Source organism: Streptomyces sp. NPDC041968, from assembly GCF_055589025.1.
The window spans coordinates 835,697-950,146 of sequence record NZ_JBVJCB010000001.1; the positions used below are offsets into that span (position 1 = coordinate 835,697).

Below are 114,450 nucleotides of genomic sequence, written 5' to 3' on the forward strand. Positions count from 1 at the left end.
GCCCTGACCGTTGCCGTACAGCACGCCCACATCGGTGCGACCGTCACCGTCGAAGTCACCCGACGTCACCTTGGACCGCTCCCAGTCCCAGCTGATGGTGCCGGCGCTGTCCCAGACCTTCTCGGGCTTGCCGAAGCCGGTGCCGCTGCTGGTCAGCGTCCACAGCGCGGTGCGGTTGGTCCCGTCGTTCCCCGCGCCGTTGCCGTACAGCACGCCCACGTCGTCCCGGCCGTCAGCGTCGAAGTCGCCGGTGACCACCTTGGACCGGCTCCACTCCCAGCTGATCGACCCCGCGCTGTCCCAGACCTTCACGGGCTTGCCGAAGCCGGTGCCGCTGCTGGTCAGCGTCCACAGGGCGGTGCGGTTGGTCCCGTCGCTCTGGCGGCCGTAGTCGTAGAGCACGCCGACGTCGCCGTCGCCGTCACCGTCGAAGTCGCCGCTGAACGCCTTGGACCGGCTCCAGTTCCAGCTGCCTCCCGTGGCGCTGTCCCACACGCGCACGGGGCTGCCGAAGCCGGTGCCGTTGCTGGTCAGCGTCCACAGGGCGGTGCGGTTGGTCCCGTCGGTGCCCTGACCGTAGTCGTACAGCACACCCACGTCTCCCCGACCGTCTCCGTCGAAGTCGGCGGCGGGGGTCCTCACGGCGTTCCGGGCGACCCAGTCGCGGACGTCGTCGACGCGGGCGGCGACCGCGCCGGCGGAGGCGCCCTCCGCGGAGTCGACACCGAAGCAGCCCACCTGGTTCGAACGGCTGCTGACCGCGACGAGCGCGGGGCGGCCGTCGACGGTCCGCAGGACGGGACCGCCCGCGTCGCCCTGGCAGACCGAGGCGCCGTCCTTGCCGCTCAGGGTCAGGTCGGCGCCGTCGACGGCGGTGACGGCGAAGGTGCCGGTGTGCCGGTCGAGCGGCACCCACTCGGTCGCGGTGCGACCGTGACCGGCGACGGTGAGGTCCTGCCCGGCGACGGGCGCCGCGGTGGCGAGGGCGACGGGGGCCACCCCGCGCACGGGCTGCGCCAGGCGGGCCAGCACCAGATCGCGCTCGCCGTGCGGGCGGAGCTCCAGGACGGCCCTCTGCACCCCGCCCACGGTCGCGACGGTCTTCAGCCGGGGCGCACCGGCCGGGACGGAGAGGTCGGCGGCCGGGTTCTCGGCGAAGCAACTGGCGGTCGTGAGCACCCACTCGGGCGAGACCAGCGAGCCCGAGCAGCCCCGCTGGTGGTCACCGACCACGAGCCGGGCGGTGAATCCCAGGTCGGCGTCGGTCGAGGGCCGGCCGACCAGAGCCTCCGCGGGCGTGACGCTCAGGAACAGCGGCACCGCGCCGAGCAGCACGGCTGCCCGTCTGAGCCGGCGCGGGCGTGAAGCGGTCGTGCGTACGTTCATGGCGATCCTAGGAGTCGGTCTCGGGAACTGGCTCGAAGGTTGCGGTACGCCGAGTGCTCTTCACATGCCGGGCCGTGCTCTTCGCGCCCCGTCGGCGAAGAACACCCGATACCCGCCCCCGCGGCCATCTAAGACCGTGCTCCATGATCCGTCCACGGGACGAACCACCCGAGGCATGACGTACGTCACCTGCGTGCCACCCGCCGTTACTTGACCGTCAACGGCAGCAGCTTCTTGCCGGTCGGGCCGATCTGGATCTCCGTGTCCATCGCGGGGCACACCCCGCAGTCGAAGCACGGGGTCCAGCGGCAGTCGTCGACCTCGGTCTCGTCGAGGGCGTCCTGCCAGTCCTCCCAGAGCCACTCCTTGTCGAGGCCGGAGTCGAGGTGGTCCCAGGGCAGGACCTCCTCGTAGCCGCGCTCGCGGGTGGTGTACCAGTCGACGTCGACGCCGAAGGGCTCCAGGGCCTTGTCGGCGCAGGCCGTCCAGCGGTCGTAGGAGAAGTGCTCGCGCCAGCCGTCGAAGCGGCCGCCGTCCTCGTAGACGGCGCGGATGACGGCGCTCATGCGGCGGTCGCCGCGGGAGAGGAGGCCCTCGATGATGCCGGGCTTGCCGTCGTGGTAGCGGAAGCCGATGGAGCGGCCGTACTTCTTGTCGCCGCGGATCTTGTCGCGGAGCTTCTGCAGGCGGGCGTCGGTCTCCTCGGAGGAGAGCTGCGGGGCCCACTGGAAGGGGGTGTGGGGCTTGGGGACGAAGCCGCCGATCGAGACGGTGCAGCGGATGTCGTTGGAGCCGGAGACCTCGCGGCCCTTCTGGATCACGCGGGTGGCCATGTCGGCGATCTGGAGGACGTCGTCGTCGGTCTCGGTCGGCAGGCCGCACATGAAGTACAGCTTCACCTGGCGCCAGCCGTTGCCGTAGGCGGTGGCGACGGTGCGGATCAGGTCCTCCTCCGAGACCATCTTGTTGATGACCTTGCGGATGCGCTCGGAGCCGCCCTCGGGGGCGAAGGTGAGGCCCGAGCGGCGGCCGTTGCGGGTCAGCTCGTTGGCCAGGTCGATGTTGAAGGCGTCGACGCGGGTGGAGGGGAGGGACAGGCCGATCTTGTCCTCCTCGTACCGGTCCGCGAGGCCCTTGGCGACGTCGGCGATCTCCGAGTGGTCCGCGGAGGAGAGGGAGAGGAGGCCGACCTCTTCGAAGCCGGTGGCCTTCAGGCCCTTCTCGACCATGTCGCCGATGCCGGTGATGGAGCGCTCGCGCACCGGACGGGTGATCATGCCGGCCTGACAGAAGCGGCAGCCGCGGGTGCAGCCGCGGAAGATCTCCACCGACATGCGCTCATGGACCGTCTCGGCCAGCGGCACGAGGGGCTGCTTGGGGTAGGGCCACTCGTCGAGGTCCATGACGGTGTGCTTGGACACACGCCACGGCACGCCCGAGCGGTTGGGGACGACGCGGGCGATACGGCCGTCGGGGAGGTACTCGACGTCGTAGAAGCCGGGGACGTACACCCCGCCCGTCCTCGCCAGGCGCAGGAGGAGCTCCTCGCGGCCGCCGGGGCGGCCCTCGGCCTTCCAGGCGCGGATGATGGCGGTGATCTCCAGGACGGCCTGCTCGCCGTCGCCGATGACCGCGCAGTCGATGAAGTCGGCGATCGGCTCGGGGTTGAAGGCCGCGTGGCCGCCGGCCAGGACGACCGGGTCGTCGATGCCGCGGTCCTTGGCCTCCAGCGGGATGCCGGCCAGGTCGAGGGCGGTCAGCATGTTCGTGTAGCCCAGCTCCGTGGAGAAGGAGAGGCCGAACACGTCGAAGGCGCCCACGGGGCGGTGGCCGTCCACGGTGAACTGCGGGACGGAGTGCTCCCGCATCAGCGCCTCGAGGTCCGGCCACACGCTGTAGGTGCGCTCGGCGAGGACGCCCTGCTGTTCGTTGAGGACCTCGTAGAGGATCATGACGCCCTGGTTGGGCAGACCGACCTCGTACGCGTCCGGGTACATCAGAGCCCAGCGGACGTCGCAGGATTCCCAGTCCTTGACCGTGGAGTTGAGCTCTCCGCCGACGTACTGGATCGGCTTCTGCACATGCGGGAGCAGAGCTTCGAGCTGCGGAAACACGGAAGACACAGACTCGGCGGCTTCGGCAGGCATCTCACGGAACCTTCGTGTGCTGACAAGGGGGACCATCCAGCCTAACCCGGCCCGGATGGTCCCCCTTACCGCTCGTCCCCGTACCGCCCGTCCCCCGGGTCTGCCCGGCTAGGCGGACATGGGTCTCTGCACGGTGATCGACTGGAGGAGCCCCACCGCTATCCACACGGCGAACATGGAGGAGCCGCCGTAGGAGACGAAGGGCAGGGGCAGGCCGGTGACCGGCATGATGCCGAGTGTCATGCCGATGTTCTCGAAGGTCTGGAAGGCGAACCAGGCGACGATCCCGGCGGCGACGACCGTCCCGTACAGGTCGGTGGTGTCGCGGGCGATCCGGCAGGCGCGCCAGAGCACCACGCCGAGCAGGACGACGATGAGCCCGGCGCCGAGGAAGCCCAGTTCCTCACCGGCGACGGTGAAGACGAAGTCGGTCTGCTGTTCCGGTACGAACTGACCGGTGGTCTGCGAGCCGTGGAAGAGGCCGGAGCCGGTCAGGCCGCCGGAGCCGATGGCGATGCGCGCCTGGTTGGTGTTGTAGCCGACGCCGGCGGGGTCGAGTTCCGGGTTGGCGAAGGCGGCGAAGCGGGCGATCTGGTAGTCGTCCAGGATGCCGAGCTGCCAGACCGCGAGCGCGCCGGCGGTTCCGGCGCCGAGCAGGCCGAAGATCCACCGGTTGCTGGCTCCGGAGGCGAGCAGCACGCCCAGCACGATGATGACCATGACCATGACCGACCCGAGGTCCGGCATGAGCATCACGATCAGCATCGGCACGGTGGCGAGGCCCAGGGCCTGGAGCACGGTCCGGTGGTCCGGGTGCGGCCGGTCCCCCGCGTCGACGCGGGCGGCCAGCAGCATCGCCATGCCCAGGATGATCGTGATCTTCACGAACTCCGAGGGCTGGAGGGAGAAGCCGCCGGGGAGCTTGATCCAGGAGTGGGCGCCGTTGATCGTGGAGCCGAGCGGGGTGAGCACCAGCAGGATCAGGAAGACGGACGCGCCGTACAGCAGCGGTACGGCGGTGCGCAGGGCGCGGTGTCCGATCCAGACGACGCCGACCATCAGGGCGAGGCCGATGCCGGTGTTCAGCAGGTGCCGGGTGAGGAAGTAGTACGGGTCGCCCTGGTTCAGCTCGGTGCGGTTGCGGGTGGCCGAGTAGACGAGCAGGGAGCCCATCAGGGAGAGGGCGACGGCGGCCAGCAGTATCGGCCAGTCGAGTCGCCGGGCGAGGGAGTCCCGGGCGAAGAGCCGGGTCCATCCGGCCTTCTCGGGTCCGTACCCGGAGACCTGGAAGCTGTTGGCTCCGGTCATGCGCGCGTCCTCCGGCTTCCGCTCGCGCCCGTCCCGCCGCGCCGGCCACCGCCGCCGCGCCGCCGGTGGCGGCGGGTGGCGCGGTTGTCGCCGGTCTGTGTCGGCGGGGTCGTTCCCTGCTGCTGTTCCTCGACGGGGGCGTACTCGTCCTCGGGGGATGCCTTCTTCTCCGGCAGCAGGTCCTTGACGGCGTCCTTGGACATCTTGGGGGCGGGGATGGTGCCGTCCGCCTTGATCGTCGGCAGCTTCGCCTGCGGCCGGGGCAGCAGCGCCTTCTTCTGGTCGATGTCGCCCTCGTCCGAGACGCCGTAGAGCGCGTCGTAGATGTTGCGGACGGCGGGTCCCGAGGCGCCGGAGCCGGTGCCGCCCTGGGAGATCGTCATGACGATCGCGTAGTCGTCGGTGTAGGTGGCGAACCAGGAGGTGGTCTGCTTGCCGTGGACCTCGGCGGTGCCGGTCTTGGCGTGCATCGGGATCTTGTCCTGCGGCCAGCCGCCGAACCGCCAGGCAGCGGTGCCGCGGGTGGCGACGCCTTCGAGGGCGTCGTCCATCTTGGCGAGCGTGGTCTTGCTTATGGGCAGCTTGCCGTGCGCCTTGGGCTTGATCTCGTCGACGTGCTTGCCGTCGGGGCTGATGACCGCCTTGCCGATGGTGGGGTCGTACAGCGTGCCGCCGTTGGCGATGGCTCCGTAGATGGTGGCCATCTGGATGGGGGTGACGAGGGTGTCGCCCTGGCCGATGGAGTAGTTGATGGCGTCACCGGCGCGCATCTTGTTGCCTTCGAGGCAGCCTTCGTAGGCGAGCTTCTCGACGTAGGAGCCGTCCTTCTTGCCCGTCTTGCACCAGGCGTCCTTGTTGGCCTCCCAGTAGTCCTGCTTCCACTGGCGGTCGGGGACGCGGCCGGTGACCTCGTTGGGGAGGTCGATGCCGGTCTCCTTGCCGAGGCCGAACTGGTGGGCGGCCTTGTAGAAGTAGTCGTTCGGCTTCTTGGGGTTGGTGCCGCCGTCCTTCTTCCACTCCTCGTGGGCGAGGCGGTAGTAGACGGTGTCGCAGGAGAGTTCCAGGGCGCGGCCGATGCTGATGGAGCCGTAGCTGGCGGACTCGAAGTTCTTGAAGACCTGGCCGCCGACGGAGTACGAGCTGGAGCAGTCGTAGCCGCCGTCGAAGTCGTAGCCGGCCTCCACGGCGGCGGACGAGGAGACCACCTTGAAGATCGAGCCGGGGGCCGCCTGGCCCTGGGTGGCCCGGTTGAGCAGCGGGTAGTTGGACTCCTTGCCGGTGAGCTTCTTGTAGTCCTTGGCGGAGATGCCGCCGACCCAGGCGTTGGGGTCGTACGTCGGGTTGGAGGCCATGGCGACGACGCGGCCGGTCTTGGCCTCCATCACCACGACGGCGCCGGCGTCGGCCTCGTAGAGCCGGTTGGTGTTGCGGTCCATCTCCTTGCGCGCGGCCTTCATCGCCTCGTTCAGCTCGTACTCGGCGACGCGCTGGACGCGGGCGTCGATGCTGGTGACGAGGTTGGAGCCGGGCACACCGGGGTCGGACTCGGCCTCGCCGATGACGCGGCCGAGGTTGTCGACCTCGTAGCGGGTGACGCCGGCCTTGCCGCGCAGCGCCTTGTCGTACTGGCGCTCGATGCCGGAGCGGCCGACCTGGTCGGAGCGGAGGAAGGGCGAGTCGGTGTCCTTGGCCTTCTCGATCTCCTCGTCGGTGACCGGGGAGAGGTAGCCGAGGACCTGCCCGGTGTTGGCCTTGCCGGGGCTCGCGTAGCGGCGTACGGCCATGGGTTCGGCGGTGATGCCGGGGAAGTCCTCGGCGCGCTCGCGGATCTGGAGGGCCTGCTTGGCGGTGGCCTCGTCGGTGACGGGGATGGGCTGGTAGGGCGAGCCGTTCCAGCAGGGCTGGGGGGTCTCGGCGTCGCAGAGCCGGACCTTGTCCATGACGTCCTTGGGCTTCATGCCGAGGACGCCGGCGAGCTTGGTGAGGACGGCCTCGCCGTCGTCCTTCATCTTCAGCAGGTCGGTGCGGGAGGCGGAGACCACGAGCCGGGTCTCGTTGTCGGCGAGCGCCACGCCGCGCGCGTCCAGGATGGAGCCGCGGGGCGCGGGCTGGACGACCTGCTGGACGTGGTTGCCGGAGGCCTCCTTGGCGTACTCGTCGCCCTGGCGGATCTGGAGGTACCAGAGCCGGCCGCCGAGGGTGCCGAGGAGGGAGAGGACCAGGACCTGGATGACGACGAGCCGGATCTGGACGCGGGTGCTGCGGCCGGTCTCGGGGATGTTAGTCATGGGCGCGGCCCGTTCCGTTCGGGGTGGCGGTGGGCGACGGGTGGGCGTTCGTCACTGCTGCCGCCTCCCCCTGGCCCCGTGTGCTGGTGGTGTGCTGCCGCGTCCTCACAGTCGCTTGACCCCCTTGATGCGTCCGGCGCGGGCCACCCGGGCCCGGGCCGCCTTCACCCGCAGTCCGTTGCGCTGGTTGCCGATGCGCAGCCCGGTGCCTCCGGAGAGCCAGCCGGAGGAGATGTCGGGCTTCTGGCCGGCGGAGCCGGCGTCGGCCAGCGGGTCGTTCTCGGCGCGTCTGGCGAGGGCCATGATGCCGGGGACGACGAAGGGCGCGAGCAGCAGGTCGTAGAGGGCCGCCGTGAACAGCAGGCTGGGCAGGCCGACGTGGCGGGCGGCGGTGTCGCCGACGAGGGCGCCGACTCCGGCGTAGAGCAGGGTGGTGCCGAGGGCGGCGACGACCACGACGACCATGGGGCCGGTGGCGGACCTGAGCCGGCCGTTCTCCGGCTTGGCGAGGCCGGCGAGGTAGCCGATGACGCAGAGCACCAGGGCGTAGCGGCCGGCGGCGTGGTCGGCGGGCGGGGCGAGGTCGGCGAGGAGTCCGGCGCCGAAGCCGACGAGGGCGCCGCCGACGTGGCCGTAGACCAGGGCGAGGCCGAGGACGGTGAGCAGGAGCAGGTCGGGGACGGCGCCGGGCAGGTGCAGGCGGGCGAGGACGCTCACCTGGAGCACCAGGGCGACGACGACCAGGGTGGCGGACAGCAGGATCCGGTTGACGCGCATGGGGTGAAAGCTCCTACTGCTCGGTCTGCTCGGACTGCTGGTTCTGCCCGGTCCCGCCGTCCTGGGCCTGGCCGTCCTGCGTCTGGCCGTCTGGGGCCTGACCGTCCTGGGCCTGGCCTTCGGGGTCGGCTCCGGGGGTCACGGTCACCGTGACGGTCGGCGTGGGCTTCGGCTGCTTCTTCTCCGGGAGCACCGTGTCGCGCGGGTCCTTCTGCGGGGCCTGGACGACGACGCCGACGATGTCGAGCTTGGTGAAGCTGACGAACGGCGTGACGTCGAGGATGCGGGTCAGGTCGCCGCCGGAGGGGTCGACGCGGGAGACGATGCCGACGGGGACGCCCGGCACGAACGGCTTGTCGGCCTGGGACCCGAAGGTCACCAGCCGGTCTCCCTTCTTGACGTCGGCCTTGCCGTTGAGGAGTTCGACGCGCAGCGGACGGCCGCCCTGGCCCGAGGCGAAGCCGAGTTCGTCGCCGGCCTCCATGCGGGTGCCGACGGTGAAGTCGGGGTCGTTGGCGAGCAGCACGGTGGCGCTGTTGGGTCCGACGGTGGTCACCCGCCCCACCAGACCGTCGCCGTTGAGGACGGTCATGTCGCGCTTGATGCCGTCGTTCGCGCCGACGTCGATGGTGACGGTCCAGGAGAAGCCCTGGGCGGCTCCTATGGCGATGACCTGGGCGCCCTTGATGCCGTACTGGCCGGCGCCGGCGAGTCCGAGCATCTTGTCGAACTGCTTCAGGCGGCTGCGGCCGCGCTCGTCGCTGCCGAGTTTCGCCTTCAGGGCCGCGTTCTGCGTCTCCAGCGCGGCGAGCCGGTCGTGGCGGTCGCCGGAGTCGCGGACCGCGGAGACCGCGTTGCCGACCGGGTCGACGGCGGAGGAGACCCCGTTCTCGATCGGGCCGAAGACCGAGGCCGCGGCCTGCCGGGCACCGTCGACCGGTGAGTCCTCCCCGCCGCGGATGTCCACCGTGATCAGTGCGAACGCGATGGCGATCAGCAGCACCAGGAGCAGCCGGCTCTCTTTCGTGTCCCTCACGTGCGGCGGCCGTGCCTTCCTCGTCGAAATTCGGGAATCTCGGAATTTACGTGGCGGTGTTCAGGAATTCAGATGTCTCGGTGGGTGCGGTGCTCGGGGCGGTCGCGCCGCACTCGCCGTGCTTGCGTACTGAAGCCTCTATATCAACGATCCGCCGCACGAGAGGAGATCGTCTCGTACGGCGGAACCGAAGCGTTACGTCATCTGCGGGGCTGGGCGTCCAGCACCTGCTGAAGCGCCTCGAACTCCTCGACGCACTTGCCGGAGCCGAGCGCCACGCTGTCCAGCGGGTCCTCGGCGATGTGGATCGGCATCCCGGTCTCCCGGCGCAGCCGCTCGTCGAGCCCGCGCAGCAGCGCGCCACCGCCGGTCAGGACGATGCCCCGGTCCATGATGTCGCCGGACAGCTCCGGCGGACACTTGTCGAGGGTGGTCTTGACGGCGTCGACGATCGCGTTGACCGGCTCCTCGATCGCCTTGCGCACTTCGGCGGCGGAGATGACGACGGTCTTGGGCAGCCCGGAGACGAGGTCCCGGCCGCGGATTTCGGTGTGCTCGTCGGAGTCGAGGTCGTACGCCGAACCGATCGTGATCTTGATCTGTTCGGCCGTGCGCTCACCCAGCAGAAGGCTGTACTCCTTCTTGACGTGCTGGATGATCGCGTTGTCCAGCTCGTCACCCGCGACGCGGATGGACTGGGCGGTGACGATGCCGCCGAGCGAGATGACCGCGACCTCCGTGGTGCCGCCGCCGATGTCGACCACCATGTTGCCCGTGGCCTCGTGGACCGGCAGGCCGGAGCCGATGGCCGCGGCCATGGGCTCCTCGATGATGTGCACCTGACGGGCGCCGGCCTGGGACGACGCCTCGATGACGGCGCGGCGCTCGACGCCGGTGATGCCCGAGGGCACACAGACGACGACCCGCGGACGAGCCAGATAACGCCGCTTGTGGATCTTCAGGATGAAGTAGCGGAGCATCCGCTCGGTGATCTCGAAGTCGGCGATGACGCCGTCCTTCAGCGGGCGCACGGCAACGATGTTGCCCGGCGTGCGCCCGATCATCTTCTTCGCTTCGGCGCCGACCGCGAGGATGCCACCGGTGTTGGTGTTGATCGCGACGACGGACGGCTCGTTGAGTACGATCCCGCGACCCCTGACGTACACCAGCGTGTTGGCGGTCCCGAGGTCGACAGCCATGTCACGGCCGATGAACGACATTGAGTTCCCCATCAGGATTCGACTGGCCTTCCCAGGAGCTTTTGAGGGCTTTTCAGGTAGGCGAAGTGGGTGCAGTGACGCGTGGAGGCTTCCATCGTAGACGCGCTTTCGCGAACACTGCGCGAGGGTCTTCGCCATTGTCAGCAGATGGCGCCTCGCCTCGCTTGTGGAGACGGGCCAACGGGGGCATCCGTTCCCCCGATCAGGCGCGCATATGCCACAGGGCGGTCGCTTTTACGCGACCGCCCCGGTGCGCTGCGGGCCATTCGGCTGACGCGGCGTCAGAAAAAAGATGTGTCCGGCGTGTCCGGCGGGAGGCTCAGACCCGGCCCGGGAAGAAGATCTTCAGCTCGCGCTCGGCGGACTCCTCGGAGTCGGAGGCGTGGATCAGGTTCTCCCGGACGATCACGCCGAAGTCACCGCGGATGGAGCCGGGGGCGGCGGCGATGGGGTCGGTCGGACCGGCCAGCGCCCGCACGCCCTCGATGACCCGCTCGCCCTCGACGACCAGGGCGACGACCGGACCGGACGCCATGAACTCGACCAGCGGCTCGTAGAAGGGCTTGCCCTTGTGCTCGCCGTAGTGCTGCTCCAGCGTCTCGGCGTCCAGGGTGCGCAGTTCCAGCGCGGTGATCTGCCAGCCGGCCTTGCGCTCGATACGGCTGATGATCTCGCCGGTCAGGCCACGACGGACGGCGTCGGGCTTGAGGAGGACGAGGCTGCGCTGGGTCACGACGGGCTCCCTTGGGTGTGCGGTGGTGCGACGTGATGACTGAGGTTACCGGGCGTGTCGCGGCGCCTGTCACGCAGCGTCAGCCGGCCACCGGGCAGCGCCCGCGACGGCCGGACGTCCGGCGTCCGGCGAGGACCCCCGGGCAGGCCGACGGCACCCGGCCGGGACCGCCCAGCCACCCACCGCCGACGGCACCCGGCGAGGACCGCCCAGCCCGCCGCCGACGGCGTCCGGCCAGGACCGCTCAGGCGGCGTCCGGGGCGGAGCCCTCGGCCTGGGCGGCGAATCTCGCCTTCGCCTCGTCGATCTTCCGCCCGTAGTGCACGGAGGCCCACCACAGGGCCGCGAAGAGGGCGCCGAGGAAGAACATGGACGGCACGACGAAGCCGGAGGCGATCAGGGCGATCTGCAGGGCCCAGCCGAAGGCGATGCCGCCCGGCCGGGTCACCACGCCGCACAGCGCCACGCACAGGAACATCGCGATGCCGCTGACCGTCCACACCGTCCCCACGGCCAGGTCCGGGTCCTTCATGGCGACCAGACCGGCGAAGCCGATGACGAAGAACTCGCCGATCAAGGTCGAAGCACAGAGCGTACGCACGTGGATCTCAGCCCTTCCCCAGCAGCAGCCGGGCCTCGCCGACGGTGATGACGGAACCGGTGACGAGCACACCGCCGCCCGCGAACTCGCCCTCCTCCTCGGCCAGCGTGATCGCGGCCTCCAGGGCGTCCGGCAGTCGCGGCTCGACCTGGACGCGGTCCTCGCCGAACACCTCGACGGCGATCCCGGCCAGCTCGTCGGCGTCCATCGCGCGGTGGCTGGAGTTCTGGGTGACGACGACCTCGGCGAAGACCGGCTCGAAAGCCTCCAGGAGGCCGCGCACGTTCTTGTCGCCGCTGGCGCCGACCACGCCGATGAGGCGGCTGAACTGGAAGGCCTCCCCGATCGCCTCGGCGGTGACGCGGGCCCCGGCCGGGTTGTGCGCCGCGTCGAGCACCACGGTGGGCGAGCGCCGCACCACCTCCATCCGTCCCGGTGAGGCGACGGCGGCGAAGGCCTTGCGCACGGTGTCGACGTCCAGCGGCTCGGGGCGCTGCGCGCCGACGCCGAAGAACGCCTCGACGGCGGCCAGCGCGACCGCCGCGTTGTGGGCCTGGTGGGCGCCGTGCAGCGGCAGGTAGACGTCGGTGTACTCGCCGCCGAGCCCGCGCAGGGTCAGCAGCTGTCCGCCGACGGCGACCTCCCGGGCGACGACGCCGAACTCCAGCCCCTCGCGGGCCACGGTGGCGTTGACGTCGACCGCCTTCTTCAGCATGACCTGCGCCGCGTCCACCGGCTGCTGGGCGAGGATCACGGTGGCGTCCTGCTTGACGATGCCGGCCTTCTCGGTGGCGATCGCGCCGGGCGTCTCGCCGAGCCGGTCGGTGTGGTCCAGGTCGATGGGGGTGACGACGGCGACGTCACCGTCGATGACGTTGGTGGCGTCCCAGGAGCCGCCCATGCCGACCTCGACGACGGCCACGTCCACGGGCGCGTCGGCGAAGGCGGCGTACGCCATGCCGGTCAGCACCTCGAAGAACGACAGCCGGTACTCCTGCTGCGCGTCGACCATCTCGACGTACGGCTTGATGTCCTGGTACGTCTCGATGAACCGCTCGGCGGCGATCGCGGCGCCGTCCAGGCTGATCCGCTCGGTGATCGACTGCACGTGCGGCGAGGTGTACCGCCCGGTGCGCAGCTCGAAGGCGCCGAGCAGGGCCTCGATCATGCGGGCGGTAGAGGTCTTGCCGTTGGTCCCCGTGATGTGGATGGACGGGTACGAGCGCTGCGGCTCCCCCAGCACGTCCATCAGGGCGGCGATGCGGGCGACGGACGGCTCCAGCTTGGTCTCGCCCCAGCGGGTGGCCAGCTCCGTCTCCACCTCGCGCAGCGCCCTGTCCACCTCGGGGTCCTCGGGGCGCGCGGGCACGTCGGCCTGCGGGGGCCCGCCCTGGGTGCGCAGGGTGCGGCTGCCGGCCTCGATGACGGCGAGGTCGGGGTCGCGGGTGGTCTCCGCCGCGATGATCTCGTCGAAGGACTCGGTGGGGTCAGCGGGGTCGGGCTGGTCGTTCTCGCCGGGGATGTCGCTCACGGGGACAGTCTACGGAGGCCTGCCGACAGGGCGCCCACGGAGTGGGGTGGCCCGGGTCTCGCGGCGAGTGCGGCGTCGTCGTGGCTGGTCGCGCCCGCGCGGCGGAGCCGCACGTCGAAACAGCCCCGCGCCCCTGGGGACGCGGAGGCTCCCGGTGCCGTGACGGCACCGGGAGCCTCCGCGGACGTTTCGGCGGCTACGCCTGCGGCAGCTTCTCCAGCTGGGCCTCGATGCGGGCGATGTCCTCGTCCGCCTTGGCCAGCCGGCCCCGGATCTTGTCCACGACGTGGTCCGGCGCCTTGGCGAGGAACGCCTCGTTGCCGAGCTTCCCGTTGGCCTGCGCCTTCTCCTTCTCCGCGGCGGCGAGGTCCTTGGCCAGCCGCTTGCGCTCCGCGGCGAAGTCGATGACCCCGGAGAGGTCGAGGGCGACCTCGACGCCCGCCACCGGCAGGGTCGCCGTCGCCGTGAAGGCGTCGCCCTCCGGCTGGAGGCGGAGCAGCTGGCGGACGGCCGCCTCGTGCGCCGCGAGCGCGCTGCCCGCGAGCGTCAGCCGGGCCGGGACCCGCTGGCCGGGCTGGAGGCCCTGGTCGGCGCGGAACCGGCGGACCTCGGTGATCACCGACTGGACGGTCCCGATCTCGCGCTCGGCGTCGGCGTCCCGGAAACCGGAGTCGGTCGGCCACTCGGCGATCACGACGGACTCACCGCCCGTGAGGGTGGTCCACAGGGTCTCCGTGACGAAGGGGACGACCGGGTGCAGCAGCCGCAGCGTGACGTCGAGGACCTCGCCGAGGACGCGCTTGCTGACCTCGGCGGCCTCGCCGCCCGCCTGGAAGGTGGTCTTGGACAGTTCGACGTACCAGTCGAAGACCTCGTCCCACGCGAAGTGGAACAGGGCGTCGGAGAGCTTCGCGAACTGGTAGTCCTCGTAGAACGCGTCGACCTCGGCGACCACCGAGTTGAGCCGGGAGAGGATCCACCGGTCGGTCGAGGACATCCTCGACGCGTCCGGCAGCGGGCCCTCGACCGTCGCGCCGTTCATCAGCGCGAAGCGGGTGGCGTTCCAGATCTTGTTGGCGAAGTTCCGGGAGCCCTGGACCCAGTCCTCGCCGATCGGGACGTCGACGCCCGGGTTGGCGCCGCGCGCGAGGGTGAAGCGCAGGGCGTCGGAGCCGTACTTGTCCATCCAGTCCAGCGGGTTGACCACGTTCCCGAAGGACTTGGACATCTTCTTGCCGTTCTGGTCACGGACCATGCCGTGCAGGGCGATGGTGTGGAACGGCGGGGTGCCGTCCATCGCGTAGAGCCCGAACATCATCATCCGGGCGACCCAGAAGAAGAGGATGTCGTAGCCGGTGACCAGGACGGAGTTCGGGTAGAACTTCGCGAGCGAGTCGGTCTGCTCGGGCCAGCCGAGGGTGGAGAACGGCCACAGGCCGGAGGAGAACCAGGTGTCCAGGACGTCGGAGTCCTGGTGCCAGCCCTCGCCGCTCGGCGGCTGCTCGTCGGGGCCGACGCAGACGATCTCGCCGTTCGGCCCGTACCAGACCGGGATGCGGTGGCCCCACCACAGCTGGCGCGAGATGCACCAGTCGTGGAGGTTGTCGACCCAGTCGAAGTACCGCTTCTCCATCTCCTGCGGGTGGATCTTGACCTTGCCGTCGCGGACGGCGTCACCGGCCGCCTTGGCCAGCGGGCCGACCTTGACCCACCACTGCATGGACAGGCGCGGCTCGATGGTGGTCTTGCAGCGCGAGCAGTGGCCGACGGAGTGGACGTAGGGCCGCTTCTCGGCGACGATCCGGCCCTCGGCGCGCAGCGCGGCGACGATGGCGGAGCGGGCCTCCAGCCGGTCCAGGCCCTGGAAGGGGCCGTGGACGGTGATGACGGCGTGCTCGTCCATGACCGCGATGGCGGGCAGGTCGTGGCGCTGGCCGATCTCGAAGTCGTTCGGGTCGTGGGCGGGCGTCACCTTGACGGCACCGGTGCCGAACTCGGGGTCGACGTGCTCGTCGGCGACGACCGGGATGGAGCGGTCGGTCAGCGGCAGCTTGATCAGCTTGCCGACCAGGTGCTTGTACCGCTCGTCCTCCGGGTGGACGGCGACGGCGGTGTCACCGAGCATCGTCTCGGCACGGGTGGTGGCGACGACGATGGTCTCGTCCCCGTCCCCGTACTTCATCGAAACCAGCTCGCCGTCGTCGTCCTGGTACTCGACCTCGATGTCGGAGATGGCCGTCAGGCAGCGCGGACACCAGTTGATGATGCGCTCGGCGCGGTAGATCAGCTCGTCGTCGTAGAGCCGCTTGAAGATGGTCTGGACGGCCTGGGACAGGCCCTCGTCCATGGTGAAGCGCTCACGCGACCACGCGACACCGTCGCCGAGACGGCGCATCTGCCCGCTGATCTGCCCGCCGGACTCGCCCTTCCACTGCCAGACACGCTCGACGAACGTCTCCCGGCCGAGGTCGTGCCGGGACTTGCCCTCCTTGGCCAGCTCCCGCTCGACGACGTTCTGCGTGGCGATGCCGGCGTGGTCCATGCCGGGCTGCCACAGCGTCTCGTAGCCCTGCATGCGCTTGCGGCGGGTCAGGGCGTCGATGAGCGTGTGCTCGAAGGCGTGCCCGAGGTGCAGGCTGCCCGTGACGTTCGGCGGCGGGATGACGACGGTGTACGGAGGCTTCTCGCTCTGGGCGTCCGCCTCGAAGTAACCCCGTTCTACCCAGCGCTCGTACAGCTTCCCCTCTACCTCGGCCGGCGTGTACTGGGTCGGCAGTTCGGTCGTGGGCGCTGCTTGCGGCTGCTGAGTGTTCTCGGTCACGGGGGTCAGTTTACGGGCGTCACGACCGTGTCCCGAAACGCGTTTCGTTTGTAACGGTGCGGCCCCCGGTGGCTGCGGTCGGCCCTGGCTGCGTCAGGATGTCAGCACCACGTAAACATCTGGAGGGGAACCCAGCAATGAGTCACAACCAGCCGGGCCCGTACGGCGGGCAGCCTCAGCAGCCCGGACCGTACGGCCAGCAGGGGCCGTACGGCCAGCAGCCGCCGCAGGCCCCCCAGCCCGGCTATGGCTACCCCCAGCAGACACCTCCCCCGCAGCCGGGCTACGGCTACCCGCAGCAGCCCCAGCAGGGCGGCGTCCCCCCGCAGGCCCCGCCCTACGGCCAGCAGCCCCCGTACGGCCAGCAGCCTCCCTACGGCCAGCAGCCCTACGGCATGCCCCAGCCCCCGGCCCCGGGCGGCGGCAAGAAGAAGATGGGCCTGATCATCGGCGCGGTCGCCGTCGTGGCGGCGATCGGCGTCGGGGCGTACTTCGTCCTCGGCTCCAGCGGTGGCGGTGGCTCGGACATCGCCGACGACGGCCCGCACAAGCTGACGACGCCGGCGACGGTGCTCACGGACTACACGAAGTCCGAGGGCGGCGGCAGCACCATGGACGAGAGCGACCTCAAGGACGCCGAGTCCTGGGGCGTGAAGGACGCCAACGACGCCAGCGCCGCCTACGAGGCGAAGAACGAGGAGAACCCGCTCGCCACCAAGCAGCTCATGTTCGCCGGCGTCTACGGCACCATCGACGACCCGGAGAAGACCGTCGACGCGATGTTCGCGCACATGAAGAAGGAGAGCGAGAAGGGCGGCAGCGACGAGGACGTCACGCTGCAGGGGGACCCGAAGGAGTACAAGCCGGACTCGCTGGAGGGCGCGATCATCAAGTGCCAGCAGGCCGAGTTCAACAACTCCGACGGCGGCGCGAACGAGCCCAAGAAGATGAACATGACCTACTGCATCTGGGGCGACCACAGCACGCTCGGCTGGGTCATGCCGATGGACCTCCTCGACCTCGCGGCGGGCAAGAGCGGCGACCCGGAGAAGGCGGCGGACCTCACCGCCAAGTTCCGCAAGGAAGTCCGCGTCAAGGCCTGACGCCGGAGTACGGCAACGCGGAAGGGGCCCGGTCGAGCGACCGGGCCCCTTCCGCGTGCGTGCGTACCGTGCGGCTACGCCGTCTTCTGCTCGCCCGGGCCCCGCCCCCGCGAATCGCGGGGGATGAGCGTCGGGTTGACGTTGGAGAGGACCACGTCGGCCGTGATGACGACGCGGGCCACGTCCTTGCGGGACGGGACCTCGTACATCACGCCCTGGAGGACCTCCTCCATGATGGCGCGCAGGCCGCGGGCGCCGGTCTGGCGGAGGATGGCCTGGTCGGCGATGGCCTCCAGCGCCTCGCGCTCGAAGTCCAGCTCCACGCCGTCGAGTTCGAAGAGGCGCTCGTACTGCTTGACGAGCGCGTTGCGCGGCTCGACCAGGATCTGGAGCAGGGCCTCGCGGTCGAGGTTGTGGACCGAGGTGATGACCGGGAGCCGGCCGATGAACTCGGGGATCATGCCGAACTTGACCAGGTCCTCCGGCATGACCTGCTCGAACTGGTCCTTGGACTCGATCTCCCGCTTGGAGCGGATCGTCGCGCCGAAGCCGATGCCCTTGGCTCCGGCCCGGCCCTCGATGATCTTCTCCAGGCCCGAGAACGCACCGCCCACGATGAACAGGACGTTCGTCGTGTCGATCTGGATGAACTCCTGGTGAGGGTGCTTGCGGCCGCCCTGCGGCGGGACGGAGGCCGTGGTGCCCTCCAGGATCTTCAGCAGGGCCTGCTGGACGCCCTCGCCCGACACGTCGCGCGTGATGGAGGGGTTTTCACTCTTCCGCGCGACCTTGTCGATCTCGTCGATGTAGATGATCCCGGTCTCGGCCTTCTTGACGTCGTAGTCCGCGGCCTGGATCAGCTTCAGCAGGATGTTCTCGACGTCCTCACCGACGTACCCCGCCTCGGTGAGCGCCGTGGCGTCGGCGATCGCGAACGGGACGTTCAGCATGCGCGCGAGGGTCTGGGCGAGGAGGGTCTTGCCGGAGCCCGTGGGACCCAGCAGGAGGATGTTGGACTTCGCCAACTCGATGGCGTCCTCGCGGCCTTGGGCACCGCCGTTCTCGCCTGCCTGGACCCGCTTGTAGTGGTTGTACACCGCGACGGAAAGGGCCTTCTTGGCCGCCTCCTGGCCGACCACGTAGCCCTCGAGGAACTCGTAGATCTCGCGGGGCTTCGGGAGTTCCTCCCAGCGCACCTCGCTGGTCTCCGCGAGCTCTTCCTCGATGATCTCGTTGCAGAGATCGATGCACTCGTCGCAGATGTAGACACCGGGCCCTGCGATGAGCTTCTTGACCTGCTTCTGGCTCTTCCCGCAGAACGAGCACTTGAGCAGATCGCCGCCGTCACCGATGCGTGCCACGGTGTGCTTCCCCTTCGCCTGGGAGACTCCCGGACGTCGACGTCGCGTCGCCGTCCAGCGGACTCCTGGTGCTGCCTTATGTCCGACGGTACCTTGCCGGGCCCCCCGTCCGGGCCCCCCTTGGCACGGTTCCCTTTGACGTGAATCGCGTCAAACCGTGCCAAGGAGCGGCAGACGATACAGCCTCCCGCCTAGCGGAGAGAGGAGTTGTCCATCTTCCGGGTGGTGATGATCTGGTCGATCAGGCCGTAGCTCAGCGCGTCCTCGGCCGTGAGGATCTTGTCGCGCTCGATGTCCTCACGGATCTTCTCGACCGGCGTGGTGGAGTGCTTGGCCAGCATCTCCTCCAGCTGCGAGCGCATCCGCAGGATCTCGTTGGCGGCGATCTCCAGGTCGGAGACCTGACCGCGGCCCGTCTCGCTGTAGGGCTGGTGGATCAGGACGCGGGCGTTCGGCAGCGCCATGCGCTTGCCCGGGGTGCCCGCGGCCAGCAGGACGGCGGCGGCGGAGGCGGCCTGGCCCATGCAGACCGTCTGGACGTCCGGCTTCACGTACTGCATCGTGTCGTAGATGGCCGTGAGCGCCGTGAAGGAGCCGCCGGGGCTGTTGATGTAGACCGAGATGTCCCGGTCGGGGTCCATCGACTCCAGGCACAGCAGCTGCGCCATGACGTCGTTGGCGGAGGCGTCGTCGATCTGGACGCCGAGGAAGATCACGCGCTCCTCGAAGAGCTTCGCGTACGGGTCGTACTCGCGGACGCCCTGGGAGGTGCGCTCGACGAAGCGGGGGATCACGTAGCGGGACTCGGCCGAGGGGCCGGTGTACTCGGCGCGGGCGCGGTCGTACAGGCCGCTGCCGGGAAAGTCGTTCACAGTGTCTCCTGGAAAGGGGCTGAGGCGGTCGGCTGAGGCCGGCTGGGGCGCGCTGGGGCCCCCGCTGGGGCCCGCAGAGGGCTCAGGCGCCGGTACCGCCGCCGCCCGGCATGCCGGCGGCCGTGGGGATCACGTCGTCGATGAGGCCGTACTCCTTGGCCTCGAAGGCGTCGAACCAGCGGTCGCGGTCCGAGTCGCGGGTGATCTGCTCGATCGTCTGGCCGGTGTGCTGGGCCGTGAGCTCGGCCATGCGCCGCTTGGTGTGCAGCAGCCGCTCGGCGTGGATCTTGATGTCCGAGGCCGAACCGGCCAGGCCCGCGGAGGGCTGGTGGATCAGGATCTCGGCGTTCGGCAGGGCGAAGCGCTTGCCCGGGGTGCCCGCGCTGAGCAGGAACTGCCCCATGGAGGCGGCGAGGCCCATGGCGATCGTCACCACGTCGTTCTTGATGAACTGCATGGTGTCGTAGATCGCCATGCCGGCCGTGATCGAACCGCCCGGGCTGTTGATGTACAGGAAAATGTCCTTGTCCGGGTCGGCGGCAAGGAGCAGCAGCTGTGCGGTGATCTTGTTGGCAATGTCGTCGTCGACCGGCTGGCCGAGGAAGATGATCCGCTCGCCGAGCAGTCGGTTGTAGACCTGGTCGCCGAGGCCGCCACCGATGGAGGGCTCGCCGGCGGCTGAGGGCATCAGATTCGTCACGTATCCACCTGCTCGTCTTACGACGGCGCCGGGCCGTCTCACGTTTCCCTGCGGGGCTGGAGCCGCTTTCGGGGACTCCCCTGCCCTCGTATTCATGGACCCTAACGCGGTGGGCCTGCGGCGCCATCCCGGTTCTGCGGGTGTTCGCCGGGGGCGTAGCGCCGTGGCAGGTCCTGCTGGTCGCCGGGTACGGGTCCGTCGTGGTTGCTCGCACAGTTCCCCGCGCCCCCGAGGGGGCTGTCCGGCCGTACGGCGAAAGGGCCCCGGAACTGATCGTCCGGGGCCCTTTTCACGTCCGTCGGCGGAGACGCGAGGGTCAGCCCTCGGTCTTCTCCTCGGCCTTGTCGTCACCGGACTCGGTGGACTCGGCGGCGGCCTCGGCGGCCTCCGTCTCCTCCCCCTCGTCGTCCTCGTCGTCCAGGTCGACGAGCTCGCCGTTGGTGTCCTTGACCGTGGCCTTCTCGACCACGACGGCCAGGGCCTTGCCGCGGGCGACCTCGCCGACGAGGAGCGGGACCTGGCCCTGCTCGACGACGGCCTGGGCGAACTGGTCGGGGGACATGCCGGAGGAGGCCGCGCGGCGCATGAGGTGCTCGGTGAGCTCCTCCTGGCTGACGTTGAGGTTCTCCTGCTTGACCAGCTCGTCGAGGACGAACTGGGTCTTGATGCCCTTGACCGCGGCCTCGCGGGTCTCGGTGTCGAACTCCTCGGCGGTCTTGCCCTGGAGCTCGAGGTACTTCTCGAGGTCGAGACCCATCTGGCCGAGCTGGTGGTGCTCGAGGTTGTGCTTACGGGTGTTGATCTCGTCCTCGAGGAGCTTCTCGGGGATCGGGACCTCGACCAGCTCGAGCAGCTTGTCCAGGACGCGCTCCTGGGCCTGCGTCGCCTGGTCGTACTGCTTCATGTTGGCGAGGCGCTTGCGGCTGTCGGCGCGCAGCTCCTCCAGCGTGTCGAACTCCGACGCGAGCTGCGCGAAGTCGTCGTCCAGCTCGGGCAGCTCGCGCTTGGCGACCTGGGTGACCTTGACGGTGACCTCGGCCTCCTTGCCGGCCGCCGAGCCGCCCTTGAGCTCGGAGGTGAAGGTGGTCTCGCCACCGGCCTCCAGGCCCGTCACGGCGTCGTCGATGCCTTCCAGCAGCTCGCCGGAGCCGATGGTGTAGGAGACGCCGTCGGCGACGCCGTCCTCGAGGACCTCCCCGTCGACCTTGGCCCGCAGGTCGAGGGTGACCACGTCACCGTCCTCGGCGGCGCGCTCGACCGGGGCGGTGGAGGCGAAGCGCTCGCGCAGCTGCTCGACCGACTTCTCGACGTCCTCGTCGCTGACCTCGACCGCGTCGACCTCGACCTCGATGCCGGAGTAGTCCGGGATCTCGACGGTCGGGCGGATGTCGACCTCGGCGGTGAAGTTCAGCGTCTCGCCGTCCTTCAGCTCCGTGATGTCGACCTCGGGCTGGCCGAGCGGGTTCAGCTCGGCCTCGTTGACCGCGTCGGTGTAGAACTTGGGAAGCGCGTCGTTGACCGCCTCCTCCAGAACCGCACCGCGGCCGAACCGCTGGTCGATGACCCGGGCCGGGATCTTGCCCTTGCGGAAGCCCTTCACCGTGACCTGCTGGTTGATCTTCTTGTACGCCGCGTCGAGGCTGTCCTTGAGCTCCTCGAAGGGCACCTCGACAGTGAGCCGAACCCGGGTCGGGTTCAGGGTCTCCACGGCGCTCTTCACGGTTCGGTCTCCTTGGTGGCTGACTTCTTGGGTTCTGCCGGAGCCAGAGCGGCATCCGGCAAATTTCGCCGCCCGGGAGACTTCAGACGCTGAGACACACGGGCGTGCAGCTTGCATAGTAACGGCAGCGACTACACGGCCCAAAAGGCGATCACTCGCACTCGTCCGGGACGATCGACCGAGGTGGTCGGGGTGGCGGGATTTGAACCCACGGCCTTCCGCTCCCAAAGCGGACGCGCTACCAAGCTGCGCCACACCCCGTCTGGTGCGACACGTAGGGTACATGCCGCCAGGCGTCGCGGCCTTCCGGTTTCCCGCGCGCCGCGGACGGTCCGGCGCGGACCGGAAGGGGTGTGCGGTGAGGCGGGGCGACCCGCTAGGATGCCTGCAGTGCCGCGGTCGCCGACCTGCGGTGCGCTGTGCGGGCGTAGCTCAATGGTAGAGCCCTAGTCTTCCAAACTAGCTACGCGGGTTCGATTCCCGTCGCCCGCTCCGAGAGGCCTCCGGCCCGGTCCCTTCGAAGGGACCGGGCCGGAGGCCTTCGTGCTGTCCGGAGACCTTTGCGCCGTCCGGGGCCTTCGGGCCGACCGGGCGCCTCCGTGCGGGCCGGAGGCGGCGGGCCGGTCAGAACTGGATCGAGTTGATCGTGTCCGCTATCGAGTTCAGGAACCGCTGGATGTCGTCGGCCATGCCGGTGGACGCCAGGAAGAAGCCGAACAGGACCGCGACGATCGCCGGGCCCGCCTTGATGGAGCCCCCTCGCAGCAACACCACCAGGATGATCGCCAACAGCAGCACCACTGACAGTGAAATGGCCACAACTGATCACACCCTAGGTCGGTCCCTCTCCCGGCCCGGGGGTGCGGCCGCGCACACCCCCGCCAGAACCATCGTGCCACCAACCGGGCCCCGCTATGCGGCAGGTGACACATCGTCCGGCCGGCTTCTGGGGTGTCGCGGTTCCCCGTCCACACAGACGTACTCAACCGTCGCACCCCGCACACGAATTCGACAGGGCACCCGCGCGGGGAATTCCGGCCACTTCGTTTCGATGCCCACACAACGCGTTCGCAGATATTTCGAATTGTCGCGGGACGCACATCGAGGGGCACATCACAGGGAGATCTCGCAGGCCCCAGCGGCCCCCGTAAGCGCATTGAAGCGGACATTCCAGTGGAGTCACCCGCCGGACTTATGCACTGTTTAGTCATGACGAGTCATGACAAGTGGGGTGGTCCCGGGCCCGGCTTCCGGCGCGGCGCTGCTCGGGGGCGCACCGGCGCCACGGGGTCGCGGCGTTCGCGTTCGCCGAAATACACAGGGCCCACGAGGCACTCGTGCACGCGAATACGGGAATGACGTCGGAGGTTTTACGGATTCCCGCGGAGAACGCTAGGGTGCCTCAGATGTTCTACGCTGCCCCGTCCCCCACCAGAGCAGCGAGGTCCTGTGACGACTCGCCGATTTTCCGGCGGGGGGTCGCATGACGAGCTCGCTGCGATCGCGCGACGGCCGGACGACTCCGCTCCCGTCGAACCGGCAGACGCAGCCGGACCGTGCGCGCGACGCGTTCTTCGACAACGCCAAGTACCTGGCGATCGTGCTGGTCGGTGTCGGTCACGCGTGGGGCCAGATCCTGGACGGCAACCGGACCGTGGAGACCCTGTACCGGGTCCTGTACACGTTCCACATGCCGGCGTTCATCATCATCTCCGGCTACTTCTCGCGCAGTTTCGATCTGAGCCCCAAGCGTGTCAGGCGACTGGTCACCGGTGTCGCCGTCCCCTACGTCGTCTTCGAGGTCGCCTACGCTCTGCACCGCCGCCTCAGTGAGGACCCGGGCGCCGACATCAGCCTGTTGGACCCCACCTACCTGCTGTGGTTCCTGTGCGCGCTGTTCGTCTGGCGGCTGACCACCCCCCTCTGGAGGACGGTTCGTAGGCCGCTGCCGATCGCCCTGGCCATCGCCGCGCTGGCCTCCGTGACACCGACGATCGGCAACGACCTGAACATGCAGCGGGTGCTGCAGTTCCTGCCGTGCTTCGTGCTGGGCCTGCTGCTGCGCCCCGAGCACTTCCGGCTGGTGCGGCGCCGCTCGGTGCGGATCATGTCCGTGCCGGTGGTCGCGGCGGCGGTGGTCGTCGCCTGGTGGTCGGTGCCGCGCATGGAGACCGGCTGGTTCTACCGCAACGCCCCGGTGCAGGACACGGGCGCCCCCTGGTGGACCGGGCCCGTCGTGACGCTCGCGCTCTTCGGCTGCTCGGTGGTGCTCTCCGCGTGCTTCTTCGCCTGGGTGCCCGGTCGCCGCATGTGGTTCACGGCCCTCGGCGCGGGCACGATCTTCGGCTACCTGCTGCACGGCTTCCTGGTGAAGGAGGGCACGTACGCCGGCTGGTTCTCCCACCCCGCGCTCGACCGGCCGCTCGGCGAGATCGGGCTGACCGTCCTCGGCGCCGCCGTCATCACCGTGCTGTGCACCAGGCCCGTCCAGCGGGTCTTCAGGTGCGTGGTGGAGCCGAGGATGGAATGGGCCTTCCGGCGGGACCCGGGTGAGGCCGCCCGCGACCGCGAGCGGCGGGAGAAGCCCGAGGCGCGCGCGGCACGCGAGGCTGCCGAGGCACCCGAGGTGCGCGAGGCGCACGTGCCCGGCAGGGCCGGCGAGAAGGTCTCCGTCTAACTCCGGGCCGTCGGGCCGCCGTCCGGACCGAGGAGTGCGCGCATCCGCGTGTACTTCTCGGTCAGCCGGGCGCGGGTGGCCTCGTCGAGGACCGCGAGCCGCGCCGGGTCGGCGTTGTGCGCCAGGTCGGCCTCCTTGACCAGGCGCGCGCCGGGCGTGGCGAGGATGCGCGCGGCGTACTCCTCGGGCGGCTCCCCCGCGCGCTTGGTGAGGGCGAGCACGATGTCCTTGGTACGGCGGCTCAACGCGGCCTCGCGCAGCCACTCCTCGGACAGCGCGTCGTCCTCGACGGCGTCGTGCAGCCAGGCCGCCGCGATCTGCTCCTCGTCGCCGCCGCGCCGCCGGACGCCCTCGGCCACGGCCCGCAGGTGGTCGGTGTACGGCCGTCCCGCCTTGTCGGTCTGTCCGGCGTGGGCGGCGCGGGCGATGGTCTCGACCTCGGCCGCGGAGAGGGCCGGGGAGGGTTCGCCGGTGGGTGAGGGAGTGAGGGGCACGCCGTCCAGTGTGTCAGTCGGCCGTCGCCGGGGCCGCAGCCGTCGAGGCGGGCGTCGCCGGGCTGGGGGACGTCGCGCCCTCCCGGCAGATCAGCAGGAGCGCCCGGTCGTCGTTGACGTCCTTGGCGACCGCCTCGATCAGGTGCCATGCGGCGCCGTGGAAGCCGCCCGCCACATAGCGGTCGGCCTCGCCGGTGAGGCGGTCGATGCCCTCGGCGATGTCGCGGTCGGAGGTCTCCACCAGTCCGTCCGTGAACAGCATCAACACGTCCCCGGGGCGCAGCGAGCCCTTCACGGGGTCGAACTGCGCCCCGTCGTACACCCCGAGCAGCGGTCCCTCGGCGGACTTCTCCTCCCAGCGGCCGGTGCCCGCGCTGAGCTGGATGCCCGGCGGATGTCCGGCGGAGTACAGCTCGTAGTCGCCGGAGTCGAGGTCGAGGACGAGGTGGATGGAGGTGGCGAAGCCCTCGTCCCAGTCCTGGCGGAGCAGGTAGCCGTTGGCGGCCGGCAGGAAGGCGTGCGGCGGGAGGCTGCCCAGCAGGCCGCCGAACGCGCCCGACAGCAGCAGGGCCCGGGAGCCCGCGTCCATGCCCTTGCCGGAGACGTCCGTGAGGACCACCTCGAGGGTCCGGCCGCCGTTCGTGCGGGCCGCGACGACGAAGTCGCCGGAGAAGGACTGGCCGCCGGCCGGACGCAGCGCCATCTCGCGGTGCCAGCCCGGCGGCAGGCCCGGCAGCTTGCTCTGGACCCTGATGCGTTCGCGCAGGTCGAAGAGCATGGTGCCGCCGCGCCGCCAGGGCACGCCGACCCGGCTGCGGAACTGGGCGACCAGCAGTCCGAAGAAGCCGCAGGCCGCGACGACCAGGACGACGCCGGGGGTGACCCGGGAGGGGCCCTCGGTGTACGGGCCCAGTTGGACCGACTCCACGATCAGCGCGGTGGCCGCCGCCGCGTACAGGCCGAGCAGGCTCGCCGGGCGCAGCAGCAGGCCGCCCGCGACGATCGGCAGGACCAGCGCGGCCGGTGCGCACCAGACGCTGTTCATCATCGTGGTGGCCGCGATCACGGGGATCATCAGCAGCAGCCCGGCCAGGGCGATCCAGTCCGAGCCGTCGCCGCGGAAGTAGTCGACGGCGGACCGGCGCATGCCGACGCGGGCCCGGTGCCACTGCTTCTTCCACCGGGCCGTGAACGTCTCGGCCTCCGCGCGCCGCTGTCGTCCTGCTGCCATTAGTTCGGGACCCTATCCATCGGACCGGCCGCTTGGCACGGGAGGCCCCACTTGTCCCCCGTCCGAGGCCTGACTTCACAGTGAACTTCACGTACGGCCGTCGCGCCGCAACCTGGCAGAAATTGGTTCGACCGTCCTTGGACGGCCCTGGTACGCATGAGCCATGGGCGAGGACCGCGATGTGATGACCGAGCTGCGCGTGCTGCGGCAGGACGAGTGGAGCCAGTGGTACGAGACGCTGATCCGGGCCTTCAGCGGGGTGCCGGAGTCGGCGGAGGAGATGGCGCTCTACGACTCCCTGACGCAGGCCGACCGCTCCATCGGCCTCTGGGAGCGCGAGCAGTGCGTCGGGACTGCGGGGGCGTTCGGCTTCCGGATGACCGTGCCGGGCGGGGCCGAGGTGCCCGCGGCGGGCGTGACGATGGTGAGTGTCGCCGCCACGCACCGGCGCCGGGGCCTGCTGACGGCGATGATGCGGCGGCAGCTGGACGACGTACGGTCCTGGGGCGAACCGCTGGCCGTGCTGACGGCCTCCGAACCGGGGATCTACGGCCGGTTCGGGTACGGCGCCGCGACCTACCAGATCAACGCGGAGATCGACACGGACCGGGTCCGGCTGTCCGTGCCCGACGGCACGGATGACGTACGGCTGGAGTACGCGGCGCCCGCGGAGGTGCTCGACGCGTGCGAGGCGGTGTACGCGCGGCTGGTCCCCGGGCGGCCGGGGATGCTGGCGCGCCGGCCCGGCTGGGAACGGGTGGGGCTGCTGGACCCGGAGAGCAAGCGGGAGGGGGCCTCTCCGCTCCAGTGCGTGGTGGCCCGGCGGGACGGCGAGGTCACGGGGTACGCGCGGTTCCGGGTGCGGCCGGCCTGGGGCGACGAGGGACCCAGGGGCACGGTGGCCCTGAGCGAGCTGGCCGGGCTGGACCCGGCGACCAGGGCGGCGCTGTGGCGCTTCCTGTTCGGCATCGACCTGACCTCCACGCTGGCCGTGCGGGGACGGCCGGTCGACGAGGAGTGGCAGTACCAGGTGTCGGACATCAGGCGGTGCCGCCCGGCGGTGCGGGACGCGTTGTACGTACGGCTGGTGGACGTGGCGGCGGCACTGACGGCGCGGACCTACCTGGCGCCGGTGGACGTCGTGCTGGAGGTCGAGGACGCCTTCTGCCCCTGGAACGCGGGGCGTTGGCGGCTCAGCGGGGACGCGAAGGGGGCGACCTGCGAGCGTACGTCCGACGCGCCGGAACTCGCCCTGTCCGCACGGGAGTTGGGGGCGGCCTACCTCGGCGGCGTGAGTCTGGGCTCGCTGGCCGCGGCCGGCCGCGTGCGGGAGGTGCGGCCGGGCGCGCTGGCGGAGGCGTCGGTGGGGTTCGGGTCGGACGTGGCGCCATGGCTGCCGCACGGGTTCTGACGGCGGGGCGCCCCGTCTGACGGGGCCGTCCGGTGTCGGGCGCTCCGTCCGGCGGCGGGGCGCCCCGTCAGGTCCAGGGTCGGGGCGTCACGTCCGCCGCTCGGGCGCCCGGCTCGGTCGCCGCTGGCAGGTCGGGCACCAGAAGAGGTTGCGGGCGGCGAGGTCCGCGGTGCGGACGGGGTCGCCGCAGAGGTGGCAGGGCTGCTGTGCCCGGCGGTAGACGTAGACCTCGCCGCCGTGGTCGTCGACGCGGGGCGGGCGGCCCATGGCCTCGGGCGTGTGCTCGGGGCGGACGGTGTCGATGCGGTTGTTCCGGACGCCCTCCCGCATGAGGCCGGTCAGGTCGTGCCAGAGCGCGTCCCACTCGGCGGGGGTGATGTCCCGGCCCGGGCGGTAGGGGTCGATGCCGTGGCGGAAGAGGACCTCGGCGCGGTACACGTTGCCGACGCCGGCGATGACCTTCTGGTCCATGAGCAGGGCGGCGACGGTGGTACGGCTGCGGGACACGCGGCGGTACGCGGCGCGGGGGTCGGCGTCCGGACGCAGGGGGTCGGGGCCGAGGCGGTCGTGTATCGCCTGCTTCTCCGGGTCGGTGATCAGGGCACAGGTGGTGGGGCCGCGCAGGTCGACGTACGCGGTGTCGTCGGCGAGGCGCAGGCGGACGGTGTCCGTGGGCGGGGGCGCGGGGGCGCCTCCGAAGGTGACCTTGCCGAAGAGGCCGAGGTGGATGTGGATCCACTCCTCGTCCCGGAAGCCCAGGAAGAGGTGCTTGCCGTGGGCCTCGGTGCGGGTGAGCACGGTGCCGGTGAGCAGCGAGGCGGCGTCGGAGAACTTGCCCTGGGGGCTGGTGACACGCACGGTCCTGCCCGCGAAGGCGGCGGCGTAGTCCTGCGCCAGCCGGTGGATCGTGTGGCCTTCCGGCACGGGGTCGTCCTTCCTGCGTCTGTCCAGGCGCTCCCCCGGGCCGCCGTCGCGCGGGCGAGCCGACGATCACCGGACGGTATCCGCGCGCGTCAGGGGCCCGGGCGTCGGTGCAGCGGCCCTCGGGCCCTGCGCCCGTCGTGAGCGTGGGCCCCTCCGTCCCGCCGGGTCCAGGGCGCTCCCCCGGTGCTCGTGCGCCGGAGGGAGACGCCGGAGACGCCGGAACCCGGGGTTACTGCTGCGGGTGGTGGGCCGGGATGGGCGGGAGGTCGCCGGTCGTCTCGTAGGAGCTGAGCATGTCGATGCGGCGGATGTGGCGTTCGTCGCCGGAGAACGGCGTGGCGAGGAAGGTCTCGACGAACTTCGTCGCCTCCTCCTGGGAGTGCATGCGGGCGCCGACGGCCACGACGTTGGCGTCGTTGTGCTGACGGCCCAGGGCCGCGGTCTCCTCGCTCCAGGCCAGCGACGCGCGCACGCCCTTCACCTTGTTCGCCGCGATCTGCTCGCCGTTTCCGGAGCCGCCGATCACGATGCCGAGGGCGCCCGGGTCCGCGGCCGTCCGCTCCGCGGCGCGGAGGCAGAAGGGCGGGTAGTCGTCCTGGGCGTCGTAGAGGTGCGGACCGCAGTCGACGGGGTCGTGGCCCGCCGCCCGGAGCCAGTCGACGAGGTGGTTCTTGAGTTCGTAGCCCGCATGGTCGGAGCCGAGATACACGCGCATGCCACGAGTGTGACACGCGCCCCACGGGGCAGCAGCGTCGGGTGTCGGGTCGGAAAAGACCAGGTGAAACAATGGAAGCTCAGGGAAAGCTCAAGTAACGATCCGGAATCAAAGGTTCCCGAATTCGTTCACCTCCGTTTCACTGGTCCGGCTCGTACACCGCTCGTACGGGAAACTGCTCGACCGGCGCAAAGGAAGACCACCCCATGACTTCGCAGCCGACCCTGACCAAGGCCGAGGAAGACCCCGGCAGCCCCGGAGACCCCGGGACCGGGCTCCAGGCCGGACTCAAGAACCGCCACCTTTCGATGATCGCCATTGGCGGTGTCATCGGGGCCGGGCTGTTCGTGGGTTCCAGTACCGGTATCGCCACCGCCGGGCCCGGCATTCTTCTTTCGTACGCGCTCGTCGGCGCCCTCGTGGTGCTGGTGATGCGGATGCTCGGCGAGATGTCCGCCGCCAACCCGACCTCGGGTTCCTTCTCCGCGCACGCCGACCGGGCGCTCGGGCCCTGGGCCGGGTTCTCCATCGGCTGGCTCTACTGGTTCTTCTGGGTCGTCGTGCTGGCGGTGGAGGCGACCGCCGGCGCCAAGATCCTCGAAGGCTGGATACCGGCCGTGCCCCAGTGGGGCTGGGCCCTGATCGTGATGGTGGTGCTGACCGCCACCAACCTCGTCTCGGTCGGCTCCTACGGCGAGTTCGAGTTCTGGTTCGCCGGGATCAAGGTCGTCGCGATCGCCGCGTTCATCGTGGTCGGCGGGCTGGCCGTCTTCGGTCTGCTGCCGGGCGTCGACAGCGAGCAGGCGGGGCTGGCCAATCTGACGGAACACGGCGGGTTCCTGCCCAACGGGGCGGGGGCGATCCTGACCGGTGTGCTGCTCGTGGTCTTCTCCTTCATGGGCAGCGAGATCCCCACCCTGGCCGCCGGCGAGTCCGAGGACCCGCAGCGGGCCGTCACCAAGGCGACCAACAGCATCATCTGGCGTATCGCCGTCTTCTACCTGGGCTCCATCTTCGTCGTGGTCGCCCTGCTGCCCTGGGACTCGCAGTCGATCATCGACAAGGGTTCGTACGTGGCCGCACTGGACTCGCTCGGCATCGCCAACGCCGGTCAGATCATGAACTTCATCGTGCTGACGTCCGTGCTGTCCTGCCTGAACTCCGGGCTCTACACGGCCTCCCGCATGGCCTTCTCGCTCGGTCAGCGGGGTGACGCCCCGAAGGCCTTCGCCCGGACCACGCGCAGTGGTGTGCCGCGGACGGCGATCCTCGTGTCCGTGGTGTTCGGTTTCGTCGCCGTGTTCTTCAACTACGAGTTCCCGGACTCCGTCTTCCTCTTCCTCGTCAACTCCTCGGGGGCCGTGGCGCTCTTCGTGTGGCTGGTGATCTGCTTCTCGCAGCTGCGGATGCGGAAGATCATCCAGGCGGAGGCGCCGGAGAAGCTGGTGGTGCGGATGTGGCTGTTCCCGTACCTGACCTGGGTGGCCGCCGCCGTCATCGTCTTCGTGCTCGGCTACATGCTCACCGACACCGAGAACAACGGGCGCACGACCGTGCTGCTGTCGCTGCTCGTCGCGGCGCTCGTGCTCGCCGTCGCCGTCGTCAAGCAGAAGCTGGGCGCGCGCAAGGCCGTCGCCGACGGGAGCTGACCGCCGGCGGAACGCCGAGAGGGGCCGGCCGGATCGCGGTGCGATCCGGCCGGCCCCTCTTTCCGTGCGGTCGCCGCGTCCTAACGCTTGCCGACCAGCTTCCAGGCGGTGGGCACCAGACCCATCGCCAGGGCCGCCTTCAGGGCGTCGCCGAGCAGGAAGGGGGTGAGGCCGGCCGCGATCGCGGCGCTCAGGGACAGGTCCGCGGCGAGGGCCAGGTACGGGACGCCGACGGCGTAGATGATCGCCTCGCCGACCAGCATCGTGCCGGCCATGCGCAGCATCGAGCGGTCGGCGCCGCGGCGGGCCAGCGCTCCGACGACGGTGGCGGCGAGCAGCATGCCGAGGACGTAGCCGAGGGACGGGGCGCCGGTGCCGGAGCCGCCCTCCGCGAACCACGGCACGCCCGCCATGCCGACCAGCGCGTACAGCGCGAGCGAGAGCAGGCCGCGGCGTGCGCCGAGCGAGGTGCCGACGAGCAGCGCGGCGAAGGTCTGGCCGGTCACCGGGACCGGGGAGCCCGGCACGGGCACCGCGATCTGGGCCGCGAGGCCGGTGAGCACGGCACCGCCGGCCACGAGCGCGACGTCGCGGACTCGGGAGGAGGGGACGAGGTCGGCGAGGACCTGCCGGGAGGGGGCGGGGACGGCAGCGGTGCTCATGGGGACTCCGCGGTGGTGTGGACATGTCGGGACTCCGCGACGCTATCCCAGCGTGGTCGGGCCGATCACCAGCAGTGCTCGACAAAGGCCTGGTCGCGCGCTTGGTGGGCTCTCGACAAAGGGCGCGGGCTACACCTGGTCCGGGGTGACACCGGTCACCGTGAAGGGGAGGTGAGCGTCACGCGCGTCACACAGAACCGGAATCTCGCATTCGGACGCTCACGTTCCGTATCGGGATCGTCCGCATCGTGGGCAGCCGGTGTCGCCGACCGGCTCGACGCCGGAGACTGTGGGCGTTTTTTCCCTGCCCCCCACGCATTGGACGAGCCGCTCCATGTCCAACAGCACCACCGAGGCGCCGGCGCGGTCCGACGACGCCTCGCTCTCCCACGGCCTCAAGCAGCGCCACCTGTCGATGATCGCCCTCGGCGGCGTGATCGGTGCCGGGCTGTTCGTCGGCTCCGGGGCCGGCATCGCCGCCGCCGGGCCGTCGATCGTCGTCGCCTACACCCTCTCCGGTCTCCTCGTGATGCTGGTGATGCGGATGCTGGGCGAGATGTCGGCCGCGTATCCGTCCTCGGGCTCCTTCTCCGCGCACGCCGAGCGCGCGATCGGGCCGTGGGCCGGCTTCACCGCCGGCTGGGCGTTCTGGGTGCTGCTGTGCACGGCCGTGGGCCTGGAGGGCATCGGCGCCGCCCAGATCGTCCACGGCTGGCTGCCGGGCACGCCCGAGTGGGCCTGGGTGGCCCTGTTCATGGTGGTGTTCTGCGGGACGAACCTGGCCGCGGTGAAGAACTTCGGCGAGTTCGAGTTCTGGTTCGCCGCCCTCAAGGTCGGCGCGATCTCGCTGTTCCTCGTCCTCGGCGTGCTGGCGATCGCCGGCGTCCTGCCGGGCACCGACTCCCCCGGTACCTCGCACCTGAGCGACTTCCTGCCCAACGGCGGCAACGGTCTGATCATCGGCCTGCTCGCCTCGGTGTTCGCCTACGGCGGCCTGGAGACGGTGACCATCGCGGCGGCCGAGTCGGAGAACCCGGTGAAGGGCGTGGCGAGCGCCGTGCGGACCGCGATGTGGCGGATCGCGCTGTTCTACATCGGCTCGATGGCGGTCATCGTCACCCTGGTGCCCTGGGACTCCGCGGAGGTCGTGGAGAAGGGCCCGTACGTCGCCGCCCTCGACGAACTGGGCATCCCGGGCGCCGGTCAGCTCATGAACGTCGTCGTGCTGGTCGCGCTGCTGAGCGCGATGAACGCCAACATCTACGGCGCCTCGCGCATCGGCTACTCGCTGGTCGAGCGCGGCCAGGGCCCGAAGGCGCTGGGCCGGGTCTCGGGCGGGGTGCCGCGGGTCGCGGTGCTCGTCTCGTCGCTCTTCGGCTTCGGGTGCGTGCTGCTCAGCTACTGGCGGCCCGACGACGTGTTCGCCTGGCTGCTGAACATGATCGGCGCGGTCATCCTGGTCGTCTGGATCTTCATCGCCGTCTCCCAGCTCCGGCTGCGCCGCCGTCTGGAGCGGGAGGAGCCCGAGAAGCTGGTCGTGCGCATGTGGGGCTTCCCGTGGCTGACGTGGGTGGCGCTGGCGGCCATGGTCGCGGTGTTCGTGCTGATGGCCCGCGAGCCGGACACGCGGGTGCAGCTGTACTCGACCGGCGCGATGACGCTGGTCCTGGCGGCCGCCGGCTACGCCTGGCAGCGACGGCGGGCGCGCGCCTAGCCGCCGCCCGGAGCACTCGGGGGCCCTCGCACGGAGACGATCCGGGCGGGGGCCCTTCTCGCGCGCCACGGCACGCCCGCGCGCCCCCGCGGCCCACCGCCCGCACCCTCTTGCTGCTAGCGTGCACTTGCAAGCTTTGTGCAATAAGAGGTCTGAGGGGATCCGCCATGCCCGTCTACACGCTTCCTGAACTGCCGTACGACTACTCCGCGCTGGCCCCCGTGATCAGCCCCGAGATCATCGAGCTGCACCACGACAAGCACCACGCGGCGTACGTCAAGGGCGCCAACGACACGCTGGAGCAGCTCGCGGAGGCGCGGGACAAGGAGACCTGGGGCTCGATCAACGGCCTGGAGAAGAACCTGGCCTTCCACCTCTCCGGCCACATCCTGCACTCGATCTACTGGCACAACATGACCGGGGACGGCGGCGGCGAACCGCTGGACAAGGACGGCGTGGGCGAGCTGGCCGACGCGATCGCCGAGTCGTTCGGGTCCTTCGCCGGCTTCAAGGCGCAGCTCACCAAGGCCGCCGCGACCACCCAGGGCTCCGGCTGGGGCGTGCTGGCCTACGAGCCGCTGAGCGGCCGCCTGATCGTCGAGCAGGTCTACGACCACCAGGGCAACGTCGGCCAGGGCTCCGTCCCGATCCTGGTCTTCGACGCCTGGGAGCACGCCTTCTACCTCCAGTACAGGAACCAGAAGGTCGACTTCATCGACGCCATGTGGGCGGTCGTCAACTGGCAGGACGTGGCGAAGCGCTACGAGGCCGCCAAGTCCCGCGCCGACGTGCTGCTGCTGGCTCCCTGAGCCGTCCGCCCCCCCTGATCGTCCTGCCTCGTGATCGTCTTCTCACCCTTCACGACGGCAGGCGGAATGAGGGAAGCCCCCGCGAGGACGTGACTCGCGGGGGCTTCCTGTGCGCGCAGGGGCCGCCGGGAGGCGGTCGGGGCCTGCGGGCGAGCCCGCCGTACCGGCGGGAACAGATGACCGCCCGCGCGCGGAGGCTTCCCGGTGGGAGGGGTTCCGGGCCACAGTGGCCCGCATGGGTCTTCCGATCAGGCGGTGTCCCAACTGCGGGGACACGGACCAGGCGTTCCGGCCGCTCGACGACGCGGAGCGGGCGTACGCCCTGGGGCAGGTGCCCCGGGCCGACCTGGGCACCTACCGGCGCTGCGCCCGTGCGGGATGCGTACGCGTGCAGTCCTACTTCAACTGGCGGTCCGGCTTCGATCTGCCGGACTCCTTCCGGCCTACAGGTTGCTGAAGTCCGGCCCCTTGGTGCGGGTGCGCTTGATCTCGTAGAAGCCGGGGACGGAGGCGACGGCCAGGGTGCCGTCCCAGAGCCGGGCGGCGTCCTCGCCCCGGGGCGCGGGGGTGACGACCGGGCCGAAGAAGGCGACCTGTTCGCCGTCGGCGCCGGGGACGGCGATGACCGGGGTGCCGACCTCCTGGCCGACCTTGTCGATGCCCTCCTGGTGGGACGCGCGCAGCTGCGGCTCGTACGGGGTGGAGTCCCAGTGGTCCAGGAGGGACTCGGGCAGGCCGACGTCCTTCAGGGCGGCGGCGACCGTCTCCTTCTCCGGACCCTCGCCCTGGTTGTGGAAGCGGGTGCCGAGCGCGGTGTAGAGATCACCGAGGATCTCGGGGCCGTGCTCCTCCTGGGCGGCGACGACCACGCGGACCGGGCCCCAGGCCTTGGTCTCGAGCATCTCGCGGTACTCCTCGGGCAGCTCGTCGAGCTTGTCCTCGTTCAGGACGGCGAGGCTCATCAGGTGCCAGCGCACCTGGATGTCCCTGACCTTCTCCACCTCCAGCACCCAGCGGGAGGTCATCCAGGCCCACGGGCACAGCGGGTCGAACCAGAAGTCGACGGGAGTCTTCTCCGACATGTCTCTCCTCAGGAGGTGGCGCAACCGAGCCTTTCTCCTGGCAACCCACCGGTCACTCCCGCCATTCCCGGCTGCCGCCCGTCAGGGCCACATGGCAGGATCGGCGCTGTCCGCATACTGAACACCACCCGAGGGAGTGCCGCCCGTGCCCGGTGAGAATCTGTCCCGCGACGAGGCCCGGGAGCGGGCCGCCCTGCTCTCCGTCGACGGGTACGACGTGTCCCTCGACGTGCGTTCGGCCACCGGCGACGCGGAGGGTGACGGTCCGCGCACCTTCCGTTCCGTGACGACGATCCGCTTCCGCTGCAACGAGCCGGGCGCGAGCAGCTTCGCCGACCTGATCGCGCCGAGCGTGACCGCCGTGTCCCTCAACGGCCGCGACCTCGACCCGAGCGAGGTCTTCGACGGCACCCGGATCGCCCTGGAGGACCTGGCCGCCGACAACGAGCTGGTCGTCGACGCGCGGTGCGCGTACTCCCGGACCGGCGAGGGCCTGCACCGCTTCGTCGACCCCGAGGACGGCGAGGTCTACCTCTACACCCAGTACGAGCCGGCCGACTCCCGCCGGGTCTTCGCCAACTTCGAGCAGCCGGACCTGAAGGCACCCTTCCGCTTCGAGGTGCGGGCGCCCGAGGAGTGGACGGTGTGGAGCAACGGCACCGGGGAACGCGCCGACGGGGTGTGGCGGTTCGCGGAGACGAAGCCGATCTCGACGTACATCACCTGTGTCGTCGCGGGCCCGTACCACTACGTCACGGACCGCTACGAGCGGACCTTCGAGGACGGCACCCGGCTGGAGATCCCGCTCGGCGCCCTGTGCCGCAAGGGGCTGGCGCCGCACTTCGACGCGGACGACGTCTTCCTGGTCACCAAGCAGGGCCTGGACTTCTTCCACGACCACTTCGACTACCCGTACCCCTTCGGCAAGTACGACCAGGCCTTCGTGCCCGAGTACAACCTCGGCGCGATGGAGAACCCGGGGCTGGTGACCTTCCGCGAGGAGTTCATCTTCCGGGGCAAGGTCACCCGGGCGTCCTACGAGGGCCGCGCCAACGTGATCCTGCACGAGATGGCGCACATGTGGTTCGGCGACCTGGTCACCATGGAGTGGTGGGACGACCTGTGGCTCAAGGAGTCCTTCGCCGACTTCATGGGCACCTTCGCGAACGTCGGCGCGACCCGTTTCAAGGACGCCTGGATCACCTTCGCCAACCGCCGCAAGGCGTGGGCCTACCGGGCGGACCAGCTCCCCTCCACCCACCCGATCACGGCCGACATCCGTGACCTGGAGGACGCCAAGCTGAACTTCGACGGCATCACGTACGCCAAGGGCGCCTCCGTGCTCAAGCAGCTGGTGGCGTACGTCGGGCAGGACGCCTTCCTGGAGGGCGCCCGGCGCTACTTCAAGCGGCACGCGTACGGCAACACGCGCCTCGGCGACCTGCTGTCGGTGCTGGAGGAGACCAGCGGGCGGGACATGAGCGCCTGGGCGCGGTCCTGGCTCCAGACGGCGGGCGTCAACGCGATGACCCCGCAGGTGCTGCTGAGCCCCGAGGGGCGGGTGGCCGAGCTGGCGGTGGTGCAGGAGGCTGCCGAGACGCATCCCGAACTGCGCCCGCACCGGGTGGCGGTGGGCCTGTACCGGCGCACCGGCGAGGGCGCCCTGGAGCGGTACGCCCGCGCCGAGGTGGACGTCGACGGGCCGCGCACGGTGGTGGCGGAGCTGGCCGGGGCCGAGGCGCCCGAGCTGGTCCTGGTCAACGACGACGACCTGACGTACTGCAAGACCCGCTTCGACGAGACCTCGCTGGCCACGCTGCGCGAGCACCTGGGCGCGCTGACCGACCCGCTGGCCCGCGCCCTGTGCTGGTCGGCGCTGTGGAACATGACGCGGGACGCGCTGCTGCCGGCGCGGGACTTCACCGGCCTGGTGCTGCGCTTCGCGGGGCGCGAGTCGGACATCGGGGTCCTCCAGATGCTGCACGCCTGGGCGCACTCGGCGCTCGTGCACTACGCGGCCCCCGAGTGGCGGGAGACCGGCGGGCGGCTGCTCGGCGAGGGCGCGCTGCGGGAGCTGCGGGAGGCCGCGCCGGGCGGCGAGCAGCAGCTGGCGTGGGCGCGGTTCTTCGCGGCGGTGGCCGGCGACGAGGCCGGACTGCGGTTGCTGCGCGGCCTGTTGGACGGGACCGAGAAGGTCGACGGTCTGGACGTGGACCAGGAGCTGCGCTGGGCGTTCCTCCAGCCGCTCGCCGCGCACGGACACGCCGACGAGGGCGTGCTCGCCGCCGAGCTGGCCCGGGACGACACCGCCTCCGGCAAGCGGCACCAGGTGCGCTGCCTGGCGGCCCGGCCGTCGGCGGCGGTGAAGGCGCAGGCCTGGGCGCAGGTGGTGGAGTCGGACGCGCTGTCGAACGCGCTGGTGGAGGCGACCATCGCGGGCTTCGCGCAGCCCTCGCAGCGGGAGCTGGTCGCGCCGTACGCCGAGAAGTACTTCGCGGCGATCGAGCGGGTCTGGGCCGAGCGGTCCATCCAGATCGGGATGGACGTGGTGCGGGGGCTGTTCCCGTCCCTGCGGGACTCCCAAGACACCCTCGACGCGACGGACGCGTGGCTGTCCGCGCACGAGGACGCCGCGCCCGCGCTGCGCCGGCTGGTGCTGGAGGCGCGGGACGACCTGGCGCGGGCACTGCGGGGCCAGGCGTGCGACGCGGCAGCGGGCCGCTGAACCGCTGAACCGCTGATACCGGACCGATGAACCGGAACCGATGAACCCGGGCCTATCTTTGGCCAACGATTGGGCGCTCCGTCATCGTTACGGAATTCGGTCACCAGCAGCCGTAACCCCTGGTCCGCACGGCGACGGACCAGGGGTTCTCGGCATCCGAACACCCGTCCTTTAGGGCGGCCTTGTCCGGATTGTGCGATGGGCTTGTAACAGCGGTTAAGGGCCGGATCGGGTGCGGGAAGGTCCCGGTCATGACGCACAACACCCCGCTCTCCCCCCGCCCGCTCCACCACCTCGCCGAAGGCCGGCGCCGCCTGATGACGGTCACTCAGTTGCGGGCGCACGGTGTCTCCGCCGCCGAGACCGACGAGCAGTGCCGTCCCGGCGGGCCGTGGCAGCAGCTCCTCCCCCACGTCGTCCTGCTCCACCCGGGCCCGCCGACCAGCGAGGAGCGCCTGCACGCGGTGCTGATGTACGCGGCGCGGGAGCGCACCGCGGCGGCCGCCGGCTCCCCCGCCGGCGTCCCGGCCTCCGTGCCGGTGCAACCGGGCGGGAGCGGGCGGCCCGTCCCGGGCTACGCGGAGGCGATGATCACGGGTCTGGCCGCGCTGACGCTGCACGGCTTCCGCGCCGCTCCCCCGCTGCCGTCCCTGGACGCCATCGACGTCCTGGTGCCGAGGCTGCGCCGACTGCGTACGACGGGCTGCGCCCGCATCGTCCGGACCACGGCGCTGCCCACCGCCGAGCAGGTCACCGGGGTGCCGGTGGCGCCGGTGGCGCGGGCGCTGGCCGACGCGGTGGCGGGACTGTCGGACGCGGGCGTCGTCCGCCTGCTGCTGACGGAGGCGGTGCGCGGCGGGCACTGCGAACCGGCGGCGGTGGTACGGGAACTGAACCGGGCCCGGCTGCTGAGCCGTCCGCACGTGGTGGACGCCGTCGACTCGCTGGTCGCCGAGGGGCGGGCCCTCGCGGAGCAGCGCCTGTACCGGATGGTGCGCGAGCACGGTCTGCCGGAACCGGTGTGGAACGCCGACCTGCGGCTGCCCGGCGGCCCTCACCTCGGCGGGGTGGACGCCTACTGGCCCGAGCACTCGGTGGCGCTGGAGCTGGACACCCGCGCCCACCGGCAGCGGAACGACGACGCCGAGTGGGCCGAACACGCCCGCAAGCGCGAGCACCTGGAACGACTGGGCGTCACGGTCGTGCACCTGACGCCGCGCAAGCTGCGGGACAGCCCGGAGCACCAGGCGACCGTCGTACGTACCGCGTTGATGGCGGCCGCGGACAGGGAACCCGCCGCGTACGTCGTGGTGCTGCCCCGGTAGTGACGGACCGGGGCGGTCGCCAGGAGGGGAGGGGAGGGGCCGCCGGGATTCCGGCGGCCCCTCCTCGTGAACGCGGCCCGGGGCGCGCGCCGCACGGTGACCCCGACCCACGGGAATGTCACAGGTCACCCCTTACGTCCCCGGTGGCGCATGGCGGAAGTACGCCATGACTTCGCCTCGTCCCGGACAACTCTCCCCAAAGAGTGATCCCTTGCGTAAAGCTGAGCGGTCGTCCGGGATCGTATTCCGGACTGCCCGCGGCCAGCACCGATCGGCCCCGGTCGTCCACGCACGTTCCTTTACCTACAAGGGATGCCGATGACCCACACCCCCCAGCGCGCACCGATAACGGGCGCGAGACGCGCGGCCCGCCTGACCGTGGCCACGGGCCTCGTCGCCGCGCTCTGTGCCGTCGGACCGATACCCGTGGCCCTCGCCGCCGACGGCCCGGGCACCGCCCCGCCGGTCGACGCCTCCGTCAAGTCGGCGCACGACAAGCTCGGTTCCGCCGACGCGGACCTGCTCGCCGAGGCGAAGGCCGAGGGCACGAAGAACGTCACCATGATGGTGGCCACCGCACCGGGCCGGACCGAGCAGGTGGCGCAGCAGCTCGACGCGGTCGGCGGCGGCTCCGTCGGCCGCACCTACGACGCGCTGGGCTACGTCCGCGCCACCGTGCCCACCGGGAAGGCGGACGCGGCCATCGCCGCCGCCGCGAAGCTCTCCTCCGTGCAGGGCATCGACCTGCGCGACGAGATCCCGCTGGACGACCCGACGCCGAGCGCGGACACGGCGAAGGGCGCCCCGCACCAGGGCCGCTCCTACCCCGCGCCGGACCGCAGGACGCCCGCCGAGAACCCGTACAACCCGTCCTTCGAGACGGGCGCCGTCGACTTCGTGAAGAAGAACCCGAAGGCGGACGGGCGCGGCATCACCATCGGCGTCCTCGACTCGGGCGTCGACCTCGGCCACCCGGCGCTCCAGCGGACCACCACCGGCGAGCGCAAGATCGTCGACTGGGTCACCGCGACCGACCCGGTCGTCGACGGCGACCGGACCTGGCGCCCGATGGACACCCCCGTCTCCGGCCCGACCTTCACCTACGGCGGGGAGACCTGGACGGCCCCGGCGGGCTCGTACCGGGTCAGCACCTTCCTGGAGTCGTACACCACCGGCGGTGACGCGGCGGGCGACGCCAACCGGGACGGCGACACCACCGACTCCTGGGGCGTGCTGTACGACAAGGCGGCCGGCACCGTCCGCGTCGACCTGAACGACAACCACGACTTCGCCGACGACGCCCCCATGAAGCCGTACAAGGACGGCTTCCAGGTGGGGTACTTCGGCACCGACGACCCGGCGACGGACGTGGCCGAACGCCAGCCCTTCGTCGTCGAGATCCGCGAGGACGTCGTCCGCAACGCGGCCGGGGACAAGGCCGACTTCGTCAACATCGGCGTCATCGAGGGCTCGCACGGCTCCCACGTGGCCGGCCTCACCGCCGCCAACGGCCTCTTCGGCGGGCGGATGAACGGCGCGGCCCCCGGCGCGAAGATCGTCTCCTCGCGCGCCTGCACCTGGAGCGGCGGCTGCACCAACGTCGCGCTCACCGAGGGCATGATCGACCTCGTCGTCAACCGGGGCGTCGACATCGTCAACATGTCGATCGGCGGCCTGCCCGCCCTCAACGACGGCAACAACGCGCGCGCCACGCTGTACACGCGCCTCATCGACACCTACGGCGTCCAACTGGTGATCTCCGCGGGCAACTCCGGCCCCGGCGCCAACACCATCGGCGACCCGTCCCTCGCCGACAAGGTGATCTCCGTCGGCGCCTCCGTCTCCCGCGAGACCTGGGCCGCCAACTACGGCTCCGTGGTGAGCAAGAAGTACGCGATGATGCCGTTCTCCTCGCGCGGCCCGCGTGAGGACGGCGGCTTCACGCCGACGCTGACCGCGCCCGGCGCCGCGGTGAACACCATCCAGACCTGGATGCCCGGTGCCCCGGTCCCCGAGGCGGGCTACGACCTGCCCGCCGGCTACGGCATGCTCCAGGGCACCTCGATGGCGTCCCCGCAGGCCGCCGGCGCCTCCGCGCTGCTCCTGTCGGCCGCGAAGCAGGCGGGCATCGACCTCACCCCGGCGAAGCTGCGCACCGCGCTGACCTCCACCGCCGACCGCATCGCGGGCGCGCAGGCCTACGAGCAGGGCGCGGGTCTGATCAACGTCCCCGACGCCTGGCGCGCGATCCGGGCGGGCGCCACCGCCCACGAGTACACGGTCCAGGCGCCGGTCGACACCGCGATCGACCAGTTCCTGAAGACCCCCGGCCGCGGCACCGGCCTCTACGACCGCGAGGGCGGCCTGAAGGCCGGCGGGAAGAAGACGTACGACATCACGCTCACCCGTACCTCCGGCGCCGACAAGGCGATCCGGCACGAGCTGCACTTCGAGAACAACGCCGGGCGCACCTTCCGGATCGTCGGCTCGGACGTGGTGAAGCTGCCGCTGAACGAACCGGTGACCGTCCGGGTGGAGGCCGGTCCCCGCTCGGAGGGGATCAAGAGCGCGGTCCTGGAGGTCGACGACCCGCGCACCGAGGGCACCGACAAGCTGGTCCTGACCACGGTCGTCGCCTCGGCCCCGCTCGCCTACGACTTCTCCGCGCGGGACTCCGTGCAGCGCAACAGCACCGAGTCGTACTTCGTGACCGTCCCCGAGGGCGCGCAGGCGCTGGAGGTGGCCATGAGCGGGCTGAAGAGCGGCAGCCAGACCCGGTTCATCGCCATCCACCCCTACGGCGTCCCGGTCGACAGCACCTCCACGCCGTACTGCTACAACAACTACCTCGACGGCAACGGCTGCCGGCCCGACGTACGCGCGTACGCCGACCCGCAGCCCGGCGTCTGGGAGATCGAGGTGGAGTCGCGGCGCACCTCGCCGCTGCTGGACAACGCGTACGAGCTGGACGTCGCCGTCCTCGGCGCCGGCTTCGACCCGGAGGTCGTGACCGTGCCCGAGGCGAAGGCCGGCATCCCGGCCGACGCCTCCTGGAAGGTGACGAACCGCTTCGCCCCGATCGAGGGCAGGCTCACCGGCGGGCCGCTGGGCTCGGCCGAGACGACCCGTCCGGCGATCCGGCAGGGTGAGAAGCGGACCTCCACGGTCCAGGTGCCCGAGGGCGCCGAGTCGCTGGACGTGGCCATCGGCGGCGTCTCCGACGCGGCCGCCGACCTGGACCTGACGGTCTACGACGAGGACGGGAACGTCGTCGGCCAGTCCGCCGACGGCGACTCGGAGGAGACGGTCTCCCTGCCGAAGCCGGCCGCCGGCGCCTACACCGTCGAGGTCGTCGGCTACGCGGTGCCGTCGGGCACCACGGAGTACGACTACCGGGACGTGTACTTCGCCGCCTCCCTCGGCTCGGTCGCGGTGGACGGCTCGGCGCCGGTGAAGCTCGGCACGGGCGCCTCGGCGACGGTCACCGGCAGCGTCACGGCGCTGGCCGCGGCCCCCGAGGGCCGTGAGTTCTTCGGCCGGGTCCAGCTGGTGAACGCCCACGGCACGGCCGCGGGCCTCGGCAGTGTGCGGATCGGGAAGGTCGTGCCGTAGTCCGGTGCGACACCCCGGAGGGCGGGCGCTCCGCGGGGCGCCCGCCCTTTGCGCGTCCCGGATGCCCGGGGGTCAGTCGCAGGTGAGGGTGCGGGACTCGGGCAGGGACGCGGTGATCCGGGCGCGTTCGGCGGCGAGGGACTCCTCGCCGGTGATCACGGTGTCCGGGGTGTCGCCGTACTGGGGGACGCCGATCAGCGCGTGGTCCCCGGCCGACAGGCGGGCCGTGGTGTCGTCCAGGACGAAGGTCATCGGCTCGTCCGCCGGGTCCGGCCGGTCCTCCGGCTTGTAGGAGCGGGTCACGTCGAGGGTGATCCGGTGCCTTCCGGTGCCCGGCAGGGGTTCGGCGCCGGTCACCGTGCCCTCGGCCACCACCCGCGCGCAGGCCAGGTAGCGGGGGCTGCCGAAGGCGACACCCGCTGCGGAACCGGCCCGCTTGTCGTCGGCGGCGGCGCTCTCGGCCCCCGTGTCGGCCGCGCCGTCGCTGCCCTGCACCACCAGCCACCCCAGCCCCGTCATCACCGCGCCGGCGCAGGCCACCGCGAGGGTGCCGAGGGCCAGGGCGAAGGGGCGGCGCCGGGGGTGGCGGGCGGGCCGCGTCACCGGGGCGGCCCCGCGGGCGGGCGGCGGCCCGCCCAGCGACCGTCCGAGGACGCCCAGCTGCTCGCGCAGCAGCGCCACGTCGGCCGTCGCCGACCGGTACGCGGCCTCCGCGTCCGCGTCCGCCCCGGGCGGCAGCGGCTCACCCGTGATCGCGGCCATCAGCGCGTCGTCCCCGGCGGGATGCTGTCCGGCGGCCATCTCACACCACCTCGTCCTCGTGCAGGCGGGCCCGCAGTGCCCGTACCGCCGTGTGCAGCCTGCTCTTGACCGTGCCCTCGGGTATCCCCAGCTCCTCGGCGATGCCGCGCACCGGCAGATCGGCGTAGAAGCGCAGGACGACGACCTGGCGCTGGGCGTCGGGCAACTCGTCCAGGCCCTGGGCGACGGCGAGGGAGAGCACGCTGGTGTCCTCCCCGGAGGGGTGCTCCGTCTGGCGCAGCGCGGCGAGGCGCTCGCCCAGCCGGTCCTGGCGGCGCCTGGCCCGGTGCCAGTCCATGGCCAGGTTGGAGGCGACGACCGCCGCCCACGCGGACACGTCGCGCGGCGCCTCCCGTCCGCTCGCCGTGCGCTCCAGCAGCCGCAGGCGGACCTGCTGCACCCCGTCCGGCAGGTCCGCCTGCGGCACGCCGCCGAGCGCGAGCACCGCGCGCACCCGGCGTTCCTGGGCCGCGTCCAGGGGGTCGTCGAGCACGGCGTCCCCCTGGCCGCGGCGGGCCCTTCTGCGCAGCACAGCCACCCCTCCCCTCGCCGCGTTTCCCCTAGGACGCCGGCGGGGCCCGAAACGTTCGCCCGTACGGGCCGCTTTCTGGTGGGAGGCGTACGTCACATCGTCGTGTGGGTCCGCAGGGGATGGGCAGGGACGGAACAGCACAGCTTGCGGCGCGGTGGCCGCCCGAGGGGAATTTCTGCAGCTCAGCGGGGGTTTTCCGGGCAGGACGGTGACCGCTGCCCGCGGTGCCGCGTCCCACGGTGCGGGCACCCCGCGCAAAGAAGTGGACAGGCGGGCCGGACTGAGCCCCATGATGGAAAAGTCTCGGCCGAGCACAACGCACGTGGAGACACGGGCACGAACGGAGAAGGAGTCACTGTGAGGGTCGGAATCGTCGGAGCCACCGGTCAGGTCGGCACGGTCATGCGCAGGATCCTCGCGGAGCGCGACTTCCCGGTCACCGAGCTGCGCCTGTTCGCCTCGGCCCGCAGCGCCGGCAAGGAGCTGGACGGTGTGACGGTGGAGGACGCGGCCACCGCCGACTACTCCGGCCTGGACATCGTGCTGTTCTCCGCGGGCGGCGCCACCTCCAAGGCGCTGGCCGAGAAGGTCGCCGCCCAGGGCCCGGTCGTGATCGACAACAGCTCCGCCTGGCGCCGCGACCCCGAGGTCCCCCTGGTGGTCTCCGAGGTGAACCCGCACGCGATCGCCGACCGCCCCAAGGGCATCATCGCCAACCCGAACTGCACCACGATGGCCGCGATGCCGGTGCTGCGTCCGCTGCACGCCGAGGCGGGCCTTGAGGCCCTGGTCGTCGCCACCTACCAGGCCGTGTCCGGCTCGGGCCTGGCCGGCGTGGACGAGCTGTTCGAGCAGGTCCAGAAGGTCGGCGCGGACGCTCCCAAGCTCACCCACGACGGCTCGGCGGTGGAGTTCCCGAAGCCGGACAAGTACGTGGCGCCGATCGCGTACAACGTGCTGCCGCTGGCCGGCTCGATCGTCGACGACGGCCTGCACGAGACCGACGAGGAGCAGAAGCTCCGCAACGAGTCCCGCAAGATCCTGGAGATCCCGGAGCTGAAGGTCTCCGGCACCTGCGTACGCGTGCCCGTCTTCAGCGGCCACTCCCTCCAGATCAACGCCCGCTTCGCCCGCCCGATCAGCGTCGAGCGCGCCAAGGAGCTGCTGGCCGGTGCCCCCGGCGTCGCGCTCACCGAGGTGCCGACCCCGCTGGAGGCGGCCGGCCAGGACCCCTCGTACGTGGGCCGCATCCGCCAGGACGAGACCGTCGACAACGGCCTCGCGCTGTTCGTCTCCAACGACAACCTGCGCAAGGGCGCGGCCCTGAACGCGGTGCAGATCGCGGAGCTGGTGGCGGCGGAGCTGAAGGGCTAGTCCCGCCGCACCTCGTAGAGGAAGCAGCCGTACTCGACGGCCCGGACGTGGACGAACGCCACGGCCGGGTCGTCGAACGCTTCTTGGAGGGCGGGCGCGAACCCGTCGGGGTCCTCGACCAGCCGCCCGCCGAGGATGTGCCCGTCGCCCGAGTAGCGGCGCAGGACCCGGTGCGCGCCGGTGAAGGGGAGGCCGTCCGCCTCCGGCCGCGCGCACTCCTCGGCGTGGACGAAGACCGGGCCCTGCTCGTCGTAGGCGCCCGGGTCGGCGCCGGTCCGGGTGGCCCAGCGGCGCAGCGGGGCGTACGAGACGAGCGCGATCCTCTCCCCGGGGCGGCTGCGGCGCAGGCAGCAGCGCAGCGGGGCGCCGCCCTCGCCGTCGGTGAACGGGGCGGGGACGCGGCCCGCGTCGTCGGTGGTGCGCAGGTCCTTCAGGGCGGCCGGTGGGACGGGCCGTGCGGTGTAGTGCTGCATGGCCCCAGGCTCGCGCGCGCCCGGGGCACGCACCGGCGGGAAATGGACATCGCGTTCGGTGAGCGCCACGTGGAAGGATGGCGCAACCCACCCATAACGAGGAGATGACCGCGTGCCTGGCACAAACCTGACTCGCGAAGAAGCGCGGCAGCGGGCGGAGCTGCTGACCGTTGACTCGTACGAGATCGAACTCGACCTCACCGGCGCGCAGAGCGGGGAGGGGACCTACCGGTCCGTGACCACGGTGCGCTTCGACGTCGCGGAGACCGGCGACGGCGGCGGCGAGTCCTTCATCGACCTGGTCGCGCCGACGGTCCACGAGGTGACGCTCAACGGCGACGCCCTCGACCCCGCCGAGGTGTTCCAGGACTCCCGCATCGCGCTGCCGGGGCTGCTGCCGGGCCGCAACATCCTGCGCGTGGTCGCGGACTGCGCCTACACCAACACCGGCGAGGGCCTGCACCGCTTCGTCGACCCGGTCGACGACCAGGCCTACCTCTACACGCAGTTCGAGGTGCCGGACGCGCGCCGGGTCTTCGCCTCCTTCGAGCAGCCCGACCTCAAGGCGACCTTCCAGTTCACGGTGCGGGCCCCCGAGGGCTGGACGGTCATCTCCAACTCGCCGACGCCGGAGCCGCAGGACGACGTCTGGGTCTTCGAGCCGACCCCGCGCATCTCGACGTACATCACGGCGCTGATCGTCGGCCCGTACCATTCCGTGCACAGCGTGTACGAGAAGGACGGCCAGTCGGTGCCGCTCGGCATCTACTGCCGGCCCTCGCTGGCCGAGCACCTCGACGCGGACGCCATCTTCGAGGTGACCCGGCAGGGCTTCGAGTGGTTCCAGGAGAAGTTCGACTACCGGTACCCCTTCGCCAAGTACGACCAGCTCTTCGTGCCGGAGTTCAACGCGGGCGCGATGGAGAACGCGGGCGCGGTGACCATCCGGGACCAGTACGTCTTCCGTTCGAAGGTGACGGACGCGGCGTACGAGGTGCGGGCGGCGACGATCCTGCACGAGCTGGCGCACATGTGGTTCGGCGACCTGGTCACCATGGAGTGGTGGAACGACCTGTGGCTGAACGAGTCGTTCGCCACCTACGCCGAGGCCGCCTGCCAGGCCGACGCGCCGGGCTCGAAGTGGCCGCACTCCTGGACGACGTTCGCCAACCAGATGAAGACCTGGGCGTACCGGCAGGACCAGCTGCCGTCCACGCACCCGATCATGGCGGACATCAGCGACCTGGACGACGTGCTCGTCAACTTCGACGGCATCACGTACGCCAAGGGTGCCTCGGTGCTCAAGCAGCTCGTCGCGTACGTCGGTGAGGACGCGTTCTTCCAGGGGGTGCAGGCCTACTTCAAGCGGCACGCGTTCGGCAACACCCGCCTGTCCGACCTGCTGGGCGCACTGGAGGAGACCTCCGGCCGCGACCTGAGGACCTGGTCGAAGGCGTGGCTGGAGACGGCCGGCATCAACGTGCTGCGCCCGGAGATCGAGACGGACGGCGAAGGGGTCATCACCTCCTTCGCGATCCGCCAGGAGGCCCCGGCGCTGCCGGCCGGCGCCAAGGGCGAGCCCACGCTGCGCCCGCACCGCATCGCGATCGGCGCCTACGACCTGGACGCGAACGGCAAGCTGGTGCGCGGCGACCGCGTCGAGCTGGACGTGGACGGCGAACTGACGGCCGTACCACAGCTGGTCGGCAAGGCCCGCCCGGCGGTGCTGCTGCTCAACGACGACGACCTGTCGTACGCCAAGGTCCGCCTGGACGAGCAGTCGCTGGCCGTCGTCACCGAGCACCTCGGCGACTTCACCGAGTCGCTGCCGCGCGCCCTGTGCTGGGCGTCGGCCTGGGACATGACCCGGGACGCCGAGCTGGCGACCCGGGACTACCTGTCGCTGGTCCTCTCCGGCATCGGCAAGGAGTCCGACATCGGCGTGGTGCAGTCGCTGCACCGCCAGGTGAAGCTGGCCATCGACCAGTACGCCGCCCCGGCCGCCCGCGAGACGCTGCTCGCCCGCTGGACCGAGGCCACGCTGGCCCACCTGCGGGCCGCCGAGGCGGGCAGCGACCACCAGCTGGCGTGGGCGCGGGCCTTCGCGGCGACGGCCAGGACGCCGGAGCAGCTCGACCTGCTGGACGCGCTGCTGGACGGTACGACGACGATCGAGGGACTGGCCGTCGACACCGAGCTGCGCTGGGTGTTCGTGCAGCGGCTGGCGGCCGTGGGCCGGTTCGGCGGTTCGGAGATCGCGGCCGAGTACGAGCGGGACCGCACCGCCGCCGGTGAGCGCCACGCGGCCACCGCGCGGGCCGCCCGCCCGACCGAGGCGGCCAAGGCGGAGGCCTGGGAGTCGGTCGTGGAGTCCGACAAGCTGCCGAACGCCGTACAGGAATCGGTGATCGCCGGCTTCGTCCAGACCGACCAGCGCGAGCTGCTGGCGGCCTACACGGAGCGGTACTTCGAGGCGCTGAAGGGCGTCTGGGAGTCCCGTTCGCACGAGATGGCGCAGCAGATCGCGGTCGGTCTGTACCCGGCGGTGCAGGTGTCGCAGGAGACCCTGGACCGCACGGACGCCTGGCTGGCCTCCGCCGAGCCGAACGCGGCCCTGCGCCGCCTGGTCTCGGAGTCCCGTTCGGGCGTCGAGCGCGCCCTGCGGGCGCAGGCGGCGGACGCCGCGGCGGCCGACGCGTAGCCGCCCGCTCCCCCGAGGGGCGTCCGGTGCCTCGTCGCACCGGGCGCCCCTTCGCCGTCCCAGCGGTGTGCGGGCGGCCTCCGGTCGGGCGGTGGGAGGGCCTGTCCCGAGGACGTGAGCCTGCGAGCCGTCACCGGTCGGCGGCGGTGTCGGGCTGCTCCGGGGCCGCGCCGACCGCCTACCCGGGGGCCGCGGGGGCCCGCGGTCCGCCGGGGCGGGGCGCGGCGGCCGTGCGGAGGGCGGCCAGCACCCTGCCCACCGCCGTTCCCTCCTCCGCTCCTCTGCGCACGGCTGCCACGACGTGCCGGACGGGACGGTCCGCGCGCAGCTCGCGCATGACCACCCCCTCCCGCGGCACCGCGGCCATGCGCGGTACCAGGGCGACCCCCATGCCCGCTTCCACCATCGCGAGGATCGCCGTCCAGCCGGCCGCCGTGTGGGCCTGCTCCGGCCGGAACCCGGCCGCCTCGCAGGCTCCGCGCGTGATGTCGGACCAGGGCCCGCTGCCGCCGAAGATCCACGGCTCGGTGGCGAGGTCGGCCAGGCGCAGCCCCTGCGCGCGGGCCAGCGGGTGGTCGCCGGGCAGGGCGACGTCCAGCGGGTCGGCGAGGAGCGGGACGCGGGTGAAGCGGGGGTCGGCGGCGGTGGGCGCGTGGGCCGCCAGGGACAGGGCGAGGTCCACGTCCCTGGCGGCCAGCAGCTCGTACGCCTCCTGCGCCTCGGCCTCCCGCACCCGCACCGCGATGTCGGGGTGCGTCGACCGCAACGCGGTCACGGACGGCACGACCAGGGCGGGCACGGCGGTGGAGAAGGCGCCGACCCGCACCTCACCCGCCTCGCCCCTCAGGTGGGCCGCGAGTTCCGCGTCGGCCTTCTCCAGCCGCTCGAACACCGCGTCGGCGTGCCGCAGCACCAGGTGGGCCGCGTCCGTGAGCCGGACCCGCCTGCCCTGGGCCCGGAGCAGCTCCACGCCCAGTTGCCGGGAGAGGTTCGTCAGCTGCTGGGAGACGGCGGACGGTGTCATGCGCAGCGCCTCGGCCGTCGCGGTCACCGTGCCCCGTTCCCGCAGCGTCCGCAGGATCTGCAGCTTGCGGATGTCCCAGTCGGCCATGGCGGCCAACCTATCCGCGTACGGCTCCGGTCACCGGCGCGCCCCCGCGCCGAGGACGACACCGCCGAGGATCAGGGCCATGCAGCCCGCCTGCGCCCAGCCGGTCGGCTCGGCGAGCAGCGCCCAGGACAGCAGGGCGACGCACACCGGCTGGAGGTAGTAGACGATCCCGGCGCGGGCCGGGCCGATCAGGGCGATCGCCTTGTTCCAGGCGAAGAAGGCGACCGCGGAGGAGGCGACGCCGACGTAGAGGAGGGGCAGGACGGTCTCCGGTGCCGGGCTGAAACCGCCCTGGACGGCGAGGCTGACGCCCTGGGCGGGCAGCAGCAGGACCGTGCCGAACAGGAACGTGGTGAAGAGGAACCCCGCGCCGTCGAGACCGGCGGGCCTGCGGCGCAGCAGCGCGCTGTACGAGCCGAAGCAGCAGGCGGCGACGATCATCCACAGGTCGCCCGCCGAGAAGGACGCCCCGCCGCCGACCAGCAGCAGCACGCCCGCGCAGGCGACGAGGAGCCCGGCGACGCGGCGGGCGCCGAGCCGTACGCCGCCCACCCGTTCGAAGACCGCCATCAGCACCGGGGAGGCCGCCATGATCATGCCCATGTTGGCGGCGGGGGTGGTGACTCCGGCCTGGTTGACGAGGGTGTTGTAGACGGCCACACCGAGCAGGGAGGCGAGGAGCACGAAGCCGAGGTGGCGCCGGATCAGCGCCCGCTGCCGACAGGCCCGCCGGGCGCCGAAGGGGGCGACGACGGCGAGCGCGATCACCCAGCGCCAGAACGCGTGCTGGACGGGCGGGACGCTGTCACCGAGGGCGCGGGAGGTGACGAAGCTGCCGGACCAGACGACGGTGGCGAGTACGGCGAGTCCGATCCCCAGGGCGACGGGAGCGGCCGGCGCGGAGACACGGGCGGGCGCGGGGGCGGGGCTGGCGGTGGTGGTCCGGCGGTCGGCTACGGCCACGGAGGTCCTTTCGGCGGGCGGTGGCGTGGGTGACGGCCCTACCGTCGCAGCGCCGGAACCATCAGGTCCATCGAATCTTTTCGACCGTTCTCTGAAGCAGAACTGAACGGTCCGGCCGCAGCCTTCGCGCCCGGCGCCAACTGACCCGCCAGCGTCGCCCCGAACGCCAGCGCCATGCCCGCCATCTGCACCGGCGTCAGGGCCTCCCCGAGCGCCGCCCAGCCGACGACGGCGGCGGTCAGCGGGGACAGCGGGCCGAGGAAGGTGACCTGGGTGGCGGTCAGCCGCCCGATGCCGCGGAACCAGAGCCAGTACGCCACCGCCGTGCCGGCCAGCGCCAGGTAGAGGTAGCCGCCGACCGCCGCGCCGTCCAGCGCGGGCGGGTACCCCTCGGCCAGGAAGGCGAGCGGGGCGATGAGCAGGCCGCCCGCGGTCAGTTGCCAGCCGGTCAGCGCGAGCGGGCCGACGCCCTCGGGACGGCCCCACCGCTGGGTCAGCACGATGCCGGCCGACATGGAGACGGTGGACGCGAGCGCCGCCAGCACGCCGAGCGTGTCCAGCGTGCCGGCCGCCTGGAGCACCACGAGGCTGACGCCGAACGCGGCGACGACCCCGGCGAGCACGGACCGGGCGGCGGGCCGCTGCCCCAGCAGGAGCGCCGAGAGCGCGACGACGCACAGCGGGCCGACCGAACCGACCGCGGCGGCCGTACCGCCCGGCAGCCGGTACGCGGCGAGGAACAGCAGCGGGAGGAACGCCCCGATGTTCAGCGCGCCCAGCACCGCGGCCTTCCCCCACCACGCGCCGCGCGGCAGCACCCGGGCGAGGGCGAGCAGCAGCAGCCCGGCGGGCAGGGCGCGCATCAGCGCGGTGAACAGGGGACGGTCGGGTGGCAGGAACTCGGTGGTCACCGCATAGGTGGTGCCCCAGGAGACGGGGGCGAGGGCGGTCAGGGCGATGAGGACGGGACGGTTCGCGGGCATGGGGAGCCTCTCCAAGTCGGTCGGCGATAAGTAGCTTACCGCTAAGCTACTTATCGCGAAGCAACTTTCTTGCGGGCGATCTGCCGACCGTCGATACTCGGTCCATGAGTGAGCGCCCCCAGCAGCGGACCGAGCGGCACCGGGACCCGGTCGACGCGATCATCGGCCAGTGGGCGGAGGTCCGACCGGACCTCGACACCGCGGCGATGGAGGTCTTCGGCCGCATCAACCGGCTCTCGCGCGCGATCGGCGACCGGATGGAGAAGGCCTACGCGCGCTTCGGCATCGTCCGCGGCGAATTCGACGTCCTGGCGACGCTGCGCCGCTCCGGGGAGCCGTACGCGCTCTCGCCCCGGCAGCTCTCGGCGACCCTGATGCTCACCACCGGCGGCATGACGGGCCGCCTCGACAAGCTGGAGCGGGCCGGGCTGCTGTACCGCTCCCCCGACCCGCACGACCGGCGGGCCCTGCGGGTCACCCTCTCCGACGAGGGACTGCGGCTGGTGGACGAGGCGGTCGGCGCGGGTCTCGCCGTGCAGACCGAGGCGCTGTCCGCGGCCCTGGACGCCGGACGGACCGGGCAACTGGCCGACCTGCTGCGCGATCTGCTGGCCGCCACCGAGCGGTAGCGGGCCCCGCGCACGCCGAGGGCGCCGGTCCCGCGCACACGGCGTGCGAACAGTGGGACCGGCGCCCTCGGTGGAGAAGGTGCGGTGGCGGTCAGGCCTTGGCGTCGGCCTTGGGCCGGGTCTTGATGTTGCGGGAGGTCACGCGGTGCTCCTCCTTGGACTTGTCCAGCACCACCACCAGGCCCGCGATGATCACGAACAGCGCGATGGGGGCCAGGACGTAGAGACCCAGCGTCTCGACGACGCTCAGGCCGGTGCCGGGGTCGTCGCCGTCGTCGCGGGTCAGCGCGAGCGCGGGGGACGACATGAGCAGCATCATCAGCGTCGTACCGGCTGCCAGGGCGCCGGCGCGCAGGGCGTTCTTCTTGTCCACGGTGCAAAGGTAGCGAACGGCCGTCGGGGGCGCGCGCCCGGGGTGCCCGTACGGGGCCGCGGGACGCGCCGTTCAGCCGCCCGCGCGGTCCCGCACCACCTCGATCAGCGCGTGCAGCCGGGGGGAGGCGGCCAGGTCCTCCAAGGTCACGGGGCGGCCGTCGGCGTCGGCGACGGGCAGCCGCCAGTTCGGGTATTGGTCCCAGGTGCCGGGCAGGTTCTGCGGGCGGCGGTCCCCGACGGCGTCCGGGAGCCAGATCCCGGCCATCCGGGCGGGGGTGCGCAGCAGGAAGCGGTGGACGGCCTGGATGCCCGCCTCCTCGGAGGGGGCTCCGGTGTCACCGCCGGTGCCGTGCAGCAGGCCGAGCCGGGCCAGCACCTCCAGCCACTCGGCCGTGTCCGCCGCCGCCTCGGCCCGCTCCTCCTCCAGCGGGCGGGTGAGGAGGCCGAGGCGGTCGCGGAGTTCGACGTGCTCGCCGGTGAGACGGGCGGCGGTGGACGGCAGGTCGTGGGTGGTGGCGGTGGCCAGGCAGTCGGCACGCCACCGCTCGGGCGGCAGGGGACGGCCGTCGCCCGCCCAGTCCCGCTCGAACCAGAGCACCGAGGTGCCGAGCACCCCGCGCTCGCGCAGCGCCTCACGCACACCCGGCTCCACGGTGCCCAGGTCCTCACCGATGACCACGGCGCCGGCCCGGCCGGCCTCCAGGACGAGGACGGCGAGCATCGCCTCGGCGTCGTAGCGGACGTAGGTGCCCTCGGTGGGCGGGTGGCCCTCGGGGACCCACCAGAGCCGGAACAGGCCCATGACGTGGTCGATGCGCAGGGCTCCGGCGTAGCGGAACAGCCCCCGCAGCAGGCTCCGGAAGGGCGCGTAGCCACAGGCGGCCAGGCGGTCGGGGCGCCAGGGCGGCAGGCCCCAGTCCTGGCCGCGGGCGTTGAAGGCGTCGGGCGGCGCGCCCACCGACATGCCGGCGGCGTAGTACTCCTGCTGCGCCCACGAGTCGGCGCCGCGCGGGTGCACGCCCACGGCGAGGTCGTGGACGATCCCGACCGGCATGCCGGCCTCGCGGGCCGCGTGCTGGGCGGCGGTGAGCTGGGTGTCGGTGAGCCAGGTGAGGCGGGAGTGGAAGTCGACGCGGTCCATCAGCTCGGTGCGGGCCCGGTCGGTGTCGGCCGAACGGGGGTCGCGCAGGCCCTCGGGCCACCGGTGCCAGTCGGCGCCGTGGATCTCGGCGAGCGCGCACCAGGTGGCGTGGTCCTCCAGCGCGGTGCCCTGTGCGGCGAGGTAGTCGCAGTAGGCGGCCCGGCGGCCGGGGCCGAGGGGGACCTCCAGGAGCAGCTCCGCGGCCTCGCGCTTGAGGTCCCAGACGGCGTCCCGGTCGATCAGGGCGCCCTGCTCCAGGACGGCCTCGCGCAGCCGTCCGGCCCGCTCCTGGAGGGCGCGGACGCGCTCGGGGTCGGTGACGTAGGCGAACTCGGGCACGTCCTCGATCCGCAGGTGGACGGGGTCGGGGAAGCGGCGCGAGGAGGGCCGGTACGGGGACGGGTCGGTGGGTGCGCCGGGTACGGCCGCGTGCAGCGGGTTGACCTGGACGAACCCGGCGCCGAGGGCGCGTCCGGCCCAGGCGGCCAGTTCGCCGAGGTCGCCGAGGTCGCCCATGCCCCAGGAGCGGCGGGAGAGCAGGGAGTAGAGCTGGACGAGGAGGCCGTAGGAGCGCGCGGCGGGAACGGGCAGCCGGGCGGGCGCGACGATCAGGTGGGCGCCGGCGGTCCGGCCGTCGGGCGCGGTGGCGGTCAGCCGGTGGACGCCGGGCGGGAGCCGGTCGGCGTCGACGCGGGTCTCGCCCCCGCCGGTCTCGACGGTCTCGCCCCCCTCGGTCTCGACGCGCAGCCGGGTGCCCGCGGGCAGCGCGGCCAGGGCGGTCGGGGTGCCGCCGTCGCTCCAGGCGACCACGGTGGGCGGCAGCAGGCGCTCGCGCAGCTCGGTCTCACGGGCGGTCAGCGCGGCGCGGACGGCCCCCGGGGTGCCAGCGTCCACGCCCAGGGCGGCCAGCGCCAGGGTGACGGCGGTGGCCGAGGCCGCGACGGTGCGGTCCGGCGACGGGCTGTAGGAGGTGGCGACGCCGTGCAGGGCGGCGAGCCGGGTCAGATCCTCGGGAAGGTCCTCGGCGGGGGGCTCGGCCGGCCGGGCTGCTGGCATCGATGACCTCTACGACCTCGTGGGTTCCGGGACGGCGAAGGAGGGGCCGCCCTGCTCCGGCACGTCCGCCGTGAGCTCGGGCGAGGACTCGCTGGTCAGGGGCACGGCATCGGCGAACGGGGACTCGCTGGTCAGAGGCTCGGCGTCCGGTAGCGGCGGTTCGCTGGTGAGGGGGGCCTCGGCGCAGCTTCCGGTGGCGCCGAAGACGCAGTAGTGCGGGGTGTCGGAGGCGGCGGAGGGATCGGACCAGGGGGTGGACGGCTCCGCCACGGGTTTGGACGGGGCCGGGAGCAGCAGGGGTGCCGGTGCAGCCACGGGGTTCTCCTTCGGTCGAGCGGTGTCGGTCCTCGGCGGGCTCTGCCGAGCACGCTTTCGGCGGGTTACGGCAGCCCTACCCAGTCCGCGCGTGGACAGACGCCTCAGTACCGACAAGGTGCTCCTGGTCACATCACACCCCCAGGAATTCTTCTCGCATGTGTGTAAATCACCCACCTAACCCCTTCAGGGACCACCCAAACCGGTCACGAGAGCGAGCGCCGTTGACTCGCCGCGGTCGGTGGAGGCGTACGCGGTCGAGGAGTGGACGGGGACTCCGGCCGTCGCCGGCCCGGAAGAAAGATCCCGCTCAGCTATTCACTCAGTACATGTACTCAGTGAATACTGGCGGCCATGAGCACCCGTCACATCCTGCTGGGGCTGCTCGCCTCGGGGCCGAGCCATGGCTACGACCTGAAGCGACGCCACGACGAACGCTTCCCCCAGGCCCGTCCGCTGGCCTACGGGCAGGTCTACACGACCCTCCAGCGCCTGGTCCGCGACGGCCTCGCGGAGGTCGACGGCACCGCGTCCGACGGCGGCCCGGAGCGGACGGCGTACCGCGCGACGGCCGAGGGCACGCGCGAGCTGGCGCGGTGGGCGGGTGAGGTCGCGCCGCCCGCCCCCTTCGTGACGAACGAGATCTTCGCCAAGGTCGTCGTCTCGATCCTCACCGGCGCGGACGCGGGCGCCTACCTGCTGGCCCAGCGCGCCGCCCACATGGAGCGGATGCGGGAGCTCACGGCGGTCAAGACGGCCTCCGGCACGGACCTGGCGACCGTGCTCTCGGCCGACTACGGCCTCAACCACCTCGACGCCGACCTCCGTTGGATGACCACCACGGCGGCCCGGCTCACCACCCTGACCGCGGAGGTCCGCACAGCATGACGAGCGGGGACACGAACGGGACCACGGCGGGGCCGCTGCTGGCGGCCCGCGACCTGGTGAAGGTCCACGGCAGGACCGAGGCCCTGCGCGGTGCCTCGGTGGACCTGCGGGCCGGCGAGATCCTCGCCGTGACCGGGGCCAGCGGCAGCGGGAAGTCGACGCTGCTGCACTGTCTGGCCGGGATCGTCCGGCCGGACGCCGGGTCGGTGACGTACGGCGGTGAACGGTTGCAGGAGCTGCCGGAGAAACGGCTGAGCACGCTGCGCCGCACCGACTTCGGCGTCGTCTTCCAGTTCGGGCAGCTGATCCCGGAGCTGACGGCGCTGGACAACGTGGCGCTGCCGCTGATGCTGGCCGGCACCGGCCGCGCCGAGGCGCGGGCGCGGGCCGGGGAGTGGCTGGAGCGGTTCGGGGTGCGCGGGCAGCGGGAGTCGCGGCCCGGCGAGATGAGCGGAGGACAGGCGCAGCGGGCGGCGCTGGCCCGCGCGCTGGTCACCGGTCCGAAGGCGGTCTTCGCGGACGAGCCGACCGGGGCGCTGGACTCGCTGGCGAGCGAGCAGGTGATGACGACGCTGACGCACACCGTCCGGGAGACGGGCACGGCGGTGCTGCTCGTCACGCACGACGCCCAGGTGGCGGCGTACGCGGACCGCGAGGTCCAGCTGCGGGACGGCACCGTGGCACCGCTGGGGGTGGCGGCGTGAGCGCGTGGGACACGGTGGTGACGGACGTCCGGCTGGCCCGGCAGCTCGTGCGCGGGTCGGACCGGCGGGAGTGGTGGCGGATCTCGCTCACGGCGGCGGGCGCCGCGCTCGCGACGGGGTGCGCGCTGGCGGCGGTCACGCTCGCGTCGGTCCCCGCCGGTCACACGGTCTCCGCCTTCCACGGCCTGCTGAGCGGCGTGGGGACCCGTGCCGGGGTGATCACCGGTCTGCTGCTGTTGCTGGTGCCGGTGCTGGCCTTCCTGGGTCAGTGCGCCCGCATCGGCGCCGTGCACCGCGACCGGCGGCTGGCGGGGCTCCGGCTGGCCGGGGCGACGCCGTGGCAGGTGCGGCGGATCGCCGCGCTGGAGACGGGGTTGGCGTGCCTGGTGGGCTCGTCGGTGGTGACCGTCTTCGGCGTCCTGCTGCTGCTCCGCCTGTGGAGCGCGACGACCGCGCAGACCTGGGTGGGGATCACCCTGGTCGCGGTCGGTGTGCCGGTGCTGGGCGCGGTGGTGGGGGCGCTGGCACTGCGCCGGGTGGTGGCCTCGCCGCTGGGCCTGGTGCGCCGGGCCGGCCCGGGTACGGGGCGCGGGCCCGCGCTGCTGTTCCTGGGTGCGCTGCTGCTGGTGGCGGTGGCGGCCCTGCTCACGGCGGCCACCAGCGGCTCCGGTCCGGGCGGAGGGGACCGCTGGCGGGCTCCCCTGACCGTGTTCGCCCTCGTCGTCGCGTTCGGCGCCGGCTCGGTGTGGCTGTCCGGGGCCGCGGCGCGGCTCACCGGGCGGCTGCTCGCCGGGCGGGTCCGGACGGCGGCACCGCTCATCGCGGCCGGACGCCTGCGCGACGACCCGTGGGCGCCGGCCCGCAGCCACGCGGCGGTGATGCTGGTGACGGTCGCCGGAACGGTCTTCCTGTGCGTCCGGCACACGATGCTCACCGAGCTGCGCACCCGGGAGTACCACCTCGGCGCCGACCTGGAGTACTACACGACCGGCCTGGACCTGGCCGGCGCCGCCGTCCTCCTCGGCCTGGCGATCGCCCTGTCCGGACTCGCCGTGGGCACCGCCGAGTCCCTCACCTCCCGGCGCCGGACGCTGGCCGTCCAGGTCGCCGCGGGAGTGCCGCGCGCGGTCCTGAACCGGGCGCTGCTCCTGGAGACGGCCCTCCCGCTCGCCCCCGCCCTCCTGCTGGCCGGCGCCGGGGGCATGGCGGCGGGCGCCTGGTACTCGTCCCTCACCGGGACCGGCTCGCTGCCGTGGACGGCGCTGCTGGTCGCTCCCGCGGTGTACACGTCCTGCCTGCTGTCGGCGGCGACGGCCCTGCCCCTGCTGGGGCGGTCGGTGCGGCCGGGGGAGCTGCGGTACGCGTAGAGCCGCGGGGAGCGCCGAATGTCCCCTACGCTGGGCAGAAGTGGACCCCTGCACAATCGGAGGAGCCCTGTGACCGTGACCGCCGACCGGCCCCAGATGACCGTCCAGGAGTTCGAGGAACTCGCTGTCCATGCCGCCCGGAGCATAGAAGGCGCACGGCTCGAGTTCATCAACGGACACCTTGGGGGGAAGGCCGTGCCTGACGGCGACCACGGCAGCATCATCGAATGGCTCACACGCGTCTGCATGCAGCAGCGTCCGGAGCTGTGGCTCGACTCTCACCAGGGTCTGACCGTTGAGACCTACCGCGAGGGTCGCGCGCGCCCCGACGGCTCCCTGACCCCAAGCCACGCCTTCGCCGGCGCCCGCGAATGGGCCGATCCCACCCCCGTCCTCATGGTCGTCGCGGTCACGTCCTACGACTCCGACACCGACCGGCGCGACCGTGTCGAGAAGCCGCGCGCCTACGCCGAGACCGGCATCCCGGTGTACCTGCTGATCGACCGGGACACCTGTGAGGTCAAGGTGCACAGCCGGCCGGACGGCGGGCGCTACGAGACCGTGCAGACGCTGCCCTTCGGCAAGCAGGTCGCCCTGCCCGAGCCGGTCGGGATCGTTCTGGACACCGAGCCGCTGAAGAACTGGGTGCGCTGACCCGCCCGGCCGCGCAGGCGAAGGCCCGGACCGTCAGGCGGAGATGCCGTCGATCCGGGCCATGGCGTCCTCCGCGCCGTAGGGCTGCAAGTACGGCAGCCAGCGCGGGTCCCGGTGGCCCGTGCCGATGATGCGCCAGGCCAGGCCGGTGGGCGGGGCCGGTTTGTGGCGCAGGCGCCAGCCGATCTCCCCGAGGTGGCGGTCGGCCTTGACGTGGTTGCAGCGGCGGCAGGACGCCACCACGTTGTCCCAGGCGTGCAGGCCACCGCGGCTGCGCGGGATGACGTGGTCGACGCTGGTGGCGACGCCACCGCAGTACATGCACCGGCCTCCGTCACGGGCGAAGAGCGCCCGGCGGGTGAGCGGGACGGGTCCCCGGTAGGGGACCCGCACGAACCGCTTGAGCCGGACCACGCTGGGTGCGGGCACGGTGACGGTCGAGCTGTGCAGGTAGGCGCCGGACTCCTCGAGGCAGACGGCCTTGTTCTCGAGGACGAGGACGAGCGCGCGGCGGAGCGGTACGACGCCGAGTGGCTCGTACGACGCGTTGAGGACCAGGACGTGCGGCACGGATGCCTCCTTGTACGCCGGCGGCGCGTGGCTCGCGCCGGGACGATCCGTAGTCAGTCTCTCCTCATGGCCGCGGGAAGCGCCACCATGTCCCGGTAACGGGCTGGGAGTGTTTTCGACCACATCTCATGCATCCCCCGGAGCCTGACCAGTTCAAGCGCGCGTGAGCGCTGTCTCTCCCGACCGTTTCGGGACGGATCGTGCCCGGTGCCCCGTTAGTGTGGTCCATCTGCCCGTCCGGTGACCTTTCCGTGACCTCGACCGGACCTCGGAGGACGGGCCGCCGCATCTGGAGGTGCCCACCGTGTCCCTGTCCGCCGCCGTCCTGTCGGCCGCCGGCTCGTCGCCGTCGCCCTCTCCGTCCCCGACGGCCCCGTCGGTGCCCTCCCTCCGGGACGCCCACGAGAGCGCGACGAACGCCGCCGGGTGGGTCGAGGAGAACTGGTCGACGTGGCTCGCGATCGGCCTGCGGGTGCTGCTGATCGTGGTGATAGCCGCGGTGCTCAGAGCGGTGGTCCGGCGGGCGATCACCAAGCTCATAGACCGCATGAACCGCACGGCCGGCACGATGGACGGCACGGCGCTGGGCGGCCTGCTGGTCAACGCCGAGCGGCGCCGCCAGCGCTCGCAGGCCATCGGCTCGGTCCTGCGCTCCATGGCCAGCTTCGTCATCCTCGGCACCGCCGCCCTGATGGTCCTCGGCACCTTCCAGATCAACCTGGCCCCGCTGCTGGCCTCCGCCGGTGTGGCGGGCGTCGCGATCGGCTTCGGCGCCCGCAACCTGGTCACCGACTTCCTGTCCGGCGTCTTCATGATCCTGGAGGACCAGTACGGCGTCGGCGACAGCATCGACGCGGGTGTGGCCGCCGGCGAGGTCGTCGAGGTCGGGCTGCGGGTGACCAAGCTGCGCGGCGACAACGGGGAGATCTGGTACGTCCGCAACGGCGAGGTCAAGCGGATCGGCAACCTCTCCCAGGGCTGGTCCACGGCCGGCGTCGACGTGACGGTCCGCTCCGACGAGGACCTGGACAAGGTGAAGGAGGCCATCGCCGCGGTCGGCGAGCGGATGGGCAAGGAGGAGCCCTGGAACGAGATGCTCTGGGGCCCTATCGAGGTGCTCGGCCTGGACTCCGTGCTGCTCGACTCCATGGTGGTGCGGGTCTCCGCGAAGACCATGCCCGGCAAGTCCCTCACCGTCGAGCGCGAGCTGCGCTGGCGCATCAAGCGGGCCTTCGACGCGGCCGACATCCGGATCGTCGGCGGCCCCGAACTGCCGGTCCAGGCGACCGAGGCGGCCGACCCGACCGCGGGCATGGCGGCCCCGTCGGCGTACGCGAGCACCGTGTCGCCGCAGTCCGTCGCGGCGTCCCCGATCACCCCGCCGAACACCACCAAGTAGCGGCACGGCACCACCTCCCCGCCCCCGGACCGACGCCCTCGTCGGTCCGGGGGCGGTCTCTTGACGTCCCCTCCCGGGCGTCCTACGTTTTCTCAGCCGACAGGAAAGTTTCCTGACAGTCGCAGCGGGGCTGCTGACCGGTCGAGAGGCAGGTGTGGACACGCATGGCAGGAACCGCCGGCACGCCGGGCACCCCACGCGTCCTGCGCGCCATGAACGACCGGGCCGCGCTCGACCTCCTGCTGGAGCACGGCCCCCTGTCCCGTGCCCGGCTCGGCAGGCTCACCGGCCTGTCGAAGCCGACCGCCTCCCAGCTGCTGGCCCGCCTGGAGGCGGCCGGGCTGGTCCTGGCCGGCGGCACGACGGAGGGGCGCCCCGGCCCCGGCGCCCAGCTCTACGAGATCAATCCGGCCGCCGCCCACGCCGCCGGACTCGACGTCACCCCGGACCGCATCCTCGCCGCGGTCGCCGACCTCACCGGTCGCACGGTCGGCCGGTACGAGCTGCCCACCCCCGGCCGGCGCGCCGCCGGCCCGGTCGTCCGGCAGGTCACGGACGCCCTGGACGGCGCGGTGAAGGCGGCCGGGCTCGTCCGCGCCGACGTGCACCGCCTGGTCATCGGCACCCCGGGCGCCTTCGACCCGGGCACCGGCCGGCTGCGCTACGCCTCCCACCTGCCCGGCTGGCACTCCCCCGCCCTCCTGGACGAACTCGCCGCCGCCCTGCCCGTGCCGGTCGAGTACGAGAACGACGTGAACCTCGCCGCGGTGGCCGAACAGCGGCTCGGTGCCGCCCGGGGCCACGAGGACTTCGTCCTGCTGTGGAACCAGGAGGGCCTCGGCGCCGCCCTGGTCCTCGGCGGCCGCCTGCACCGCGGCTGGACCGGCGGCGCCGGCGAGGTCGGGTTCCTGCCGGTGCCGGGCGCCCCGCTGGTCCGCAAGGTCGGCCGCACCGGCAGCGGCGGCTTCCAGGAGCTGGCCGGGGCGCAGGCCGTCCCCCGGCTCGCCCGCGAGCTGGGCATCGACCCGGTGCCGCCCGGCCCGTACACCGAGTCGGCGGCCGCACTGCTCGCCACGGCCGCCGCCCACCCCGGCGACGCACGGCACCACCGCCTGCTCCAGACCTACGCCACCCGCCTCGCCACCGGTCTCGCCTCTCTCGTCTCCGTCCTCGACCCCGAGCTGGTGGTCCTCAGCGGTGCGGCCCTCGCCGCCGGCGGCGAGCCGCTGCGCGCCCTGGTCCAGGCCGAGCTGGAAGAACTGGCCGCGCCCCGGCCGCGCCTGGTCGTCGGTGACGTGACCGACGACCCCGTCCTGCGCGGCGCGCTCGTCAGCGCGCTCGCGACCACCCGCGACGAGGTCTTCGACACCGCGCGCCGACCCCGGCGCTCCGCGTCACCGTCCCTGCCCGGAAAGGATTGATGACTGCATGAAGCTCACCGTGGTCGGCGGCGGCTCGACCTACACGCCCGAACTGATCGACGGTTTCGCCCGGTTGCGGGACACGCTGCCCGTCGAGGAGCTGGTCCTCGTCGATCCGGCCGCGGACCGGCTGGAGCTGGTGGGCGGCCTCGCCCGCCGCATCTTCTCCCGGCAGGGGCACGACGGCCGCGTCGTCACCACCTCCGACCTGGACGCGGCCGTGGACGGCGCCGACGCGGTCCTGCTCCAGCTGCGCGTCGGCGGCCAGGCCGCCCGGCAGCAGGACGAGACCTGGCCCCTGGAGTGCGGCTGCGCCGGCCAGGAGACGACCGGCGCCGGCGGCCTCGCCAAGGCGCTGCGCACCGTGCCGGTGGTGCTGGACATCGCCGAGCGGGTCCGGCGGGCCAACCCGGACGCGTGGATCATCGACTTCACCAACCCGGTCGGCATCGTGACCCGCGCCCTGCTGCGGGCCGGGCACCGGGCGGTCGGCCTGTGCAACGTGGCGATCGGCCTCCAGCGCAAGTTCGCGGCGCTGCTCGGGGTGGCGCCCGCCGACGTCCACCTCGACCACGTCGGCCTCAACCACCTCACCTGGGAGACCGCCGTCCGGCTCGGCGGCCCCGGCGGCGAGGACGTCCTGCCCCGGCTGCTGGCGGAGCACGGGGACGCCGTCGCCGCCGACCTGCGCCTGCCCCGCCCGCTCCTGGACCGCCTCGGCGTCGTCCCCTCCTACTACCTGCGCTACTACTACGCGCACGACGAGGTCGTGGACGAACTGCGCACCAAACCGTCCCGGGCCGCCGAGGTGGCCGAGATGGAACGGCGGCTGCTGGAGATGTACGGCGACCCGGCCCTGGACGAGAAGCCCGCCCTGCTGGCCGAGCGGGGCGGGGCCTACTACTCGGAGGCGGCCGTCGACCTGGCCGCCGCCCTGCTCGGCGGCGCCGGCTCCCCGTACCAGGTGGTGAACACTCTCAACCGGGGCACGCTGCCCTTCCTCCCCGACGACGCGGTGATCGAGGTACCGGCGGCGGTGGGCGCCGAGGGCGCGGTCCCGCTGCCGGTGGCGGCCGTGGACCCGCTGTACGCGGGGCTGACGGCGAGCGTGACGGCGTACGAGGACCTGGCCCTGGACGCGGCCCTGCGCGGCGGCCGGGACCGGGTGTTCCGGGCGCTGCTCGCCCATCCCCTCGTGGGTCAGTACGGGCATGCCGAGCGGCTCACCGACCGGCTGATCGCGCACAACCGGGAGCACCTGGCGTGGGCCTGACCGCGAGCGTCCTCGCCGTCGACGCGGGGAACAGCAAGACCGACGTGGCCGTGGTGACGGCCGGCGGGGAGGTCCTCGCCACGGCCCGCGGCGGCCCCTTCCGGCCGCCCGCCGTGGGTGTCGAGCGGGCCGTGGACGCCCTCGGGAAGGCGGTGGCGCGGGTCTTCGCCGCGGCCGGCGTCACCTCAGTCGACCAGGTGTCGGCGTGCCTGGCCAACGCGGACCTGCCCGTGGAGGAGGAGCAGTTGGCCGCCGCGCTGGGCGCGCGCGGGTGGGGCACGGACGTGGACGTGCGCAACGACACGTTCGCGGTCCTGCGCGCCGGTGTCGACGAGCCGCGCGGCGTCGCGGTCGTGTGCGGGGCCGGCGTCAACTGCGTCGGCATGCGCCCCGACGGCCGCACCGCCCGCTTCCCGGCCATCGGGCGGCTGTCCGGCGACTGGGGCGGCGGCTGGGGGCTGGCCGAGGAGGCGCTGTGGCACGCGGCGCGGGCGGAGGACGGCCGCGGCGGGCCCACGGAGCTGGCCCGGACCCTGCCCGCGCACTTCGGGCTCGGCTCGATGTACGCCCTCATCGAGGCCCTGCACCTGCGGCGCGTCGAACCCGTCCGGCGGCACGAGCTGACCCCCGTGCTGTTCGCCACGGCGGCCGACGGTGACCCGCTCGCCCGGGGGATCGTCGACCGGCAGGCCGACGAGGTGGTGGCCATGGCCACGGTCGCGCTGACCCGGCTCGACCTGCTGGCCGAGGAGACGCCGGTCGTGCTCGGCGGCAGCGTCCTGGCGGCACGGCACCCGCAACTCGACGGCCGGGTACGGGAGCTGCTGGCGGCCCGCGCCCCGAAGGCCGTCCCGCGGGTGGTGACGGCGCGCCCCGTCCTGGGCGCGGCGCTGCTGGGCCTGGACCGCGTGGGGGCCGCCCCCGGGGCCCGGGCGCGACTGCGGGCGCACTTCGACGCCTGAGCGGGCCCGGAACCCGGACCCGGCCCGCGCCCCGTGGAACCGACCCGCTTCCGGCGGCGTATTCATGGGCAGGGGAGGTGCGTTGCTCCCGGATCGGAGCAAGATCGTACGAAGGCCGGTGCGAATGTCGTCGCGGGCAGCGATACTTGCGGCGACGGAAGACCACGGGGGAGGTCGGCAGTGACTCGACCGCAGAGGGGCGGCGCGGCGCCACCGCCCGGCACCGGCGCGCCCACGCCGCCCGCCGCTCCCCCGCGGCCCCGGCCGCTTCCGGAGCAGCGCTCGGGCGGCAACGCCCCCGCCGTCCCCCCGCCGCCGGTGGCCCGGCGCACCGCCTTCGCCGAGGGCGTGGACCGGCTGCGCGCGGCGGCCGTGACCGAGCCGGGGCGGCTGCGGATCATCGGCGCGCTGCTGGCCGCCCTCGTCGTCGCCTTCGGCGCCGTCACCGCCTGGCAGATGAGCGAGCGGTCCGCCGCCGCCGACGACGTGCTGCACCGCAGCCAGCCACTGAGTTCGGCCGCGGCCGGCGTCTACCGCTCGCTAGCCGAGGCCAACACCGCCGCGTCCAGCGGTTTCCTCGCCGGCGGCCAGGAGACGAAGGCCGCCCGCGAGGAGTACGAGAGCGCGGTCCGGGCGGCCGCGGAGGGGCTCGTGAAGGCCGCCGCGGACTCCGAGGCGGGCTCCCCCGCCGAGGCGACCATCACCGAACTCAACCGCCTCCTGCCCGAGTACAAGGGCCTGGTCGAGCGGGCCCGCACCTACAACCGGCAGGGCTTCCCGGTCGGCGGCGCCTACCTGCGCTACGCCAACGAGAAGATGCAGAAGCAGATGCTCCCCGCGGCGGAGGACCTCTACACGAGCGAGAACCGGCGGCTCGGCGCCGACTACGCCGACGCGAAGCCCTACCCCTGGGCCGCGATCGCCCTCGGTGTCCTCGCCCTCGCGGCCCTGGGCTGGGCGCAGCGCCGCCACTACCGGCGCACCCACCGCGTCCTGAACCACGGCCTGGTCGCCGCCACGGCCGCCTCCGCGGTCGTCCTGCTCTGGCTGGTCGCCGGCCACGGCGTCGCCCGGTCCAGCCTGAACGACTCCCAGGAGCACGGGGTGCGCTCCCTGAACGCGCTGAACGGGGCCCGTATCGCCTCCCTGAAGGCCCGGGGCAACGAGAACCTCACCCTGGTGGCGCGCGGCGCGGAGACGAGGAAGGTCGGCGACCGGACGTACGACGCCTACGACCTCGACTTCGAGAAGAACATGAAGAGCCTCGGCGAGGGCCTGGCCGAGGCGCGGCGGCTCGCCGACGACAAGGCGGGCGAGCAGCCGGTCGACCGGGCGAACGGCAACATGGCCGAGTGGAAGAAGCGGCACGCCTCGGCCCGCGAGCAGGACGAGAACGGCAACTACCAGCAGGCGCTGGACCTCGTGATCGGCGGCAAGGGCGCCACGGCAGAGTGCTTCGACGGCGTGGACGACTCGCTCGACACGGCGCTCGGGCACGAGGAGGCCGAGTTCGAGCGGGCGGCGGGCGCCGGTCTGGACGCGATGCGGCCCCTGCCGGTCGCGGCCGGCGTCCTCGCCGCGGTGGGCGTGGCCGGAGCGCTCCTGGGCATCGGCCGCAGGCTGTCGGAGTACCGGTGAAGCGGCGCTCGGGCCCGCGGGCCAGGGGGCGAGGATGCCCGTGAAAGGGGGCGTGAGGATGCGCGCACAACGGCTCCGGACGGGACTGAAGGGCTGGGGCGGGGTGGGGGCGATGGCCTTCGCCTGCACCCTCGCGGTGCTGTCCGCCCTCCTCCTGCCGGTGCTCCGCTCGCACGACACGGTCGGGCACACCGGCACGGGCGGGGAGACCGGTGCGAGCGCCCACGGCGGCACCCGGGGCGGTCAGGCGCGCGCCGCGCAGGAGTGCGCGGACCCCGAGAAGCAGACCCTGGCACCCTCCGACGCCGACGGCCCCACCATCGACGCGATCCAGAACCGGCGAGGTGAGAAGCGCAAGCTGATCGTCGGCGTCGACCAGAACAGCTACCGCTGGGGCTACCGCGACCCGAACAGCGGCGGTGACGCCGAGCTGGAGGGCTTCGACATCGATCTGGCGCACCGCATAGCGCAGGACGTCCTCGGCGACCCGGACGCCGTGCAGTTCAAGGCGATCCCCACCAACCAGCGCGAGCCCGCCATCGAGAACGGCCGGGTCGACATGGTGGTCCGCACCATGACCATCAACTGCGCGCGCCTGGAGAAGGTCGCCTTCTCGGCACCGTACTTCCGCACCGGACAGCAGCTGCTGGCCCCCAAGTCCTCGGCGATCACCGGCTACGACGGCTCGCTCGCCGGCAAGAGGATCTGCACGGCGGCCGGTTCCACCGCGCTCAGCACGCTGGAGCAGGACCGGAAGGACGGCAGGCTGGCCGCCGACACCGACCTGGGCACCACCGTCCCCAACCAACTCGACTGCCTGGTCAGGCTCCAGCTCGGCGAGGTCGACGCGGTGGTCACCGACGGCGCGCTCGCCGCCAGCCAGGCCGCGCAGGACCCGACGGTCCAGCTCAAGGGCGACGCCTTCACCACGGAGTACTACGGCGTGGCGATGAAGAAGGACGCCGACGATCTGGTACGCCGGGTCAACCACGTCCTCCGGGAGTGGCGCGCGGACAGGGCCGGGGGCTGGCAGGACTCGTACGAGGCGTGGCTGAAGCCGACGATGGGGGACGACCCGGCGAAGTCGGAACCACCGGCCCCGGAGTATCTGCGCACGAGCTGACCGCCCGGCGCAGCGCAGGGAAGAGCACGCACAAGTCCGCGACAGCGAGGGGTGATCGATGGGCGACACGGATCCCACCGGGCCGGTGATGGACCGGGACGAGGTGGACCGTGCGCTGGCGCGGCTCGGCGCGGAGCACGAGGCGATCGAGACCTCGCTCCTCGCCCTCCAGGACCACGCGGGCCGCAGACTCCTCGAAGGCGCCTCCCTGACCGGAGTGACCGCCGAGCGCTGGACCGCCGCCGAGGCGTCGATCACGCTCCTGTGGAACTGCTTCGACGCGTACACGGGTGCGCTGCGCACCGCCCGGGAGATCCGCTCCCGGCGCCGCTGGTCGAGCCGCGAGGACCTGGCCGAGCTGACCGAGCTACTGCGCGGCGAGGCCGTCACGATGGCCGGGGGCGCCGCCGCGGGCGCGCCAGCGGCGCACGGCGGTCCGGGCCGGCTGAGCGAGCGGTACTCGCTGGCGGCCCTCGTGGACCGGATGAACCAGCTGTACGCCGGCTCCCTGGACATGGTGGTCGCCGCCGACGCGGTGTGGTCGGCGCTGCCCGCGCGGATCGACCTCCTCGCCGCGGAACTCCGGCGCACCCGCGAACTCGCGCACTCCGTGGGCGTCCGCCCCGGCGAGCACCCGGCCGGCGACGACCTGGAGCGGATCACCCGCACCCTGACGCGGCTGCGCGAGCAGGTGGTCTCCGACCCGCTGGCCTACTGGACCCCGGCCGAGGGCAGTTCGGCGCCCGGGGGCGGCCGCCCGGACACCACGGTCTACGACCGTCAGGCGCGTGCCCTGGAGGACGTGCGCCGCGAGATCGACGCCGTGCTGGCCGTGCGCCAGGACGCGGAGCAGCGGATCGTGCGGTTGCGGGACCTGCTCTCCCGGGCGGACCGCACGCTCGCCGAGGCCCGCACCGCGCGCGGCGAGGTACTGGCGAAGATCGCCGCGACGGAGGTGCCGGTCGTCAGCGGGCCGCCGACGGCGCTGCAGGAGCAGCTCGCGGCGGCCGCCGAGTACCGTCGGCACGCCCAGTGGCACCGCCTGTCCCCGCTCCTGGAGTCCCTGGAGGAGAAGGCGGAGGACGAGCTGCTGCGCGCCCGGGAGTCGCTGACGGCGGTCACCGCTCCGCTCGCGGTCCGCGCGGAGCTGCGCGGCCGGCTCGACGCGTACAAGGCGAAGGTGGCCCGGCTCGGTTTCGCCGAGGACCCCGAGCTGGCGGAGAAGTACGAGAAGGCCCGCCGCATGCTGTGGAGCGCGCCCTGCGACCTGCGCGTCGCCGGGCAGGCCGTGCTGCGCTACCAGCACGCGGCGGCCGAACTGCTCGGCTCCGCCCCGCGCGTGCCCGGTCAGGGCGGGCCGGTGGACCGGACGGGGCCCGGCGCATGAGCGGCGACGGGGAGGGGACGGCATGAGCGAGGCACAGCGGACGTGTCAGCGTCCCGGCTGCGGCGGGGCCTACGAGGACGTGGGCGGCGGCGAGCTGTACTGCGACACGTGCGGTCTGGCGCCCGTCGTCGCCCCCGACGGCATGGTGGGCTCCCCGCCGACGGGCGTCACCGGGGGCGGCGGACGCGGCTCGCGCGGTTCGGCGGGCAGCGGCAGCGCGCGTTCGAGCGGCCGCAGCGCCCGTACGTCCTCGCAGTCGTCGCGGTCCCGGCGTTCGGTCTCGGGGCGGCTCTCGCGCTCCGTGTCGGGCCGGTCCACGGGCCGCTCGGTGTCGGTGCGCAGTTCGGGTTCGGGTGCCGGTTCCGCCACGCGCGGGCGCCTCGGCGCCGGCCTGGTCGAGGTTCCGCTGATCCCGCGGCCCGACCCGCGCGCGATGGTCCTGGACAAGGCCGAGGTGCCCGAGCGCAAGCGGTTCTGCTCGCGCTCGGACTGCGGGGCGCCGGTCGGACGGGCGCGCGGGGAGCGGCCGGGGCGCACGGAGGGCTTCTGCACCAAGTGCGGCCACCCGTACTCGTTCGTGCCCAAGCTGAAGGCCGGGGACGTGGTGCACGGCCAGTACGAGGTGGTGGGCTGCCTCGCGCACGGCGGGCTCGGCTGGGTCTACCTCGCCGTCGACCGGGCGGTCTCCGACCGGTGGGTGGTCCTCAAGGGCCTGCTGGACACCGGCGACCAGGACGCGATGGCGGCGGCCATCTCCGAACGGCGGTTCCTCGCGGAGATCGAGCACGCCAACATCGTGCGGATCTACAACTTCGTCGAGCACCTCGACCAGCGGACGGGTTCGCTGGACGGCTACATCGTCATGGAGTACGTCGGCGGCAAGTCGCTGAAGGAGATCGCCAACGGCCGGCGCACCCCGGAGGGGCGGCGCGATCCGCTGCCGGTGGAGCAGGCCTGCGCGTACGGCATCGAGGCGCTGGAGGCGCTCGGCCACCTGCACAGCCGCAACCTGCTCTACTGCGACTTCAAGGTCGACAACGCCATCCAGACCGAGGACCAGCTCAAGCTGATCGACATGGGCGCGGTCCGCCGGATGGACGACGAGGAGTCGGCCATCTACGGCACGGTCGGCTACCAGTCGCCCGAGGTCGCCGACGCCGGCCCCTCGGTGGCGTCCGACCTGTACACCGTCGGCCGTACCCTCGCCGTGCTGACGTTCGACTTCCAGGGCTACACCACGGTCTACGCCGACTCGCTGCCGGACCCGGACACCATCGACGTCTTCCGGCGGTACGAGTCGTTCTACCGGCTGCTGGTGCGGGCCACCGACCCCGACCCGGCCCGCCGGTTCGCCTCCGCCGAGGAGATGGCCGAGCAGCTGACGGGCGTGCTGCGCGAGGTGATCTCGCTCCAGACGGGCCGGGCCCGGCCCGCCGTTTCCACGCTGTTCGGGCCGGAAGTCAGGGTGACGGACACGGAGTTGTTCCCGCGGCTGGACGGGGAGGTGTCACGGCTGGGGGCGCGGACCGTCGGCAGGGGGCCGCGCCGCGCCGGTACGGCGGTGCCGCCCCCGGCCGGCGGCCCCGCGCTGCCGGCCGGGACGAGCGCCGCGGTCGGCGCGCCCGGGGGCACGGGTCCGGGCGTCGGGCAGGCCGGCGGGGCGGGCATGGCGGTCGGGCACGCCGGCGGGACGGGCACCGGTGTCGGACACACGGGCGGTTCGGGCGCGGGCGGATCGGGCACGGGCGCCGGACACGGCGGCGGGTCGGGCGCGGTCTTCGGACACGGCGGCGGTGATCCCGGCGTCGAGGTGTCCGGCCTGGTCAAACCTGCCGACGCGCCGACCGCCGCCCTCGCGCTGCCGGTGCCCCGGGTCGACGTCGGCGACCCCAACGCGGGGTTCCTGGCGGGCCTCATGGCGTCGGCGCCGGGCGAGCTGCTGACCGCGCTGGCCGCCGCGCCGGCGCCGTCGGCCGAGACCCGGCTGCGGCAGATCCGGGCCCGGCTGGAGACCGGCGACGCGCCCGGCGCGGTGGCCGACCTGGAGTCGCTGGAGGGCGAACGGCCCGACGACTGGCGGGTGGTCTGGTACCGGGGCCTGGCCGGGCTGGTGACCGGCGACCACGAGGGCGCCGCACTGGCCTTCGACGCGATCTACGACGCCTTCCCGGGCGAGATCGCGCCCAAGCTGGCGCTCGGCCTGTGCGCGGAGGTCCTGGGGCAGCTCGACAACGCCGCCGAGTACTACCGCCTGGTGTGGGCCTCCGACCCGAGCCATGTGAGCGCCGCGTTCGGGCTCGCCCGGGTCCAGCTCGCCGGCGGCGACCGGGCCCGTGCCGTACGGACGCTGGAGTCGGTGCCGGAGTCGTCCGTGCACTGCACCGCGGCGCGGGTGGCGGCGGTGCGGGCGCGACTGCGGCGGCGCGTCGCCAACGCGGGCGACGTGGCGTTCCTGGACGACCTGGTCGCGGCCGCGCGGCAGGTGGAGGCGCTGGACGTGTACGGTCTGGATCCGGCACGGCGCGAGCAGTTGTCGGCCGAGGTCCTCGGTTGCGCGCTGGACTGGGTACTCTCCGGAGGTCAGGGTTCCGTCCCTCCCGCCGCCGGAGGACGGACGCTGCTCGGCAGCGGCCTGGACGAACGCGGTCTGCGTTTCGGCCTGGAGCGTTCGTACCGCACGCTGGCTCGGCTGGCGCGGGGCGGCGAGGAGAGGATCGACCTGGTGGAACGTGCCAATCGTTACCGCCCCCGGACGTGGGTGTAGTTGATGTCGCAGATGCCCCAGCAGGCCGCTGTGTCGAAGTGCCCGAGCTGCGAGGAGCCCCTCGAGTCGGGTGACCGTTTCTGCGGTGCGTGCGGATACGACCTGTCCGCCGTGCCCGCGCGGCCCGACGAGAGCCCGACGATCGCCCTGAACGGCTCGGTGCCCGCGCCGTCGTGGGCGCCGGACGGCGTGGACTGGCCGACGGCCCGGGACTCGGACGGCTCCGGCCGGCCCGCCCCGGTGCACGCTGCGGCCGAGGTGCCGGGCACCGACTCGGGCGGCTCCCCGCTGCCGCCCCCGCCACCGGTGCCTCCGGCCGCTCCCGCGACGCGGTTCGATCTCCCCGACCGGCACGACCGGCCGCGGGAGCCCGACGAGTACCCGTTGCAGGCGCCCGACCCGGTCCCGTCCGGGCCGGTCCCTGCCGGGTCCGCCGCGGCGGGACAGCCCGTGGCCGTGAAGGTCTGCGTGGCCTGCCGCGCGGGCCGGGTCGACGACGACGGCTACTGCGAGAACTGCGGCCACGCCCAGCCCCGCGAACGCGACCACATGGAGCAGGAGTCGGGCCCCGTCGCCGCGGTGAGCGACCGCGGTCTGCGCCACCACCGCAACGAGGACGCGTTCTCCGTCGGCTGCACCGCGCTGCCCGACGGCGCCCCCGCGTCGGTGGCGATCGTCTGCGACGGCGTGTCCTCCGCGACCCGCCCCGACGACGCCTCGCTCGCCGCCTCCCGGGCGGCCGGCGCGTCGCTGCTCGCCGCCCTGCCGCGCGGCACGCACCCGCAGCAGGCCATGCACGACGCGATCGTCGCCGCCTCGCACGCCGTCAACGCGCTGGCCGACGAGCCCGCCACGGCCCGCGAGCAGGCCCCGCACCAGAACGCCCCCGCCTGCACCCTGGTCGGCGCCGTGGTGACCGCGGGTCTCCTGGTCGTCGGCTGGGTCGGCGACAGCCGCGTCTACTGGGTGCCGGTCGACCGGAGCACCCCGCCCGCCCGGCTCACCGAGGACGACTCGTGGGCCGCGCAGATGGTCGCCGCCGGCCTGATGAGCGAGGCCGAGGCCTACGCCGACGAGCGGGCCCACGCGATCACCGGCTGGCTCGGCGCCGACGCCTACGAACTGGAGCCGCACACCGCGTCCTTCAAGCCGGACCGCCCCGGTGTCGTCGTGGTCTGCACGGACGGCCTGTGGAACTACGCGGAGTCCGCCGAGGAGATGGCCGAGGCCGTCCCCCTCGACGCCGCCGCGCGACCGCTGCACGGCGCCCGCGTCCTGGTGGGCCACGCCCTGGACGGCGGGGGCCACGACAACGTAACAGTGGCGCTCGTGCCGTTCCCCGCCCCGCCGCAGGGGGCAGGATCGGCCTGAGGCCTTGCGCGGCGCCGTGGCGCCGTCGTGGCCGGGCGCGGCCCCGGTAGGGCCCGGGGAAGGCGCGCGGGGTGGCCTCGCGGACCGCAGGGGGCGGTCCGTGCCGGCAGCCAGACACCCACCACCGTGGGGACGTAGAGGGGGATGCGAACCGGCATGGCCAATTTCTCGAAGTCGAACGTGCCGCAGTTCTCGGTGGACGTCTACCAGAACGAGTACCTGCCCGACGGCGGCCGTGAGGTCAACGCCATCGTGACGGTCACCGCGACCGGCGGCGGCACGATCGGGAGCGCGGTCGCCGCGCCCCACCTCTACTCGCCGGGCCAGGGCCCGTCCGCGGCCGTCGCCGTCATGGTCGACTGCTCGGGCTCGATGGACTACCCGCCCACCAAGATGCGCAACGCCCGCGACGCCACGTCCGCGGCGATCGACACCCTCCGCGACGGAGTGCACTTCGCGGTGGTCGGTGGCACGCACGTCGCCAAGGAGGTCTACCCGGGCGGCGGGCGCCTGGCGGTCGCCGGCGCCACCACCCGGGAGCAGGCCAAGCGTGCCCTGCGCGGCCTGAGCGCGGGCGGCGGCACCGCCATCGGCACGTGGCTGCGGCTGGCCGACCGGCTGCTGTCCACCGCGGACGTCGCCATCCGGCACGGCATCCTGCTCACCGACGGCCGCAACGAGCACGAGTCGCCGGAGGATCTCAGGGCCGCCCTGGACGCGTGCGCCGGGCGCTTCACCTGTGACGCCCGGGGCGTGGGCACCGACTGGGAAGTGAAAGAAGTCACAGGGATCGCCTCCGCCCTGCTCGGCACCGCCGACATCGTCGCCGACCCCGCCGGTCTCGCCGCCGACTTCACGCGGGTGATGGAGACGGCCATGGGCAAGGAGGTCGCGGACGTCGCCCTGCGCCTGTGGACCCCGGTCGGCACCACCGTGAGGTTCGTCAAGCAGGTCGCCCCCACGGTCGAGGATCTCACCGGCCGCCGCACCGAGGCGGGGCCGCGCGCCGGGGACTACCCCACCGGTTCCTGGGGCGACGAGTCCCGCGACTACCACGTCTGCGTGGAGGTTCCGGCGGCCGGACTCGGCCAGGAGATGCTGGCCGCCCGGGTCTCCCTGGTCGTCCCGGAGCCCGCGGGCGAGGCGCCGGGCGCGGGGGGCGGCGCCCGCAACCTCGGCGCGCAGGGTCTCGTACGGGCCGTGTGGACCGACGACATGGCCGCCTCCACGTCCATCAACCCGCAGGTGGCCCACTACACCGGGCAGGCAGAACTGGCACAGGTCATCCAACAGGGGATGGACCTACGCAAAGCGGGAGACATCGACGGAGCAACGGCCAAACTGGGCCGGGCGGTTCAGCTCGCCGGGGCCTCCGGAAACGCGGATACTGCGAAACTGCTTGCGAAGGTGGTGGACGTGGTCGACGCGGCGGCAGGTACTGTGCGACTGAAAGCGAAGGTCGAGGAGGCCGACGAGATGACTCTCGAGACCCGGTCCACGAAGACCGTCCGCGTGAAGAAGCACTGAAGAGACCGAACAACGCAGCACCGCAGTCCCGCAGCACCGCAGGACAACACAGCGACAAGCTCCGCAAGAGGGGGAAGCTCCGACATGCCGACCTGCCCGAACGGACACCAGTCGGGTTCCGACGACTGGTGCGAGGTCTGCGGTCACCGCATGGCCGGTGCCGTGCCGCCCCCTCCCCCGCCTCCGCCCCCGGGTGGCGGCTACGGTTTCCCGCCGCCCGCCGGTCCGGCCGGCCAGGGCGGCGGCCCCGGGGGTCCCGGGGCCGAGCCGCAGCTGTGCCCGCAGTGCCGCACGCCGCGTGAGGGCGGAGCGCCGTTCTGCGAGGAGTGCCGGTGGAACTTCCTCACCAACACCGCCACCTCGTACACCCCGGCCGCCCCGCGCCCGCCGGCGCCGGGCCCCGGCCCGCGCTTCCCGCAGCCGCCGTCGGGTCCGTCGTACGGCGGTGACGCGTACGACTACCAGGGCTCCCGCCCGTCCCAGATGAACCGCCCCGCCGAGCCGATCCCGCCGGGCCCGCCCTTCGGCGGCGCTCCGTCGGGTCCCGGTGGCCCGGGCGGTCCCGGTACGCCGGGCGGGCCCGGTGCTCCGGGCGGTCCCGGTGCTCCGGGCGGTCCCGGCGGCCCCGCAGGTCCTGGTGGCCCCGGTGGTCCCGGTGGCCCCTTCAACCCCAATGGTCCCGGTAGTCCTGGTGGACCCGGTGGACCGGCCGGCCCGGGTGCTCCCGGCGGTCCCGGTGGTCCTGGCGGTCCCGGCGGGTCTCGCGGCCCGGGTGGCTTCGGTGGCCCGGGCGGCCCCGCAGGCCCCGGTGGCCCCGGTGGCCCCGGCTTCCCGAACGGGCCCGGTGGACCTGGTGGGCACGGCGGTCCGAACGGGCCCTCGGGGCCGCCGGCACCGCCCCCCTTCGGTGGCGACCCCTCGCGCCCGGCCCCGCCTCCCGGCCCCGGTGGGCGGGACGGCGCCCCGCAGGCGTACCAGCAGTCCGGCCCGCCGGCCCCGCCCGCGTTCCCGCAGGAGACCAACCGGCCGCAGCAGGGCGGCCCGTCCTTCGGCGGCGGTGACGACGACTGGGTGCTCTCCCCGCCGTCCTCGGGTCCCGGTGGCCCTGGCGGCCCCGGTGGCCCGAACGGCCCGGGTCCGGCCCAGGGCGGCGGCTACGGCTTCCCGCAGCCCGGCGCCACCCAGGCTCCGCCGCCCCCGCCGGGCGGAGGTTACGGGTTCCCCCACCAGTCTCAGCAGCCCCAGCGCCCCCAGGGCCCCGCGACCTGGACGGCGACCATCGGCCCGGACCGCGACTACTTCATGGCGATGATGCAGCGGTCCGGCCCCGAGGCCGCGGGCCTCAACCTGCCCGCGTACTCGCCGGAACAGCAGCGCACCCTCGCCGGCAACCAGATCACCATCGGCCGGCGCCGGCACTCCACCGGCGACACCCCGGACATCGATCTCGCGGTGCCGCCCGAGGACCCGGGCGTCTCGCACCAGCACGCGGTGCTGGTGCAGCAGCCGGACGGCAACTGGGCGGTCGTCGACCAGAACTCGACGAACGGCACGACGGTCAACGGCGGCGAGGAGCCGATCCAGCCCTTCGTGCCGGTGCCGCTCCAGGACGGCGACCGGGTGCACGTCGGCGCCTGGACGACGATCACGATCCGCCGGGGCTAGCGCGCGCCCGGCGCCGCCGGGTCCGTCAGACGAAGGGCCAGGCGTACGGGCCCTGCGGGTCGTCCAGCCAGGCCCAGGCCCGTTCGCCGCGGACGGTGATGCCGTAGCGCTCCCGGCGCGGGGCGTCCTCGCGGTCCCAAAGGGCGTACGCCTCCTGCGGGTCGAGGCTGCCCCGGCTCAGCTCCAGCAGGAAGCGGAACAGATCGTTCTCCCGGGCCCGGCGCGGCACCCCGCCGAGGCCTGGCGCCTCGGGCTCGCCCCGCTCCGCGCCGCGCAGCGGAACGAAGTACGCGGGCGTGCGCAGGAAGCGCCCTTCGGCGTGCCTGGCGTCGCGGACCGTGAGGACGACCAGGCCCGTGGCGAGCGGGGCCAGGATGCGCCCGCCGGGACGGCACTGGACGAGCCAGGCGCGCGGCACCGAGGGCAGCGTGCAGGTGGCGAGGATCCGGTCGTAGGGCGCGCGCTCGGGCACCCCGCGGGCGCCGTCGCCCGTGACGACGGCCGGGTGGTGGCCCACCGCGGCCAGGTGCCGGCGCGCGGACTCGGTGATCTCGGGTTCGAGGTCGACGGTGGTGACCAGGTCGTCGTCGCCGAGCCGGTGGGCGAGCAGGGCGGCGTTGTAGCCGGTGCCGGCGCCGATCTCCAGCACCCGGTCGCCGTCGCGCACGCCGAGTTCCACCAGCATCAGGGCCATCAGCGAGGGCTGGCTGCTGGAGGAGAGCAGTTCGCCGTCGCGCAGCCGGGTCGCCAGCGGTGCGTCGGCGTACGCCCCGAGCACCCAGCGCTCGCGGGCGCCCGGGTCGGGGTCCTCGCCCCACCGGCGTTCGTGACCGCCCCGGACGCCGACGTAGTAGTACGGCACGAAGAGGTGGCGCGGGACCGTCGCGAAGGCCTCCCGCCACACCGGGTCGGCCGTCCAGGCGCCGCTCAGCTCGATCTCCCGCACCAGCTCCGCCCGCGCGGAGGCGGCGAGGCCGTCCAGGTCCGGGTGCCCGCCCATGCCTCCACAGTAAGGCGGGCGGGGAGCGGGCGAGGAGTGGTCCTAAGCCCGGAGTCCTATGTCCACCCGTCTGAGACCATGGACGACGTGAATGAGATTCGGCGCGGCACGCTTCAGGAGCAGACCTTCTACGAGCAGGTCGGCGGGGAGGAGACCTTCCGCCGGCTCGTCCACCGTTTCTACCAGGGGGTGGCGGAGGACCCGATCCTGCGGCCCATGTACCCGGAGGAGGACCTGGGCCCGGCCGAGGAGCGTTTCGCGCTCTTCCTGATGCAGTACTGGGGCGGCCCGACGACGTACAGCGACAACCGCGGCCATCCGCGGCTGCGGATGCGTCACGCCCCCTTCGCCGTCGACCGGGCGGCGCACGACGCCTGGCTGAAGCACATGCGGGTCGCCGTGGACGAGCTGGGGCTCTCCGAGGAGCACGAGCAGACGCTGTGGAAGTACCTGACGTACGCGGCGGCCTCGATGGTCAACACCGCTGACTGACCCCTCGCCCCGGCGCCGGCGCCGACGCCGACGTCGGAGGCTGCTCGTCCGGCGTCGGCGGTGACGGACAGACCACGTCGCCGGACGCACGCACCGGCCCCACCAGGGCCCGGTCGCGCCCACATCCGGGACCACGGTCGGCCGGGGCGCCGGAAGTCAGCGCACGCTGATGCCCAGGGCCCCGGTCCCGGCCCGGCGCAGGGCGACGGAGCCGTAAGGCGTGCGCAGCCGCAGCCACGTGCCCGAGGAGAAGAGCTTCGGCGCGTCCTCGCCGGAGGGGGCGCCGGGAGGGCCGAAGAAGCCCAGGGACTGGGCCGCGTGCACGGCCCGCACCGGCAGCCCGGTGTCCCCGACCGTCCGGGACCATATCTCCCGCCCGATCCGGTCCAGCTCGACCCGGGTACGGCCCTCGGACGCCAGCTCGCCCGTACGGGAGCGGAACTCCGCCACCGCCGCGACGACCAGCGCGCGCAGGGCGTCCGGGGCGGGCAGGCCCGGCTCGGGGCGCCAGCCGCCGCGCGGGGGCAGCAGCCCGGCCCACGGCGGTCCGGTCACCGCACCGGGCACACCCGCGGTGGCCGCCTTCTCGTCCACCGCTTCCAGCAGCTCACCGGCGGAGACGGTCACGTCCAGCGTGACGTCGAGTCCGTCCTCGTACGGTTTGGCCAGCCGCACCGCGCGGACGGCCAGCACCTCGAAGGAGGGCGGCCGGCCGAAGACGGCGAGGGCGGTGCCGGCCGCCTGGAGGCGTACCGCAGCCGCACGGTCGTAGCGGAGCAGGCGGGAGAGGAAGGCCGCGAGATCCGCGGCCTCCCCCTCGTCGGCCAGGTGGAGCACCGTCATGCGGCGACGGCCTCCTCCTTGTCGTCCGTGTACTCGCTGAGGAACTCCCGTTCCTCAGCGGTGATCCGGCGTGGCATCTGCGTCTCGAAGTCGAACGGCACGATCACCGTCGAGGCGCGGACGTAGACCACGTCGTCGTCCTTGACCTCGTAGGTCAGGGTGAAGGACGCGGCCCTGATCTCCGTGACCCACAGCTCGATGTCGACCGGGCGGTGCCGGTGCACGAGCTGCCGTTTGTAGTCGATCTCGTGGCGCGCCACCACCGACCCCTGCTTGAACTCCTTGTCCGGGCGGAACAGGAAGTCGATACGGGCCTCCTCCAGGTAGCGGAGGAAGACCACGTTGTTGACGTGGCCGTACGCGTCCATGTCCGCCCAGCGCAGCGGGCAGCGGTAGATGTGGCGCAAGAGATCAGCCCCGGGTCAGCTTCTTGTAGGTGGCGCGGTGCGGACGCGCGGCGTCGGCACCGAGCCGCTCGATCTTGTTCTTCTCGTACGACTCGAAGTTGCCCTCGAACCAGAACCACTTGGACTCGCCCTCGTAGGCGAGGATGTGGGTGGCGACGCGGTCCAGGAACCACCGGTCGTGGGACACGACCACGGCGCACCCGGGGAACTCCAGCAGCGCGTTCTCCAGGCTGGAGAGGGTCTCGACGTCGAGGTCGTTGGTCGGCTCGTCGAGGAGGAGCAGGTTGCCGCCCTGCTTGAGGGTGAGCGCGAGGTTCAGGCGGTTGCGCTCACCGCCGGAGAGGACCCCGGCCGGCTTCTGCTGGTCCGGCCCCTTGAACCCGAAGGCGGACACGTAGGCGCGGCTCGGCATCTCGACCTGGCCGACGTTGATGTAGTCCAGCTCGTCGGAGACGACGGCCCACAGCGTCTTCTTCGGGTCGATGTTCTCGCGGCTCTGGTCGACGTAGGAGATCTTGACGGTGTCGCCGACCTTGATGGAACCGGAGTCCGGCTCCTCGAAGCCCTGGATCATCTTGAAGAGGGTGGTCTTGCCGGCGCCGTTGGGGCCGATGACGCCCACGATGCCGTTGCGCGGCAGCGTGAAGGAGAGGTCGTCGATCAGGACCTTGTCGCCGAAGGCCTTGGTGAGGTTGTTGATCTCGACGACGACGCTGCCCAGCCGCGGGCCCGGCGGGATCTGGATCTCCTCGAAGTCCAGCTTCCGCATCTTGTCGGCCTCGGCGGCCATCTCCTCGTAGCGGGCGAGGCGCGCCTTGGACTTGGCCTGCCGGCCCTTGGCGTTGGAGCGGACCCACTCCAGCTCGTCCTTGAGGCGCTTCTGCCGCTTGGCGTCCTTCGCGCCCTCGACCTTGAGGCGGGTGGCCTTGGTCTCCAGGTACTTGGAGTAGTTGCCCTCGTAGCCGTGCAGCCGGCCGCGGTCGACCTCGCAGATCCACCCGGCGACGTTGTCCAGGAAGTACCGGTCGTGGGTCACGGCCACGACGGTGCCCTCGTACTTGGCCAGGTGCTGCTCCAGCCAGTTCACCGACTCGGCGTCGAGGTGGTTGGTGGGCTCGTCGAGCAGCAGCAGGTCGGGCGCCTCGAGCAGCAGCTTGCAGAGCGCGACCCGGCGCTTCTCACCACCGGAGAGGTTCACCACGGGCCAGTCGCCGGGCGGGCAGCCCAGCGCGTCCATGGCCTGCTCCAGCTGGGCGTCGAGGTCCCAGGCGTTGGCGTGGTCCAGCTCCTCCTGGAGCTTGCCCATCTCCTCCAGCAGCGCGTCCGAGTAGTCGGTCGCCATCTGCTCGGCGATCTCGTTGAACCGGTCGAGCTTGCCCTTGATCTCGGCGACACCCTCCTGGACGTTCTCCAGGACGGTCTTCTCCTCGTTGAGCGGGGGCTCCTGCAGCAGGATGCCGACCGTGTAGCCCGGCGACAGGAACGCGTCACCGTTCGACGGCTGCTCCAGCCCCGCCATGATCTTCAGCACCGTGGACTTGCCGGCACCGTTCGGCCCGACGACACCGATCTTCGCGCCGGGCAGGAAGTTCAGGGTGACGTCGTCGAGGATCACCTTGTCGCCGTGCGCTTTGCGCGCCTTGCGCATGGTGTAAATGAACTCAGCCAAGAGAAACCGTCCGGCAGCTTGAATCAGGCAGTGGGCAGATACACCCCATCTTGCCGCACCGCCACCCCTGGGAGGAAACGCGTTCCGGGCGGGGGCGCTGACCTGGGGATTCCCGGGGGCGGGCGGGCCGTCGTCTTTCGTGGGCGGTCGGCGTCGAGGCGGAGGGCGTTCCCCGCCGGTCGCTCCGGGGCGGCGCTCCTGGGGAGCGACGCGGTTGAGTACCCGTACTCATGCTCGGCGAGCGGCACGACGGCATGCTGGCCCGCGGGCACCGAGGGGAGCGATATCCGAAGGCGGGGCGGCCATGGGCAGGGGGCGGACGGATCAGCCGTCGACCGGCCGGCAGGTGGGGGCGGGGGTGGCGCTGGTCGTCATCGACCTCGTTGTCATCGGCTGGACTGTGTACAGCTATGGGATGGCCGGGTGGGCCGACGGTTATGCGAGTGACGGGGCCGGGCCGTCGAGTGCGTCCCGGGTGGCGTCCCAGGCGGCGTTGCTCCTGGGAGGCGGGGCAGTCGTGACGGGCGGTGGTCTTCTCGCGCTGGGGTGGCGTGTTCCCGGCGTCGTGCAGTTGGTCGTTCTGGGGGGAGCGGCGCTGCTGTTCTCCGTCGGCGGGTGATGCGAGCCGCGGCCGGGCGGCCCCAAGGGACGGTGGCGTTCAGGGCTCCGCGCGCCCGCCGGAGCCCTGGCGGCTTCGTACTACCGGGAGGCGTTCTTTCGGTTGATCACGGTCAGGGTCGTGCCGCCGGCGATGAGCAGGACCAGGGCCAGGCCGCCGATCAGGGGGGTCAGTTCCGAGCTGCCGGTCTCGGCGAGGTTGGGGTTCGGGGTGGGGGTGGTCACCGTCGTGGGGGCCGGCTGGCCGAGGGTGTGGGTGGCGTCCGCCAGTGCCGCGCTCTGGGTGCGGCAGTCGAGGACGCCGGTGAAACGCTGCTCCAAGCCGGCCGGGCCGCGGATGGTGAAGTCGTACGCCCTGTCCTCCGGAAGCGGGACGGCCACCGTCCGGGACTCGCCGGGCGCAATGGTGTGCTCGCTGTCCAGCAGCTCGAAGGTGAAGGGCTCGTCGCCCTCGTTGACCGCGGTGATGTCCAGGGTGCCCTCGGCGCAGTTCTTCCTGGCGGAGAGGGCGGGTATCGCGCCCTGGTCGGCCCAGGTGGCGCTCGCCGTCGCGGCGACCGTCGACTCGCTGGAGCCGGCCAGGATCTGGGTCTGGCTGCGGCTCTCCGAGGCGAAGGCGCGGCCGACCGGCACGGTCGTGGAGGCCTGGACCGTCAGTTCGGCGGTGCCGGCCGCCGCGTCCTTCGGCACGTCGAAGAAGATCTGGGTGCCGTCGGTGGCGGACGTGACGGGCTCGCCCTTCTTGTCGACGATCCGCACCCCGCCCGCCGTGGCGTCCACCGGGGGCGTGACCGTCGCGCCGCCCGCGTTGGTGCGCACCGTCACCGGGCCGATCCGCTCCCCGGGCCGGCCGGAGACCGCGGGCGGGTCCAGGGTGAGCGACGCCTTGGGCTCCGTGAGAAGGCGGGCCTTCTTCTCCAGGTAGTCGGCGAGCCGCTCGGCCTGGGGGTCGACGGCCTCGACGTCCGCCCGGTCCGAGTGGCGCCAGATGGCCACCTGCGTACCGGCCGCCGCGTCCTGCTCGGTGAGCCCGCCGCGGACGCCGGCCTTCTTCGCCAGCGCGGCCAGGTCGTTGACCTGGGGGTAGGAGTTCTGCAGGATCCAGCGGATGCGGCCGGCGTCCTTGTTGGTGCCCAGCGACGTGCCGATCCAGGGCGTCTCGTGGTACTTGGCGTCCTTCTGCGTCGGGTTCTGGAGGTCGACGCAGTACGTCTGCAGCATGCCGCCGCCCTCGACGGACATCTCGAAGAGGCCGGCCGACACCTCCTGGTCGCCGGTGTCCCCGTGGATGACCGCGGCGCCGTACGTCTTGAGGCCGCCTATGGTGGCCGTCGCCCCGCCCTGCCCCTGGCCCGCATCCTGGGCGGCGGCCGGGGCGGCGCCGGTCATCACTCCGGCGGCGGCGAGCGCGGACACCAGCGCCGCGGCGGCGAGACGCGCCGCCCCTCGTCCGGGCAGAGACAGCGCGGTGAGCGAAGAAAACACCAAATTCCCCTTCGAGCAGGACCCGTTGGCGTGGGGGGCACGGTCCCACCAGCAGAATCAGCAGCCCCGGAGGGCTCGTTCGGCATCCTAAGGACCTAACGCACCGCGCCTGCCGGGGATGTTCGCCCGCACGATGATCCGACTCGGAATCGTTATCCCCGGCAGGGCTGTGAGCAGGGCTTATCGACAAATCCACCCGGCTTTGCCTGGGCGTGTTCGTCAATAAGCCGTACTTCGGTCACTTCCGGCGGAAGGCCGCCATCAGGCCACCGCGACAGGCTCCGGCCGCTGTTCGGGGGGCGGTGCGGCCGACTCGGCGGCCGGTGTCTCCCAGTTGGGCTCCGGCTGCGGCGGGGAGCCCGGCGTCTCCGCCCGGCCGGTGCGCCGGAACGCCGCCGTGCCGCGCGCGAGGTCGTGGCCGATCGCCACCGCGTCGATGTCCGCCGAGGTCCAGTTCTGCCCCTCACGCACGTCCGTGCGCACCTTCAGCCGGCCCTGGACGACGACGGGGTCCCCCACCGTCAGCGACGCCGAGGCGTTGGTGGCGAGTTGCCGGTTGGCCCACACCGTGAAGAAGTTGGTGTGGCCGTCCGTCCACGCGCTCTTCTCGCGGTCCCAGTACCGCGCGGTGACCGCCAGCCGGAACCGCGCGGAAGCGCCGTTCGCCAGGTCCCGGAAGACCGGTTGCGTCGCCACGTTGCCCACGGCGCAGATCATCGTCTCGTTCATCGCGCGTCCTCCCTTGCGCACGGGCACCTCCCGTGCGGCTGCGTCCGGCGCGGCGGCGTCACGTCCCCGTACACCGCCGCACCCGGGCCGACCGCGTCCGTCGCGATGGCCACGGGGCCAGACTGCATCCGCTCGGGCCGGCCCCGCCGAGGCCTGTGGACCGCCTCCGGACCTGTGGAGAACTCCGTCACTCTCCCGGGTGAGCCACCCCCTCCTCACCCGCTGAGCCGTCCCCGCCTCACCCGGTTGAGCCACCATCGCCTCACCCGCATGAGTCACCACCGCACTCTCCCGGGAGAACCACGCCCGGCCGCCCCTCCCGACGGGCCCCACCCCCGAGGCGACCCCTTACCTGGCCACAGCCCCCACCCCGGTGACCCGCCCGTACTGCTCACGCACTTCCCGGTACCGGAGCAGTTCCGCCGCCAGCGGATCCAGTACCCGGGCCCGGCCGCACCCCGCGGCGGCCTCCCGCAGCAGGCGTTCCGCCTCGTGGCCGTAGCGCCGTGCGGGTCCGCGGGCCGCGATGCGGCAGCTCCACTCGATGAGGGGGCCGCCGATGATGCCGGCCAGCATCAGGAGCACCGGCACGCCGAGGTTCGGCGACACGAAGCCGATGATCTGGGCCAGCAGCCACAACCCGCCCACGACCTGGAGCAACGTCATGGAGGCCTGGGCCAGCACGGCCACCGGCCACCAGCCCGGCCGCGGTGGACGCCCCGGCGGCGTCCCGGTGCGCACCGCCAGTTCGTCGAGGGCCTCGGGCAGGCCCTGGGCGCCGCGGACGGCGGCCTCGCGCACCGCCTGCGCCCACGGCGCCGGCAGCCCGGCCGACGCCCGGTCGGACACCGTGCGCACCGCCTGCTCGACCCGCTGACGGGCCGTTGCCTCCTCGTCCGCCTGAGTACGCGAAGGGAACCGGCCCGTGGTGGGCTCGCGCCGGTCGTCGTACCAGCGCCACAGCCGCAGCCAGGGCGTGCCGCACGCGCGGTTGGCGTTGCGCAGCCAGGCGCGCTCGGCCGCCTCCCCCGCTGCCGTGGCGCCCACGGCGTCCGCGAGTCGGTCGGCGAACTCCTCCCGGGCCTCCTCGCTGAGGCCGGTCCGCCGGCCGGTGACGTACACGGGGCGCAGGCGCCAGGCGGCGGCGTCCACGTCGGCGGAGATGCGGCGCGCCGGGGCCTGCCGGTCGGCGACGAACTGTCCGAGCACCTCGCGCAGTTCGCCGATGCCGTCCCCGGTGAGCGCGGACAGGGCGAGCACGGTGGCCCCGGGCTCGCCGTGCTCGCCGAGCGCGATGCCGTCCTCGTCGAGCAGCCGCCGCAGGTCGTCGAGGACCTGTTCGGCGGCCTCCCCGGGCAGCCGGTCGACCTGGTTGAGGACGACGAACGTGACCTCGGCGTGGCCCGCCATCGGGCGCAGATAGCGCTCGTGGAGCATGGCGTCGGCGTACTTCTCCGGGTCGACGACCCAGATCACCGCGTCGACGAGCTTCAGGATGCGGTCCACCTGCTCGCGGTGCTGCACGGCCGCCGAGTCGTGGTCCGGCAGGTCGATCAGGACCAGCCCGCGCAGCGGCGATTCGGCGTCCGGGTGCTGCAGCGGGCGGCGGCGGAGCCGGCCGGGGATGCCGAGGCGGTCCAGGAGGCTGGCCGCACCGTCGCTCCAACTGCACGCGATCGGCGCCGCAGTGGTCGGCCTGCGCACTCCCGTCTCGGAGATGGGCACCCCGGCGAGCGTGTTGAACAACTGCGACTTGCCGCTGCCGGTCGCGCCCGCGATGGCGACGACGGTGTGCTGACCGGAGAGCCTGCGCCGCGCGGCGGCCTCGTCCAGGACCCGGCCGGCCTCCGCCAGCGTCCCGCTGTCCAGCCGGGTACGGGAGAGACCCACCAGCTCGCGCAGGGCGTCGAGCCGCGACCTGAGCTGCCCGTCGTAGGCCAGTGGCATCAGGGCGGCGGCGGAACCGGAAGGCCTGCTCGGCATGACGGTGTACTGCTCCGGCGTGCTGTTCTCGTCCACCCGCCGCGCGATCAGACCGTCACCCCAGGCACCGTCGCCGCCCCCGGCACCGGACGAGCCGCCGGTCGCACGCTCCACAGCTCCCGCACGCTCGCTGTCCGCCGCCCCCGCCCCGCGGTCACGGGCCTCCGCACGGCCGCGTTCCTCCCTGCGGGGCTGATCAGCCGCTCGTCGCCGGTCGGCCACGTCTCCTCCGCGTTCCGGGCGTTCCCCGCCCCTGCCCTTCCGGGCGTCCCCGCCCCGCCCGGGCTTCTCCTCCAGGTCACGCGCCTGGTCCTGCTCCCGCTCCCGGTCCGTACGGCGGGACTCCCCGGCGTCCTTCACGCGCGCGAGGAGGCCGCGTGCGCGGTCGCCCCCGCGCTCGAGCGGGCGGGGACTTCGCCCGGCGTCCCCGGAGGTGTCCGCCCGCGGGCCGTCCTCGGCGGACCGTTCCGGGGCCCTGCCATGACCGGCCGGGGCGGCGTCCGCCCGGTCCTCGCGGGCCGTTCGGCCTGCCTGGCCGGACCGGCCTGCCTCCTCCGCGCGGCCCGGCCGACCCGCCCGGCGGCCCGGGCGGTCCGTCTCGCCCGTTCGCTCCGTCTCGCCCGGCCGGCCCGCCTCCTCCGGCCGGCCTGCCTCCTGCGGCGTGTCATGGGTGTGCTCGGTGGGGTCCTGGTCAGTGACGGCGGTCACCGGTCACCTCTCCTTCTGCAGTACGGACAGCGCGGCGATGAGTTCGGCCTGGGGCTCGGGATGGACCTCCAGCCCGTCGAGCGGCGCCAGCCGGCGTTCGCGCTCGACGTGCACGACCCGGTCCACGCAGTCGTCGAGCAGGCGTCCGCCCCGGTCCCGCAGCCGCAGCGCGCCGTGGGCGCCGATGCGTTCGGCAAGCCCCTCCCCCGCACTACGCGCCCGGCGCCCGCCGAGCAGCACCGTGGCGACCAGAGCGGTGACCGCACCGGGGTCCGGCGCCAGATTCCGGTCCAGTCGGCGCACCTCCTCCTCGGCGTACTCCTCCAGCTCCCGACGCCACCGCCGCACCGCCATCCCGATACGGTGCTCGGCGCCCTCCGGCGCGGGGTCGCGGCCCGTGAGTTCCGGGGCGGTGGCCGCGGGCTCGCCCCGCCATGCCTCGTCGACGCGTTCGTCGGCGGCGGTGACGGCGCACAGCAGCAGGGCGCTCAGGCTCTCCACCAGCGAGTCGAGAAGCTCCTCCGGGGAGCAGTCCAGGGGGAAGGCACGCCACCGCTTGAGCGCGTCCCCGGCGAGTACGGCGCCCGCCTGCAACCGCCCCCGTACGCGCGCGTGCTCGCCGTCGTAGGCACCGTCGACGGCCGCGGTGAGGCGCAGCGCGGCGGAGTACTGCGCGGCGGCCGCGCCGGCCAGTTCGGGCATCCGGGACTTGAGCGAGTCCAGGATGCCGTGCGCGGTACGGGCCATGGCGTGGTGCCGGGCGTCGAGGTCCTGCGCCCGGTGGACGAGCCAGGCCCGCAGCGGGGCGACCGCGCTGGCCGGCAGCAGCCCCCCGCCCCAGGCCGACTCGGGCAGCTCGGGGACGGTGAAGCGGGGGACCTCGCCGAGCCCGGCCTTGGCCAGCAGTGCCCCGTACTGCCGTGACACCTCGGACACCACCTGGTGGGGCACCCGGTCGAGCACGGTGACCAGGGTGGCGTCGTACTCCTTGGCGGTGCGCAGCAGGTGCCAGGGCACGGCGTCGGCGTAACGGGCGGCCGTGGTGACCATCACCCAGATGTCGGCCGCGCAGATCAGCTCGGCCGCGAGGACCCGGTTGTCGGCGACGAGGGAGTCGATGTCCGGCGCGTCGAGGAGGGCGATGCCGGGCGGCAAACTGTCGGCGGTCTCCACCCGCAGTACGCGCGCGGGGCTCTCCCCCGGCAGCAGCAGGTCGTCGTCCTGCTCCCGATGGGGCACCCACACGCGCGTGAGGTCCGGCAGCACCCGCATGCCGCTGAACCAGTGGTGGTCCTCCGGATGGCACACGAGCACCGGCGTGCGGGTGGTCGGCCGCAGCACGCCCGCCTCGCTGACCCGCCGGCCCACCAGGGAGTTCACCAGGGTGGACTTCCCGGCGCCGGTGGAGCCGCCCACGACGGCCAGCAGGGGCGCTTCGGGGTCCTTCAACCGGGGCACCAGGTAGTCGTCGAGCTGGGCGAGGAGTTCGTCGCGGTTGGCACGCGCGCGTGGAGCCCCCGCCAGGGGCAGCGGGAAGCGTGCGGCCGCGACACGGTCGCGCAGGGCGGAGAGTGCGTCGAGCAGCTGAGGCCGTACGTCCAAGGTCACCACATGTGAAGAATGCCCAATTTTAGGGGAATTCTGAAGCATATGCGCATGATGAGCATGTCCGCGCGCCGATCGGACACTCCGGACGGAAGGGATTACCGGGGCGCAAGGACAGTCCAGGCATAACGAGTGCACAACACCCGATGCGTGAGACGCCAAAAGCGATGCACGATTCGCACCTGCCTGCGATTATCAGGACCGCTTCACCGAACCTCCACATCGAGCCACGGAGGCGAAGCAGCAGGGACACGGAGCCGGGAGCCCTATCCTTGTCCCCGGCAACGTCGCGGAACAGCCCACACCCGGGCACCGAGAACGAGGCCACCACACCAGGCCCCCGTAGCTCAGTGGATAGAGCAGGCGCCTTCTAAGCGCTTGGCCGCAGGTTCGAGTCCTGCCGGGGGCGCCACTGCCCGTTGGGCGGGAGGGACGGGACGACGTGCGACTGCGCTGCGCGGTGCTCGACGACTTCCAGCGCGTGGCGACCGAGATCGCCGACTGGTCCCCCGTCGCGGACGCCGTGGACGTCGTGTCCTTCGACACCCACCACGCCGACGAGGAGACCCTCGCCGCGGCCCTCGCCGACATCGACATCGTGGTCACCCTGCGGGAACGCGTGCCGTTTCCCGGGTCGCTGATCGCCCGCCTGCCCCGGCTGAAACTGATCGTCGCCTCCGGCATGCGCAACAGCGTCATCGACTACGCCGCCGCCGAGGCGCACGGTGTCACCGTGTGCGGTACTGCCTCCTCCTCGACGCCGCCCGTCGAACTGACCTGGGCCCTGCTGCTGGGCCTGGCCCGCGGTCTCGTCCAGGAGAGCAACGCGCTGCGCGAGGGCGGCCCCTGGCAGCAGACGGTGGGGGCCGACCTGCACGGCCGCCGACTGGGTCTGCTGGGCCTCGGGAGGATCGGCAGCCGGGTGGCGCGCGTCGGGCTCGCCTTCGGCATGCGGGTGAGCGCATGGAGCCAGAACCTCACCCGGGAGCGCGCCGACGCGGTCGGGGTCGAACTCGCCCCCTCCAAGGAGGAGCTGCTGCGCACCGCCGACTTCGTCTCCGTCCACCTGGCGCTCGGCGACCGCACCCGCGGCCTGCTCGGCGGCGCCGAGCTGTCGCTGCTCAAGCCGACCGCCTACCTGGTCAACACCTCGCGCGCGGCGATCGTCGACCAGGAGGCCCTGCTCGCCGCGCTGCGCGAGGGCCGCATCGCGGGTGCGGCCGTCGACGTCTTCGACACCGAGCCGCTGCCCGCCGGCCACCCGATGCGCACGGCCCCGCGCCTGCTCGCGACCCCGCACCTCGGATACGTCTCGCGCGCCAACTACGCCACGTACTACGGCCAGGCGGTCGAGGCGATCCAGGCCTACCTCGCGGGTTCGCCCGTACGGCGGCTGCCCGCGTCCGGCACGCCGGGCGTTCAGGCGGTGCCCGCCCGGTCGGACCGCGCCGGACGCCAGTAGGTCCCGCCGCTGCGGCGCAGGTGGCCCAGGTCCACCAGGTGGCGCCGGAGCGTCACATGGTCGACGTCGCCCTCGTCGCACCAGGCGCGCAGCTTCTCGTCGACCGTGCGCTCCGGATACTCCGCGCCGGGCACGAAGGTCTGCTCGGCGATGTGCCGCAGCACCACCTTCTTGCGCGTCCAGCGCGCGGGCAGGCGTACCAGCCGTCCGTCCTTGACGAAGGTCCGCACGATCATGCCGGCCCGGTCGTCCTCCGCCCCCGGGTCGCCGGTGGCCGGTGCCGTGGACCGGGCCTCTCGGGCCAGTTCCCTGAAACGGTCGTGGGCGACGACGAGTTCACCGTCGTCGCCGGACGTCACCACGCCCTGCTCGTGCAGGCGGCGCAGCGCGGCGGAGGCGTCCTTCACGGACAGGCCGGCCGCGGCCGCCACCTGTGCGGCACTGCCCGCGCCCAGCGCCACGGCCGCGAAGGCACGCACCCGCCCCTCCTCGGCGAACAGGCCGGGCAGCGCGGACAGAGCGGCCCGGGCGGACGGCACGGACTCCGCGAACGGCGGGGAAGGCGGGGAAGGCGGGGACGGCACAGGCGCCTCGGACGTGACGGGTCGGTCGGGACGGTCGGGACGGTCGTTCACCATGCCGGGAGGCTAGTGGACGGCCCCGCGCCGCGTGGAGCGGTTTTCCCGCCCCCCGGCACCGGCGCGCCGCCCCTCCCGAGCCCCCTGTTCAAAAAGGGTGATCCTCACATTCCCCCCGTGACCCCTCTCCGACCTGGTGCGTTGAACCGGAAGTGCGGTGGCATGTCCCGCTGCCGTGCTCCCCGAGTCATAAGGAGAACGTGATGTCTCGCATCGCGAAGGCCACCGGCGTCGTACTCGGCGCCGGTGCCGTCGTGCTCAGCGGCACCGGCCTGGCCATGGCGGACGCGGGCGCCGAGGGCGCGGCCATTGGTTCGCCCGGTGTCCTGTCCGGCAACGTCGTCCAGGTCCCGGTGCACGTGCCGGTCAACGTCTGCGGCAACACGATCAACGTGATCGGCCTGCTGAACCCGGCTTTCGGCAACGCCTGCGAAAACGGCGACGACGAGAAGAGCGACAAGCACGGCGACGACGGCAAGAACAGCGGCTACGGCAGCTGACCCTGCGGTCACGGAGGAGCCCCGGCCGTCCGGCCGGGGCTCCTCCCGTTCCCCCGTTCCCCCCGTCCTGCCGTTCCTCCCGTTCCTCTGTCTCTCCCCTCCTGTCCCGTCCCTTCGGCGCGCTCAGGCGTACCGGTAGATCCGGCTGTGGTCCTCCAGCTCGTCCGGCGTCACGTCCCACGGCGGCAGCTTCTCGTGCCGCGCGACGATCCGTCCGTGCTGCGCGCCGCCCCGGCCGGGCGGTTCGGCGGGCAGGTAGCGGGCCCCGCGGTGCCGGGCCTGCCAGCGGGACCACAGGAGGTCCACGAAGGCGTGGTGCAGCCAGAACACCGGGTCGTTGACGGAGGCGCCGCCGACCATGGCCCCGCCGACCCAGCGGTGCACGCGGTTGTGGTTGCGCCAGGAGACACTGCCGCGGCCGGTCCCCCACCCCTCCAGCTTGTTGCGGAACCCCTTGCGGACCGTGGAGTCCCACGGCGCGGTGTCGTACACGGGGTCGTCGAGGGCCCACTCCAGGTCCCTCTTGGTGGGCAGCGCCAGGGGGTCGGCGGCCCGTCCGAGGTCCCGGGTGAGGTACTCGGTGTCGGTGACGTTCTCCTTGAGGGTCCAGTTGCCCTCGGCGTGGGCGAACGGCCCGGTGGTCACCCGGTGGTCGGAGCGCCGCCCGGTGCCGCCGAGCAGGTCGGCGGTCCAGGGCGCGGAGGAGGTGGTGCGGTCCTTCGTCCAGTCCCAGTAGGGCACGGTGACCGAGGCGTCGACCCGGCGCAGCGCCTCCTCCAGGTCCAGCAGGAACCGGCGGTGCCAGGGCAGGAAGGACGGCGCCATGTGCGCCGTGCGGAGACCGTCCTCGCCGTCGGAGACGTAGTACTCGATGTGGGTGCGCACGAACTCGTCGTACTCGCCGCGCCGTTTGATCTCCAGCAGCGCCTTGACGAACCGTCGCCTCTCGGTGGCGGTGAGGGTGCTGACGTCCTTACGCGTGTACGCCATGGTGCCCCCCGGAGTGCTCGTGACCGGCGGCCGGGGTGTCGCGCAGGTGTTCGCCGGGGCCGAGTTCGTCGACGGCACCGCGCGCCGCGGCGAGGGGGGTGGGGTACGAGCGGTAGTGGTCGATCATGCTGAGCCAGCTGCCGTCGGCCCGGCGCATCAGGTGCAGTGGCCGGCCGTCCACGGTGACGTGCCAGGAGCCGGCGCCGACGGCGCGTCCCGCGGCGGACCGGATGCCGCGGATGCGGCGGCCGCGGTAGGTCTCGTCGAACGAGACGCTGCCGGCCGACTCCTCGGCGCGCGGCTCGGGGCGCGCGGGCTGCCCGCCCGCGCCGGTGACGGCGGCCCGGGAGGGCCGGGAGGCGGCGACCAGGGGCGCGAGACTCACGGCGAGCGCCGGGGCGAGCAGCCCCCGCATCATCTGCCGCCGTGTGCCGTGCGCCGGTCCGCCTCTCGCCGGGACGTCCGCCTCCCGCTCCTTGCCGCTCGGTGTTCCGCCCAGGTTGACAACCATGGCTCGCTCCTCGTCCGGTTCGGTGATCCGTACCGGTAACCGAGCGGCGGCCCCCGCGGTCACCGCCCGCAGGGCCACACGAGGCACCGGACGTCGCGACGGAACGACCGACGGCGCGCGAACGCCGTGCGCGCCGGGGGCGCGGGGAGCGGGTAGGCGCCGGGTGGGCAAGGGGTCGTACGGACGACGCGCGCGGGGCCCGTAAGGCTGACGCGCGCGTGAGGGCCCGCGGCGGGGCTACAGTCCGGGGCCGACGCCCAGGTCGGCCGCGGGCACCGTCTGGACGACCGGGGTGAGTACGCCCGCCTGGGGCAGCTTCGCGGTCGGCAGGCCGAAACCACCGCCGTCGGGCGCGCTGAGCGGGGCGTCCAGGGAGAGACCCGGCGCCAGGGCGCGCAGCTCGGCGGCCGGGGCCTGGACGGCGGCGTGGTCGAATTCGTCCCCGAGGACCTGCGGCAGGGGCTGGCGCAGGTCGACCCCCGGCAGCCCGCTGCGTACCGGCAGCTGCGGAAGCGTCCGCTCCGGCAGCAGCCGGCCCTCGGCGTACCGCGGTCCCTCGGGCGTGCCCGCTGTCGGCACGGGCAGTTCGCCGGCCACGTCGGGCAGTTCCATCCCGAGCGCCGTCTCCGCGCCGCCGAGCGGTACGGGCACGGGGATCGCGCCGGCCGCGACGGCGGGGGCCGCCGCTACGCCCACGGCGGCCGCCACACCGGTGACGACGGCGGCCAGGGTTCGTCTGGTGGTCGACTTCATGTCGGGCACGGTCCCTTTCATCAATGCGAGAAGGAGAGCGGAGGAACGCGGCGGGGGAATGCGGGTCAGCCGCGCAGCGGAAGGCCGCCGAGCAGGCCGCCCTTGGAGTTCAGCTGCGTGGTCGCGCCCTTCACGGTGTGCAGCACGGAGTCCTTGTTCTCGGTGTCCAGCGCCTCCGACTGGTGCTTGAGCGGCATCACGTCGATGGGTTCGGCGGTGAGCGCGTTCACGGCGCCGTTGAGACTGGTGGGCGTGAGGGCCTCGGCGTCGTAGGCGAACGCGGGCGCGGCGGAGCCGGCGGCGACCAGGGATCCGGCGACCACGGCGGCGGCCTTGAGGGACTTCATCGTGCTTCCTTTCTTCGGCGACCCGGCGACCCGGCGACCAGGCGGCCCGGGGACACCGGAGGAAATGCTGACGCCGTGCCTAACGACCCGCACCGGGCCCGGAAACCCCGCTTCCGGAAGACATATGAGATCTCCGGAGCACATCTCGGACACCTCGGAGACCACCCGCGAAGACGATGACGACGGCATCTCCTACGACATCCACGGCGACATCCACGACGACAAAGGGGAAAGGCCGTTGCGTCACCCCGGTAGGGATGGCGCAACGGCCCCTGAACGCCGTGGGCGTCAGGAAGGGTCGGCCGGAAGCGGGGTGGCCGGTGCGGCGGCTTCCGGCGTGGCGGCTTCCGGGGCGCTCGGCAGCGCGGGCAGACCGGCCAGGTCGGCGGCGGGCAGGCCGCTGCCCACCAGTGTGGCGGCGACGACGTTGACGACGCCGTTGACCACTTCCTGGACGGCCGGGGTCACCTGTTCGGCGCTACCGGAGGTGGTGGCCTGGATCAGGGCGTCGATCTGCTTCTGGAGGGCGGCGTGCGCGTCGGCGGCCAGGTCGTCCGCCACCGCGGCCCCGTCGCTGTCCGCCACGACGGGCGCCGGCAGCGTGACCGGCGTCCCGGCCTCCGGCGCGGTCACGACCGGCGGCTGGGCCGGCGTGCTCGTGCCGGGCGTCGTCGTACCCGGTGCGGTGGCCGTGTCGTCGGCGTCCAGGTCCGCCGCCTCGGCCTTGGCGAGGGCGTCCTTGACGGCGGCGGCGAACTCGTCCGCGTCCTTGTCGGCGAGCTGGCCGTCGTCGGCCTTGAGGACGGCGCCGAGCAGGTCGGTGACCGGCGTGAGCACTCCGCCCAGGCCGGCCAGGCTGCCGACCTGGTCCTGCAGTTCCTCCACGTCGGGGAGGGGGGCGCGGGACGCCGCGTGGGTGCGTTCCCGGACCGAGTCGCCATCGGCCGCCATCACCGCCGGACCGGAGAGACCGATCAGGAGGCCTGCGGTGAGGGCGGTGGTGGCGATTCGCCGTGCGGGCAGACGCATGGGGGTTCCTTTCGGTGGTGCGTCGGATCTTGTGCCCACCGTGGAATCGACCATGGCACTCTGCAACCGTTCCGCTACGCACTGCGCTCGTCCATGACCCCCGCTGTCGGCGTCATCCCTGGTGGGACGCCCTGTCAAGGTCCCGCCGCCGTGTCGCCGCCCGCACCCTCCATTCGGGGGCGCACACCGCCGTCCGTACGGCAACGCGAACCGGCCGCCCGCTCGCGGAGGAACCGCGGTACGGACGGCCGGTCAGGGGGTTCGAGCCGACGGTCAGTCGTTCTCGCACTCGTTGCCGAACGCCGGGTTCAGCAGGCCGATGACGTCGATGGTGTTGCCGCAGACGTTGACCGGGATGTGGACCGGGACCTGCACGACGTTGCCCGACAGCACACCCGGGGAGTGGGCGGCGGCGGCCTGCGCGCCGGCGTCGGCGGCGGCGACACCGGCGGTGCCCGCCACCGCGGCGGCGGCGACGGAGGTCAGGGCCAGGCCCTTCGCGATACGCGACATGGAGAGGTGCTCCTTGGGGGTTGACACAAACATCCGGGCGGGTGCCCGGCGCAGTGTCAACGCGTGGCATGCACGTGAGTTGTGCCGCCGAAAGGGTGATGTCGCCGGGGCCCGGCGTTCACGGGCCCAACACACATGCCCTGTTTCACCGTATTAGTACGGATAGCGGCTAGAGTTCCGCACCATCCGACGCATCCCTGTCGCACCATGTGCGGGACTTCGGCCGAGGGCGCTCTACGAGAACTCCGAACGCGGCGGTGACCAGCCGGACTTCCGGCTCGTTTCCCAGGAGGACGCGGCGTGCGCCGGTGTGCGCCGCGTCGCGGTCGGCGCCTGCGATGAGACGCGTTCCCGCCCGTCCCGAGCATTTTCCGTGAGCGAGGAAACGCGTATGCACCTGCCACCGACCGACGCCCGGCCGCGGGTCCTGCACGTCACCCAGCCGGTGGACGGCGGGGTCGCCCGTGTCGTGACGGACCTGACGCGGGCCCAGCTCGCCGCCGGTCTGCGCGTCGCGGTCGCCTGTCCGGACGGGGACCTCGCGGACCGGCTCCGCTCGCTCGGCGCCGACGTACGGCACTGGCCGGCGACGCGATCGCCGGGCCCGGCCCTGGTCCCGGAGGTACGGAGGCTCGCCCGGGTGGTCCGGGAGGTCCGGCCCGACCTGGTGCACGCGCACAGCGCGAAGGCCGGCCTCGCGGGACGGCTCGCCGTACGCGGACGGGTCCCGACCGTGTTCCAGCCGCACGCCTGGTCGTTCGAGGCGGTCGACGGGGTGGCCGCGGCCCTGGCGCGCGGCTGGGAGCGGTGGGGCGCACGGTGGGCGGCGCGGACGGTGTGCGTCAGCGAGGCGGAGCGGCTGCGGGGCGTGCGGGCCGGGATTCACGGACGGTGGTCGGTGATCACGAACGGCATCGACGTCGACCGCTTCGGTGGGGGCGACGGGGCCGAGCGGGCGCGGGCGGCCGGTCCGGACGCCCCGCTGGTCGTCTGCGTGGGACGGCTGTGCCGGCAGAAGGGCCAGGACGTCCTGCTGGCCGCCTGGGATTCGGTCCTCGCGCGGGTGCCCGGGGCCCGGCTGGTGCTGGTCGGCGACGGTCCGGACCGGGCACGGCTCACCGGGCGGGCCGCGGCGGGCCGGCCGGACGTCCCCGGGCCGACCCCGGACCACCGCGGGGCGGACGGCGCGGACTCCGTGCTGTTCACGGGTGCCGTCGCGGACGTCGGCTCCTGGTACCGGGCCGCCGATCTGGTCGTCCTGCCGTCACGCTGGGAGGGCATGGCGCTGGCCCCCCTGGAGGCGATGGCCTGCGGGCGGCCCGTGGTGGTGACCGACGTGGACGGTGCCCGCGAGGGCCTGCCGCCGGCTCTCGTGCCGCACTGCGTGGTGCCGCCCGAGAACCCGGCGGCGCTGGCCGACGCCGTCGCCCGGTTGCTGCTCGACGCCCCGCTGCGCGCGTCGCTCGGCCGCCGGGGTCGCGCGCACGTGCGGTCCACGCACGACGTGCGGCACACGGCCGCGGCGGTCGCCGCGCTCTACGACGGCCTCCTCGCCGAGCGGGGCGGGACGACCGGACCGCTCACGGTCCACGGCGACCGACCGCCCACGCCCGCACCGCACCACCCCGACAGCAGACCGGACCCCCGCACGCACCCCCTCCACGACCACGACCCGGCACCGGCGGAAGACTCCGCCGCTGCCCCCGGGACGCCCACCGAGCCCCCCTCCTCCGACACCCGCCCGGCATCCCCCGGGTCCCCCCTCCCCCGCACCCGGCCGACCGGCCCGGAGCCCCACCTGCCCGGCACCCGGCCCGCACCCGCCGAACCCGACCCCCGAGGCACCCGGCCCGCACCGGCCGTGTCCCGCCTCCCCGGCAACCGGGCGACGCCCGCCGAGTCCCACCTGCCCGGCGACGGGTCCGCAGCCGTGGGACGGGCCGGCGTCGCGCCCATCGAGTACAGGGAGCCCACCCACCCGTGACCGCGGAACGCACCGTCCCCAACCCCGCCGGCCAGCCGCGCGACCTCGGCTCCTCCCCCGTCTCGGTGCTGACGCGGCGCACCGGCACGCCGGGCTTCCGGTTCCCCGCCGGGCGGCCCGCACCGCGGCCCGAGTTCCCGCGTCGGCCGGACTCCCCGCTGCCGCTGCTCGTCGCGGACGGCGCGGCGGCCCTGCCGGGCTCGCTGGTCCTCACCGGCACCCCGCACACACCGCTGCTCGCCGCCCTCCTGGTAGCCGGCTCGCTGCTGCTGCGCCCCCGCTCGCGCCCGCCCCGGCGCCTGCCGGGTGTACTGGACGACCTGCCCGCGCTGTGCGGCCGTATCGCGGTGGTCTGGCTGGCGCTGGCCGCGCTCGTCGCGGCGTACGCCCCACCGCACGCGCTGTCCGCCCGCACCCTGCTCCTCGGCTTCCTCCTGCACACCGCGTCCGGCTGCGCGGGCCGGGGCGTCGTGCACCGGCGGCGCCGTGCCGGGCTGCTGAACCACCCGCGCGCCGCCCTCGTCGTGGGCCCCGCGGCCACCGCGCACCGCGTGGCCTCGGCGGTCCTGCGCCACCCGCGCTGCGGGGTGCGCCCGGTCGGGATCGTCACCGACGACCCCGGCGGAGCAACGTCGCTGCCCGTGCTGACCACGGGCGAGGAGGTGCGGCGTGCCGTCGTGCAGAACGGCGTGCGCGACGTCCTGGCCGTGGACCCCTCCGTACGGGCCCTGCGGGGGCCCCTGCTGCGGACGCTGGCCGAGTCGGGCTGCGCGGTGTGGGAGGTCGACGCGGACGCCCCCGCGTACGCGGGCCCGGACCGGCTCGCCGGGTTCCCCTGCCGACGTCTTGAGTCGGGCCTGCGGCGCCCGCGCAGCACCGGCAAGCGGGTGCTGGACGTGACGGTCTCCGGGGCGTTGTTGCTGCTGTTGAGCCCTCTGCTGCTGACCTGCGCGGCGGCCCTGCGGATCATCAGCGGCCCGGGCGTCCTGTTCCGGCAGGAGCGCGTCGGCAAGGACGGCAGGCCGTTCACGCTGCTGAAGTTCCGCACCCACCGGCCGGCCGACGAGCACGAGTCGGCGACCCGGTGGAGCGTGGCGGACGAGCGCCGGATGCCGTGGTTCTGCCGCTTCCTGCGCCGCACCTCCCTGGACGAGCTGCTCCAGCTGTGGAACGTCTTCCGGGGCGACATGAGCCTGGTCGGCCCCCGACCCGAACGTCCCTACTTCGTGGCGCAGTTCAGCCAGGCACACCCCGGTTACGCCGCCCGCCACCGGGTGCCGGCCGGGATCACGGGCCTGGCGCAGATCCACGGGTTGCGCGGCGACACCTCCATCGAGGACCGGGCCCGCTTCGACAACGCCTACATCGACGACTGGTCCCTGTGGCAGGACGTGTGCATCCTGCTGCGCACGGCCGTGGCGCTCGTTCGCCCGACGGGAAGCTGAGCCGCGTGAGCAGTCCCGTCCCGCCCCCATCCGCCGCGCGCGCCCGGCGGCCGCCGCCCGTCCTCGCCGTGGTCGCCGTCGTCGCGCTGCTCGCCCTGCCGGTCGCCGCGGACGGCGGGGGCGGCGCGCATCCGGCCGACGCGGTCTCCGCGCTGGTGGTGCTGTACGGCGTGCTGCGCCTGGTACACGGCCGGCGGCGCCCCCTGTCCCGTACGGCGGCGGTGGTGCTGGGCCTGCCGGTGCTCGGGCTGGCCGTCGCCGCCGTGGGCGCGGTGACGCCGGGGGCCGGGGTCACCGGTCTCGGACGCTACCTCCAGGTCTTCGTCCTCGTGCCCGCCGCGGTCCTGCTGCTGGTCCGCGACCGGGGCGACGCCCGGCTGCTCGCCCGGTCGATGGTGGGGCTGGCGCTGTGGCAGGGGGCGGTCGGCGTGCACCAGTACGTCACCGGGACCGGCGCCTCGTACCAGGGCGAGCAGATCCGGGCCGTGGGCACCTTCGGACCGCAGGACGTGATGGGGATGGCGACCGTCGTCTCCCTGGGGCTGGTCTGCGCGGTCGGACTGGCGCTCGGTCACGCACCCGCCCGGCAGCGCGCCCTGGCGGCCGGGTGCGCGCTCGCCCTGCTGGTGCCGCTCGCCCTGTCCTTCAGCCGCGGCGCGTGGATCGCCACGGCGGTGACCTGCGCGGCGCAGTTGCTGCTCGCCGGGGTGCGCAGGGCGCTGGCGGTGGGGGCGACGGCTGTCGCGGCGGGCGTGGTGCTGGTGGGCGGGTTCGGGCTCGGCACGGCGATGCTCCAGGAGCGGGTCGGCAGCATCACGCAGGTCGCGGACGCCCCCGACCAGTCGGTGACCGACCGCTACACGATGTGGGAGGCGGCCGTCGGCATGTGGCGCGAGCGTCCGCTGGCCGGCGTGGGTCTCAAGGGCTTCCCGGAACACCGCGACGGCCACGCCTCGCTGGCGCTGTCCTCGGGCAGCGAGACGGACGGCGCCGGCGCCGGGTACCTCCGGCAGCCGCTGCTGTCCCCGCACAACATGTACCTGCTGGTACTGGCGGAGCAGGGGCTGCTCGGGCTGCTCGCGCTCGCGGGGAGCTGGCTGGCGCTCCTCGTCCTGGCGCTGCGCGGGCTCCGTGCCGTACGGCGTACCGGGCGGGCCGGGACGGACTGCGGGCTGGTCGCCTGCGGGCTGCTCGTGTGGCAGCTGACCGACTTCGCGTACGCCGACATCGGCGGGCCCTCGACCGTGCTGACGGCGGTGTGCTTCGGCCTGGCGGCCTGGTGGGCGCTCGGGTCCGGGGCGGAGGCGGAAGCGGCGGGAGCCGGTGCGGGGCGCGACGCTGAACCCGGCGCGGGACGCGGCACGGAAGCCTGCCGTGGGACCGGGACGGGAGTCCGTACTCAAGCCGGCTCCGAGGAGGTGCCGGCCCGGTGAAGCCGACCCCGCTGCGTGCCGCGGACGGGGCGTCCGTCCCGCCCGCCAGGGTCACCACGCCCACGTCACCCCCCGCACCCACCCCCACGTCCACCACCGCGCCCACCCCCACCCCCGAGCCCCGTTCCTCCCGGAGTTTCCTCGCCCGGGCCGCGCTGCTCACGGCCGTGCTGTCGGTGGCCGGATCGGTGCTCGGGCTGGCCCGGGACCAGGCGCTGGCCCGGCTGTTCGGGGCCGGCGGGGAGACGGACGCCTTCCTGGTGGCGTGGACGGTCCCGGAGTTCGCGGCGACGCTGCTGATCGAGGACGGTCTGGCCTTCGCGCTGGTGCCGATGTTCAGCCTGGCGCTGGCCCGCCGCGCGCAGGGCGCCTCCGGCGACCCGGTCCGCGCGCTGGTCGCCTCGACCCTGCCCCGCCTGGCGGTGGCCTTCCTCGCCGTCGGCACGCTGGTCGTCGTCACCGCGCCGATGCTGGTCCGGGCCCTGGCCCCGGGTCTGCGCGAGCACGCCCTGGCCGTGGACTGCACCCGGCTCACCGCCACCTGCGTGCTCAGCTTCGGGCTCGCCGGGTACTGCAGCGCGGCCCTGCGGGCGCACGGCCGGTTCCTGGCGCCGGCCGCGATCTACGTCGCCTACAACACCGGCATCATCACCGCGATGTTCGTGCTCGGCGGGCGCTGGGGGGTGCGCTCGGCGGCGGTCGGGGTCGCGGCGGGCGGTTTCCTGATGGTGGCGGCGCAACTGCCGTCGCTGCTGCGCCGGCTGCGGTGCCGGGACGGGGCCGGCACGGCGCGGGCTGCCACGTCCGACCCGGCCCGTCCCCTCGCCCTCGCCCTGTTCACCACCGTCCTGCTCTTCGCCCTGTGCCGCCAGTCCCAGGTCCTCATCGAGCGCTTCCTCGCCTCCGGGCTGCCCTCCGGGGCCATCTCGCACCTGAACTACGCGCAGAAGGTGGCCCAGATCCCGATGACGCTGTCGCTGATGCTGTGCACGGTCACCTTCCCGGTGGTGGCCCGGGCGCTGGCCGACGGCGACACCGAACGCGCCCGCGACCGGGTCGAACGGGACGTGGCACTGGCGGCCTGCCTGGTGCTGCTGGGTGCGGCCACCGTCATCGCCTGCGCACCGCAGATGATCGAACTCCTCTTCCAGCGCGGCGCCTTCACCTCGGCCGACACGGCGGTCACCGCGAACGTCATGCGCGTGTACGCGCTCGGGCTGCTCGGCCAGACCGTGGTGGGCGCGCTCGCCCGCTCGTACTTCTCCGCGGGCCGCGCCAGCTGGTACCCGCTGGGCGCGATGGCCGCCGGCATCGCCGCCACCGCGGGCATCGGCGCCGGTGCGGTGGGCCCGTGGGGCGTGACCGGCATCGCCGCCGCCAACGCCGCCGGCATCACCGTCACCGCCGCCCTGCTGCTCGCCGGGATGGGTCCGCGCAGTGTCCCGGTCCGCGTCCGGCGCGTCCTGGGCGACCTGGGCAGGGCGGTGCCGGCGGCGGCCGGGGCGACCCTCGCGGGCGCGGCGGCCGCGGCCGGGTTCGACGGGCCCGCCGTGTCCCTCGCCGCCGGTGCGGCGACCGTCGTCGCGGTCTTCGTCGCCCTCGGCCTGGCCCTGGGCGTCCCGGGTGTCGCCGCTGCCCTCAGGTCCCTCGGCCACCCCCGGCTCCGCCGCCTCCACCGTCTCCTCCGCCTCCTCCGCCTCCCTCCCCTTCCCCGCTCCGTCTCACGAAGGCTCTCCCATGGCCGCTTCAGCTTCCGCTTCCGTTCCCGCCCCCGTTCCCGCCCCCGTCGGCCCCGTCGGTTCCGTTGACGCCGCCGCCACTCGCGGCGGGGTCCGCGCCCGCCTGGGCACCGTCCCGTGGGTGGCGATGTACCACTCCGTCGGCGACCGTTCGGCCGACCCGTACGGCATCACGGTCACGCCCGACCGCCTGGACGCACAGCTCGGCTGGCTGCGGCGGCGCGGACTGCGCGGCGTACCGGTCAGCGAGCTGCTGGCCGCGCGGGCGCGCGGCGCGGGCCGCGGGCTGGTGGGGCTGACCTTCGACGACGGGTACGCCGACTTCGTCGAGCACGCGCTGCCGTGCCTGCGCCGCTGGGGCTGCGGGGCCACCCTCTTCGTACTGCCGGGCCGGCTCGGCGGCGACAACGCCTGGGACCCGCTGGGTCCGCGCAAGCCGCTGCTGACCGCCGACGGCATCCGGCACGCCGCCGCCGAGGGCGTCGAGATCGGCTCGCACGGGCTCACCCACATCGACCTGACCGAGGCGGACGACGCCGCACTGCGGGCCGAGACCGCCGAGAGCAGAGCACTGCTCGCGGATCTGATCAGTGCTCCGGTCACCGGTTTCTGCTATCCGTACGGCACGGTCGACGCCCGCGCCGTCGAGGCCGTGCGGGCCGCCGGATACGCGTACGCCTGCGCCATCGACCCCGGCCCGCTGACCGGCCCGCACGCCCTGCCGCGGGTGCACGTCGGACAGAGCGACGGGTCGCTGCGGCTGCTGCTGAAGACGCGGCTGCACCGCCTGCGCCGCCGCGCCGGCGCGGGGGTCTGAGATGAAGGCACTGCACGTCATCACCGGCCTCGGGGTGGGCGGTGCCGAGCAGCAACTGCGGCTGCTGCTGCGCCACCTCCCCGTCGACTGCGACGTCGTGACGCTCACCAACCCGGGCCCGGTCGCCGAGGGGCTGCGGGCCGACGGCGTACGCGTAGCCCACCTCGGCATGGCCGGCAACCGGGACCTGGCCGCGCTGCCCCGCCTGACCCGGTTCATCCGCCGCGGCGGCTACGACCTCGTGCACACCCACCTGTACCGCGCCTGCGTCTACGGCCGCCTCGCCGCGCGGCTGGCCGGCGTCCGGGCGATCGTGGCCACCGAACACTCCCTCGGGGACTCCCAGATGGAGGGCCGCCCGCTCACCCCGGGCGTCCGCGCCCTCTACCTGGCCGGGGAGCGGCTGGGCAGCGCCACGGTCGCCGTCTCCCCCACCGTCGCCGACCGGTTGCGGCGCTGGGGCGTGCCCGCGCCCCGCATCGAGGTCGTCCCGAACGGCATCGACCTGGACCGGTTCCGCTTCGATCCCGTGGCCCGTCTGCGCACGCGCCGCCGCCTCGGCCTGCCGGAGGGCGCGTACGTCGTCGGCGGCGTCGGCCGGCTGGCACCGGGCAAGCGGTTCGACGTGCTGGTCCGTGCCCTGGCCCGGCTCCCGGACGACTGGTGGCTGCTGCTGGTCGGCGGCGGCCCGGAGGAGCACACGCTGCGCCGCACCGCCCACGAGGCCGGGGTGGCCGACCGTGTCCTGCTCACCGGCGAACGCCCCTACCTGCCCGACGGTTCCCCGGGTCCCGACCTGCCCGCGCTCGCCTCGGCCATGGACGTCCTCGCCTCGCCGTCGGCCGAGGAGGCCTTCGGCCTGGCGGTCGTGGAGGGGCTCGCGTCGGGGCTGCCGGTGCTCCACTCCTCCTGCCCGGCGATCGAGGACCTGCCCCCGGACGCCGCGCCCTCGGCCCGGCGTGTCACCGGCGGTGCCGAGGAGTTCGCCCGCGCCCTCGCCGAGGTCCGCGCGGACAGCGGCCCGGGTCCCGGCCCGCGCACCGCACCCGAGGCCGCCCGCCACTACTGCGTCACGCGCAGCGCCGCCCGCTTGACGGACGTGTACGCGGCCACCCTCACGCACCCGTTGCCCCCGGCACCCCAGGGAGTCAGTTCCGCATGACCGAGCCCCTCACCCAGTCCCCGGCCGAGCCCGGCGCCGAGTACGCGAAGCCCGCCGCCCGGCCGGACCGGTCCGCCCGCGCCCGCACCCCGCTGGGCCCCGCCCTGCACCGCCTGCGCGCCCTGCCGCCCTGGTCCCCGCTCGCGGCCGGCGTCCTCGCCGGCGGCCTGCTCGGCGCCTCCTACGGCCTGGTCACCGCCCCGCAGTACACGGCGACCAGTTACGTCGTCGCCGTCCCCACCGACAAGTCCGACCCGGCGTCCGCACTGGGCTTCGCGCAGGCCTACGGCCGGGTCGCCACCCAGCTCGCGGTGCTCGGGGACGCCCAGATGTGGGCGGACGTGCCGGTGGCGACGCTCCGCGAGAGCGTGCGGACCGCGACCTCGCCCGACGCGCCGATGGTCTCGGTGGCGGCCACCTCCTCCCGCCCCGGCGAGGCCGCCGACATGGCCAACGCCGTCGCCGGCGCGCTGACCCGGCACGCGGACGCCGCCGCGGACGACACCCACGTGGAACTGCGTCAGTTCGCACGCGCCACCGAGCCCACCGAGGAATCCTCGGCCTCCACCGCCCTGACCGCGCTGGTCGGCGCGAGCGCGGGCGGACTGCTGGGCGGGCTGGCTCTGCTGGTCCGGCCCCTGCGGTCGGCGCGGGAACCCGGTCGCGCGGGGGCGGCCCTCCCCGGTCCCGCCCCGGCGGCCGACGTCCGCGGCCGGCTGTGACGTACCAGGCGACGGGCCCGGCCGCGACCACGACCAGGTCCCGGGCCCCGCACCCGCCGCCCGCCGCGGCGTACACGGCGGAACTGGTCACCGACGAACGCGGCTTCACCGAGCTGGCGGCCGACTGGGGCCGGCTGTACCGCCGGTGCGCCGCCGCGACCCCGTTCCAGAGCCACGCCTGGCTGCACTCGTGGTGGCGCTCCTACGGCGCCCCGGGCCGGCTGCGGCTGCTGCTGGCCCGCGAAGGGCGCGAACTGGTCGCCGCCGCGCCGCTGATGCGGGCGGGGGGCCCGGTACCGGCGCTGGTGCCGCTGGGCGGGGCGATCTCCGACTACGGGGACGTCCTGCTGGACGACGAGCGCGGTCAGGACGCGGTGGCCGCGCTGACCGGGGCGCTGGGCGCGGCGGCCCGCACGGCGCTGATCGACCTGCGCGAGGTGCGTCCGGGCGCCGCCGCCGAACGCGTCTACGACCACTGGCGCGGCCCCCGCCGCCGGGTGCCCGACTCGCCCTGCCTGGAGCTGCCCGCCGTACCCATGGACGACCTGGTCGCCAGGCTGCCCTCGGCCAAGGCGCAGCAGCGGGTGCGCGCCAAGCTGCGCAGGCTGGACGCGCTGGGGGTGGGGAGCCGCACCGTGCCCGCCGGTGAGGTGGACGCGGCCCTGCACCGGCTGCTGGAGCTGCACCTGCTGCAGTGGCAGGGCCGGAAGGTGACCGGCGAGCACCTGCGGACGCGGTTCCGTGAGCATCTGGTGCGGGCGGTGGGGCCGATGGTGCGTGCGGGGGACGCGGTGGTCACCGAGTTCCGGATGGACGGCGAGGTGGTGGCCGTGGACGTGACGCTGCTGTCCCGGCGGCTGGCCGGCGGCTATCTGTACGGCGCCCATCCCCGGCTGCGGGAGCGGAAGGCGGACGTGGCGGTGATGCTGCTGGCCGCGTGCGCCGAGCACGCCCGGGCCCCGGGGCGCTCCACGCTGAGCCTGCTGCGCGGGGACGAGCCGTACAAGCACCACTGGCGTCCGGAGCCGGTGGGCAACCAGCGTCTGCTGCTCGCCCGCCGGCGCACGGCCCCGCTGCTGGCGGCCGCTCTCTGCGACGTCGCCGCGCGCCGGCGGGGCAAGGAACTGCTGCACCGGTGGCGGGAGCAGAGGGAGGGCGACGGTGGCGGCAGGACCTGACCGGCCCCGCCGCCACCGCGGGCCGCTATCTGTTGCGCGTGTACCAGTCGAGGCGCATGCAGAGCTTTCCGCCGAGCCAGTACTCGACCCAGTCGCCGAGCTCCAGCGGCGAGCAGCCGGCCTGCGGCCGGGGCGCGGTGGGCGGCACCGCGGGCACGGGCGGTGCGGTGGGTGTGGGGGGCGCGGTCGGCTCCGGGGCACTCGGCGCCGGCTCGTCGGTGCGGCCGAAGAGCACGGACCGGTACACCGCGGTCGACCGGGGATTGTCGTCGCACTGCCACACGCCGTGCGGGCAGTAGTCGGTGAGCGTGTTGTAGACGGGCCGGTGCTCGTCCATCCAGGCGAGCATGCGCCGCATGTACTCGGCGTTGTCGCCGTTGCGGAACAGCCCCCATTCGGGATAGGAGATGGGCTTCCCGTGGGCCTTGGCGAAGTCCACGTGCGCCTGGAGCCCGAAGGGTTCCGTCACCTGCTCGTCGAACGCCATGCCCCGTGGCTGGTCGTAGGAGTCCATGCCGATGATGTCGACCGTGTCGTCCCCGGGATAGCACTGCGTCCAGGGCACGGCGTCCCGGCCGCGACTGGGCGTGAAGTCGAACCGGAACTTCTGGCCCGGCACGGAACGCATGGCGGTGACGATCCTGTTCCAGTACGTCTTCCAGGCCTCCGGGTCCGGCCCGCACCGGTGGGTGTAGGTGGTGCCGTTCATCTCCCAGCCGAGGACGAGGACGGTGTCCGGTACGTTCAGTTCGACCAGCCGTTCGGCGAGGGCCCTGAAGTGGTGGTCGAAGTGCCCGGCGGCTCCCCTGCGGAGCAACTCCCGTACCTCGTCGTCGTCGACGCCCTCCTCGTTGCGTTCCATCATGGGCACGTTGAGGACGAGCGTCCGGTCGGCCTCGCGGGTGCGCCAGTCGGCCCACACGTCGAGGAAGCCGGGGGCGCCCTCGATGTTGCTCCAGCGGTCGCCGGGCAGGTAGGTGTGGCCGACGCGCACTTCGGCGTCGCCCAGCCACTGGCTCAGCTCGGCCATCCTGGCCACGCCGCGCGGACCGTAGTCCAGGTACGCGCCGAACGCGGGAGCGGCGGCGGGCGCCGGGGCGGGGACCGCGGGCGCCGGTGCGGGCGGGGCGGGCGCGGGCGGCACGGGGTCGCCGACGGCGACCCCCGGGCACGCGGTCAGGAACACCGCCGCCGCGAGTACCGCGACGACGCGCGCCGGCCGTGCGGACCGGGTCCATAACTGCCGTACGGCCATGTCCGGCTCCTTTCCTCGCTCTGTGTCCCCGTCTACTGACACTCAGTCATATGAAATGCCATCACGCCACCGCCGTTACGGCTTTCGAGTGCGCCGATCGCCCGCACCGGTGATCCGAACCGAAGAACGAAGGAAAAAGCCCGTGCCGTTGTTCGACACCCGAGTCCCGGCCGTTCTGCTGCGGACCGACCGCAATCCCTTCCACCACGGAACGCTGGGCGCGGTGCGTTCCCTCGGCCGCGCGGGCGTGGACGTGCACGTGGTCGCCGACTGCTCCCGCAGCCCGGTCCGCGCCTCCCGCTACGTGAGCGGACTGCACACTCCCCCGCCGCCCGGCGCGTCGTCCGACGACATCGCGGCGGCGCTGCGCCGCGTCGCCGCGCGCGTCGCGCGGCCCGCCGTACTGATCCCGATGGACGACGCGTGCGCCGTCGCGGTGGCGCGGATGCGGGCGGAGCTGGCGCCCGTCTACCTGCTGCCGGAGCTGCCCGGCGCGCTGTCCGAGCGGGTGGCCGACAAGGCGGAGCTGGCCGGTGTGTGCGCGTCCCTGGACCTGCCGCACCCCGAGACCCTGGTCCCGGAGGGCGAGGCGGAGGCCGCCCGCGCCGCCTGGCGGCTGGGGCTGCCGGTGGTGGCGAAGTGGAGCCGGCCCTGGCTCCTGCCCCCGGGCGGCGGGCTGCGCAGCACCGTGCTGGTGCGTTCGGCGCAGGAGGCGCGGGAACTGTACCGGCGGGCCGAGGAGGCGGGCAGCCGCCTGCTGCTCCAGGCGTTCCTGGCGCCGGGACCGGACCGCGACTGGTTCTTCCACGGGTACGCCGACCGCTCGGGCACGGTCCGGGCGGGCGGTCCCGGCCGCAAGACGCGCGCCAGGCCGCGCGGCGCCGGTCTGACGGCGGTCGGCCACTGGACGCCGAACCCGCGGGTGCAGGCGCTCGCCGAGCGGGTCACCGGGGAACTGGGCTACCGGGGCATCTTCGACCTGGACTTCCGCCGCTGCGGCACCACGGGCCGTTACCACCTGCTCGACTTCAACCCGCGTCCCGGCGCCCAGTTCCGGCTGTTCACCGACACCGCGGGCCTCGACGTCGTACGCGCCCTGCACCTGGACCTGACCCACCGCGCGCTGCCGGAGGGCGAGCCGCGGCCGGGGCGGACCTTCGTGGTGGAGAACTACGCGCCGCTGAGCGCCCTGCGTCCGGCCCCCGACGGACGTGAGCTGGCCTGGCACGCCCCCGACGACCGCGCCCCGGGCCGGGCCCTGTGGGCCCTGTGGGGACGGCACGCGACCGGACGGCTGCTGGACCGCGCGCGCCGCAGGGACCGCCGCCCGGCCGCGGGGCCCCCGCCCGCGGCCCGTGTCGTACGGCAGGCCCCCGCTCCGGATCCCACCGGGCGCACCGACCGTTCCGACCGCCCGGACGACGAGCGGGCGGGCAGCCGCTGACCGGCCTGCCCACCGTGCGGGGGGGTGGGCAGCGCGACGCCCCCGGCGGACCGTAGGGGTCGGCCGGGGGCGTCAGGCGGCGGAGCGCCGGGGTCAGCGGCGGGCCGCCACCCGGCTGCGGCGGTAGAGGATCGCGCCACCGGCGATCATCGCCGCACCGGCGGCCGCGGCGGCCGGCGCGCCCGCACTGCCGGTCTCCGCGAGCACGGGCGGCTTCTCCGTCTGCGGAGCGGGCGGCTCCTCCTCACTCGCGGGCGGGGGAGGCTCCTCCTCGCCGGCCGGCGGCGGGGGCTTCTCCTCACCGGGCGGCGGCGGCTCCTCGTCGGTCGGCGGCGTGGTGGGAGGCGGCGGCTCCTCCTCGCCGTAGCCCGGGGGCTCCTCCTGCGCCTGGTCGCAGGAGTTGCCGAAGACCGGGTTGAGCGCGGCGATGACGTCGATGGTGTTGCCGCAGAGGTTCAGCGGCACGTCGACCGGCACCTGCGCGTTGTTTCCGGAGCCGACGCCGGGTGAGCCCACGGCCTCACCGCTCGCGTGGGACCCGGACGGCACCCGGACGTCCTCGCCGGGTCCGGTGCCGTACCCGGTGTCCTGGCCGGTGCCGTAACCGGGACCGCCGGTCTTCTCGTCCGAGCTGTTCTCGCACTCGTTCCCGAAGGCCGGGTTGAGGGCGGCGATGACGTCGACGGTGTTGCCGCAGGCGTTCACCGGTACGTCGAGGGGGACCTGGACGGCGTTGCCGGACGCGACGCCGGGTGAGTTCGTGGCGGTCGCGTCCGCATGCGAGTCGGCAAGGGCGGGGCTGCCGCACAGGGACAGGATGCCTGTCGCGGCGGCTGCCGCGACCATCCCCCTGCTCAGGGTCTGTCGCACTCTCGTTGTCTTCCTGCTGGTAGAGATGGCTGGAGAACGGGCTGCAGAAAGGGGAGAAGCCGGCCCCGAACCAAGCGAGTTGGCCAGGGCCGGCCGTGACGCAGCCGGTCGGTGCGGAACGACGTCAGTCGTTCTCGCACTGGTTGCCGAACGCCGGGTTCAGCAGACCAACAACGTTGATCGTGTTGCCGCACACGTTGACGGGAACGTGCACGGGGACCTGGACCACGTTGCCGGACAGGACACCCGGGGAGCCGACAGCGGCACCCTCGGCGCCCGCGTCGGCGAAGGCCGGGGCGGCCATGCCGAGGGCCATGATCGCGCCCGCGACGACAGCAGCGCTCTTCTTCATGAACTTTCCCTTCTCTGCGGTCATGCCTGAATGACGGCCGAAACCGCGCGAGCACAGCATTGACGGCTCGCACCATGACCTGCAGCCTGCAAACGAGGAATTGACGGCCGGGGAAACTACCGAACGCGGGGACCCGAGATATTCACTCGAATGCCCTACGATCCGTTACGGCCGTACCCCCAGGAGAGCGACGACGTCGTTCCGCTCGCCCGGCGAAAAACCGGCCCGTGCGACCGGGCGGCCCGCGGAGAGGTCAGCGGGCCGCCCGGACCGAGCGGGATGAGGCTCAGCCCTCGCCGTTGGCCGACAGCACCGACAGGTCCTCGAGGACGTGCGAGATCGCACCGTCCCTCTTGGCCTGCGTGGAGTTGTCGTCGCACTGCTGGTTCAGGTCGTCCGCCAGGACGTTGACGTCCTGGATCGGGACGATGTTGATGACGGCGACGTTGATGTCCTCGAGGCCGACGCACGGCTTGTTCAGCGTGCCCTCGACCAGCGAGAGCTGGGGGCTCATGTCGCCGTCGGTCGCCGAGTTGCCGAACGACGACGAGGCGCCGTTGCCGTTGGCCACGGCCGGCCCGTTGTCGTCCCCGATGGCAAGCGCCTGGGGCGCGGCAGCAGCGGACATGCCGATCACAGAAGCGGCAGCCGCCGCGGCGACCATTGCCTTCTTGAGCACTTCGCGTTCCTTTCGTCGTAGCGACGCACTGTCCTACGGCCTCATCAACCCGGTGCGGAGTGATTGGTTGCGGGCGTTCACCCGGTTGGCCCGCACGGGATCTCAAAAGCCCTGGAAAATCCGCCGGAATGCCGGGCGACCCGTGGATACGTACACATTTCCCGTTGTCGGCCGACGGAGTGAACGGGAGAAACCCGACTGCACTCACGGAGTTGACCAGAGGGCTCCGGTGGACGGGGTTTCTGAGAAAGGACTGGCCAGTGATCAAGAAGGTTGTTGCCTACGCGGCGATCGCCGCCTCCGTCATGGGGGCCTCCGCTGCCGCGGCCCCGCAGGCGATGGCGATCGGCGACGACAGCGGCCCCGTCTCCGCGAACGGGAACGGCGCCTCGCAGTACTTCGGCAACTCGGCGACCCACGGCAACATGAGCCCGCAGATGGCGCTCATCCAGGGCTCCTTCAACAAGCCCTGCCTCGCCGTCAGCGACATTCCGGTCAGCGTCATCGGCATCGTCCCGATCCAGGACCTCAACGTCCTGGGTGACGACATGAACCAGCAGTGCTCCGAGAACTCCACGCAGGCCAAGCGTGACGGCGCGCTGGCGCACCTCCTGGAGGACGTCTCGATCCTGTCCTCCAACAGCGAGGGCTGACAGCGGCGAGGGGCGGGCCGCCGGGTGCACCGGCGGTCCGCCCCTTTCGCATGCCGTCGGCCGGGCCGCACCCCGTCGCCGCCCGGGTCAGCGGCCCGGCGTGGCGTACAGCGCCTCGATCTCGTCGGCGTACGCCGCGGCCGCCGCGTGCCGCTTCACCTTGAGGGAGGGGGTCAGCAGCCCGTTCTCCTCGGTGAACTCGCCCTCGACGAGGCGGAAGGCGCGGATCGACTCGGCCCGGGAGACGGCCGCGTTGGCGTGGTCGACGGCCTTCTGCACGTCGGCCCGCATCCGCTCGTCCCGGACGACCTCGGACATCGGGGTGTCGGCGGGCAGCCCCCTGACCGACAGCCAGTGGGCGACGGCGTCGGGTTCGAGGGTGATCAGGGCCGCGACGAAGGGGCGGTTGTCGCCGACCACGAGGCACTGGGCGACGGGCGGGCGGCTGCGCAGCCGGTCCTCCAGGACGGCCGGTGAGACGTTCTTGCCGCCGGAGGTGACCAGGATGTCCTTCTTGCGGCCGGTGATGGTCAGGTAGCCGTCGGCGTCCAGGGAGCCGAGGTCGCCGGTGGCGAACCAGCCGTCGGCCAGGACGGCGTCGGTGGCCGCCGGGTCGTTCCGGTAGGCGCCGAAGACGATGCCGCCCTTGACGAGCACCTCGCCGTCGTCGCCGATGCGCACGGACGTGCCGGGGACGGGCGGGCCGACGGTGCCGGGGCGGGGGCCGAGCGGCGGGACGATGGTGGCGGCCGCGGTGGTCTCGGTCAGGCCGTAGCCCTCGTAGACCATGATTCCGGCGGCGTAGAAGAACAGGTTCAGGTCGCGTTCGAGCGGGGAGCCGCCGCTGATGGCGTAGCGCATCCGGCCGCCGAGCTCCGCGCGGACCCGGCGGTAGACCAGCAGGTCGTACAGGGCCCAGCCGGCCCGCAGGGCGGGGCCGGGCCCCTTGCCGCGGCCCAGGAACCGCTCCAGGTGCGCCGCGCCGAAGCGGACGGCGAGGCGGTGGGCGCGGTCGAAGGAGGCGCCGCGGCCGATCCTCTCGGCGGTCGCGCGGCCCGTGTCGTGGATCTTCTCGAAGAGGTACGGGACGCCGACCAGGAAGGTCGGGCGGAAGGACTTCAGCGCCGGGCGGAGTTCGTCGGGTTTGATGCTCGGGAAGTGGCCGACCTCGATGCGGGCCAGCAGGCAGGCGATCTGGATCGTGCGGCCGAGGATGTGGGCGAGGGGCAGGAAGAGGAGAGTCGAGGCGGTCTGGCCGGTGACCTCCTTGAAGATCGGGTGCAGCAGCTCGACCGTGTTGGCGGCCTCGGCGTGCAGGTTGGCGTGGGTCAGGACGCAGCCCTTGGGGCGCCCGGTGGTGCCGGAGGTGTAGCAGACGGTGGCCACCGTGTCTGGGGTGAGGGCGGTGCGGCGCTTGGTGACCTCCTCGTCGCTGACGTCCCGGCCGAGGGCGGTGAGGTCGGCGAGCGCACCGGCGTCGAGTTCGAAGGTGCGCGGGCGTTCGGGGTGGGAGGCCGTGCCCGCCACGACGGTGGCGGTGTTGGCGGCGGTCTCGGTGACGACGTGGGCGGCGCCGGAGTCGCGGACGATCCACTCGACCTGGTCCGCGGAGGAGGTGGGGTAGACGGGGACGGTCTGGCCGCCCGCCGTCCAGACGGCGAAGTCCAGGACCGTCCACTCGTAGCGGGTGCGGGACATGACGGCGACCCGGCCGCCGGGCTCCAGGCCGGCGGCGATCAGACCCTTGGCCACGGCGGTCACCTCGCGGGCGAACTCCGCCGCGGTGACGGGACGCCAGACGCCGTCCACCTCGCGGCGCAGGACCACCGCGCCTGGGGCCTCGGACGCGTTGGTGAAGGGGATGTCGGCGGTGCTGCCCGTGGTGGGGCGGGGGGCGAGGGGCGCGGTACGGGCCTCGCGGACGGTGCCGCTCTCGTCCCTGACCGTCTCGGTCGTCGTGCGGGACGCCAGGCCACCGCGCTTCCTCGCCCGTTTCAGGTCCCTGTGTACGCCCATGTCGGCTCCCGGTCGCGGATCGGACGGAGGTGCTGTCGTGCCGTGTTCGTTCCACTTACTTACTCGGGAGTAAACTTACTGGAGCGTAAGGAAGAGTCAACCCGGGCGCGGCGTGTCAGGTCGTCAGGCGGTCCGCCGTCGCGATCGCCTCGGCCAGTCGCCGGACGTCCTCGTCCTCGGTGCGGTCGGCCAGTGTCCCGGCGTGCTCGGCGAGCCGGCCGAGGCCCGGGGCGCCCGGCAGGGAGCCGTGCCGGTCGTCGCCGAAGGAGCGCAGCGCGTCGGCGAAGTACGCGGCGGTCGCCGTGACGCGCAGGTCCCGGTCCGCTTCCCAGACGGAGTCGTCGAGGCCGCCGGTCTCCACGTCGGCGGACTCCTCGTGCGGGGCCCGGGTACGGGGGTCGAGCCAGCGGACGGTGGCCGTGGCGAGCCGGCCGTCGGCGCCGGGCCGGACGCGGACGGCGTACAGGGCGGTGACCGTGTGGCCGGGACCGACCTCGCCGCCGTCGACGCGGTCGTCGCGGAAGTCGTCGTCGGCGACCTCGCGGTTCTCGTAGCCGACGAGGCGGAACTCGGCGACCGCCTCGGGGTCGAAGGCGACCTGGGCCTTGGCGTCGCGGGCGGTCAGCTCGATGTGGCGGGGCAGTTGCTCGCAGAACACCTCGCGGGCGTCCTCGGTGTCCGACACGTAGGTGGTGTGGCCGTCGCCCCGGTCGGCGAGGCGCTCCATCAGGGCGTCGCCGTAGTCGCTGCCGACGCCGACGCCGAACAGGGTGACGCCGTGCTCGCGGCGGGCGTCCGCGATGCGTTCGAGGATGGCGTCCGCGTCGGTGTCGCCGGTGTTGGCGAGGGCGTCGGAGACGAGGACGACGCGGTTGGTGGCGCCCGCGCGGCGGCCCTCGACGGCCGTGGCGTAGCCGGTGTCGACGCCCGCGCCGAGGTTGGTGGAGTCGGTCGGCTCCAGGCTGTCGATGGCGTCGTGCACCCGGCCGCGGTGGTCGCCGAGCCGGGTCATGGGCAGCACGGTCTCGGCCTCGTCGCTGAAGGTGACGAGCGCGACCGAGTCGTCGTCGCGCAGCCGGTCGGTCATCGTGCCGAGGGACTCCTGGGCCAGGTCGAGGCGGCCGGGCTCGGCCATGGAGCCGGAGACGTCGATGACGAACGTGAGGGCGGCGGGCGGGCGTTCGCCCTCCTGCTCGGCGCTCCGCGTGGCCAGCCCCACCCGGACCAGCGACCAGCCCTCCTCGCCGGTGCGGGCGCCGTCCACGGTCACGGAGAAGCCATCGGCGCCGGGACGGTCGTAGTCCTGGCGGAAGCTGTTGACGAACTCCTCGGGGCGGACCGTCGACGGATCGGGCAGCCGGCCCTCGGAGAGGGTGCGGCGGGCGTACCCGTAGGAGGCGGTGTCGACGTCGAGGGCGAAGGTGGAGAGGTGGTCGGGGGCGGCGTCACGCCCCTCTCCCGTCCCCGGTGGGGTGTCACCTCCGTCGGGGCGCTGCCCGTCCTCGCCGCGGGGGCGGTCGGGCGCCGGGAGCGGAGCCGAACCTCCCCGGGAGTCAGCCGCGGTGTCCTTCGCTCCCTGTGCCGCGCCGTCGCCCTGGCAGCCGGTGAGCAGCAGGCCGCCCGCCGCCGTGAGCGCGAGCAGCGCGCCGATCGGCCTTCGTGTCCGGTACCGCTTCATCTTCCGTGCCCCCTGGTTCCGTTGACGCCGGTGTACGTGACTGTGACGGCGCGGCGGGGCGGAACGTGCGGTACGTGGCGTCACGGGTGCGTCTCGAAAGGGGCACGGCGGCGGGCGGCCGTGACCGGTGGGTGACCCTCCGGTGACCGGGGCGGTGTCTTCGCGCGTCGACGCCGACGGGCGCCCCGGGAGGGGCGCCCGTGCGTGCGCGGCGGAAGGGCGGGGGCCTAGGAGACGACGTCCTTGCGGGCGAACCCCCGGAAGGCCAGGGCGAACAGCACGAGGGCGTAGGTCACCGACAGCGAGGTGCCCTGGATGAGGCGGGTCCAGTCCATCTGGGGCCGGACCGCGTCGAGCCAGGCGTACTGCCAGTGCGCGGGCAGGAAGTCCCGCCAGTCGCCGAGGGCGGTCACCTCGTCCAGGACGTTGCCGATGATGGTCAGGCCGACCGCGCCGCCGACCGCGCCGAGCGGTGCGTCCGTCTTCGTGGACAGCCAGAACGCCAGGGCGGCGGTGACCAGTTGCGAGACGAAGACGTACGCCACCGTGATGGCGAGGCGCTCGGCCGCCGTGCCGGTGGGCAGACTGCCGCCGGTGGGCAGCTCCAGCGGCCCCCAGCCGTAGGCGACCGTGCCGACGGCGAGCGCGACCAGCGGCAGCAGGACGATGGCGGCGAGGCTGAGGACGAGCGCGACGACCAGCTTGGACCACAGCAGACGGGCCCGGGGCACCGGCGCGGCCAGCAGGTAGCGCAGCGAGGACCAGCTCGCCTCCGAGGCGACCGTGTCCCCGAAGAACAGGGCGACGGGCACGACGAGGAGGAAGCCCGCGGAGGCGAAGAGGTTGACCGCGGCGAAGTTCGCCCCCGAGGCGGTGGCCGAGTCCATCAGGCTGACCTGGTTGCCGCCGCCGTCCGGTCCGCCGCCGACCCGGAAGGCGA

96 protein-coding genes and 3 tRNA genes (1 of these 99 running past the window's edge) are annotated in these 114,450 nt (G+C 73.1%); 44 read left to right on the forward strand and 55 right to left on the reverse strand.

Features of this window, described 5'->3' with window-relative positions:
- From ACZ6EG_RS03785 to ACZ6EG_RS03835, 11 genes are all read right to left on the reverse strand, one after another.
- The coding region (locus ACZ6EG_RS03785; protein ID WP_469601232.1) for a trypsin-like serine protease at positions 1–1,386 on the reverse strand (1,386 nt) is incomplete at its 3' end.
- 206 nt (positions 1,387–1,592) lie between these two features.
- Positions 1,593–3,533: a TIGR03960 family B12-binding radical SAM protein gene (locus ACZ6EG_RS03790; protein WP_361016432.1), complete on the reverse strand. Its 1,941-nt coding sequence runs from the start codon at positions 3,531–3,533 to the stop codon at positions 1,593–1,595.
- A 108-nt stretch (positions 3,534–3,641) separates the two neighbouring features.
- Positions 3,642–4,841, reverse strand: coding sequence for a rod shape-determining protein RodA (rodA, locus tag ACZ6EG_RS03795; protein ID WP_469601237.1), 1,200 nt, complete (start codon positions 4,839–4,841; stop codon positions 3,642–3,644).
- Complete coding sequence (gene mrdA / locus ACZ6EG_RS03800; RefSeq protein WP_391967995.1) at positions 4,838–7,129, reverse strand: penicillin-binding protein 2; 2,292 nt, start codon at positions 7,127–7,129, stop codon at positions 4,838–4,840. The genes rodA and mrdA overlap by 4 nt, the downstream gene beginning before the upstream one ends.
- A gap of 105 nt (positions 7,130–7,234) precedes the next feature.
- Positions 7,235–7,906, reverse strand: a complete 672-nt coding sequence (mreD, locus tag ACZ6EG_RS03805) for a rod shape-determining protein MreD (protein ID WP_391967996.1) — start codon at positions 7,904–7,906, stop codon at positions 7,235–7,237.
- Positions 7,907–7,919: 13 nt separating this feature from the next.
- A complete protein-coding gene (gene mreC, locus ACZ6EG_RS03810; protein ID WP_391967997.1) occupies positions 7,920–8,942 on the reverse strand; it encodes a rod shape-determining protein MreC in 1,023 nt (340 codons plus the stop codon).
- Between the two features lie 200 nt (positions 8,943–9,142).
- Positions 9,143–10,162, reverse strand: a complete 1,020-nt coding sequence (locus ACZ6EG_RS03815) for a rod shape-determining protein (protein WP_030381728.1) — start codon at positions 10,160–10,162, stop codon at positions 9,143–9,145.
- Positions 10,163–10,481: 319 nt separating this feature from the next.
- Positions 10,482–10,895: a nucleoside-diphosphate kinase gene (gene ndk, locus ACZ6EG_RS03820; RefSeq protein ID WP_356603389.1), complete on the reverse strand. Its 414-nt coding sequence runs from the start codon at positions 10,893–10,895 to the stop codon at positions 10,482–10,484.
- Between the two features lie 244 nt (positions 10,896–11,139).
- Positions 11,140–11,496, reverse strand: a complete 357-nt coding sequence (locus tag ACZ6EG_RS03825; RefSeq protein WP_391967998.1) for a DUF4233 domain-containing protein — start codon at positions 11,494–11,496, stop codon at positions 11,140–11,142.
- A gap of 7 nt (positions 11,497–11,503) precedes the next feature.
- Positions 11,504–13,027, reverse strand: coding sequence for a bifunctional tetrahydrofolate synthase/dihydrofolate synthase (folC, locus tag ACZ6EG_RS03830; protein ID WP_469601244.1), 1,524 nt, complete (start codon positions 13,025–13,027; stop codon positions 11,504–11,506).
- A 196-nt stretch (positions 13,028–13,223) separates the two neighbouring features.
- Positions 13,224–15,848 carry a valine--tRNA ligase gene (locus ACZ6EG_RS03835; RefSeq protein ID WP_469601246.1) on the reverse strand — a complete coding sequence of 875 codons (2,625 nt, stop codon included), beginning with the start codon at positions 15,846–15,848 and terminating at the stop codon, positions 13,224–13,226.
- Between the two features lie 137 nt (positions 15,849–15,985).
- Between ACZ6EG_RS03835 and ACZ6EG_RS03840 the strand changes: the two genes are divergently transcribed.
- Positions 15,986–16,951, forward strand: coding sequence for a hypothetical protein (locus tag ACZ6EG_RS03840; protein WP_391968001.1), 966 nt, complete (start codon positions 15,986–15,988; stop codon positions 16,949–16,951).
- A 74-nt stretch (positions 16,952–17,025) separates the two neighbouring features.
- Here ACZ6EG_RS03840 and clpX read toward each other — a convergent pair whose 3' ends face one another.
- The 5 genes from clpX to ACZ6EG_RS03865 all read right to left on the reverse strand — a co-directional run bounded on the left by clpX (position 17,026) and on the right by ACZ6EG_RS03865 (position 21,865).
- A complete protein-coding gene (gene clpX, locus ACZ6EG_RS03845) occupies positions 17,026–18,312 on the reverse strand; it encodes an ATP-dependent Clp protease ATP-binding subunit ClpX (protein ID WP_356603399.1) in 1,287 nt (428 codons plus the stop codon).
- A 191-nt stretch (positions 18,313–18,503) separates the two neighbouring features.
- Entirely contained in the window at positions 18,504–19,184 is a 681-nt protein-coding gene (locus tag ACZ6EG_RS03850; RefSeq protein ID WP_356603401.1) for an ATP-dependent Clp protease proteolytic subunit, read from the reverse strand.
- An 82-nt stretch (positions 19,185–19,266) separates the two neighbouring features.
- Complete coding sequence (locus tag ACZ6EG_RS03855; protein ID WP_053142395.1) at positions 19,267–19,872, reverse strand: ATP-dependent Clp protease proteolytic subunit; 606 nt, start codon at positions 19,870–19,872, stop codon at positions 19,267–19,269.
- A 328-nt stretch (positions 19,873–20,200) separates the two neighbouring features.
- Entirely contained in the window at positions 20,201–21,604 is a 1,404-nt protein-coding gene (gene tig / locus ACZ6EG_RS03860; protein WP_391968002.1) for a trigger factor, read from the reverse strand.
- Positions 21,605–21,788: 184 nt separating this feature from the next.
- Positions 21,789–21,865 (reverse strand) — tRNA-Pro (locus ACZ6EG_RS03865).
- Between the two features lie 160 nt (positions 21,866–22,025).
- Between ACZ6EG_RS03865 and ACZ6EG_RS03870 the strand changes: the two genes are divergently transcribed.
- Positions 22,026–22,096: transfer RNA gene (locus tag ACZ6EG_RS03870), tRNA-Gly, on the forward strand.
- Positions 22,097–22,228: 132 nt separating this feature from the next.
- Here the strand turns inward: ACZ6EG_RS03870 and ACZ6EG_RS03875 are convergent.
- Complete coding sequence (locus tag ACZ6EG_RS03875; RefSeq protein ID WP_053130833.1) at positions 22,229–22,423, reverse strand: hypothetical protein; 195 nt, start codon at positions 22,421–22,423, stop codon at positions 22,229–22,231.
- Between the two features lie 664 nt (positions 22,424–23,087).
- Here ACZ6EG_RS03875 and ACZ6EG_RS03880 point away from each other — a divergent pair.
- A complete protein-coding gene (locus ACZ6EG_RS03880) occupies positions 23,088–24,281 on the forward strand; it encodes an acyltransferase family protein (protein ID WP_469601251.1) in 1,194 nt (397 codons plus the stop codon).
- On the opposite strand, the gene ACZ6EG_RS03885 is transcribed toward ACZ6EG_RS03880, so the two are convergent.
- Both ACZ6EG_RS03885 and ACZ6EG_RS03890 read right to left on the reverse strand, forming a co-directional pair.
- Entirely contained in the window at positions 24,278–24,775 is a 498-nt protein-coding gene (locus tag ACZ6EG_RS03885; protein WP_469601254.1) for an HD domain-containing protein, read from the reverse strand. The genes ACZ6EG_RS03880 and ACZ6EG_RS03885 overlap by 4 nt on opposite strands.
- Positions 24,776–24,788: 13 nt before the next feature.
- A complete protein-coding gene (locus ACZ6EG_RS03890) occupies positions 24,789–26,006 on the reverse strand; it encodes a PP2C family protein-serine/threonine phosphatase (RefSeq protein WP_391968005.1) in 1,218 nt (405 codons plus the stop codon).
- Positions 26,007–26,169: 163 nt separating this feature from the next.
- On the opposite strand from ACZ6EG_RS03890, the gene ACZ6EG_RS03895 reads away from it, so the two are divergent.
- A complete protein-coding gene (locus ACZ6EG_RS03895; protein WP_469601258.1) occupies positions 26,170–27,417 on the forward strand; it encodes a GNAT family N-acetyltransferase in 1,248 nt (415 codons plus the stop codon).
- 87 nt (positions 27,418–27,504) lie between these two features.
- On the opposite strand, the gene ACZ6EG_RS03900 is transcribed toward ACZ6EG_RS03895, so the two are convergent.
- Both ACZ6EG_RS03900 and ACZ6EG_RS03905 read right to left on the reverse strand, forming a co-directional pair.
- Positions 27,505–28,341, reverse strand: coding sequence for an Fpg/Nei family DNA glycosylase (locus ACZ6EG_RS03900; RefSeq protein ID WP_391968007.1), 837 nt, complete (start codon positions 28,339–28,341; stop codon positions 27,505–27,507).
- Positions 28,342–28,570: 229 nt separating this feature from the next.
- Positions 28,571–29,056, reverse strand: a complete 486-nt coding sequence (locus ACZ6EG_RS03905; RefSeq protein WP_356603415.1) for a ribose-5-phosphate isomerase — start codon at positions 29,054–29,056, stop codon at positions 28,571–28,573.
- Between the two features lie 206 nt (positions 29,057–29,262).
- On the opposite strand from ACZ6EG_RS03905, the gene ACZ6EG_RS03910 reads away from it, so the two are divergent.
- Positions 29,263–30,705: an amino acid permease gene (locus ACZ6EG_RS03910; RefSeq protein WP_391968008.1), complete on the forward strand. Its 1,443-nt coding sequence runs from the start codon at positions 29,263–29,265 to the stop codon at positions 30,703–30,705.
- Positions 30,706–30,785: 80 nt separating this feature from the next.
- Here ACZ6EG_RS03910 and ACZ6EG_RS03915 read toward each other — a convergent pair whose 3' ends face one another.
- A complete protein-coding gene (locus ACZ6EG_RS03915) occupies positions 30,786–31,367 on the reverse strand; it encodes a biotin transporter BioY (RefSeq protein WP_356603419.1) in 582 nt (193 codons plus the stop codon).
- Positions 31,368–31,701: 334 nt separating this feature from the next.
- Here ACZ6EG_RS03915 and ACZ6EG_RS03920 point away from each other — a divergent pair, with 334 nt between their 5' ends.
- The 3 genes from ACZ6EG_RS03920 to ACZ6EG_RS03930 all read left to right on the forward strand — a co-directional run bounded on the left by ACZ6EG_RS03920 (position 31,702) and on the right by ACZ6EG_RS03930 (position 34,347).
- Complete coding sequence (locus ACZ6EG_RS03920) at positions 31,702–33,081, forward strand: amino acid permease (RefSeq protein WP_361016466.1); 1,380 nt, start codon at positions 31,702–31,704, stop codon at positions 33,079–33,081.
- A 167-nt stretch (positions 33,082–33,248) separates the two neighbouring features.
- The gene (locus ACZ6EG_RS03925; protein ID WP_391968009.1) at positions 33,249–33,890 is read left to right on the forward strand and encodes a superoxide dismutase; all 642 of its coding nucleotides are present in this window, start codon (positions 33,249–33,251) and stop codon (positions 33,888–33,890) included.
- 235 nt (positions 33,891–34,125) lie between these two features.
- Positions 34,126–34,347: a hypothetical protein gene (locus tag ACZ6EG_RS03930; RefSeq protein WP_148663811.1), complete on the forward strand. Its 222-nt coding sequence runs from the start codon at positions 34,126–34,128 to the stop codon at positions 34,345–34,347.
- Here ACZ6EG_RS03930 and ACZ6EG_RS03935 read toward each other — a convergent pair.
- Positions 34,334–34,972 (reverse strand): mycothiol-dependent nitroreductase Rv2466c family protein, encoded by a 639-nt coding sequence (locus ACZ6EG_RS03935; RefSeq protein ID WP_391968010.1) that lies wholly within the window; start codon positions 34,970–34,972, stop codon positions 34,334–34,336. The two genes, ACZ6EG_RS03930 and ACZ6EG_RS03935, sit on opposite strands and share 14 nt — an antisense overlap.
- Before the next feature lie 145 nt (positions 34,973–35,117).
- Here ACZ6EG_RS03935 and pepN (ACZ6EG_RS03940) point away from each other — a divergent pair, with 145 nt between their 5' ends.
- The 3 genes from pepN (ACZ6EG_RS03940) to ACZ6EG_RS03950 all read left to right on the forward strand — a co-directional run bounded on the left by pepN (ACZ6EG_RS03940) (position 35,118) and on the right by ACZ6EG_RS03950 (position 42,634).
- On the forward strand, positions 35,118–37,697 hold the full coding sequence (gene pepN / locus ACZ6EG_RS03940) for an aminopeptidase N (protein ID WP_469601267.1): 2,580 nt from the start codon (positions 35,118–35,120) through the stop codon (positions 37,695–37,697).
- Positions 37,698–37,948: 251 nt separating this feature from the next.
- Positions 37,949–39,022 carry a hypothetical protein gene (locus ACZ6EG_RS03945; protein ID WP_391968012.1) on the forward strand — a complete coding sequence of 358 codons (1,074 nt, stop codon included), beginning with the start codon at positions 37,949–37,951 and terminating at the stop codon, positions 39,020–39,022.
- A 318-nt stretch (positions 39,023–39,340) separates the two neighbouring features.
- Complete coding sequence (locus ACZ6EG_RS03950) at positions 39,341–42,634, forward strand: S8 family serine peptidase (protein WP_469601271.1); 3,294 nt, start codon at positions 39,341–39,343, stop codon at positions 42,632–42,634.
- A gap of 72 nt (positions 42,635–42,706) precedes the next feature.
- Here ACZ6EG_RS03950 and ACZ6EG_RS03955 read toward each other — a convergent pair whose 3' ends face one another.
- The gene (locus ACZ6EG_RS03955) at positions 42,707–43,435 is read right to left on the reverse strand and encodes a hypothetical protein (protein ID WP_469601274.1); all 729 of its coding nucleotides are present in this window, start codon (positions 43,433–43,435) and stop codon (positions 42,707–42,709) included.
- A 1-nt stretch (position 43,436) separates the two neighbouring features.
- Positions 43,437–43,973: an RNA polymerase sigma factor gene (locus ACZ6EG_RS03960; protein ID WP_356603435.1), complete on the reverse strand. Its 537-nt coding sequence runs from the start codon at positions 43,971–43,973 to the stop codon at positions 43,437–43,439.
- Between the two features lie 351 nt (positions 43,974–44,324).
- On the opposite strand from ACZ6EG_RS03960, the gene ACZ6EG_RS03965 reads away from it, so the two are divergent.
- Entirely contained in the window at positions 44,325–45,341 is a 1,017-nt protein-coding gene (locus ACZ6EG_RS03965) for an aspartate-semialdehyde dehydrogenase (protein ID WP_469601278.1), read from the forward strand.
- Here ACZ6EG_RS03965 and ACZ6EG_RS03970 read toward each other — a convergent pair.
- Complete coding sequence (locus tag ACZ6EG_RS03970) at positions 45,338–45,814, reverse strand: DUF1203 domain-containing protein (protein WP_469601281.1); 477 nt, start codon at positions 45,812–45,814, stop codon at positions 45,338–45,340. The two genes, ACZ6EG_RS03965 and ACZ6EG_RS03970, sit on opposite strands and share 4 nt — an antisense overlap.
- Before the next feature lie 112 nt (positions 45,815–45,926).
- On the opposite strand from ACZ6EG_RS03970, the gene pepN (ACZ6EG_RS03975) reads away from it, so the two are divergent.
- Complete coding sequence (gene pepN / locus ACZ6EG_RS03975; RefSeq protein ID WP_469601283.1) at positions 45,927–48,515, forward strand: aminopeptidase N; 2,589 nt, start codon at positions 45,927–45,929, stop codon at positions 48,513–48,515.
- A 178-nt stretch (positions 48,516–48,693) separates the two neighbouring features.
- Here the strand turns inward: pepN (ACZ6EG_RS03975) and ACZ6EG_RS03980 are convergent, their stop codons facing one another.
- Genes ACZ6EG_RS03980 through ACZ6EG_RS03990 form a run of 3 tightly spaced genes read right to left on the reverse strand, consistent with a single transcriptional unit; the run spans position 48,694 to position 51,572 of the window.
- Positions 48,694–49,626 carry a LysR family transcriptional regulator gene (locus ACZ6EG_RS03980; protein ID WP_469601286.1) on the reverse strand — a complete coding sequence of 311 codons (933 nt, stop codon included), beginning with the start codon at positions 49,624–49,626 and terminating at the stop codon, positions 48,694–48,696.
- A gap of 30 nt (positions 49,627–49,656) precedes the next feature.
- On the reverse strand, positions 49,657–50,589 hold the full coding sequence (locus ACZ6EG_RS03985) for a DMT family transporter (protein WP_469601289.1): 933 nt from the start codon (positions 50,587–50,589) through the stop codon (positions 49,657–49,659).
- Between the two features lie 38 nt (positions 50,590–50,627).
- A complete protein-coding gene (locus ACZ6EG_RS03990; RefSeq protein ID WP_469601292.1) occupies positions 50,628–51,572 on the reverse strand; it encodes an EamA family transporter in 945 nt (314 codons plus the stop codon).
- Positions 51,573–51,676: 104 nt separating this feature from the next.
- Between ACZ6EG_RS03990 and ACZ6EG_RS03995 the strand changes: the two genes are divergently transcribed.
- Positions 51,677–52,201, forward strand: coding sequence for a MarR family winged helix-turn-helix transcriptional regulator (locus ACZ6EG_RS03995; RefSeq protein ID WP_469601295.1), 525 nt, complete (start codon positions 51,677–51,679; stop codon positions 52,199–52,201).
- A gap of 91 nt (positions 52,202–52,292) precedes the next feature.
- Here ACZ6EG_RS03995 and ACZ6EG_RS04000 read toward each other — a convergent pair whose 3' ends face one another.
- From ACZ6EG_RS04000 to ACZ6EG_RS04010, 3 genes are all read right to left on the reverse strand, one after another.
- Positions 52,293–52,574: a hypothetical protein gene (locus ACZ6EG_RS04000; protein ID WP_356603451.1), complete on the reverse strand. Its 282-nt coding sequence runs from the start codon at positions 52,572–52,574 to the stop codon at positions 52,293–52,295.
- A 72-nt stretch (positions 52,575–52,646) separates the two neighbouring features.
- Positions 52,647–54,773, reverse strand: a complete 2,127-nt coding sequence (gene malQ, locus ACZ6EG_RS04005) for a 4-alpha-glucanotransferase (RefSeq protein WP_469601298.1) — start codon at positions 54,771–54,773, stop codon at positions 52,647–52,649.
- A gap of 9 nt (positions 54,774–54,782) precedes the next feature.
- Positions 54,783–55,088 (reverse strand): hypothetical protein, encoded by a 306-nt coding sequence (locus tag ACZ6EG_RS04010; protein WP_391968022.1) that lies wholly within the window; start codon positions 55,086–55,088, stop codon positions 54,783–54,785.
- A 354-nt stretch (positions 55,089–55,442) separates the two neighbouring features.
- Here ACZ6EG_RS04010 and ACZ6EG_RS04015 point away from each other — a divergent pair, with 354 nt between their 5' ends.
- From ACZ6EG_RS04015 to ACZ6EG_RS04030, 4 genes are all read left to right on the forward strand, one after another.
- Positions 55,443–55,976, forward strand: coding sequence for a PadR family transcriptional regulator (locus ACZ6EG_RS04015; protein WP_356603457.1), 534 nt, complete (start codon positions 55,443–55,445; stop codon positions 55,974–55,976).
- Entirely contained in the window at positions 55,973–56,680 is a 708-nt protein-coding gene (locus tag ACZ6EG_RS04020) for an ABC transporter ATP-binding protein (protein WP_469601303.1), read from the forward strand. Before ACZ6EG_RS04015 ends, ACZ6EG_RS04020 begins: the two co-directional genes overlap by 4 nt.
- Positions 56,677–58,047 carry an FtsX-like permease family protein gene (locus ACZ6EG_RS04025; RefSeq protein WP_469601306.1) on the forward strand — a complete coding sequence of 457 codons (1,371 nt, stop codon included), beginning with the start codon at positions 56,677–56,679 and terminating at the stop codon, positions 58,045–58,047. The genes ACZ6EG_RS04020 and ACZ6EG_RS04025 overlap by 4 nt, the downstream gene beginning before the upstream one ends.
- Positions 58,048–58,116: 69 nt before the next feature.
- Positions 58,117–58,701, forward strand: coding sequence for a Uma2 family endonuclease (locus tag ACZ6EG_RS04030; protein ID WP_391968025.1), 585 nt, complete (start codon positions 58,117–58,119; stop codon positions 58,699–58,701).
- 33 nt (positions 58,702–58,734) lie between these two features.
- Here the strand turns inward: ACZ6EG_RS04030 and ACZ6EG_RS04035 are convergent, their stop codons facing one another.
- Entirely contained in the window at positions 58,735–59,271 is a 537-nt protein-coding gene (locus ACZ6EG_RS04035; protein WP_053130939.1) for an HNH endonuclease, read from the reverse strand.
- A gap of 304 nt (positions 59,272–59,575) precedes the next feature.
- On the opposite strand from ACZ6EG_RS04035, the gene ACZ6EG_RS04040 reads away from it, so the two are divergent.
- The 11 genes from ACZ6EG_RS04040 (at position 59,576) to ACZ6EG_RS04090 (ending at position 75,801) form a co-directional block, all read left to right on the forward strand.
- Positions 59,576–60,670, forward strand: a complete 1,095-nt coding sequence (locus ACZ6EG_RS04040; RefSeq protein WP_391968026.1) for a mechanosensitive ion channel family protein — start codon at positions 59,576–59,578, stop codon at positions 60,668–60,670.
- Positions 60,671–60,834: 164 nt separating this feature from the next.
- Entirely contained in the window at positions 60,835–62,091 is a 1,257-nt protein-coding gene (locus ACZ6EG_RS04045; protein ID WP_469601312.1) for an ROK family transcriptional regulator, read from the forward strand.
- Positions 62,092–62,098: 7 nt separating this feature from the next.
- Complete coding sequence (locus ACZ6EG_RS04050; protein WP_469601315.1) at positions 62,099–63,364, forward strand: 6-phospho-beta-glucosidase; 1,266 nt, start codon at positions 62,099–62,101, stop codon at positions 63,362–63,364.
- Positions 63,355–64,326 carry an N-acetylglucosamine kinase gene (locus tag ACZ6EG_RS04055; protein WP_469601318.1) on the forward strand — a complete coding sequence of 324 codons (972 nt, stop codon included), beginning with the start codon at positions 63,355–63,357 and terminating at the stop codon, positions 64,324–64,326. The genes ACZ6EG_RS04050 and ACZ6EG_RS04055 overlap by 10 nt, the downstream gene beginning before the upstream one ends.
- Positions 64,327–64,506: 180 nt before the next feature.
- Positions 64,507–65,964, forward strand: a complete 1,458-nt coding sequence (locus ACZ6EG_RS04060; RefSeq protein ID WP_469601321.1) for a hypothetical protein — start codon at positions 64,507–64,509, stop codon at positions 65,962–65,964.
- A gap of 58 nt (positions 65,965–66,022) precedes the next feature.
- A complete protein-coding gene (locus ACZ6EG_RS04065; RefSeq protein WP_391968031.1) occupies positions 66,023–67,087 on the forward strand; it encodes a glutamate ABC transporter substrate-binding protein in 1,065 nt (354 codons plus the stop codon).
- Positions 67,088–67,145: 58 nt separating this feature from the next.
- Complete coding sequence (locus ACZ6EG_RS04070) at positions 67,146–68,474, forward strand: hypothetical protein (protein WP_391968032.1); 1,329 nt, start codon at positions 67,146–67,148, stop codon at positions 68,472–68,474.
- Between the two features lie 22 nt (positions 68,475–68,496).
- Entirely contained in the window at positions 68,497–71,238 is a 2,742-nt protein-coding gene (locus tag ACZ6EG_RS04075) for a serine/threonine-protein kinase (protein ID WP_469601325.1), read from the forward strand.
- A 3-nt stretch (positions 71,239–71,241) separates the two neighbouring features.
- The gene (locus tag ACZ6EG_RS04080) at positions 71,242–72,609 is read left to right on the forward strand and encodes a PP2C family serine/threonine-protein phosphatase (protein ID WP_469601328.1); all 1,368 of its coding nucleotides are present in this window, start codon (positions 71,242–71,244) and stop codon (positions 72,607–72,609) included.
- Between the two features lie 156 nt (positions 72,610–72,765).
- A complete protein-coding gene (locus ACZ6EG_RS04085; protein ID WP_469601673.1) occupies positions 72,766–74,136 on the forward strand; it encodes a vWA domain-containing protein in 1,371 nt (456 codons plus the stop codon).
- Between the two features lie 84 nt (positions 74,137–74,220).
- Positions 74,221–75,801, forward strand: coding sequence for an FHA domain-containing protein (locus ACZ6EG_RS04090; RefSeq protein ID WP_391968035.1), 1,581 nt, complete (start codon positions 74,221–74,223; stop codon positions 75,799–75,801).
- A 25-nt stretch (positions 75,802–75,826) separates the two neighbouring features.
- Here ACZ6EG_RS04090 and ACZ6EG_RS04095 read toward each other — a convergent pair whose 3' ends face one another.
- Positions 75,827–76,801: a methyltransferase domain-containing protein gene (locus tag ACZ6EG_RS04095; RefSeq protein WP_391968036.1), complete on the reverse strand. Its 975-nt coding sequence runs from the start codon at positions 76,799–76,801 to the stop codon at positions 75,827–75,829.
- A gap of 78 nt (positions 76,802–76,879) precedes the next feature.
- Between ACZ6EG_RS04095 and ACZ6EG_RS04100 the strand changes: the two genes are divergently transcribed.
- Complete coding sequence (locus ACZ6EG_RS04100; protein ID WP_356603490.1) at positions 76,880–77,293, forward strand: globin; 414 nt, start codon at positions 76,880–76,882, stop codon at positions 77,291–77,293.
- Between the two features lie 156 nt (positions 77,294–77,449).
- Here the strand turns inward: ACZ6EG_RS04100 and ACZ6EG_RS04105 are convergent, their stop codons facing one another.
- The 3 genes from ACZ6EG_RS04105 to ettA are packed head-to-tail and all read right to left on the reverse strand — an operon-like array spanning position 77,450 to position 80,212.
- A complete protein-coding gene (locus tag ACZ6EG_RS04105) occupies positions 77,450–78,136 on the reverse strand; it encodes a DUF8010 domain-containing protein (protein WP_469601333.1) in 687 nt (228 codons plus the stop codon).
- Complete coding sequence (locus ACZ6EG_RS04110; RefSeq protein ID WP_356603494.1) at positions 78,133–78,543, reverse strand: acyl-CoA thioesterase; 411 nt, start codon at positions 78,541–78,543, stop codon at positions 78,133–78,135. Before ACZ6EG_RS04110 ends, ACZ6EG_RS04105 begins: the two co-directional genes overlap by 4 nt.
- Positions 78,544–78,547: 4 nt before the next feature.
- A complete protein-coding gene (ettA, locus tag ACZ6EG_RS04115; protein ID WP_391968038.1) occupies positions 78,548–80,212 on the reverse strand; it encodes an energy-dependent translational throttle protein EttA in 1,665 nt (554 codons plus the stop codon).
- A 358-nt stretch (positions 80,213–80,570) separates the two neighbouring features.
- On the opposite strand from ettA, the gene ACZ6EG_RS04120 reads away from it, so the two are divergent.
- Positions 80,571–80,831 carry a hypothetical protein gene (locus tag ACZ6EG_RS04120; RefSeq protein ID WP_469601341.1) on the forward strand — a complete coding sequence of 87 codons (261 nt, stop codon included), beginning with the start codon at positions 80,571–80,573 and terminating at the stop codon, positions 80,829–80,831.
- Between the two features lie 80 nt (positions 80,832–80,911).
- Here ACZ6EG_RS04120 and ACZ6EG_RS04125 read toward each other — a convergent pair whose 3' ends face one another.
- From ACZ6EG_RS04125 to ACZ6EG_RS04140, 4 genes are all read right to left on the reverse strand, one after another.
- Positions 80,912–82,315: a Cys-Gln thioester bond-forming surface protein gene (locus ACZ6EG_RS04125; protein ID WP_469601344.1), complete on the reverse strand. Its 1,404-nt coding sequence runs from the start codon at positions 82,313–82,315 to the stop codon at positions 80,912–80,914.
- Between the two features lie 261 nt (positions 82,316–82,576).
- Complete coding sequence (locus ACZ6EG_RS04130) at positions 82,577–83,044, reverse strand: single-stranded DNA-binding protein (RefSeq protein WP_391968040.1); 468 nt, start codon at positions 83,042–83,044, stop codon at positions 82,577–82,579.
- 348 nt (positions 83,045–83,392) lie between these two features.
- Positions 83,393–85,735, reverse strand: coding sequence for a YfjP family GTPase (locus ACZ6EG_RS04135; protein ID WP_469601347.1), 2,343 nt, complete (start codon positions 85,733–85,735; stop codon positions 83,393–83,395).
- Positions 85,736–85,738: 3 nt separating this feature from the next.
- Positions 85,739–87,346: a dynamin family protein gene (locus ACZ6EG_RS04140; protein ID WP_356603504.1), complete on the reverse strand. Its 1,608-nt coding sequence runs from the start codon at positions 87,344–87,346 to the stop codon at positions 85,739–85,741.
- A 330-nt stretch (positions 87,347–87,676) separates the two neighbouring features.
- Between ACZ6EG_RS04140 and ACZ6EG_RS04145 the strand changes: the two genes are divergently transcribed.
- Together ACZ6EG_RS04145 and ACZ6EG_RS04150 are read left to right on the forward strand one after the other, a co-directional pair.
- Positions 87,677–87,752, forward strand: a tRNA-Arg gene (locus ACZ6EG_RS04145).
- A 30-nt stretch (positions 87,753–87,782) separates the two neighbouring features.
- Entirely contained in the window at positions 87,783–88,802 is a 1,020-nt protein-coding gene (locus ACZ6EG_RS04150; RefSeq protein WP_391968042.1) for a D-2-hydroxyacid dehydrogenase family protein, read from the forward strand.
- On the opposite strand, the gene ACZ6EG_RS04155 is transcribed toward ACZ6EG_RS04150, so the two are convergent.
- Entirely contained in the window at positions 88,760–89,440 is a 681-nt protein-coding gene (locus tag ACZ6EG_RS04155) for a DUF2087 domain-containing protein (RefSeq protein WP_469601351.1), read from the reverse strand. The genes ACZ6EG_RS04150 and ACZ6EG_RS04155 overlap by 43 nt on opposite strands.
- Before the next feature lie 203 nt (positions 89,441–89,643).
- Between ACZ6EG_RS04155 and ACZ6EG_RS04160 the strand changes: the two genes are divergently transcribed.
- Positions 89,644–89,940: a chaplin gene (locus ACZ6EG_RS04160; protein WP_391968044.1), complete on the forward strand. Its 297-nt coding sequence runs from the start codon at positions 89,644–89,646 to the stop codon at positions 89,938–89,940.
- Positions 89,941–90,063: 123 nt separating this feature from the next.
- Here the strand turns inward: ACZ6EG_RS04160 and ACZ6EG_RS04165 are convergent, their stop codons facing one another.
- From ACZ6EG_RS04165 to chpG, 6 genes are all read right to left on the reverse strand, one after another.
- A complete protein-coding gene (locus ACZ6EG_RS04165; RefSeq protein ID WP_391968045.1) occupies positions 90,064–90,930 on the reverse strand; it encodes a tyrosinase family protein in 867 nt (288 codons plus the stop codon).
- A complete protein-coding gene (locus ACZ6EG_RS04170; RefSeq protein WP_391968046.1) occupies positions 90,914–91,441 on the reverse strand; it encodes a tyrosinase family oxidase copper chaperone in 528 nt (175 codons plus the stop codon). Before ACZ6EG_RS04170 ends, ACZ6EG_RS04165 begins: the two co-directional genes overlap by 17 nt.
- Positions 91,442–91,678: 237 nt before the next feature.
- The gene (locus ACZ6EG_RS04175) at positions 91,679–92,194 is read right to left on the reverse strand and encodes a hypothetical protein (protein ID WP_391968047.1); all 516 of its coding nucleotides are present in this window, start codon (positions 92,192–92,194) and stop codon (positions 91,679–91,681) included.
- A 65-nt stretch (positions 92,195–92,259) separates the two neighbouring features.
- Positions 92,260–92,541: a hypothetical protein gene (locus ACZ6EG_RS04180; RefSeq protein ID WP_383640740.1), complete on the reverse strand. Its 282-nt coding sequence runs from the start codon at positions 92,539–92,541 to the stop codon at positions 92,260–92,262.
- A 288-nt stretch (positions 92,542–92,829) separates the two neighbouring features.
- Entirely contained in the window at positions 92,830–93,570 is a 741-nt protein-coding gene (locus tag ACZ6EG_RS04185; protein WP_391968048.1) for a hypothetical protein, read from the reverse strand.
- Between the two features lie 273 nt (positions 93,571–93,843).
- Complete coding sequence (chpG, locus tag ACZ6EG_RS04190; RefSeq protein WP_356603521.1) at positions 93,844–94,083, reverse strand: chaplin ChpG; 240 nt, start codon at positions 94,081–94,083, stop codon at positions 93,844–93,846.
- A 391-nt stretch (positions 94,084–94,474) separates the two neighbouring features.
- Here chpG and ACZ6EG_RS04195 point away from each other — a divergent pair, with 391 nt between their 5' ends.
- The 8 genes from ACZ6EG_RS04195 (at position 94,475) to ACZ6EG_RS04230 (ending at position 104,563) form a co-directional block, all read left to right on the forward strand.
- Entirely contained in the window at positions 94,475–96,067 is a 1,593-nt protein-coding gene (locus tag ACZ6EG_RS04195; protein ID WP_469601358.1) for a glycosyltransferase, read from the forward strand.
- Entirely contained in the window at positions 96,064–97,512 is a 1,449-nt protein-coding gene (locus tag ACZ6EG_RS04200) for an exopolysaccharide biosynthesis polyprenyl glycosylphosphotransferase (protein WP_391968050.1), read from the forward strand. The genes ACZ6EG_RS04195 and ACZ6EG_RS04200 overlap by 4 nt, the downstream gene beginning before the upstream one ends.
- A gap of 5 nt (positions 97,513–97,517) precedes the next feature.
- Positions 97,518–98,945 carry an O-antigen ligase family protein gene (locus tag ACZ6EG_RS04205; RefSeq protein WP_469601362.1) on the forward strand — a complete coding sequence of 476 codons (1,428 nt, stop codon included), beginning with the start codon at positions 97,518–97,520 and terminating at the stop codon, positions 98,943–98,945.
- Positions 98,942–100,753, forward strand: coding sequence for a murein biosynthesis integral membrane protein MurJ (gene murJ, locus ACZ6EG_RS04210; RefSeq protein ID WP_469601365.1), 1,812 nt, complete (start codon positions 98,942–98,944; stop codon positions 100,751–100,753). Before ACZ6EG_RS04205 ends, murJ begins: the two co-directional genes overlap by 4 nt.
- 58 nt (positions 100,754–100,811) lie before the next feature.
- The gene (locus ACZ6EG_RS04215) at positions 100,812–101,501 is read left to right on the forward strand and encodes a polysaccharide deacetylase family protein (RefSeq protein ID WP_469601676.1); all 690 of its coding nucleotides are present in this window, start codon (positions 100,812–100,814) and stop codon (positions 101,499–101,501) included.
- A gap of 1 nt (position 101,502) precedes the next feature.
- Positions 101,503–102,663 (forward strand): glycosyltransferase, encoded by a 1,161-nt coding sequence (locus tag ACZ6EG_RS04220; protein ID WP_469601368.1) that lies wholly within the window; start codon positions 101,503–101,505, stop codon positions 102,661–102,663.
- On the forward strand, positions 102,660–103,385 hold the full coding sequence (locus ACZ6EG_RS04225; RefSeq protein WP_469601370.1) for a YveK family protein: 726 nt from the start codon (positions 102,660–102,662) through the stop codon (positions 103,383–103,385). The genes ACZ6EG_RS04220 and ACZ6EG_RS04225 overlap by 4 nt, the downstream gene beginning before the upstream one ends.
- An 83-nt stretch (positions 103,386–103,468) precedes the next feature.
- Complete coding sequence (locus ACZ6EG_RS04230) at positions 103,469–104,563, forward strand: GNAT family N-acetyltransferase (protein WP_391968290.1); 1,095 nt, start codon at positions 103,469–103,471, stop codon at positions 104,561–104,563.
- A gap of 25 nt (positions 104,564–104,588) precedes the next feature.
- On the opposite strand, the gene ACZ6EG_RS04235 is transcribed toward ACZ6EG_RS04230, so the two are convergent.
- The gene (locus ACZ6EG_RS04235) at positions 104,589–105,818 is read right to left on the reverse strand and encodes a glycoside hydrolase family 26 protein (protein WP_391968055.1); all 1,230 of its coding nucleotides are present in this window, start codon (positions 105,816–105,818) and stop codon (positions 104,589–104,591) included.
- A gap of 142 nt (positions 105,819–105,960) precedes the next feature.
- Between ACZ6EG_RS04235 and ACZ6EG_RS04240 the strand changes: the two genes are divergently transcribed.
- Entirely contained in the window at positions 105,961–107,262 is a 1,302-nt protein-coding gene (locus ACZ6EG_RS04240; protein WP_391968056.1) for a carboxylate--amine ligase, read from the forward strand.
- 93 nt (positions 107,263–107,355) lie between these two features.
- Here the strand turns inward: ACZ6EG_RS04240 and ACZ6EG_RS04245 are convergent, their stop codons facing one another.
- The 3 genes from ACZ6EG_RS04245 to rdlA all read right to left on the reverse strand — a co-directional run bounded on the left by ACZ6EG_RS04245 (position 107,356) and on the right by rdlA (position 109,163).
- Positions 107,356–108,108: a chaplin gene (locus tag ACZ6EG_RS04245; RefSeq protein ID WP_469601679.1), complete on the reverse strand. Its 753-nt coding sequence runs from the start codon at positions 108,106–108,108 to the stop codon at positions 107,356–107,358.
- A gap of 148 nt (positions 108,109–108,256) precedes the next feature.
- Positions 108,257–108,484: a chaplin ChpD gene (chpD, locus tag ACZ6EG_RS04250; RefSeq protein ID WP_391968291.1), complete on the reverse strand. Its 228-nt coding sequence runs from the start codon at positions 108,482–108,484 to the stop codon at positions 108,257–108,259.
- A gap of 286 nt (positions 108,485–108,770) precedes the next feature.
- Positions 108,771–109,163 (reverse strand): rodlin RdlA, encoded by a 393-nt coding sequence (gene rdlA / locus ACZ6EG_RS04255; RefSeq protein WP_356603537.1) that lies wholly within the window; start codon positions 109,161–109,163, stop codon positions 108,771–108,773.
- Between the two features lie 260 nt (positions 109,164–109,423).
- On the opposite strand from rdlA, the gene rdlB reads away from it, so the two are divergent.
- Positions 109,424–109,816 carry a rodlin RdlB gene (gene rdlB, locus ACZ6EG_RS04260; protein WP_391968058.1) on the forward strand — a complete coding sequence of 131 codons (393 nt, stop codon included), beginning with the start codon at positions 109,424–109,426 and terminating at the stop codon, positions 109,814–109,816.
- Positions 109,817–109,903: 87 nt separating this feature from the next.
- Here the strand turns inward: rdlB and ACZ6EG_RS04265 are convergent, their stop codons facing one another.
- From ACZ6EG_RS04265 to ACZ6EG_RS04275, 3 genes are all read right to left on the reverse strand, one after another.
- The gene (locus ACZ6EG_RS04265; protein WP_469601376.1) at positions 109,904–111,832 is read right to left on the reverse strand and encodes an AMP-dependent synthetase/ligase; all 1,929 of its coding nucleotides are present in this window, start codon (positions 111,830–111,832) and stop codon (positions 109,904–109,906) included.
- A 115-nt stretch (positions 111,833–111,947) separates the two neighbouring features.
- On the reverse strand, positions 111,948–113,510 hold the full coding sequence (locus ACZ6EG_RS04270; protein ID WP_391968060.1) for a vWA domain-containing protein: 1,563 nt from the start codon (positions 113,508–113,510) through the stop codon (positions 111,948–111,950).
- 227 nt (positions 113,511–113,737) lie between these two features.
- On the reverse strand, positions 113,738–114,450 hold the 3' portion of the coding sequence (locus ACZ6EG_RS04275; protein WP_391968061.1) for an ABC transporter permease. The gene runs 169 nt beyond the window's last position; only the last 713 of its 882 coding nucleotides appear in the window; its start codon lies beyond the right edge, outside the window; the stop codon is at positions 113,738–113,740.

What these genes read in the sequence shown, in the direction of transcription:
- ACZ6EG_RS03890 (WP_391968005.1), bottom strand. Translation starts at nt 26,006, where the DNA reads ATGGCAGCAGGACGACAGCGGCGCGCGGAGGCCGAGACGTTCACGGCC.
- ACZ6EG_RS03790 (WP_361016432.1), bottom strand. Translation starts at nt 3,533, where the DNA reads ATGCCTGCCGAAGCCGCCGAGTCTGTGTCTTCCGTGTTTCCGCAGCTC.
- ACZ6EG_RS04270 (WP_391968060.1), bottom strand. Translation starts at nt 113,510, where the DNA reads ATGAAGCGGTACCGGACACGAAGGCCGATCGGCGCGCTGCTCGCGCTC.
- ACZ6EG_RS03955 (WP_469601274.1), bottom strand. Translation starts at nt 43,435, where the DNA reads ATGGCCGCCGGACAGCATCCCGCCGGGGACGACGCGCTGATGGCCGCG.
- ACZ6EG_RS04225 (WP_469601370.1), top strand. Translation starts at nt 102,660, where the DNA reads ATGACCGAGCCCCTCACCCAGTCCCCGGCCGAGCCCGGCGCCGAGTAC.
- ACZ6EG_RS04155 (WP_469601351.1), bottom strand. Translation starts at nt 89,440, where the DNA reads ATGGTGAACGACCGTCCCGACCGTCCCGACCGACCCGTCACGTCCGAG.
- chpD (WP_391968291.1), bottom strand. Translation starts at nt 108,484, where the DNA reads ATGAAGAAGAGCGCTGCTGTCGTCGCGGGCGCGATCATGGCCCTCGGC.
- ACZ6EG_RS03880 (WP_469601251.1), top strand. Translation starts at nt 23,088, where the DNA reads ATGACGAGCTCGCTGCGATCGCGCGACGGCCGGACGACTCCGCTCCCG.
- ACZ6EG_RS04075 (WP_469601325.1), top strand. Translation starts at nt 68,497, where the DNA reads ATGAGCGAGGCACAGCGGACGTGTCAGCGTCCCGGCTGCGGCGGGGCC.
- ACZ6EG_RS03855 (WP_053142395.1), bottom strand. Translation starts at nt 19,872, where the DNA reads ATGCCCTCAGCCGCCGGCGAGCCCTCCATCGGTGGCGGCCTCGGCGAC.
- ACZ6EG_RS03925 (WP_391968009.1), top strand. Translation starts at nt 33,249, where the DNA reads ATGCCCGTCTACACGCTTCCTGAACTGCCGTACGACTACTCCGCGCTG.
- ACZ6EG_RS03930 (WP_148663811.1), top strand. Translation starts at nt 34,126, where the DNA reads ATGGGTCTTCCGATCAGGCGGTGTCCCAACTGCGGGGACACGGACCAG.
- ACZ6EG_RS04265 (WP_469601376.1), bottom strand. Translation starts at nt 111,832, where the DNA reads ATGGGCGTACACAGGGACCTGAAACGGGCGAGGAAGCGCGGTGGCCTG.
- chpG (WP_356603521.1), bottom strand. Translation starts at nt 94,083, where the DNA reads ATGTCGCGTATCGCGAAGGGCCTGGCCCTGACCTCCGTCGCCGCCGCC.
- ACZ6EG_RS03905 (WP_356603415.1), bottom strand. Translation starts at nt 29,056, where the DNA reads ATGCGCGTGTATCTCGGCTCCGACCATGCGGGCTACGAACTCAAGAAC.
- ACZ6EG_RS04245 (WP_469601679.1), bottom strand. Translation starts at nt 108,108, where the DNA reads ATGGTCGCGGCAGCCGCCGCGACAGGCATCCTGTCCCTGTGCGGCAGC.
- ACZ6EG_RS03995 (WP_469601295.1), top strand. Translation starts at nt 51,677, where the DNA reads ATGAGTGAGCGCCCCCAGCAGCGGACCGAGCGGCACCGGGACCCGGTC.
- ACZ6EG_RS04185 (WP_391968048.1), bottom strand. Translation starts at nt 93,570, where the DNA reads ATGCGTCTGCCCGCACGGCGAATCGCCACCACCGCCCTCACCGCAGGC.
- ACZ6EG_RS04215 (WP_469601676.1), top strand. Translation starts at nt 100,812, where the DNA reads ATGTACCACTCCGTCGGCGACCGTTCGGCCGACCCGTACGGCATCACG.
- mreD (WP_391967996.1), bottom strand. Translation starts at nt 7,906, where the DNA reads ATGCGCGTCAACCGGATCCTGCTGTCCGCCACCCTGGTCGTCGTCGCC.
- ACZ6EG_RS03990 (WP_469601292.1), bottom strand. Translation starts at nt 51,572, where the DNA reads ATGCCCGCGAACCGTCCCGTCCTCATCGCCCTGACCGCCCTCGCCCCC.
- ACZ6EG_RS03895 (WP_469601258.1), top strand. Translation starts at nt 26,170, where the DNA reads ATGGGCGAGGACCGCGATGTGATGACCGAGCTGCGCGTGCTGCGGCAG.
- ACZ6EG_RS04065 (WP_391968031.1), top strand. Translation starts at nt 66,023, where the DNA reads ATGCGCGCACAACGGCTCCGGACGGGACTGAAGGGCTGGGGCGGGGTG.
- ACZ6EG_RS04015 (WP_356603457.1), top strand. Translation starts at nt 55,443, where the DNA reads ATGAGCACCCGTCACATCCTGCTGGGGCTGCTCGCCTCGGGGCCGAGC.
- ACZ6EG_RS03970 (WP_469601281.1), bottom strand. Translation starts at nt 45,814, where the DNA reads ATGCAGCACTACACCGCACGGCCCGTCCCACCGGCCGCCCTGAAGGAC.
- ACZ6EG_RS04090 (WP_391968035.1), top strand. Translation starts at nt 74,221, where the DNA reads ATGCCGACCTGCCCGAACGGACACCAGTCGGGTTCCGACGACTGGTGC.
- ACZ6EG_RS03915 (WP_356603419.1), bottom strand. Translation starts at nt 31,367, where the DNA reads ATGAGCACCGCTGCCGTCCCCGCCCCCTCCCGGCAGGTCCTCGCCGAC.
- ACZ6EG_RS04085 (WP_469601673.1), top strand. Translation starts at nt 72,766, where the DNA reads ATGGCCAATTTCTCGAAGTCGAACGTGCCGCAGTTCTCGGTGGACGTC.
- ACZ6EG_RS04170 (WP_391968046.1), bottom strand. Translation starts at nt 91,441, where the DNA reads ATGGTTGTCAACCTGGGCGGAACACCGAGCGGCAAGGAGCGGGAGGCG.
- ACZ6EG_RS03840 (WP_391968001.1), top strand. Translation starts at nt 15,986, where the DNA reads ATGAGTCACAACCAGCCGGGCCCGTACGGCGGGCAGCCTCAGCAGCCC.
- malQ (WP_469601298.1), bottom strand. Translation starts at nt 54,773, where the DNA reads ATGCCAGCAGCCCGGCCGGCCGAGCCCCCCGCCGAGGACCTTCCCGAG.
- ACZ6EG_RS04045 (WP_469601312.1), top strand. Translation starts at nt 60,835, where the DNA reads ATGGCAGGAACCGCCGGCACGCCGGGCACCCCACGCGTCCTGCGCGCC.
- ACZ6EG_RS03815 (WP_030381728.1), bottom strand. Translation starts at nt 10,162, where the DNA reads ATGTCGTTCATCGGCCGTGACATGGCTGTCGACCTCGGGACCGCCAAC.
- ACZ6EG_RS04070 (WP_391968032.1), top strand. Translation starts at nt 67,146, where the DNA reads ATGGGCGACACGGATCCCACCGGGCCGGTGATGGACCGGGACGAGGTG.
- ACZ6EG_RS04080 (WP_469601328.1), top strand. Translation starts at nt 71,242, where the DNA reads ATGTCGCAGATGCCCCAGCAGGCCGCTGTGTCGAAGTGCCCGAGCTGC.
- ACZ6EG_RS04105 (WP_469601333.1), bottom strand. Translation starts at nt 78,136, where the DNA reads ATGACGGTGCTCCACCTGGCCGACGAGGGGGAGGCCGCGGATCTCGCG.
- ACZ6EG_RS04160 (WP_391968044.1), top strand. Translation starts at nt 89,644, where the DNA reads ATGTCTCGCATCGCGAAGGCCACCGGCGTCGTACTCGGCGCCGGTGCC.
- ACZ6EG_RS04095 (WP_391968036.1), bottom strand. Translation starts at nt 76,801, where the DNA reads ATGGGCGGGCACCCGGACCTGGACGGCCTCGCCGCCTCCGCGCGGGCG.
- ACZ6EG_RS04175 (WP_391968047.1), bottom strand. Translation starts at nt 92,194, where the DNA reads ATGAAGTCGACCACCAGACGAACCCTGGCCGCCGTCGTCACCGGTGTG.
- rodA (WP_469601237.1), bottom strand. Translation starts at nt 4,841, where the DNA reads ATGACCGGAGCCAACAGCTTCCAGGTCTCCGGGTACGGACCCGAGAAG.
- mrdA (WP_391967995.1), bottom strand. Translation starts at nt 7,129, where the DNA reads ATGACTAACATCCCCGAGACCGGCCGCAGCACCCGCGTCCAGATCCGG.
- ACZ6EG_RS03935 (WP_391968010.1), bottom strand. Translation starts at nt 34,972, where the DNA reads ATGTCGGAGAAGACTCCCGTCGACTTCTGGTTCGACCCGCTGTGCCCG.
- ACZ6EG_RS04130 (WP_391968040.1), bottom strand. Translation starts at nt 83,044, where the DNA reads ATGAACGAGACGATGATCTGCGCCGTGGGCAACGTGGCGACGCAACCG.
- ACZ6EG_RS04220 (WP_469601368.1), top strand. Translation starts at nt 101,503, where the DNA reads ATGAAGGCACTGCACGTCATCACCGGCCTCGGGGTGGGCGGTGCCGAG.
- ACZ6EG_RS04050 (WP_469601315.1), top strand. Translation starts at nt 62,099, where the DNA reads ATGAAGCTCACCGTGGTCGGCGGCGGCTCGACCTACACGCCCGAACTG.
- ACZ6EG_RS03910 (WP_391968008.1), top strand. Translation starts at nt 29,263, where the DNA reads ATGACTTCGCAGCCGACCCTGACCAAGGCCGAGGAAGACCCCGGCAGC.
- ACZ6EG_RS03980 (WP_469601286.1), bottom strand. Translation starts at nt 49,626, where the DNA reads ATGGCCGACTGGGACATCCGCAAGCTGCAGATCCTGCGGACGCTGCGG.
- ACZ6EG_RS04165 (WP_391968045.1), bottom strand. Translation starts at nt 90,930, where the DNA reads ATGGCGTACACGCGTAAGGACGTCAGCACCCTCACCGCCACCGAGAGG.
- ACZ6EG_RS04235 (WP_391968055.1), bottom strand. Translation starts at nt 105,818, where the DNA reads ATGGCCGTACGGCAGTTATGGACCCGGTCCGCACGGCCGGCGCGCGTC.
- ACZ6EG_RS04020 (WP_469601303.1), top strand. Translation starts at nt 55,973, where the DNA reads ATGACGAGCGGGGACACGAACGGGACCACGGCGGGGCCGCTGCTGGCG.
- ACZ6EG_RS04180 (WP_383640740.1), bottom strand. Translation starts at nt 92,541, where the DNA reads ATGAAGTCCCTCAAGGCCGCCGCCGTGGTCGCCGGATCCCTGGTCGCC.
- ACZ6EG_RS04195 (WP_469601358.1), top strand. Translation starts at nt 94,475, where the DNA reads ATGCACCTGCCACCGACCGACGCCCGGCCGCGGGTCCTGCACGTCACC.
- ACZ6EG_RS04100 (WP_356603490.1), top strand. Translation starts at nt 76,880, where the DNA reads ATGGACGACGTGAATGAGATTCGGCGCGGCACGCTTCAGGAGCAGACC.
- ACZ6EG_RS03950 (WP_469601271.1), top strand. Translation starts at nt 39,341, where the DNA reads ATGACCCACACCCCCCAGCGCGCACCGATAACGGGCGCGAGACGCGCG.
- ACZ6EG_RS03920 (WP_361016466.1), top strand. Translation starts at nt 31,702, where the DNA reads ATGTCCAACAGCACCACCGAGGCGCCGGCGCGGTCCGACGACGCCTCG.
- ACZ6EG_RS03945 (WP_391968012.1), top strand. Translation starts at nt 37,949, where the DNA reads ATGACGCACAACACCCCGCTCTCCCCCCGCCCGCTCCACCACCTCGCC.